At 47.0% G+C, this 115,343-nt stretch carries 101 protein-coding genes (2 of these 101 cut by a window edge); 82 read left to right on the top strand and 19 right to left on the bottom strand.

The window, feature by feature from the left end:
- Together BUA17_RS27685 and BUA17_RS27680 are read left to right on the top strand one after the other, a co-directional pair.
- Positions 1-69, top strand: the end of a protein-coding gene (locus BUA17_RS27685) for a sugar phosphate isomerase/epimerase family protein (protein WP_063567070.1). 708 nt of this gene lie to the left of the window's left edge; only the last 69 of its 777 coding nucleotides appear in the window; the start codon falls outside the window, past its left edge; it ends in the stop codon at positions 67-69.
- 27 nt (positions 70-96) lie between these two features.
- Positions 97-1,116, top strand: a complete 1,020-nt coding sequence (locus BUA17_RS27680; protein ID WP_063567071.1) for a Gfo/Idh/MocA family protein — start codon at positions 97-99, stop codon at positions 1,114-1,116.
- Between the two features lie 330 nt (positions 1,117-1,446).
- Here BUA17_RS27680 and BUA17_RS27675 read toward each other — a convergent pair whose 3' ends face one another.
- Both BUA17_RS27675 and BUA17_RS27670 read right to left on the bottom strand, forming a co-directional pair.
- Positions 1,447-2,394 (bottom strand): aldo/keto reductase, encoded by a 948-nt coding sequence (locus tag BUA17_RS27675; protein ID WP_063567072.1) that lies wholly within the window; start codon positions 2,392-2,394, stop codon positions 1,447-1,449.
- Positions 2,395-2,415: 21 nt separating this feature from the next.
- Positions 2,416-3,420, bottom strand: a complete 1,005-nt coding sequence (locus tag BUA17_RS27670) for a Gfo/Idh/MocA family protein (protein ID WP_072735597.1) — start codon at positions 3,418-3,420, stop codon at positions 2,416-2,418.
- A 118-nt stretch (positions 3,421-3,538) separates the two neighbouring features.
- Here BUA17_RS27670 and BUA17_RS27665 point away from each other — a divergent pair, with 118 nt between their 5' ends.
- The 3 genes from BUA17_RS27665 (at position 3,539) to BUA17_RS27655 (ending at position 5,381) form a co-directional block, all read left to right on the top strand.
- A complete protein-coding gene (locus BUA17_RS27665) occupies positions 3,539-4,375 on the top strand; it encodes an AraC family transcriptional regulator (protein ID WP_072735596.1) in 837 nt (278 codons plus the stop codon).
- A 109-nt stretch (positions 4,376-4,484) separates the two neighbouring features.
- Positions 4,485-4,892 carry an Rrf2 family transcriptional regulator gene (locus BUA17_RS27660; RefSeq protein ID WP_072735595.1) on the top strand — a complete coding sequence of 136 codons (408 nt, stop codon included), beginning with the start codon at positions 4,485-4,487 and terminating at the stop codon, positions 4,890-4,892.
- Positions 4,893-4,931: 39 nt separating this feature from the next.
- Positions 4,932-5,381 carry a nuclear transport factor 2 family protein gene (locus BUA17_RS27655; RefSeq protein ID WP_072735594.1) on the top strand — a complete coding sequence of 150 codons (450 nt, stop codon included), beginning with the start codon at positions 4,932-4,934 and terminating at the stop codon, positions 5,379-5,381.
- A gap of 127 nt (positions 5,382-5,508) precedes the next feature.
- Here BUA17_RS27655 and BUA17_RS27650 read toward each other — a convergent pair whose 3' ends face one another.
- On the bottom strand, positions 5,509-6,723 hold the full coding sequence (locus BUA17_RS27650) for a sugar efflux transporter (protein WP_072735593.1): 1,215 nt from the start codon (positions 6,721-6,723) through the stop codon (positions 5,509-5,511).
- 205 nt (positions 6,724-6,928) lie between these two features.
- Positions 6,929-8,305 (bottom strand): MFS transporter, encoded by a 1,377-nt coding sequence (locus tag BUA17_RS27645; RefSeq protein ID WP_072735592.1) that lies wholly within the window; start codon positions 8,303-8,305, stop codon positions 6,929-6,931.
- Positions 8,306-8,516: 211 nt separating this feature from the next.
- Between BUA17_RS27645 and BUA17_RS27640 the strand changes: the two genes are divergently transcribed.
- From BUA17_RS27640 to BUA17_RS27620, 5 genes are all read left to right on the top strand, one after another.
- Positions 8,517-8,840: an ArsR/SmtB family transcription factor gene (locus BUA17_RS27640; protein WP_072735591.1), complete on the top strand. Its 324-nt coding sequence runs from the start codon at positions 8,517-8,519 to the stop codon at positions 8,838-8,840.
- A 141-nt stretch (positions 8,841-8,981) separates the two neighbouring features.
- Positions 8,982-9,170: a hypothetical protein gene (locus tag BUA17_RS31805; RefSeq protein ID WP_072735590.1), complete on the top strand. Its 189-nt coding sequence runs from the start codon at positions 8,982-8,984 to the stop codon at positions 9,168-9,170.
- A gap of 85 nt (positions 9,171-9,255) precedes the next feature.
- A complete protein-coding gene (locus BUA17_RS27630) occupies positions 9,256-10,176 on the top strand; it encodes a helix-turn-helix transcriptional regulator (RefSeq protein ID WP_072735589.1) in 921 nt (306 codons plus the stop codon).
- A 25-nt stretch (positions 10,177-10,201) separates the two neighbouring features.
- Complete coding sequence (locus BUA17_RS27625; protein ID WP_244552239.1) at positions 10,202-11,200, top strand: cysteine peptidase family C39 domain-containing protein; 999 nt, start codon at positions 10,202-10,204, stop codon at positions 11,198-11,200.
- Positions 11,201-11,217: 17 nt separating this feature from the next.
- A complete protein-coding gene (locus BUA17_RS27620; RefSeq protein ID WP_072735588.1) occupies positions 11,218-12,234 on the top strand; it encodes a hypothetical protein in 1,017 nt (338 codons plus the stop codon).
- Between the two features lie 175 nt (positions 12,235-12,409).
- Here the strand turns inward: BUA17_RS27620 and BUA17_RS27615 are convergent, their stop codons facing one another.
- Positions 12,410-13,972 (bottom strand): FAD-dependent monooxygenase, encoded by a 1,563-nt coding sequence (locus tag BUA17_RS27615; RefSeq protein ID WP_072735587.1) that lies wholly within the window; start codon positions 13,970-13,972, stop codon positions 12,410-12,412.
- 177 nt (positions 13,973-14,149) lie between these two features.
- Here BUA17_RS27615 and BUA17_RS27610 point away from each other — a divergent pair, with 177 nt between their 5' ends.
- Both BUA17_RS27610 and BUA17_RS27605 read left to right on the top strand, forming a co-directional pair.
- The gene (locus tag BUA17_RS27610) at positions 14,150-14,860 is read left to right on the top strand and encodes a MarR family transcriptional regulator (protein WP_072735586.1); all 711 of its coding nucleotides are present in this window, start codon (positions 14,150-14,152) and stop codon (positions 14,858-14,860) included.
- Positions 14,861-15,132: 272 nt separating this feature from the next.
- The gene (locus BUA17_RS27605; RefSeq protein WP_063567084.1) at positions 15,133-15,315 is read left to right on the top strand and encodes an aspartyl-phosphate phosphatase Spo0E family protein; all 183 of its coding nucleotides are present in this window, start codon (positions 15,133-15,135) and stop codon (positions 15,313-15,315) included.
- Positions 15,316-15,376: 61 nt separating this feature from the next.
- Here BUA17_RS27605 and BUA17_RS27600 read toward each other — a convergent pair whose 3' ends face one another.
- Positions 15,377-16,255 (bottom strand): carbohydrate ABC transporter permease, encoded by an 879-nt coding sequence (locus BUA17_RS27600; protein ID WP_063567085.1) that lies wholly within the window; start codon positions 16,253-16,255, stop codon positions 15,377-15,379.
- 12 nt (positions 16,256-16,267) lie between these two features.
- Positions 16,268-17,125: an ABC transporter permease gene (locus BUA17_RS27595; RefSeq protein ID WP_052016673.1), complete on the bottom strand. Its 858-nt coding sequence runs from the start codon at positions 17,123-17,125 to the stop codon at positions 16,268-16,270.
- 367 nt (positions 17,126-17,492) lie between these two features.
- Here BUA17_RS27595 and BUA17_RS27590 point away from each other — a divergent pair, with 367 nt between their 5' ends.
- The 6 genes from BUA17_RS27590 (at position 17,493) to BUA17_RS27565 (ending at position 27,757) form a co-directional block, all read left to right on the top strand.
- Complete coding sequence (locus BUA17_RS27590) at positions 17,493-19,253, top strand: sensor histidine kinase (RefSeq protein ID WP_063567086.1); 1,761 nt, start codon at positions 17,493-17,495, stop codon at positions 19,251-19,253.
- Positions 19,228-20,820 (top strand): response regulator transcription factor, encoded by a 1,593-nt coding sequence (locus tag BUA17_RS27585; protein ID WP_063567087.1) that lies wholly within the window; start codon positions 19,228-19,230, stop codon positions 20,818-20,820. The genes BUA17_RS27590 and BUA17_RS27585 overlap by 26 nt, the downstream gene beginning before the upstream one ends.
- Before the next feature lie 99 nt (positions 20,821-20,919).
- The gene (locus BUA17_RS27580; RefSeq protein WP_063567088.1) at positions 20,920-22,572 is read left to right on the top strand and encodes an extracellular solute-binding protein; all 1,653 of its coding nucleotides are present in this window, start codon (positions 20,920-20,922) and stop codon (positions 22,570-22,572) included.
- Between the two features lie 303 nt (positions 22,573-22,875).
- Positions 22,876-24,564, top strand: a complete 1,689-nt coding sequence (locus BUA17_RS27575) for a DUF6138 family protein (RefSeq protein WP_072735585.1) — start codon at positions 22,876-22,878, stop codon at positions 24,562-24,564.
- Between the two features lie 65 nt (positions 24,565-24,629).
- Complete coding sequence (locus BUA17_RS27570) at positions 24,630-25,676, top strand: hypothetical protein (RefSeq protein ID WP_072735584.1); 1,047 nt, start codon at positions 24,630-24,632, stop codon at positions 25,674-25,676.
- 119 nt (positions 25,677-25,795) lie between these two features.
- The gene (locus BUA17_RS27565) at positions 25,796-27,757 is read left to right on the top strand and encodes a hypothetical protein (RefSeq protein ID WP_072735583.1); all 1,962 of its coding nucleotides are present in this window, start codon (positions 25,796-25,798) and stop codon (positions 27,755-27,757) included.
- 211 nt (positions 27,758-27,968) lie between these two features.
- On the opposite strand, the gene BUA17_RS27560 is transcribed toward BUA17_RS27565, so the two are convergent.
- Together BUA17_RS27560 and BUA17_RS27555 are read right to left on the bottom strand one after the other, a co-directional pair.
- Positions 27,969-29,072 carry a stalk domain-containing protein gene (locus tag BUA17_RS27560; protein WP_072735582.1) on the bottom strand — a complete coding sequence of 368 codons (1,104 nt, stop codon included), beginning with the start codon at positions 29,070-29,072 and terminating at the stop codon, positions 27,969-27,971.
- Positions 29,073-29,684: 612 nt separating this feature from the next.
- Positions 29,685-29,891, bottom strand: coding sequence for a hypothetical protein (locus tag BUA17_RS27555; protein WP_063567093.1), 207 nt, complete (start codon positions 29,889-29,891; stop codon positions 29,685-29,687).
- A gap of 331 nt (positions 29,892-30,222) precedes the next feature.
- On the opposite strand from BUA17_RS27555, the gene BUA17_RS27550 reads away from it, so the two are divergent.
- From BUA17_RS27550 to BUA17_RS27530, 5 genes are all read left to right on the top strand, one after another.
- Complete coding sequence (locus BUA17_RS27550) at positions 30,223-31,857, top strand: copper amine oxidase N-terminal domain-containing protein (RefSeq protein WP_348537086.1); 1,635 nt, start codon at positions 30,223-30,225, stop codon at positions 31,855-31,857.
- A 310-nt stretch (positions 31,858-32,167) separates the two neighbouring features.
- Positions 32,168-32,620 (top strand): disulfide oxidoreductase, encoded by a 453-nt coding sequence (locus BUA17_RS27545; RefSeq protein ID WP_063567094.1) that lies wholly within the window; start codon positions 32,168-32,170, stop codon positions 32,618-32,620.
- 17 nt (positions 32,621-32,637) lie between these two features.
- On the top strand, positions 32,638-33,084 hold the full coding sequence (locus BUA17_RS27540) for a FixH family protein (RefSeq protein ID WP_063567095.1): 447 nt from the start codon (positions 32,638-32,640) through the stop codon (positions 33,082-33,084).
- A 173-nt stretch (positions 33,085-33,257) separates the two neighbouring features.
- Positions 33,258-34,739 carry an alpha/beta hydrolase family protein gene (locus BUA17_RS27535; RefSeq protein WP_072735581.1) on the top strand — a complete coding sequence of 494 codons (1,482 nt, stop codon included), beginning with the start codon at positions 33,258-33,260 and terminating at the stop codon, positions 34,737-34,739.
- A gap of 24 nt (positions 34,740-34,763) precedes the next feature.
- A complete protein-coding gene (locus BUA17_RS27530) occupies positions 34,764-35,171 on the top strand; it encodes a MerR family transcriptional regulator (RefSeq protein ID WP_063567097.1) in 408 nt (135 codons plus the stop codon).
- 114 nt (positions 35,172-35,285) lie between these two features.
- On the opposite strand, the gene BUA17_RS27525 is transcribed toward BUA17_RS27530, so the two are convergent.
- From BUA17_RS27525 to BUA17_RS27510, 4 genes are all read right to left on the bottom strand, one after another.
- Positions 35,286-35,963 (bottom strand): succinylglutamate desuccinylase/aspartoacylase family protein, encoded by a 678-nt coding sequence (locus tag BUA17_RS27525; RefSeq protein ID WP_072735580.1) that lies wholly within the window; start codon positions 35,961-35,963, stop codon positions 35,286-35,288.
- Between the two features lie 95 nt (positions 35,964-36,058).
- Entirely contained in the window at positions 36,059-37,027 is a 969-nt protein-coding gene (locus BUA17_RS27520; RefSeq protein ID WP_064641149.1) for an ABC transporter ATP-binding protein, read from the bottom strand.
- A 22-nt stretch (positions 37,028-37,049) separates the two neighbouring features.
- Positions 37,050-37,850 (bottom strand): ABC transporter permease, encoded by an 801-nt coding sequence (locus tag BUA17_RS27515; protein ID WP_072735579.1) that lies wholly within the window; start codon positions 37,848-37,850, stop codon positions 37,050-37,052.
- Positions 37,847-38,623 carry an ABC transporter permease gene (locus tag BUA17_RS27510; protein WP_072735578.1) on the bottom strand — a complete coding sequence of 259 codons (777 nt, stop codon included), beginning with the start codon at positions 38,621-38,623 and terminating at the stop codon, positions 37,847-37,849. The genes BUA17_RS27515 and BUA17_RS27510 overlap by 4 nt, the downstream gene beginning before the upstream one ends.
- Positions 38,624-38,928: 305 nt before the next feature.
- On the opposite strand from BUA17_RS27510, the gene BUA17_RS27505 reads away from it, so the two are divergent.
- The 10 genes from BUA17_RS27505 to BUA17_RS27460 all read left to right on the top strand — a co-directional run bounded on the left by BUA17_RS27505 (position 38,929) and on the right by BUA17_RS27460 (position 47,959).
- On the top strand, positions 38,929-39,771 hold the full coding sequence (locus tag BUA17_RS27505; RefSeq protein WP_072735577.1) for a DegV family protein: 843 nt from the start codon (positions 38,929-38,931) through the stop codon (positions 39,769-39,771).
- Between the two features lie 135 nt (positions 39,772-39,906).
- Complete coding sequence (locus BUA17_RS27500) at positions 39,907-40,626, top strand: response regulator transcription factor (RefSeq protein ID WP_072735637.1); 720 nt, start codon at positions 39,907-39,909, stop codon at positions 40,624-40,626.
- 2 nt (positions 40,627-40,628) lie between these two features.
- Complete coding sequence (locus BUA17_RS27495) at positions 40,629-41,555, top strand: sensor histidine kinase (protein WP_240321527.1); 927 nt, start codon at positions 40,629-40,631, stop codon at positions 41,553-41,555.
- Positions 41,556-41,684: 129 nt separating this feature from the next.
- Positions 41,685-42,608, top strand: coding sequence for an ABC transporter ATP-binding protein (locus BUA17_RS27490; RefSeq protein ID WP_072735576.1), 924 nt, complete (start codon positions 41,685-41,687; stop codon positions 42,606-42,608).
- Positions 42,601-43,299, top strand: a complete 699-nt coding sequence (locus BUA17_RS27485) for an ABC transporter permease (RefSeq protein WP_063567103.1) — start codon at positions 42,601-42,603, stop codon at positions 43,297-43,299. Before BUA17_RS27490 ends, BUA17_RS27485 begins: the two co-directional genes overlap by 8 nt.
- Positions 43,300-43,403: 104 nt before the next feature.
- Positions 43,404-44,216: a bifunctional hydroxymethylpyrimidine kinase/phosphomethylpyrimidine kinase gene (thiD, locus tag BUA17_RS27480; RefSeq protein ID WP_063567104.1), complete on the top strand. Its 813-nt coding sequence runs from the start codon at positions 43,404-43,406 to the stop codon at positions 44,214-44,216.
- Positions 44,217-44,459: 243 nt separating this feature from the next.
- Entirely contained in the window at positions 44,460-45,140 is a 681-nt protein-coding gene (locus BUA17_RS27475) for a response regulator transcription factor (RefSeq protein ID WP_064640631.1), read from the top strand.
- A complete protein-coding gene (locus BUA17_RS27470; protein ID WP_143038168.1) occupies positions 45,089-46,894 on the top strand; it encodes a sensor histidine kinase in 1,806 nt (601 codons plus the stop codon). Before BUA17_RS27475 ends, BUA17_RS27470 begins: the two co-directional genes overlap by 52 nt.
- A 20-nt stretch (positions 46,895-46,914) precedes the next feature.
- On the top strand, positions 46,915-47,460 hold the full coding sequence (pssA, locus tag BUA17_RS27465) for a CDP-diacylglycerol--serine O-phosphatidyltransferase (RefSeq protein WP_063566539.1): 546 nt from the start codon (positions 46,915-46,917) through the stop codon (positions 47,458-47,460).
- 13 nt (positions 47,461-47,473) lie between these two features.
- Complete coding sequence (locus tag BUA17_RS27460) at positions 47,474-47,959, top strand: DedA family protein (protein ID WP_063566540.1); 486 nt, start codon at positions 47,474-47,476, stop codon at positions 47,957-47,959.
- A 141-nt stretch (positions 47,960-48,100) separates the two neighbouring features.
- On the opposite strand, the gene BUA17_RS27455 is transcribed toward BUA17_RS27460, so the two are convergent.
- Positions 48,101-49,291: a cation:proton antiporter gene (locus BUA17_RS27455; RefSeq protein ID WP_072735575.1), complete on the bottom strand. Its 1,191-nt coding sequence runs from the start codon at positions 49,289-49,291 to the stop codon at positions 48,101-48,103.
- 375 nt (positions 49,292-49,666) lie between these two features.
- Between BUA17_RS27455 and BUA17_RS27450 the strand changes: the two genes are divergently transcribed.
- The 5 genes from BUA17_RS27450 (at position 49,667) to BUA17_RS27435 (ending at position 52,968) form a co-directional block, all read left to right on the top strand.
- Entirely contained in the window at positions 49,667-50,251 is a 585-nt protein-coding gene (locus BUA17_RS27450; protein ID WP_170867957.1) for a DUF420 domain-containing protein, read from the top strand.
- A gap of 72 nt (positions 50,252-50,323) precedes the next feature.
- Entirely contained in the window at positions 50,324-51,067 is a 744-nt protein-coding gene (gpmA, locus tag BUA17_RS27445) for a 2,3-diphosphoglycerate-dependent phosphoglycerate mutase (RefSeq protein WP_063566542.1), read from the top strand.
- 227 nt (positions 51,068-51,294) lie between these two features.
- On the top strand, positions 51,295-51,468 hold the full coding sequence (locus BUA17_RS31390) for a hypothetical protein (protein WP_161490622.1): 174 nt from the start codon (positions 51,295-51,297) through the stop codon (positions 51,466-51,468).
- A gap of 180 nt (positions 51,469-51,648) precedes the next feature.
- Positions 51,649-52,557 carry an aldo/keto reductase gene (locus BUA17_RS27440; protein ID WP_072735574.1) on the top strand — a complete coding sequence of 303 codons (909 nt, stop codon included), beginning with the start codon at positions 51,649-51,651 and terminating at the stop codon, positions 52,555-52,557.
- A gap of 84 nt (positions 52,558-52,641) precedes the next feature.
- Positions 52,642-52,968, top strand: coding sequence for a thioredoxin family protein (locus BUA17_RS27435; RefSeq protein WP_063566544.1), 327 nt, complete (start codon positions 52,642-52,644; stop codon positions 52,966-52,968).
- Positions 52,969-53,171: 203 nt separating this feature from the next.
- Here the strand turns inward: BUA17_RS27435 and BUA17_RS27430 are convergent, their stop codons facing one another.
- Complete coding sequence (locus BUA17_RS27430) at positions 53,172-53,960, bottom strand: undecaprenyl-diphosphate phosphatase (protein WP_063566628.1); 789 nt, start codon at positions 53,958-53,960, stop codon at positions 53,172-53,174.
- A gap of 239 nt (positions 53,961-54,199) precedes the next feature.
- On the opposite strand from BUA17_RS27430, the gene BUA17_RS27425 reads away from it, so the two are divergent.
- From BUA17_RS27425 to BUA17_RS27405, 5 genes are all read left to right on the top strand, one after another.
- Positions 54,200-54,832: a TetR/AcrR family transcriptional regulator gene (locus BUA17_RS27425; protein ID WP_083584884.1), complete on the top strand. Its 633-nt coding sequence runs from the start codon at positions 54,200-54,202 to the stop codon at positions 54,830-54,832.
- A gap of 176 nt (positions 54,833-55,008) precedes the next feature.
- Positions 55,009-55,842, top strand: coding sequence for a substrate-binding periplasmic protein (locus BUA17_RS27420; protein ID WP_072735636.1), 834 nt, complete (start codon positions 55,009-55,011; stop codon positions 55,840-55,842).
- A gap of 31 nt (positions 55,843-55,873) precedes the next feature.
- Positions 55,874-56,518, top strand: coding sequence for an amino acid ABC transporter permease (locus tag BUA17_RS27415; protein WP_064640624.1), 645 nt, complete (start codon positions 55,874-55,876; stop codon positions 56,516-56,518).
- Between the two features lie 16 nt (positions 56,519-56,534).
- Positions 56,535-57,281 carry an amino acid ABC transporter ATP-binding protein gene (locus tag BUA17_RS27410; RefSeq protein WP_072735571.1) on the top strand — a complete coding sequence of 249 codons (747 nt, stop codon included), beginning with the start codon at positions 56,535-56,537 and terminating at the stop codon, positions 57,279-57,281.
- 200 nt (positions 57,282-57,481) lie between these two features.
- Positions 57,482-57,904 (top strand): OsmC family protein, encoded by a 423-nt coding sequence (locus BUA17_RS27405; RefSeq protein ID WP_024631426.1) that lies wholly within the window; start codon positions 57,482-57,484, stop codon positions 57,902-57,904.
- A 97-nt stretch (positions 57,905-58,001) separates the two neighbouring features.
- On the opposite strand, the gene BUA17_RS27400 is transcribed toward BUA17_RS27405, so the two are convergent.
- Entirely contained in the window at positions 58,002-58,613 is a 612-nt protein-coding gene (locus BUA17_RS27400) for a TetR/AcrR family transcriptional regulator (RefSeq protein ID WP_072735570.1), read from the bottom strand.
- Between the two features lie 142 nt (positions 58,614-58,755).
- On the opposite strand from BUA17_RS27400, the gene BUA17_RS27395 reads away from it, so the two are divergent.
- The 30 genes from BUA17_RS27395 (at position 58,756) to BUA17_RS27250 (ending at position 100,531) form a co-directional block, all read left to right on the top strand.
- On the top strand, positions 58,756-59,934 hold the full coding sequence (locus tag BUA17_RS27395; protein WP_072735569.1) for an MFS transporter: 1,179 nt from the start codon (positions 58,756-58,758) through the stop codon (positions 59,932-59,934).
- 192 nt (positions 59,935-60,126) lie between these two features.
- Entirely contained in the window at positions 60,127-61,917 is a 1,791-nt protein-coding gene (locus BUA17_RS27390) for a sensor histidine kinase (RefSeq protein WP_072735568.1), read from the top strand.
- Positions 61,910-63,514 (top strand): response regulator transcription factor, encoded by a 1,605-nt coding sequence (locus tag BUA17_RS27385; RefSeq protein ID WP_072735567.1) that lies wholly within the window; start codon positions 61,910-61,912, stop codon positions 63,512-63,514. Before BUA17_RS27390 ends, BUA17_RS27385 begins: the two co-directional genes overlap by 8 nt.
- A gap of 356 nt (positions 63,515-63,870) precedes the next feature.
- A complete protein-coding gene (locus BUA17_RS27380) occupies positions 63,871-64,854 on the top strand; it encodes an ABC transporter permease (protein ID WP_063566552.1) in 984 nt (327 codons plus the stop codon).
- Positions 64,855-64,869: 15 nt separating this feature from the next.
- Complete coding sequence (locus BUA17_RS27375) at positions 64,870-65,772, top strand: carbohydrate ABC transporter permease (protein WP_063566553.1); 903 nt, start codon at positions 64,870-64,872, stop codon at positions 65,770-65,772.
- A 186-nt stretch (positions 65,773-65,958) separates the two neighbouring features.
- Positions 65,959-67,647 carry an ABC transporter substrate-binding protein gene (locus tag BUA17_RS27370; protein ID WP_063566554.1) on the top strand — a complete coding sequence of 563 codons (1,689 nt, stop codon included), beginning with the start codon at positions 65,959-65,961 and terminating at the stop codon, positions 67,645-67,647.
- Positions 67,648-68,028: 381 nt separating this feature from the next.
- Positions 68,029-69,732 (top strand): ABC transporter substrate-binding protein, encoded by a 1,704-nt coding sequence (locus BUA17_RS27365; RefSeq protein ID WP_063566555.1) that lies wholly within the window; start codon positions 68,029-68,031, stop codon positions 69,730-69,732.
- 330 nt (positions 69,733-70,062) lie between these two features.
- Entirely contained in the window at positions 70,063-71,748 is a 1,686-nt protein-coding gene (locus tag BUA17_RS27360) for an ABC transporter substrate-binding protein (RefSeq protein ID WP_063566630.1), read from the top strand.
- Between the two features lie 265 nt (positions 71,749-72,013).
- Positions 72,014-74,395 (top strand): glycoside hydrolase family 95 protein, encoded by a 2,382-nt coding sequence (locus BUA17_RS27355; protein ID WP_072735566.1) that lies wholly within the window; start codon positions 72,014-72,016, stop codon positions 74,393-74,395.
- 16 nt (positions 74,396-74,411) lie between these two features.
- Positions 74,412-75,758: a GH1 family beta-glucosidase gene (locus BUA17_RS27350; protein ID WP_064640617.1), complete on the top strand. Its 1,347-nt coding sequence runs from the start codon at positions 74,412-74,414 to the stop codon at positions 75,756-75,758.
- 397 nt (positions 75,759-76,155) lie between these two features.
- Positions 76,156-76,419, top strand: a complete 264-nt coding sequence (locus BUA17_RS27345) for a hypothetical protein (RefSeq protein WP_024631414.1) — start codon at positions 76,156-76,158, stop codon at positions 76,417-76,419.
- Between the two features lie 317 nt (positions 76,420-76,736).
- Entirely contained in the window at positions 76,737-77,690 is a 954-nt protein-coding gene (gene cyoA / locus BUA17_RS27340; protein WP_063566558.1) for a ubiquinol oxidase subunit II, read from the top strand.
- Positions 77,691-77,711: 21 nt separating this feature from the next.
- Positions 77,712-79,682, top strand: coding sequence for a cbb3-type cytochrome c oxidase subunit I (locus BUA17_RS27335; protein WP_063566559.1), 1,971 nt, complete (start codon positions 77,712-77,714; stop codon positions 79,680-79,682).
- Positions 79,683-80,303, top strand: coding sequence for a cytochrome o ubiquinol oxidase subunit III (gene cyoC, locus BUA17_RS27330; protein WP_063566560.1), 621 nt, complete (start codon positions 79,683-79,685; stop codon positions 80,301-80,303). It begins immediately after the preceding gene.
- Positions 80,304-80,633 carry a cytochrome o ubiquinol oxidase subunit IV gene (gene cyoD, locus BUA17_RS27325; protein WP_063566561.1) on the top strand — a complete coding sequence of 110 codons (330 nt, stop codon included), beginning with the start codon at positions 80,304-80,306 and terminating at the stop codon, positions 80,631-80,633.
- Positions 80,634-80,844: 211 nt separating this feature from the next.
- Positions 80,845-81,861 carry a LacI family DNA-binding transcriptional regulator gene (locus tag BUA17_RS27320; RefSeq protein ID WP_063566562.1) on the top strand — a complete coding sequence of 339 codons (1,017 nt, stop codon included), beginning with the start codon at positions 80,845-80,847 and terminating at the stop codon, positions 81,859-81,861.
- A 155-nt stretch (positions 81,862-82,016) separates the two neighbouring features.
- Entirely contained in the window at positions 82,017-84,347 is a 2,331-nt protein-coding gene (locus BUA17_RS27315) for a glycoside hydrolase family 65 protein (protein WP_072735565.1), read from the top strand.
- A 26-nt stretch (positions 84,348-84,373) separates the two neighbouring features.
- Entirely contained in the window at positions 84,374-85,660 is a 1,287-nt protein-coding gene (locus BUA17_RS27310; RefSeq protein ID WP_064640611.1) for an ABC transporter substrate-binding protein, read from the top strand.
- Positions 85,661-85,719: 59 nt separating this feature from the next.
- Positions 85,720-86,616, top strand: a complete 897-nt coding sequence (locus BUA17_RS27305) for a carbohydrate ABC transporter permease (protein WP_053780124.1) — start codon at positions 85,720-85,722, stop codon at positions 86,614-86,616.
- A 14-nt stretch (positions 86,617-86,630) separates the two neighbouring features.
- Entirely contained in the window at positions 86,631-87,473 is an 843-nt protein-coding gene (locus BUA17_RS27300) for a carbohydrate ABC transporter permease (RefSeq protein ID WP_063566566.1), read from the top strand.
- A 56-nt stretch (positions 87,474-87,529) separates the two neighbouring features.
- Positions 87,530-89,731 (top strand): alpha-L-rhamnosidase-related protein, encoded by a 2,202-nt coding sequence (locus tag BUA17_RS27295; RefSeq protein ID WP_072735564.1) that lies wholly within the window; start codon positions 87,530-87,532, stop codon positions 89,729-89,731.
- Positions 89,732-89,749: 18 nt separating this feature from the next.
- The gene (gene pgmB / locus BUA17_RS27290; protein ID WP_072735563.1) at positions 89,750-90,439 is read left to right on the top strand and encodes a beta-phosphoglucomutase; all 690 of its coding nucleotides are present in this window, start codon (positions 89,750-89,752) and stop codon (positions 90,437-90,439) included.
- Between the two features lie 21 nt (positions 90,440-90,460).
- Positions 90,461-92,104: a glycoside hydrolase family 13 protein gene (locus tag BUA17_RS27285; RefSeq protein ID WP_072735562.1), complete on the top strand. Its 1,644-nt coding sequence runs from the start codon at positions 90,461-90,463 to the stop codon at positions 92,102-92,104.
- 142 nt (positions 92,105-92,246) lie between these two features.
- On the top strand, positions 92,247-93,086 hold the full coding sequence (kduI, locus tag BUA17_RS27280; protein ID WP_053779017.1) for a 5-dehydro-4-deoxy-D-glucuronate isomerase: 840 nt from the start codon (positions 92,247-92,249) through the stop codon (positions 93,084-93,086).
- Positions 93,087-93,123: 37 nt separating this feature from the next.
- Positions 93,124-93,882, top strand: a complete 759-nt coding sequence (locus tag BUA17_RS27275; RefSeq protein WP_063566570.1) for a DeoR/GlpR family DNA-binding transcription regulator — start codon at positions 93,124-93,126, stop codon at positions 93,880-93,882.
- Between the two features lie 81 nt (positions 93,883-93,963).
- Positions 93,964-94,716, top strand: a complete 753-nt coding sequence (gene kduD, locus BUA17_RS27270; protein WP_072735561.1) for a 2-dehydro-3-deoxy-D-gluconate 5-dehydrogenase KduD — start codon at positions 93,964-93,966, stop codon at positions 94,714-94,716.
- A 34-nt stretch (positions 94,717-94,750) separates the two neighbouring features.
- The gene (locus tag BUA17_RS27265) at positions 94,751-95,596 is read left to right on the top strand and encodes a sugar phosphate isomerase/epimerase family protein (RefSeq protein WP_063566571.1); all 846 of its coding nucleotides are present in this window, start codon (positions 94,751-94,753) and stop codon (positions 95,594-95,596) included.
- 246 nt (positions 95,597-95,842) lie between these two features.
- Positions 95,843-97,150 carry a homocysteine synthase gene (locus tag BUA17_RS27260; protein ID WP_063566572.1) on the top strand — a complete coding sequence of 436 codons (1,308 nt, stop codon included), beginning with the start codon at positions 95,843-95,845 and terminating at the stop codon, positions 97,148-97,150.
- A 371-nt stretch (positions 97,151-97,521) separates the two neighbouring features.
- Positions 97,522-99,534, top strand: coding sequence for a heavy metal translocating P-type ATPase (locus BUA17_RS27255; protein WP_072735560.1), 2,013 nt, complete (start codon positions 97,522-97,524; stop codon positions 99,532-99,534).
- Positions 99,535-99,715: 181 nt separating this feature from the next.
- Positions 99,716-100,531 carry an alpha/beta fold hydrolase gene (locus tag BUA17_RS27250; RefSeq protein WP_072735559.1) on the top strand — a complete coding sequence of 272 codons (816 nt, stop codon included), beginning with the start codon at positions 99,716-99,718 and terminating at the stop codon, positions 100,529-100,531.
- 154 nt (positions 100,532-100,685) lie between these two features.
- Here the strand turns inward: BUA17_RS27250 and BUA17_RS27245 are convergent, their stop codons facing one another.
- A complete protein-coding gene (locus tag BUA17_RS27245) occupies positions 100,686-101,417 on the bottom strand; it encodes a ZIP family metal transporter (RefSeq protein ID WP_053779008.1) in 732 nt (243 codons plus the stop codon).
- A 253-nt stretch (positions 101,418-101,670) separates the two neighbouring features.
- On the opposite strand from BUA17_RS27245, the gene trxB reads away from it, so the two are divergent.
- A complete protein-coding gene (trxB, locus tag BUA17_RS27240) occupies positions 101,671-102,612 on the top strand; it encodes a thioredoxin-disulfide reductase (RefSeq protein ID WP_063566574.1) in 942 nt (313 codons plus the stop codon).
- Positions 102,613-102,671: 59 nt separating this feature from the next.
- Positions 102,672-102,902 (top strand): glutaredoxin family protein, encoded by a 231-nt coding sequence (locus tag BUA17_RS27235; protein WP_024631391.1) that lies wholly within the window; start codon positions 102,672-102,674, stop codon positions 102,900-102,902.
- Positions 102,903-103,121: 219 nt separating this feature from the next.
- Here the strand turns inward: BUA17_RS27235 and BUA17_RS27230 are convergent, their stop codons facing one another.
- Positions 103,122-103,319, bottom strand: a complete 198-nt coding sequence (locus BUA17_RS27230) for a hypothetical protein (RefSeq protein WP_053779005.1) — start codon at positions 103,317-103,319, stop codon at positions 103,122-103,124.
- A gap of 145 nt (positions 103,320-103,464) precedes the next feature.
- Positions 103,465-104,631, bottom strand: a complete 1,167-nt coding sequence (locus tag BUA17_RS27225) for an ROK family transcriptional regulator (protein ID WP_072735635.1) — start codon at positions 104,629-104,631, stop codon at positions 103,465-103,467.
- A gap of 200 nt (positions 104,632-104,831) precedes the next feature.
- Between BUA17_RS27225 and xylA the strand changes: the two genes are divergently transcribed.
- The 7 genes from xylA to BUA17_RS27190 form a co-directional block, all read left to right on the top strand.
- Positions 104,832-106,148 carry a xylose isomerase gene (gene xylA / locus BUA17_RS27220; RefSeq protein ID WP_063566575.1) on the top strand — a complete coding sequence of 439 codons (1,317 nt, stop codon included), beginning with the start codon at positions 104,832-104,834 and terminating at the stop codon, positions 106,146-106,148.
- Between the two features lie 525 nt (positions 106,149-106,673).
- On the top strand, positions 106,674-108,167 hold the full coding sequence (gene xylB, locus BUA17_RS27215; RefSeq protein ID WP_072735558.1) for a xylulokinase: 1,494 nt from the start codon (positions 106,674-106,676) through the stop codon (positions 108,165-108,167).
- 291 nt (positions 108,168-108,458) lie between these two features.
- The gene (locus BUA17_RS27210; RefSeq protein WP_240321507.1) at positions 108,459-109,175 is read left to right on the top strand and encodes a glycosyltransferase family 2 protein; all 717 of its coding nucleotides are present in this window, start codon (positions 108,459-108,461) and stop codon (positions 109,173-109,175) included.
- Between the two features lie 19 nt (positions 109,176-109,194).
- Positions 109,195-111,162, top strand: a complete 1,968-nt coding sequence (locus BUA17_RS31800) for a glycosyltransferase (protein ID WP_063566577.1) — start codon at positions 109,195-109,197, stop codon at positions 111,160-111,162.
- A gap of 234 nt (positions 111,163-111,396) precedes the next feature.
- On the top strand, positions 111,397-112,029 hold the full coding sequence (locus tag BUA17_RS27200) for a bifunctional 4-hydroxy-2-oxoglutarate aldolase/2-dehydro-3-deoxy-phosphogluconate aldolase (protein WP_063566578.1): 633 nt from the start codon (positions 111,397-111,399) through the stop codon (positions 112,027-112,029).
- Positions 112,030-112,186: 157 nt separating this feature from the next.
- Positions 112,187-113,137 (top strand): alpha/beta hydrolase, encoded by a 951-nt coding sequence (locus tag BUA17_RS27195; protein WP_244552238.1) that lies wholly within the window; start codon positions 112,187-112,189, stop codon positions 113,135-113,137.
- A 203-nt stretch (positions 113,138-113,340) separates the two neighbouring features.
- Positions 113,341-115,343, top strand: partial view of a YcdB/YcdC domain-containing protein gene (locus BUA17_RS27190; RefSeq protein ID WP_072735557.1) — the 5' portion only. The gene runs 397 nt beyond the window's last position; the window shows 2,003 of its 2,400 coding nt (coding positions 1-2,003); the start codon lies at positions 113,341-113,343; its stop codon lies beyond the right edge, outside the window.

Genomic DNA, 115,343 nt, shown 5'->3' with positions numbered 1-115,343 from the left:
AATCCACCGCTTGAAAGCGTAGCCAACAGCCATAACTGGCTGAAACAGAATTACTTGAACCAATTCTAATTTATTTGTCAAAGGAGACATTTGTACATGAGTAAAATTAAAGTTGCTGTATTCGGCTGTGGAGCCATTGCCGAGCGCAGACATATTCCAGAGTACGCTGCCAATGAGAACGTAGAACTTGTCGCTTTTGCCGATCCGATCGTGGAGCGTGCGGAGAAGATGGCCGAAACTTACGGCGGTAAAGCTTACTCTAGCTACGAAGAATTGCTTGCAAGCGAAGAAGTGGATGCGGTCAGCGTTTGTACGCCGAACTACCTGCATGCTTCGATGGCCATTGCTGCTGCGAATGCCGGTAAACATGTACTGGTGGAAAAACCGATGGCGGTTACTACCGAAGAAGGCGAGCAAATGATTGAAGCTGCCAAGAAAAACGGTGTGTATCTGATGGTTGGACACAACCAACGTTTGATGCCTCCACACGTAAAAGCCAAAGAAATTCTGGACTCCGGCAAACTCGGTAAAGTCCTGAATTTCCGTACTTCCTTTGGTCATCCAGGTCCGGAAGGCTGGAGCGTAGACGGTGCAGAAAGCTGGTTCTTCCGCAAAGAAGAAGCGATTATGGGAGCCATGGGTGACCTGGGCGTGCACAAATCGGACTTTATCCGCTATTTGCTGGATGATGAAGTATCCGAGGTTGCTGGTTTCATCAGCACACTGCACAAGGAAAACACCAAAGTGGACGATAACGCAACATGCCTGCTTCGCATGAAGAGCGGTGCAATCGGTACGCTGGTAGCGAGCTGGACACAATACAGAGCAGGAGATAACAGTACGGTTCTGTGGTGTGAAAATGGTGTGATGAAGATCGGAACGGTAGATGGTGACGAGGTTATCGTTGAGCTGACTAACGGCACGGTTGAAACATACAAAGTTGGCGCAATGTCTACCAACGAGAAACAAGTACCAAGCGGCGTTATTGATGCTTTTGTAGAATCGATTGTAACGCAAACACCTCCAAGCATTTCCGGTGAAGAAGGTCTGCGTTCCCTGCAAGTGATTCTGGCAGCATTTGAATCCGAGAAGACTGGTCAAATCGTGAAGCTGTAATCGTAACGATATCATCGTCATTACTTAAAAAATCTGACTATCTCATATTAAAAAGGGGCTTACCTCCAGAGAAATATTTCTGGCGGGTAGTCTCTTTTTATTACTTTTTCATGACAGACAGATGGGTAGAATCCGTAATAGAGGACAAGTCTGGACCCGAAGTTTGGCGATATGCTGATCCTAGCGAAAAGCGATTATTGATCCTGCCTGCGGCATGGCTACAATGGTTGAATGGTTAGCTGGCATTCCAAAAAGGACTGACCACTCCGCTACATCGCGGAAGAGTCAGTCCTTTCACCATCAAGATTGAATTAAAAGTGTATGCCAGTTTTACACGCTTGGTTTCACATTACTGCCCAAATCCAGCCAATCCAGTTCTTCACGAGTTAGTGTGATACGAGAACCTTCGTCACAGGAGAGCAATTCTGCCTGATTCTGGGCACCTATCAACGCACAGGTTGGAAACGGCTGATTCAATACATAAGCGAGAGCAATCTGGATGGGGGAAGTCTTTTTCGACTCGGCCAATTGTTCAGCACGGTGCAAACGTTCCCAGTTACCGTCACTGTAAAACACACGAACCAGATCTTCATTGTCCCGAACTTCAGGTGTGAATCGTCCGGTAAAAAAGCCACGAGCCTGGGATGACCAGGACAGCAAAGGAAGCTTGGTGCGTTCATGCCATGCCAGTGTTTCATCGTCTGCCGATACACAGCCGGCCCAGAACGGTTCATTCGCTTTGGCGAGACTGAGATTCGGACTGCTGAATGTAAAACCTTTCAGACCGTTAGCAGCTGCATATGCATTAGCTTCTTCTAGCCGCTGCCAGGTCCAGTTGGAGGCGCCGATCGCGCCGATTTTGCCGGATTCAATATGTTCGTTCAATGCTTCGAGAATCACTCCAACGGGTGTGTTGGGATCGTCCCGATGCAGGGCATATAGCTCCACATGTTCCGTTTGCAGCCGTTCCAGACTGGTTAGAAGGTCACTGCGGATAGCATCAGCGTTAACGCGTGGGCCATTCTGGTCATGATGCGCACCTTTGGTCAAAATAACGATCTCGTTACGGTTACCCCGTTCCTGCATATAACGTCCGAGCACTTCTTCACTCTGCCCGCCACAATAAATATGCGCGGAGTCAACGGTATTACCGCCAATCGCCAAGAATGCATCCATGTTCGTAGCTGCTTTCTCATAGGAATCATGGTAAAAATAATCGGTTCCTTTAATCAGTCGGGAGATAGGTTTACCTGCACCAGCAATTTCAATGTATTCCATAATTCAGTTCATCCTCTCTACTTATAGTGTAATGCGTGTACGTTCTTCCGCTGAACGAAGACAAGCTTCGAGTACTTTCATATTGGCTATAGCATCGGATGGATCGAAGCGCAGAGCTTTACCTTGAAGCACAGCTCGTGCCATATCGTCGCCCTGGAGGGAGTAGTGATTGACCTGTGGGACTTCAATCTCCTTACGCTCACCGTCAACAGTTACGAAGAAGTTGGAGCTGCGATCCCTATTGCTGATAAAGGCAGAAGGAACCTCAATGATCCCATCTGTTCCAAGTACCTCCAGTGTGTTGCGGAAGGCTGCCCACATGCTGCTGTCAAAGGTGACGCCAATATGATTGTCGAACTCAAGCAAGCCGGAAGCCATCATATCCACATGATCATGTTCAGGGGAGAACATGCCAATGACGGTTGCCGCCGAAGGCTCTTGACCAAGTATCAAGCGTGCTGCACTGATGGAATAACAGCCGATATCATACAGCGCACCGCCGCCCCAATCACGCCGAAAGCGAACATTACCTGTAGAGCCTGAACTGTTGAACGAAAATGTACTATGAATGCCGCGGATTTCACCAATTTCTCCGCTGGCGATAATATCCTTAATCTGATCATAACGTGGATGGTGTCGGTACATGAGGGCTTCAGCTAGATGCACACCAGCGTCTTCGCAGGCTTGCACCATTTCCCGAGCTTCCTGCTCCGTCAGTGCCAGTGGCTTCTCACACAAAATATGTTTACCAGCTTCTGCGGCACGGAGTGTCCACTCCCGGTGCAGATGGTTCGGAAGCGGGATGTAGACCGCATCAATGGAATCGTCAGCAAGCAAAGCTTCATAGCTGCCATAAGCTTGAGGAATGCCGAGTTTGTCAGCAGTTTGTTTTGCTTTTTCTTCATCTCGACTAGCAATGGCAGTCACTTCATTCAACTCGGATTGCTGCAAACCTGGAATAACGGATCCTACGGCAATGCTAGCGCTACCAAGAATTCCCCAGCGCAGTTTTCGATCTGAATTCATTTGTTGTTTCCTCCTATGAATGAATGTATATTGTGATTATAAGTAATAGATGAATGAATTAAAATGATAATATATTGAAATGAGTTAACACAATATTGTTTAGAAAAGAGAATGGGCCATGATGAGACAGACTGTATTGTTAACCCTACAGGATATTCCGTATTTTTGTTATCCAGAATCCGTTGGACTTTATGTCGACCACCCTGAGCACACCGTATTACGAGAGGCTGGCGCACTTAACAACTTCAATATTCACTACGTTGCTGCGGGCAAGGGCTACGTGGAAGTGGAGGGGGTAGTGCATGAGCTTCGTGCGGGTCAGGCTGTACTGTATTTCCCGTTGCAGCGGCAGCATTACTACAGCAGCGAAGATGACCCATGGGATGTGCGGTGGGTTCATTTTTACGGTGAACGGCTGCATGATTATATGATTGAGCGGGGGTTGCATCGCAACCTGTTGTGGACGCTGCGGCAGCAGGCTCCATGGGAAGAAGCGCATATGGCCCTACTGAATGAAGCCGAGCAGAACCGGATGCTACGTCCTGCCCAACTATCTACCCTGACCTACGCTGTGCTGGCCGAATTCGTGCAGCATGCTGTTCCACTGAAAAGCACACGCACAAGCAAGGCTGAGAGTCGTATCCTTGGACTGCTTCCACAGATGCAGCAGGAGGCATGCCAACCGTTTTTGTTACAGGATTGGGCGGATATGGCGGGTGTGAGTTCGTATTACTTTTGCAAAATGTTCAAGAGTGCCGTGGAAATGACCCCGATGGAATTTATAACCCGTTCGCGGTTGCAGATGGCGAAGCAGTGGCTGCTGGAACGGCCAACGGCCAACATTGGACAGATCGCAGAGGAGGCGGGGTACCCAAATGCCAGTTATTTTAACCGCCAGTTTTTAGCCCATGAAGGCATGACTCCGACCGATTATCGCGGGCTTTACCACAGTTAAATGTAATGATGTCCGTTTGTTTGATTCTGTGGAAATCTTCGACGTTTGACAGAGCGTTCAATCAAGTCTATTATAGATAAATTAAATCCGTATATAATGAGGTGCCCTCATGAAATATTCGAAAGCTACAAACTATGCCCTGCACACCATGCTTTTCCTGGTTGCAACCGAACCGGAACAACTGGTCAGTGTACATCAATTAGCTGAGATGCAAAAAGTATCTCCAACCTATTTGTCTAAAATATTGACCAAGCTGGTCAAAGCCGGCATGATCGAATCGACCTCGGGTGCCAATGGTGGTTATCGGCTTAGTCGGAAGAATCCGGACCCTTCATTTCTGGAGATTATCCATGCCATTGAGGGGCAGGCTTCCTTGTTCGAATGCTCGCAGGATCATAACGAAGGCTGCCTGATTCAGCAGGTGATGGTCCGTGCGGAAGAAGAGATGGAGAGTTATTTGTACAATAAAAAAATGTCTGAGCTGGCTGCCCAGATGAAAGCTGCACATTCCGTATAATATATTTGCTTACATCTTAGATTTCTGGAGGGACAACACATGAGCCAAACAACCATCACAGCACTGGAACAACTGCTTGCACTGGAAAACATTCGGAACACCAAAGCTCGCTATTGCCGTTATATTGATACGAAGCAGTGGGATACATTAGGTGAAGTGTTCGCTCCGGATGCCGTAGCTGATTTCAGTACAGAAGGCAATCCCATCCCGGTATTAACAGGTCGCGACACCATTGTTCAAGTATTCCGAGATTTGGTGCATGTTGCCGTAACTGTGCATCATGTACATAGCGCGGAAGTTGAATTTGTATCCGAGAATGAAGCCAAAGTCATCTCTCCAATGGAAGATTGGGTGACGTTTCCTGAAGGCAATGACAATAAATCCTTTCACGGCTTTGGACACTACCATGAAACGTTTGTCAAAATTGATGGTCAATGGCTCATCCAGCATACTAGCCTGAAGCGTCTTCGTCTGGATCTGTTTGAATAATGTTTGTATTCATATAAGAATATTTAAACGATAATAACGAAAGCCCCAAGAGCGCTATAGCTGCGTCCTTGGGGCTTTGTTTTGTTCAAGCTTTTTCGTTCACTCAGGCTTGCATCCGAGGATCTGCTTAGAGTGAAAGGGTCTGACGTTTCTCTTTTGATAATTGTTGTGTGATAACAAGCATGCCTAATGAAATCAGAACGAGCAGTAGACATACCCAATAGGAATTTCGATATCCCCACGCTCCGGCTGTCCATCCCCCGACCAGACTACCAAATAATCTTCCCAACGTGGAGGCATTGGAATAGAGTGTTGACGCATAGCCGGGCATGGACGGAAGCAGATCCTGCATGTAACTGATACCGATAGCAGAGATGACGGCGACAAAGAATGCGAGCAATAGTTGTCCGGCCAGCAAGTGCCACAGTTCCGTGGAGAACAAAACAATGACATAATAAGCGGCACCCATCAAGGAGCCCCATAACATGAGTGAGCGGTTGGGATATTTAGAGGCGAGCAGACCCAAGCCTAACATAATCGGAATTTCGAGCCCCGCGCAAAGACTGGAGATCCAGCCAACTTCCCGGGTTCCCCCGCCCAGATGGTGAATAATGAACAGTGATGCATTCAGATTATTCATCCAATGTGCCATATACAGGAGTGTAGTAATGAGAAAAGGCATATAGATTCTTGCATCCTGATGCAATTTCATTTGTATTCCGCCTGTAGATGCACGGAGGGTAGAAGGCTCGGGAGCCTTTTTTAAGAGAAAGAAAAATAATAACGCATTGATCAAAAAAATAAAACACGTTGAACTAAAAATACCGGTGTATCCAATATACGCAATCAGTAAAGTTCCGAGTAAAGGTCCTGTAATAAATCCCAGTGAAAACGCGGAGCGCAGGGTTGAATTGGCCACAGCATGATCGACGTCCGTTGCGGTATTGACCGCTTCTCTTGCAGCTGCGAACAATTGTGGCATGGCGGGAGATCCGAGCGCAGTCAGCACCGTCATATAGATAAATAATAAAGTGAAGTCGTGAATCCACAGATATCCGCCAAAAGCCAGAGCATTGCAAATCATGGCAGTCACCAGAATTATTTTACGAGCTCCGGGTTGATCTGATCGTCTGGCGATCCAGGAACTGAACAACACACCCGCCATAAGAGTTACGGCAGTGAATAATCCGAATGTTGCGATGGATACTTCAAGGCGGGTTGTAAAGTAGACCGCAAGAAAGGGCGCGCTGATTGAAATAGCCATACCTTGCAATAACATACAAACGAGAAACAGCCGGTATGTAGGGATACGAAATAGTGAATTAAACTGTTGAAGCTTCATGTGCGAAAGACATCCCCTTGGTTTTATCATTTTCAAAATATCTATACGATCTGGTTATAATATAAGAATAACAGAGATCAAGTAATACGTATTGATATCTTATAGTCTAATAACAAACAAAAAGCCAGAGATCAGACCCTATCGGTCCAATCCCTGGCTTTCTTATATGAAGAATCTATTATAAGTAAGATCCTATAAAACCTGCTTAGTGTGAAACGACGGTTTTCTTCCGTGACTGCATTCTCAGATACACCTGTGAGAAAACAATGGATGCCAGAGCTACTGCGGTCATGCCCCAAAAAATGTTGGTGTACGCCGAGGCTAATGGCAATTGCTGCATGGCTGTCAATGCCACGCCAGTTACGGCAACACTAAATGCTCCGCTGAAGAACTGGCTAAGCTGGAACAGTCCCATGCCTGCACCTACTTGATCCATCGTCAGATTGCCCGACAATTCATTAGATACGCTTGTTGTCAGTGCAGAGAATCCTACGCTAAGCAGAATGTATACGGCCATAATGGCATAGATGCTGTCGTCTGCAAATAGAGCAAACAATCCGGCAGCAGCTAGCAGCAACCATGGTGCGAACTTGAGCAGTTGTGTATTGCCGTGTCGGTCAATCATGCGGCCAATCCGATTGGATAACAGCATGGACACGATTGCACCCGGGAAGATGACAAGCCCAGACTGGGCCGGAGTCAGGCCATACAGATGTGCCAGAATTTGCGGTAGCAGGAACAGCGTTGAGAAGTTGTTAATATACGAGACAATCCCCAGTGAGCTGAGCATCATATATTTTTTGTTTTTGAACAGAGCCGGTTGCACAAAGGGATCAGCCGCACGGCGAATTCGTAGCCAGAACAGGACCAGTGCAGCCGCACCAATAACGAGGGTTACCCATTCACGTGAAGTCAGGAATAGCAGGACACCGGTTGTTCCAATCGCCAGTAACAGCGCGCCGAGCAAGTCGAATGACCCCTTTTGCGGCATCTCACTTGGAAGCAATTTGAAAAATACAGGGATCAGAAACAAGGTTAGTCCAGTAACGATAAACAGATCATGCCATCCGAGGAACTGTGTAATACTGCCGCCGATCACAGGTCCAAGTCCAAGACCCAGTGAGCTGGCCGACATGACAACAGCCATGGATTTCCCCCGGCGGTCACTTGGAATGTAACGAGTAATAAGAACGATAGCTAGCCCTGGTACAGAAGCTGCACCCGCAGCCTGAATCAGACGTGCAATGAGCAGAAGGATAAAATGGTTACTGAAGAAACCAAGAACGGATGCCGCACCAAGCAGTGTAAGACCGGTCGTAAACAGGGTGCGAATCGGAATAAAATCCGATAGACGTGAGAACGTGATCGAGGAAATAGCAAAAACGATGGAATAACCGGTGACAATCCAGGAAGAAGAGACAGATGAGAGCATAAATTCAGCTGCAATTTTGGGTAGGGCCAGATTGAACATCATCGTATTCATAACGACAAGCACAACCGTGAAGCCAAGTAGACTTACGATTAACCCTTCCTGTTTTCCTGCTGTCCGTTCCCCAGATGATGCAGTTGCGGTGTTGTTCATAAAAACCTCCTAGATTGATGTGTATTTCGCAACATTTCAGAAACGGTGTGTAACATTTGCAAAATGTGGTATAGAGTGAATCCCATGCCTGACAGCAGGGATACATAAACGAAATATGTTTGTAAGTTCGATTGGTATCGAACATTAGAAATATATCATGGAACTATGCTAAAATACAATGGATAGTCTGAAAAAAAAGGAGACTACAACGATGAAAATTTTGCACCATCCTCAAGTGGAGGATATCGAACTTTCTTCCGTATTGTACGCATTAAGTGATCCGATCCGTCTTGGGATAGTAACCGAAGCAGCCAGAAATGGTGAGCAGCCATGCAGTCATTTTCGTGTACCTGTTGTAAAATCTACGATGTCACACCATGTTCGGACCCTGCGGGAAGCCGGAGTCATTCGGGTGAGAGTACAAGGTACACAGCATTTCCTGACGCTAAGATCCGAGGATCTGGAAGTGCGTTTTCCTGGTCTGTTGCAGCCTTTATTACAAGCGGCAGCTCAGTCTGAAATACATGATTCCTAAAAAATGTCCTTTCTTCAAGTTGAAGAGGGGACATTTTTTTATGTTGGGTATATTCCATACTGCTGCGACATTCTATGTCGTACCATGCCCTCTATAATAACGGTGAACACACAAACCATATCGAAAAGAGGTTCACAAACGTTGGCAAAAACAAAAAGAGGACGCGTCCTGTGGAATCTACCATCCCGAGGAAGAGGAACATGCCCGGTGTGCAGCAGCACCCGGATTAAATTGTTGTATTCGCAAACGAAAACTGATGGTACAAGTTTGAAAGTATGCAAGAAATGCTCCAAAGCTGTGCAGTCCAGAGTGGACAAGGTAACCGTATAATATAACAGGCCTGTTCTTCGGAACGGGCCATGTCTTTTGGTATAATACAATTACGAAATACGGAATGAGACAGGGGGGCGGGGAAATGAGCAATATGCATCGTATTCACTGGTTTGACGAGCAGATTCGGAGTGGACGTTTTCCGAACAGCAGCTGGCTTGCACGTGAATTTGAAATATCCCGGCGCCAGGCCCAGCGTGATATCGAATATATGGCGATTTCTCTACGTGCCCCCCTGGTGTATATAGCAAAATATCGGGGGTATTGTTACGAGGATCAGACCTACCGGCTGCCCCATTTATATATGACGGAAGAAGAACAGCGGGTGCTTAAGTATCTGGCGCATCGTTATCGGCATTACAATTATGATCAATCAGATGCGGTGAAGCGTGTGGCGCATTTGCTGGAGCGTTTTACGCTCGAGGAACAGCAGACGGGAAGCAGTCAGTTTCCTGTGTTTAAAGCAGATCCGCAGCAGCTTCAGTTTTTTGAAATTTTGTCCAATGCGATTGCCGAATCCCGCAAAGTACATATCCATTACAGAGATCATGCCGGAGAACGGCAATTTACCTGGTGTCCATTGAAAATGCTGTCTCAGTTCAACGCCGATTATGTGGTTGGTTATGAAATGGACCCTTTACAGCAAACGGCCATCCGGCTGGAGGGCATGATTCATGTGCAGATGACGAACGAGACGTTTCAGTGTCAGACAGATAGGTTGCTGGGTGCATGGGAAGAGGCGTTGCCTGTCCGTAAACCGTTTGTCGCTGAGATAAGGCTGAAAGAAGTGCAGCAAACAGAACTGTGGCAAGGATATCGGATTAAGGAGAAGCAAGATCAGATTCATTGGATTGAATTTTACGATACGGATGCTTTCCTACAGCATTTGTTTATTAGTGAGTGGGAGGAATTGTTGTCTCCATCGTGGCTTAGACGAAAGCTGCAGCAAAGTGCTGAAAGCATAATCGATAGGCTCGCCGTACAGCACAAGGCAAATGTGAATTAGAGCAACCACAGAGAGGAGATTTTTTTTGACTGAAGTTGTGTTAGAAAACCTGATGATGAAGCGGGAGTCCAAATCGTATGTGGATAGCCTACACGCCATATTGACCCATGCGGGTCTGTTTCAGGGTTCCAAGTATCTGCTAGCTGGATATACGGGTATGGCATTCAAACTATCGGTGCATCGCAGACTACTGCCCATGTCGGTTACAGCCTATGGTCAATGGGGAGAATCCCATCGCCCTGGAATCGATAACATGGGGATATTCACGATCTGGGATGGGGGACGGACACGTCATCCCACATTCGGGTATTACCAGCGGGATGCGGTAAATTGGGTGAAGCGCAGTCTGGATGAAGGCATCGGGGTGATCTACTGGATTCCGGAATTTGGTGTCATTCATGGGTATGATGACAGTGATCGCATCTTTTACGTGCAAGATGGCTGGGGCAAGGAACCACAGATTATGCTGTATGACAATTTCGGATTAAACTTCACCGGGTTTTGGTATTGTCAGGTCTTTGGTGACCAGGTACATATCCCTGAACAAGAGATGCTGTTGGAATCATTGAGATTGGCAATTGAGGATTGGGATATCCCTTATCGTCTACTGCCTGATCGGAATATCGTTTCGGGCAGAATGGCTTATGATGTGTGGGTGCAAGCCCTTCGGGGTGGAGATTACGATGCATCGGGTGCTGCGTATATTTTGGAATCCTATTGCCAGTCCCGAACTGAAATTCAGATGTACTTGCAGGATGCGCGGGGGATATGGACCGAACTGGACCAAGCCTATGCATGTTATGAACAGCTTGGAGCATTGATTATACAGATGAAGGCATGCATGATTCAGGAACATAACAGAAGGATTATGCAGGCAGACGCCACAGAGAAGCTGGCACAGGTTTTATTGGAAGCGAAAGCATTGGAAGAGCAGGCTGTTGATTATTTTCGTTTGATATCCCTAAAGTATCCTGACCGCAAACGGTCCACCGTGCCACGTTGGGGAGCACATTCGGCAAGGTAGGAAGGGAGAAGTAGAGGATGGGGAGCAAAACACTGCCTGATTGGATTCATTTTACACGGAGCAGGAATTCTTCATGTGAACACATATCATGGAACGGAGCGGGCTCTTATATAGATGCGATGTACAGAATTCTGGTGCATAAACAGTGGACGGATTTACCGCGTCACATGATTGCGGGGATGACCGCAAGTGTGTTTCGATTAGTAGTGGATTGGCGTCTAACGACAGAATCAATCTCAGCGTACAACTGGATGGCCGAGAACTTTGTAGCTGCTGATTTCATTGGTGTCACGACCGGACAACACGGGGGATTTTCGTTCGAGCCGACCTTTCCGCTCTATCAGAAACAGGCCCTGTTGGATATTAAAGCTTCCATTGACCGGGGTGTAGGGGCCATTCTGTGGCATGACCAGTTTGTCATCTGCACTGGATATGATGATGGGGAGCGGATGCTGTTTATCTGTGAAAGTGAAGGGAATAAGGTCCTTCATCTGCCCTATGATTCTTTTGGTCGGAACAGTACACCATACTGGTACTATCAGGTGCTTGAATCCCATTCAACTGTAGACATATGGGAAGTATGTAAGGAATCATTAATTCAGGCCGTATACAAATGGGAGACCCATGATTACATGCTACCACCTCAGGATTACGCATGTGGACCTGCTGCTTATGCAGCCATTGCTGATGCCCTACAATCTGGTGTATATGAAACCGATCAAGCTGCCATTGTTTTGCGCTATTATGCTGATTCAAGAAAGGATATGGCCTCCTATGTTGCAGAGCTTGAGCATTTATCCAATCAGATGAATCATGTTGTGCAGGCGTACGCGTTACTCGCAGACCTATATGCTCAGATGATGGAGAAGGTTGAGGATTCAACAGCGTGGGATGCGAAGGAACCAGGGCATGTGCTAAGGGTGATCCATCTGATTGAGCAAGCAGGGGAAACGGAACAGCGTGCCATTGATGCCATTAAGCAGGCCTTCCCAGAGACGATTGGCAATCGTTTTGAGGATATTGGATTAAGATGAATGGAACAGTGCACATACTTCAAAATGGAAAGATTATTGACAAATAGACCGGAAATGACCGCTGAGTGCGGTCGTTTTCGATCTTATTTGAGTTTAAGTAAGCCACATATATGGGCGGGTTGAAAGACGACCCTCATACATTAACTGCACTAGCTTTCATAGTCTCGCATGAGCTTCAATTCGAGTTGGATCCGATGGAACATGGCGGGGCCAACATTCTGGCTACATTGTCGAAGTTTGCCTGCCAGTCGGTCGTAATGATGTTCGCGATATAACCATCTGGCCGTATCATGACCAGCGTGTCGCTGGTGATGCCGTAGATACGAGTCAATTTGCCGCTGGAGTCATGGAGGACGTTTTGTTCTGAATCGTGTGAGGTATCAACGACGTAGCAGTGTAATTCGGCACCGCTGGTCGGCCAGTTCAACTTGGGAAGTATCTTGGCAGCGTTAGGACCAAAGGCAAGCAAAGTGAAGTGAGGCCCTTGATAGATGTCGAACAGACGCCGTTCCCCACCAGGTCCGTTGCAGGGAGCATCTGGCGCCCGGTCACCGACATGAAGGGTCTTTGTGGCCGATTCTTCGCTAGACGCGAGCGGCCCACCATGGTACGAAAGTCTAAGCTGTCGCTCCTCATCTCCGCGCTTCAGGCTAGCCAGGCGATTTTTGTCTAGATTGGCGTACAGCTCGCTGGATTTGCTGAGGACTCGAGCGGCAATGGGTTGACGCTCGGCCTCGTAGCTGTGAAGCAGACTATCGGGTGCCCCAGCAGTGACCTGCCCTATTTTCCAGCCGAGGTTATAGGCGTCCTGTATACCCGTGTTGAGACCCTGTGCACCGGCCGGGGTATGGACATGAGCAGCATCGCCTGCAATGAAGACACGTCCCGACCGATAGTGTTCAGCCAGTCGAACGTTGGGGCGAAACACCGAACTCCAGGTAATGTCGTAGAGACGCAAACCTGTGAGATTGTGGAATTGAGTGGCCAGTGCGGCTTCGTCAAGGTTAGGCTTTTCATCTGGTGCCAGCCTGATCATGACTTGGAACTGATCGGAGTGTGGCAGCGGGCAGGCTCCGACAAACGTGCCACGTGTGCGTGGCCACATATGCCACCTATTGCGAGACAGTTTGTCGATCGAGCCGTCAATAATGAGCGTACGGTCAGAGTCGGTAGTCTCTCCGATAAATCGGATACCTGCCCCTTTGCGAACGCTGCTCGAACCTCCATCTGCTCCGACGAGATATCTGCTGCGAACCTTCTCCCCGGAAGAGAGAGTCGCCGTTACTCCATCGGCATCCTGTTCGAATTGCTCCAACCCGTTGTTAAATTCAATGGTTAAGCCGAGACGTTTCAGTAGGCGGTGTAAGATGGCATCCGTTTGGTGTTGCGCCAACAGGAGAATGTTTGGATACGGATCGCTCGGTGTTGGTTTATTTTGCTGCTGCATGCGCCAAGGCACAGTTAGCGGTCCAATATGAAAACCGGCAAGCGGGTAAGAACTTCCCTCTGACTGAGCCTCTTCCAGCACGCCGAAGTCCTCCAAAACCTCCTGGGATCTTGGTTGAACTCCCTTGGCACGGGAACCTTGAAAGGCGTGAGGGGCTTTGTCTACGAGTCGGACACGAAGGCCGCGTCGAAGCAGGTCGACTGCAAGAGCGGAGCCAGTCGGTCCAGCTCCAGCGATGAGTACGTCAATATCGTAATGTTGGGTCAGTTGAATCTCCTCCTGATCACCCATATCGCAATGGATGAGATATCATGCTTTGTTTATTGTTTCTGAGAAACTTTTTAATTTCCGATGAAACAATCATAGTTTAATCCTTTACTGCTGTCAATATTGTTTCCAGGAAACTTTAATTGTCGGACATACCCTGATATACTGGTATGAAGCTAACAATCGTTGGAGGAAAATTGAATGATCAACCCATCGGAAAAACAAAATAGAGATCACTTAATTCAAGAAGTATTGGAAGCAGTGAAAGATATACAGATCAGATTCCAATCAGAAGATGACGAAGAAAAACAGTGGCTGATCCAAAATAGTCCTAATCCGGCTGTTGAAGAGCTAATTAAAGAAATGACGGTGACGATGCTGCATGTGCTGGATGCTATTGGTACACTCGAGCCAGTAAACGGCATAACCATTTCAAAGCAATTCGGCTTCTCCAAAGGGACAGTCTCCAAGATTACGAGAAGACTCGTGTCTCAAAACATCATCGTAACCGAGTCACTTCCGGATAACAAAAAAGAAGTTCTATTCCGTACCACATCGCTCGGAAAAGAGATTTATCGTTTGCATCAGGGCCTGCATCATCAGATTGATCTTGGGGTTCATCATTTCTTGCAACGGTATAACGAGGATGAGTTACAGTTTCTCGTCAACACCCTCCAGAAGACATTGCATACATCATGGATTCATTCGCAGACAGAGGAGGAGGCCACTGAACTCGTCTCAAGAGAGGCGCCTACAAGCAAGGATTCAGAAGCTCATAGGGCCAATAGTTCTACATCGATGACCGATGAAATGAGCGAAATCATGTCTATGCTCAACAAGTTGGATTCCCGTAATTTGAAGAAAGCAAAAACCATATTAAATGATGTTTTTTTTGTAGACTATGAGGACTAGCCACATAATATTTCATAAGGAAATGGTGTGCAGGTTTCTGCGAACAATAAATGTAGCTATAGCAAAATACCGGATAAGGCTGATAGGCCTATCCGGTATTTTTTCGTATTTTGCCACATCTGAGTCCATTGCTCATCCTTATTTCAACCTGTACAAGAAAAAATAACCATAAATTCGATTTTGGGGTAATGTGAAGCTCCCTTTGTTCCGAATATTATAATAGATGGTCTTTTTTGGATGGAGGATATTGAAGGACAACAGGGGGCGGGAGTATGGTGCATAATCCGGAAACCATTCAGGAATGTATCGAAAAGGCACGACAGAGGCTCTACCAGATTGCAAACGCTCATAAAGAACTGTGGCATCCGGAGGTCATTCGTCAATCGATGGTTCTGGATGAACTCATTAATCAATATAACAATGCCATTCGCGGAAAGACATCCCGAAGTAAATAACGGCGCGTTATAAACCTCGGGATGAAATGATGCGAATGCATTCAGTTTTAGTATACGAACCCTATTCTTTTACGGCCCCAAGCACAATTCCTTTTACAAAGAAACGCTGCAAGAATGGATACACGAGGAGGATTGGCAGTGCCCCAATAAAGATCTGGGCTGCGTTAACGGTACGCTGCGACATGTTCTGAAGCTGCGTCGCATCGACATTCATATTGGAGAAATCCTGTTGCACGATAATGGTTTGCATTAACGTAGCGAGCGGATATTTGGCTGCGTCATTCATATAGATCAACCCGTCGAACCAGGAATTCCACTGCCCCACCATGGTGAATAGGGAGATCGTTGCAATGGCCGGCATGGACACAGGCAGATAGATGCGGAACAATGTGGTGATATGGTTGGCACCATCGATGAACGCCGCTTCTTCTAGCTCTTTGGGCACGTTACGGAAGAAGTTCATCATGAGAATCAGGTTCCAGACCGCCACAGCGCCCGGCAAAATCAGAGCCCACATGGTGTTGATCAGTCCCAGCTTTTGAATCAGGATATAGGAAGGGATCAGTCCGCCACTGAACAGCATCGTGAAGATGAAAAACCACGCGTACAGTGAACGTCCCTTGAAGTTCAGACTTTCCTTGGATAAAGGATAGGCTGTTAAGGTGACCAGCACCATACTGAGCAGCGTACCGAACACGGTACGTTGCACTGAGATCCAGAGCGCGCTAAGAAAGTTACTGTTACCAAACGTTTTGGTATAAGCGTCGACTGTAAAATCAATCGGCCAGAGCGTTACCAGATTGGCGGAAGCTGCTGCTTTACCGCTGAAGGAAACCGCCAGAATGTGGACAAGCGGCAGCACACACAGCAGCGAGACGGCCGCGATGAAGAACAGGTTGAAGCCGTTAAATATACGGTATCCGGTCGTTTTGTGATACACCTTAATTCCTCCTTAGAAAATGCGGTAATTAGCGATTTTGTAAGCCATCCGGTAGGCAGTAATAACGAGGAACATGGCGACAAAGGATTTAAACAAACCAACCGCAGTCGCAAAGCTCATTTTGCCATTCAAAATACCCATCCGATAAACAAACGTGTCAATAATATCGCCTTTATCATATACAAGTGGATTGTACAGGTTGAAAATCTGGTCAAATCCAGCATTAAGAATATTCCCCAGTGATAGCGTTCCCACCACAATGATCATCGGCACGAGTGCAGGCAGCGTAATGTGTAGGGTCTGCTTAAGCCGTGTTGCCCCGTCAACTTCGGAAGCTTCGTACAGAGCAGGGTTAATGCCCGCAAGGGCTGCAAGAAAGACAATGGTACCAAATCCGAATTCCTTCCATACATCACTGATGACCACGGTTACACGGAACCAGTCGCCATCTCCCAAAAAGAAGATCGGTTCAATGCCAACGGCCGCCAGAACCTGGTTAATCAGTCCGCCTTCGGGGGAAAGCATGTCCAGCAGGATGCCGCCCAGTACAACCCAAGACAAGAAATGGGGTAGGTATACCAGCGTCTGTGAGAACCGTTTGAACGTGGAATTACGTACTTCATTCAGCAAAATGGCAAACACGACCGGGGCCACGAGTCCGGCCACAATCTTCATGGCGGCAATCAGTACGGTGTTCCAGATGACCTGAACACTATCCGGATATTCGAACATGAATCGGAAGTTATCCCATCCTACCCATTTGGAGCCGGTGAATCCCAGCCATGGTTTGAAATCCTGAAACGCAATAATAATGCCGCCCATAGGCACATAGGCGAACAGCAATGTGAGCAATACCGAAGGCAGCAGCATCAGATGCAGCGGCCAATTGCGTTTGAAATTCCAGCGGGTACGTTTGCGTGGATTGTGTGTTGCCTGCCGCACCGGCGTATTGGTCGTTAGTGGTTGTTCCATAGCCATCAGGTCCCTCCTTTATATCGTCCAGCCTCTGCATAATGAGGCTAGTAAGCCTCTGCAAATAGTGGAGCAACTGAATTATAGCAATGGAAACGGGCGGGCTATAGAACAACATTTCAAGGCGGATGTTGATTTATTAACTTGTTAAAAACGTATACCGAATAGTGACTCATTTGAAATTCAGTATAGATATGTAAGGGGTTTCAATATAAAATAGGACTTCGATGTGTATCTTTACTTTAATCCGGGACAGGGTGAAGCAATGAAATTTACAGTATTCTCAAAAACAGTCATGCTGCTGGTCTGCTTGCTGGTACCCATCTTGCTGCTCTATACCTACGCGAATCAGGCGAACGTGGACATGATCGTCGAGGAGAAGCAGCAGTCCAGCTTGAACCAGTTCAACTATTTTAGCTCTCAGGTGGATAAAAATATTGAACAGCTCTCGCTTTATGGGCTGACTTTACTGCGTGATCCAAGCATTCTACACTATCGTTACATGACAGAATCGACCAGCCAATATGAGAAAAACAGCATCTATCTCGATATTCTCGACAAATTGTCACTATACCAGTCCACCAGCCGCTGGAAGAACGATATTACCATTGTTCTGCCTCAGGCAGAGCTGGTCCTATCCACCATGTCCAACCGGACGGTCTTCAATGAGAAGATGTTAAACTTTCCACAGCCAGGCCGATGGCAGTTGAACGAAGGCAGCTTCACTTATTTCTTTACGGATAACTACGAGTGGAATGAAAAACCTGTGACCACGGATGTACGAACGGTGATGGAGATTGATTTTGACCCGATGAACATTGTTGCCATGCTGGATGATTTCAAGGAGGCCCAGGGAGGAGATCCCTTTCTTCTCGTCCCTGGCAACGAGCCTCTGTTAAATCGGAGTGCGGACCCCGAGCTCGTGGAAGCGGTGATGCGGGACATGCCATTAACCGAATTGGATAGTGAAGGCAACCATCAGCTGGAGGTGGGGGGCAAGCAGTACTTGGTCAGTTATGTGCTCTCCAAACAACTAAACGGAATCTATGTTAACCCGGTTGTACTGGATGATTTGCTTACGCCGATGGACAAGAGCCGAAATATGTTTATAACCTCGATTTTGCTGCTGCTCGTGCTCAGTATTGGCGCTGCCCTGTTGTTATACCGAAAGGTACAGGTGCCGATACAACGTCTGATGAGAGGATTGCAGCAGATTCGCAAAGGACAGCTGTCCACACGAATTCCGGTCGATCACTCCCGGGATGAATTCGCTTATCTGACGCAGAGCTTCAATCACATGGCCGAGCAGATTCAGGAGCTGATCGAAAAGGTATACGAGGAACGCATTCGCTCGCGGGAAGCGACGTTGAAGCATCTGCAATCACAGATCAATCCTCATTTCCTGTATAATTGTCTGTTTTATATTAAAAATATGACGCAGCTCGGCAACCGCGAAGCGGTTATTGCCATGTCGCTCAGCCTGGGAGATTACTATCGCTACATCACACGTGATGAGAACGATATGACGACCGTGGAAGAGGAAATCCGGTTGTTGGACAATTATTTGTCCATCCAACAGATGCGCACCAACCGTTTGTCGTATGAGATCGCTGTACCGCAAGAACTGATGCAGCAGCACATTCCGAGGCTGCTGATCCAGCCTATTGTGGAGAATGCAGTCATTCACGGCATTGAACCGATGGAGGGTAGCGGTCACATCGTAGTTACAGGTATGGCAGCACAAGAGCAAATCGATGGAAGGGAATACACACGATACAGTCTGTTTGTCGATAACGACGGTGTTACTTTGACGTCGGAAGAGATTGCTAGTCTTGAGCGAGAAATCAATGAACCGATGGGTGAAGAAATAGGCACGGGTACCTGGAATGTACACCAGCGGCTCGTTACACGATATGGTCATTCTTCAGGGCTTCATTTTGGAGTGATCCCTTATGGGGGTCTCAGTGTGGAAATACGATGGTTTGAGGAGGAATATCCTAATGATGAATCTAATGGTCGTGGATGATGAACATTCAGCGGTGGAATCGATTGCAGCCTCCATACCGTGGAGAGAACATGGGATTGGGCACGTATATAAGGCGTACTCGGTGAAAGAGGCATTGCAGCAAATGGCCGCACATCAGGTCCATATTATCATCACCGATATTCGTATGCCGGGCTTGTCTGGTCTGGATTTGGTGAGTCATATTCGTCAAAAGTGGGAGCGGACCAAATGTATCATTTTATCTGGACATGCATCCTTTGATTATGCGAAGCAGGCACTCCGTCATGGAACAGTGAGTTATCTGCTGAAACCAGTGCGGGATGAGGAGTTGATTGAAGCCGTGCAGCAGGCCTCCGTCCAGATTCGGCTGGAGGGAGAGAAACAGTTGATGCACCAGCGCGCCATGTATTCGGTGAGAGAACATTTACCGGAGAAGCGGGCGGGATTAATGAAGGATGTGCTGCTTGGACATAAATTTGTAGAGAGCGAACTTGTGGAGAAGCTGGAGCAATTCGAGATTGGATTCCGTCCCCAGGACAAAATGCAGCTGCTGCTTATCCGCTATGATGACCCACAGCCAACAAACAAGGCATTCCGTTTAATGAAATACGCCATCTCTAACGTCGTGGAAGAAATCTTTGGCAGCAGCTATCATCTCTGCCATACGGACGATGCGTATGATGATCTCGTTTTCATGGCAAGTCCGAAACAGGCACAGTCTGAACCGGAACTGCTGATGGGGCGGCTCGGAGAACGGCTGCTTCACAGTGTGAAGCAGTATTTAAACGCGACGATTTCACTATCAGTCAGCCGGATAGGCCGTTTTCCAGAGCAAGTTCCGCAGCTTTACCATCAAGCTGTAAGTGCCTTGCGCAAGCAGGCGGAAGCAGGCAAAGGGTTGCATCTCAATGCGGCTGCCGGCTCCCATGGATCAACATTGAAATCACTTGCGGCACTGTATGAGCCACCCGGACTGACCGCACTGCTGGAAGCAGGACGGATGGAGGACGCCAATCGCAAGATTGATGCGATTTTTGCCGAGTTATCGGATAGTGTGTTCCCGGAGCATGTCTATGTTGCTTTTCACTATCTCGCAGCCGCATTCTCCTACATGGCTCATCGGGAGGGCAGACAGTTGTCCGATGTCCTTGGTGAGCAGTATCAGCAACTGTTGAAGGACGGCTACGGCGTGTCACTTCGGAGTCTGGAAGCATGGACCCGGAGCGTGATGGAACAATGGGCTCTAAGCACAACCGATACGGGCCAGGAAAGTGGATCGAACATGATCAGACAGGTCCAGCAATGGATTGACCACCATCTGGGAGAAGATCTTTCCTTGCAAGTTATTGCGGGGGAGGTTCATCTGCACCCGGTATATTTGTCCAAAATGTATAAACAATCGACGGGTGAAGGCATTAGTGACTACATTATCCGTTCCCGGATGGAACGTGCTGTTCACTTGCTGAAACACACGGCAATGAAGATTTATGAAGTCGGTCAGGAAGTGGGATATAACAATACCCCTTATTTCATTCAAGTATTCCGTAAACATTATGGCCTGACCCCGCAGGATTTTCGGAACGGTTAACAAATCAATATGAACATTGAAATTGTGATATATGTTTGCTTCCCCGGCTGCACTATCCTTTTCATGTAAGGGTATTCAAAGTGATTGAGGAGGGGTTTCATGTATAGAAAAATGATGACTGCATTGCTTGCACTGACGATGGTTGCCGTAACGGCATGCAGTTCGGGGGCAAAGGAAGAACCATCCAAGGAAGCGGCTGCACCACTTGCGCTGCAAGATGGTAAGTATGAACCTGCGGTTCAGATGAGCTATTTGCGAGCCTGGAATGATGATACAAAGTTTAAGAACGGAGAAACTGCACAGAACAACGTGCACACCAAATGGGCCAAAGAACGTTTGGGCATCGATCTGACCACACCTTGGGCTGTATCCGTGACCAATGATGCTTTTTACACGAAGCTTCGTCTCTCCCTGTCGGCTAATGAAGAGCTGCCGGATATCGTCTCCATCCGTGGTGACTACAATCTGGTGCGTGAGTTGATTGAGTCGGGTAAATTCGCCGATGCAGGTGAACTGTTCGATAAGTATGCATCTGACACATGGAAAGGGGCTGCTGAATCCGCACCGGAAGAGTGGTACCCGTACATGTATGAAGGTAAACGGTATGGCGTTCCGATCTTTGACTATGCTTACAACGGAGACCCGGTAATGTTTATCCGTGAAGACTGGCTGAAGAAGCTTGGACTGGAAGAACCAAAAACGATCGATGAGCTCGTTACGGTGATGGATGCATTTACGAATCAGGATCCGGATGGTAACGGTAAGAAAGATACGTACGGTCTGACGGTCGGCATGAAAAATGCCCTCAATACCTGGATGACTGAATCTGGCTGGATCTTCGGAATGTATAACACGATGCCAGGACAGTGGAATCTGAATGCAGAAGGAACACTGGAATACGGCTCGGTTCAACCGGGTGTGAAAGAAGGACTTGCAACGATGAAAGACTGGTTGTCCAAAGGCTATCTGCCGAAGGAAGCCGGCGTATATGATGAGATTAAGGCGGCTGAATTGTTTACAGCAGGCAAAGCGGGAATCATTGTGGGACCACACTGGATGCCGAACTGGCCGATTGATGATGTGAAGAAAAATGTGGACGGTGCTACCTACAAAGCTATTGCCCTGCCAACCGGACCGACTGGCGAGAGCCATCACCACGGTTCAGGTGCTAGCAACGGGGTCGTGTTGATCAACAAGGATATGGCAAACCCAGAAATCTTCTTCACGTATCAGAATTATTTGTTTGATAACTTCGCTAATCCAGAAGTGGGTGGGGAGTTCGAACATGGCTTTGCCCAAGGATATGACTTTGATATTGTAGATGGCAAAGTGCTTGGTGAAGCTGATTTGAAAGACGGCGTATCCCCGCTGAAGTATACACTTACTTATGATGGTGCCCGTATTCCTAACCTGATGATGGATACGTTGGCAGAACTCGCTACAGGTAAGGAAGCAGAAACACCTTTCGAGAAAAATACGAAAATTGCCAACAAACCTGAAGTATTTGCTGCGGCTCAAGTCGTGGTAGCTCATAAGGATGATGCAATCAAGAACAAATTTACGGGTGCACCTACGGATACGATGAAGATGAAGAAAGATGCGCTCGACAAGCTAGAGAAAGATACGTTCAGCAAAATCATTTATGGTCAAGTTGGCATCGATGAATTCGACGCGTTCGTAACGAAGTGGAAATCCATGGGCGGCGATCAAATCACAACGGAAGTCAATGAATGGTTCAAAACAGTCAATTAATACCGTGAATGATTTACGAGATGAATCATACTAAAGTAATACAAGAAGGAAGAAGTATTTCGTGAATACACCGGATTTGGGCGGAAAGTCGCCTGAATCCGGTGTTTTTGTTTTGTATGCGGAAGGCTTAGACATGTACGGAAGAGCTTATCCATTAATTTCTCTACGTACAACCGTGCGTAAGACTTATTGTTTCGCAGATGCGTGAGAGAGTAAGATAATAGGTAATATACGAACATCAATACGTATTTCTAGCATAGATAATTTGAGGAATGATCTGATAAATGGGAAGGTGGTCGAAGCATGAGTACACTCTATGATCAGGCAATGGAAGAGATGATTGAGGTCATTGAAGAATGGTTTAGTGAACAGTTGAAGCGGGATGACCTGGAAAAGGCTGTGAAGCGAACTACGCTGCAAATGGGGATTTTTAATGATATTTTGCTGGATTACAGACCTGGACGGACTACAGTAGACAGTGTGGATCTTGGATTGGATGAGGGATTGAAATCGAAGAATCCCGGTCCCTTTACCGAGGAACAGGTACGAAATGAGATCCAGCCCAAGCTTGTAGAAGTGGTTCAAGAGAAATTGGACAAGCTGGTGGATACACCGTTGATCGATTATCGGTTTACCTTTCGCGGGAAATTTCCAACGACAGAAGGAAAGCTGCAAGTGACCATGCTCGAATATATCAACGAAGGGAAAAGGCAGCAGTTGCTTGAGCGCATTCATACATACGTAGACCATAAGCTGCTAAAAGGTTCATATCCAACAAAGCCGTTGGAATCCTTTTTTTTGACGCGTCACCTGCTTGACCCGAAATTGTTCCCTGAACTGGACGTAGCGTGGACTATAGCGCAATATGATCGCATACAGGAGTTAAATAAAGGGCGTCAGGAAGCTCTGGCGGAGCATCGTGGTGATATTATTCGTGCGATAACGTCTTGGGCGGAGAATCATTTTTTGCCACGTTACTTTGATGTACAGCCTTCTGCATACAGCGCCAATGTATATACACTTAAGCCAGGTGCTTCTTTGGAGGAGGACCAGCCAAAGAGCGAGCATGGGCAGCAGGTGGCACAGCCTATCGATCTGCTGCTATATGCAGCTGTGATGATTCTTCGTTATGAGCCTAGTTACAGTAAACCGAAAGGCCTTACTTTCTTGGAACTGGCCAAACAATTGGGTAGTAGCCGTGCGGTTCGTATGATGACGGAAGGTAGCGGAACCTATGCCAAGGAAGATATTCATGTAAAAAATGAGCAGATGGAATGCACAGCCAACGATGTGTTCTCGATCATTACTATCATCATTCGCAAGGAAGAAGTAGCTGCCTACGAACAGGCCATTGCTTTTATCACCCGTTTGCTAAAGCAGGGCTTCCCCAAAAGTTACAAGATCAAGCTCAAATCCAGCGTGAAGCAGTATCTGTCTGTTAAAGGGCTTGCGAAGTCTGACACCCATCGATTTTTCGCAAATGCGCTGGAGTACCCGGAGCTGCGTCCGCTGCTTGAAGAATATGCACGTGCAGCGATTGGAGAGTTCGAATTTTATGCGGATACAGAGGGTGAAAAGAACTGTATGCCAGGCAGTTATGCAACCTTCGGACTTGGATTGGCAGATGAGCGGTATTTCCCGTTGGTTGAATATTACATGGGTGAAGTGGATGATGAGCACCAGTTGGTACAGGATAAATTCACCGTTGCCTTTGCTGAGACACATGGTGTAACGGCCAGTTCCATACCTGCATTAGTTACCTGCCTGCGTCGCTCTACGGATTCCCTGAAGCTGAAGATTCAGCCAGAGTTGGAGGATGAGGAGAAGCTTGAACTTCTGGTCCAATCGCTGCAAGGAATGGAAACCTATGAAGTGGAGCATGTGCTGTATCCGATCTGGGGCAAGGTAGCGAAGCTTGCAACGCTGGCACGCAAGGCTGAGGGAAGACGGAAAGAGTTGCTGTTAGAGCTGTTAAAGGCCGCAGGGAAATAAGGAAAGGCCCGTTAGGGCTTTATAAAGGTTAATGTATAGGGATACAAGTAAAGGTGGATGAGTATATGGGGCCATTGAATCGAGATGCATGGAAAGGGCTGTCTGCTCAGGAAAAAGAGGAATTGTTGCGTGTGATGGTCAGTCATTTTCCTACAGGTATGAAGTATGAAGGCTTGGAGACATTTGAACGATTCGGTCAGCGAATCGAGACAGGTGTATTTTCGTATGATGAGCAGAGATTTGTGTTTGTGCCTGGTGATCGGGTGACACTCGGCTGGGATCGCTGGCAGGATGGAATGAACGAAGAAACGTCAGCCGATTTATTAGAGACGGTCAGTGAGTATGGTGTGGAAGACGTGGATTCTTTTTTAAGTAGCCAGATGTCTCCGGTCAGGGAAGTGCACATTGCTCCCATGCTGGTGGAGTGCAGGAACCATTCACTTGGCTGGATTGAAGTGACGGAAGCTGAAGCGATGGCGCAAGAGAGTTCCTATTTTACAGAAGAGTTGGAGAAATTCAAGCTGTCCGATCTGAGTCAGTATGAACTGCATCAAGAGTTTCGTTTGGTTCGTCAAGGCGAGACAGTACAGATATTTTGGTTCAATGATGATTTGACGTTGGAGTATTTCATCGAGGAAGAAGCAAAAGCGGGTTTTGGTTTGCTTACTGAAGATGAGTGGGAGTATCTGTACGGAGGGGGCTGCCGCACGTTATTTCCATGGGGAGACAGCTTCGACTACACGATGAAATTGAAGCATTTTGGAAGCCTCGAAGAGGTGGAGGGAATTGTGGATGAATCGGCAGAGCCGGACCCTTCTCTAGTAGTTGAGAATGACCGTCCGTATGACTTGGAGCTGCCCAACTTTTTTGGTGTCCAGTTTGCCGGAGATCCCTATAACTATGAGCTCACGCTTGATGCGTCTGGAAACATGACGCCCAAAGGTGGCGACGGTGGCGCGATGATTTGCGGTGGTATGGGGCCAATGGTCGGCTTTCTGCCCGCTGCGGCCGTATACTATCGTGATGGTAGTGCAGGTGAGTTGGATTGGGAAGATATGATCGATTATATGAGATATCGGAGAGTGATTCGTTTAAACGATTTGGAGGTGTAAACGTTATTAAAAAATAGATCTTTGACTGCAAACTGGAAGTAAATGTAATGAACATTTAGGTCGGAAGTTCTATACTTAACAGGTCATAAAAAAAACATTACATAGAGAAGGAGTTAAGTATGTCCAGAATATCTATTTGTTTAGTTACTGTGTTGGCATGCATTATGCTTTTTTCCTTACCCGGACTAACAGTTGCAGCTTCTAACCCTGGAACCAATAAGCAAAGCACGCAATCCGCAAGCACTTCTTTAAAGGAACGTGTGAGGCACAGCATTAATTTTGCGATCAGGGAACATGAGGTTGTTGTAGAAACCATCCGAACGAGTTTTGATACAGGTGAAAGAAAGGTGAATGAATATCACTTTACCGAGAATGCAGTTCTCCCCCAAATTTATACTGGCTCAACAATAACTTCAGGATATTCTGATACTATTGTTTCTGATACACCACTAGGCTTAAAGGGTTACATAACTTACTACGCTACTGATAAAAATCAATATTATTACGTCTTATATGAATATGATTACAATAGCAACTCTCTACGCAAGGTACATGAAGGTGAAAATAGAATTTACTTGGAGCCACAATTAGGGCTATTTTATATGCTTTATGTAAAAGAAGAATATAAACCAATATACTATTCCATAACTACAGGCAAGAAGGTGTATACTGGTGGGAAAATTTTGCTTGAGAAGGATTTTACCGATACGGATTATGCCATTTCACCACTCCCGCAAACCCGTAACGTCGGTGTATACTGCACTGATAAGTACCAATGTAACTATATTGAATATGGTGGTGCCAAAGGAAAGACAGCCAAGGTGAAACAGCTTTGGATGGAGCCTGACATAAAGACAGGGCTGTCTACCAAAGCTTTTCAGGCAAGTACAAATGTTAATCTGAATATCTCACAAACCAACACAAGAGACCGCAAATCCGATTGGACTGTTGTTGCGACCAAGAATGGAAAGAAAAAAACACTTCTGAAAGATCGTATTGGCTATGTTCATACGTCTGTCTCACCAGGAAGAAAAACGCTGATTCTGGTTACCGAGAATGGTTTGGATAGTAAGATGGAATCGTCCACGGTTCATTTATATGATCTAGAGACCCTCAAGCTAATTCGAACTTATGATTCTCCCTATCGTGCTCGCACAGAGGGTGTTCAGTGGGTAACAGAGGATGAATACATTATAGAACAGTATTTTTCAGCTCCAGGTTCATTTCCTCCCTCTCTATATATCATTTCAGAGAATAAACATCTGAAGTTGCAATATGATACATATCGAGAATGGAAGGGGTACTGGGATTCATTTCAATTTTCAGGCATATTCTTTCCGTTACAGCCAGTAGGAATCAAGTCAGGGGATGGAGTATTGAATTATAAGGGACAACCTTCATTTTATCTGGAGGGGCAACATTATGTTCCTTTAGAGGAATTTACCAAGGCTTTTCATATTCAATATGTATTGGGTAAGGAACAAGTCACATTCAGTCGTGGACAGCGTTCATCCAGTGTGGATCGAAGTAAATTGCTAACACTCTATAACCAGACCTTTATTCCTTTGGGACAATGGAACAAGGATTTGGGGCTCAAAGTGTCTGAAACGAAGGCTTACTGGGGCAATAAAGAAATAATAATTAGTGATGATGAGCGTAATACGAGTGCAGCCATGACACCAGAAAACCTTGCTTTTCATGCAAGTGCCCGGCGAATTGAAAGAGTAGGGGATATCTACAAGTTGGATCAGAACAATACAAAGTCATTGGAATCATTTTATCCGGATCGTATTGACGGTGTGGTTCTGAATTTTGACCGAACTTTGACTTTATCAACTTCTACTCTCCATTACATGGATCTAACTAGAGTGTTGTTTACCAATCAGGACTATACCAAGGTGCTTGGGACGTTGTCCATAACGGACATGCCAGAAGCGAGGTGGGGAATCAGTACGGCAAAGATTCCAGAGCAGGCGTTACAAGATGGTGTTCTGACCATGATTATACCAACAAAGGAAGATGAATCTACACTTGTCTACACTTTGAAACTTCCAGGCCCTTTTGACAAAAATAATTTCTAATCCTAGATGCTCAGAAGTACAGCTGAAATTTTATATAGCTGTGCTTCTGGGCATTTATTGGATCAATATAATGAAATTTGTTGTCTGACCGTACAGATGATTTTTACATAAGAAAAAAACACATCGAAGTCTCACTTGTTTATAGAGAACTTCAATGTGTCTTGATATAAATATTTATTTTTATGTTAGTTGATTTTCTAAGAATTAGCCGTTATTTCACTTTTTTCACAGATACAGCCATTTGCTCCAGCTGTGTGTGAGTCAATGCATTATTTGCCGAGCTAAGGGTTACATAGCGATCATCCAGTTTGAATGTCAGCATGTCGGTTTGATCCGGTGTGTACCATTTGGCGGTAACGCCGTTTGGCAATTTAACATTTTTACCGTCATAGCTGAAGGAATAGTCTTTAGGCGACACAGTGACATTCATGTGATTGAAGACAAAGTTTACACCATCGCCGCCAGCAGCTACGTTTTTGAATGAATCTCCGGCAATCATGTGATGTGGTGCGTAAGCAGTCTCGAATCCTTGGAATTTCGCAAAGGCTTTGCGGATGGCGGCTGACTGTTCTTGGGTATATTTCACATCAGCGAAGCCCGTAACGCCCTGATCATTGCCTTGAACCTTTTGCACAGATACAGCAACTTGCTGCAACTGAGCCTGAGACAGCTTATGGTCAGGTGAGCTTATTGTGACATAACGATCATCCAGTTTGAACGTGAGCATACCCGTTTGATCGGGTGTGTACCATTTGGCTGTGACACCATTGGACAGTTTTACATCTTTGCTATTGTAACCGTCCGAATAGTCTCTTGGAGACACATCCACTTTCATATGATTAAAAGTAAAGCTTACTCCATCGCCGCCAGCACCTACACTTTTGAACGTATCACCTGCAATCATCTGTTGAGGAGCGTATGCTGTCTCGAAGCCGTCGAACTGTGCAAACGCCTTTTGAATGGCTTCTTTTTGCGCTGCACTATAGCTCACATTGCTCAATGTAGAAGGATTGCTTGTAGCTTCGCCGATGATCACCTGTCCTTTTTTACCGTCATACGATACAGGTACATGCAGCGCATCAGCAATGGCACGTACAGGCAGATAAGTTGAATTGTTGTAAGTGATTGGAGCCAGTTTCTTGCCGTTACCATCCGTTGGTGAGTACGCCGCACCGTCTACATTGAAGCTGATCCCATGGTTGAGATATGCCGAGATTTTCTCCAGCTGTGTACCTGCGAATACGCCCGTTGCTCCTGTTAATGTCATGCCCAGTACCATCATCGTTGCTGCGGATTTCTTGAAGTTTTTCTTCATGTGTATAACTCTCCTTTAGTTTATATAAGTTGATTTGGGGGATTTACACCTTACCACTCCGAGTGCAGTACCAACTTCCGATCGCTCTTATCCCCAGATTTTCTTGAATCCTTTTATAAGGGGGAAATCCGGGGATAAAGGCGAACGCTACGCTTCTTCAGATTGGTTCTGCCCTCTCCGTTATGGTGTAAAAGTCAGATTCAACTTATATATTTTGTTTTTTAAAATGGCTTGCTGTCCTTATGGCTTTATATTACCCGCTGAACATATCCAGAATAATTCTGAATTATCTCCAACTTGTAAACATGTGTAAGGATCTTGGCATTTGGAATTTGTTATTTACAGAGGAGAGCATTCACATTATAGATGTTGGAGAAGCAAGGAGAGAGAAATGGGAGAGAATGTAGATGATTTTGAGCAGGGATACACGCAGGAAGGTAAGTTTTTCAGCAGGAAAAGTCTTTATGAACAAATTCATTTGTGGGTGATACGTGGACTCTTGGCCATCATAAGAGAGAGGGGAATGGTTCGCCAAACCATCCCATATGTACAACGAAATTTTAAAATTACTCGAAAAGTTCAGACATGTACTTTGCTGAGAGTAAGCGCTATTCAGTTCACTAAATACAGGACGAAACCGCCTATGCCGAGAACGATGGCACCAACGTATACATAAGTAAGTTTGCTCAGATTTTGCTTGGTCCTGCGATCATATTCGGGGTTGCTGGTCTGATTCGCTTTCGAATTCCCGATGATCATGGTAGCAATTCCACCGAACAGGGCAATGCCAATAATTAAAATATAGGGCAGCAATGTCATGCGATGAACCTCCTTCATTGAAATCAATTGTTCTGTTCATTGTACTTCAAGTTTACCTTGGATGTAAGCTTTTTATTGATAAATTAAGGAAAATAAAGTCCTTCACTTACAGTATGTATGCAGTGCTGAATGGAGCGAATCACTATAATTTTAAATTTTTAAATTTGAGATAAACCTTGTTGTGGCGCGTATTTGCGGCTTTCCTGGACGGAGGCTGCAATTTTTTTTGCCCAGAGAGGTGATCCAGATTGAAGAACCCTGCGTTACACCCTATGAAGACGACGACGAGGAAACAAAGGATAAACAAAACTAACCGAGGAGTGAACACGTAATGAAAATGAAAATGAAGAAATTTATCGCACCCATGCTGAGCTTGACGTTATTGATGCCGGGAATCGCCGGGGCTGCTGCAGCACCACAGACACCAATGACTACAATGAAGGCAAGTGTTAATACACCTGCTGCTGACCTGAGAGCGAGCCTGGATCACCTGTTATCCGAACACTTTGCACTCGCAGTAACCGCAATGGCGAAGGCATATGACGGAGCAAAAGATGCAGACGCAGCTTACAAAGCACTCGACCAAAATGCATTGGATATGCAGCCGGCAATCGCTTCCCTTTACGGTGATGCAGGAGCCAAAGAATTCGAACGTATCTTCCGCGCTCATAACAAATATACAGATGATCTTGTGAAAGCAACTAAGATGGGTAACCAGGCTGGAATCAAACAGGCACAGAATAATATTAACGGTTTTGTAGAAGAATTCTCTACATTCCTCAGCACCGCAACGGAAGGCAAATTGCCAAAAGCGGCAGCCAAAAATGCTTTGAAAGTACATGAAGATCTCGTGCAAAAAGTATTTGATGAATATGTAGCAGGTGACTATACAGATGCATACAAAGCTTACCGTGAAGGTTTCAAAGAAATGTTCGACGTGAGTAAAGCACTTTCCACAGCAATCACAACACAAATGCCTGAGAAATTCGAGAACAGCAAAGCGGACACACCAGCAGCTGATCTGAGATCTGCACTGAACCACTTGGCTTCCGAGCACTTCGCTCTGTCGGCTCTGCAGATGCAAGAACAATATGATGGCCGCACAGCAGCATCCAATGCACTGGTTACAGCTGAAGCTGGAAACACAGCGGATTTCAAAGCAGCGATCGCTTCCATTTACGGTAATGACGGTGCCAATGCGTTCGAGAAAATTTGGGTAACCAACCACGTGAATGCACAAAGCGACTATGTAACAGCCGTTAAAAACAATGATGCAACCGCTCGTGCAGCTGTCGAGAAACGTATTGACGGATTCACAACGGAGTTCGCGACATTCCTGGATTCCGCAACAGCGGGTAACTTGCCAAAAGCTGCCGGACAGCAAGCATTGACTACACATGAGAAGCAAGTACAACAAGTATTGGATCAGTACGCTGCGGCTAACTACGGAGGTTCGTACACGACCAACCGTGAAGGATTCAAAGTTATGTTTGGTGTAGGTCAAGCCTTGGGTAATGCAATTGTCACGCAATTCAATGATAAATTCCAAGAGCAACCCACTACACCGACAATGCCTGAAACAGAGACAACAACTGTATGGATGCAGCTGAACAGCAAAACGCTGAAAATCAATGACAAAACAACCAACATGGACACCACGCCAATGCTCTGGAAAAACACAACCTACATTCCATTGCGCTTCTTGAGCGAAGGAATTGGTGCAACCGTGAAATGGGATAAAAAAGCACAACAAGTAACTGTAATGGCTGGCAATGATGCACTGAAGTTCTGGGTGAACAACAATGTTATGGAAGTGAACGGCATGAAGAAAAATGTGGGCGCAACAGTCTTTGTTAACAAAGATGGACGTACACAAGTGCCACTGCGTTTCATCGCTGAGCTTCTTGGCTGGGATGTAAAATGGGCGCAAAAAGATGGCTCCATCACACTGACTAAATCCATGTAATCACTATTTATAAAAAGAAGAACGAAAAAAGCTGCCCCATACGGCAGCTTTTTTCGTTTTCATTTCAGCGCCTTTACCTTCATCTTACTTGGTGAACCTGCAATCCAATCTGCATCACATGGACGCAAAAAGGCCACATCAAAATATTCAAAAATTTGGTATAATTGAGGGAGCCAGCAACCTCGCCGTAACGTATAATTGATCACGGTACGGTGGTGGACTGTACATAATCGGATTCACTAGCCCGTTGGAGTCATGTATGTTGTATTATTATTCGGTATGATCAAACAAGAAAAGGGGGTTCAAGCGGATGGACACAGCTTCAAAGCCTGAGCGACGGGCAAAACATATTGATACTCGTCTGTTTATTGCCTGGGCCGTATCAGTCATTGCGACTGGGGGCAGTCTTTATTTTAGTGAGATTAAGGGATACATCCCCTGTGATCTGTGCTGGTTCCAACGGATCTTCATGTATCCGTTAACGATTTTACTGGGCATTGCCTACTTCAAGGATGACGTGGGCATTACCAAATATGTTCTTCCGCTTAGTTTCATCGGAGGCGGAATCTCGTTATATCATGTTACAATTCAGCGTATCTACTCGGCTACAGGTAGTTCAGTGGCATGCGGACAAATTCCGTGTTATACCGATTATTTGAACTGGTTTGGTTTTATCACGATTCCGTTACTTGCACTGATCGCATTTATCATCATTATTGTTATGCTGTGGGGAATTGGCAAAACACCAAAATCTTCTTTATAAGAAAGGACAGATGATTGATGAGCGGACAAGTCCGTTGGTTCATGCCCTTCATCATTCTGATCCTCCTGATCGTGGGGTGTTCGGAACAGAAGCAGCTCCAGTCAGGTGAGATGCCGGAGATGATCAAGGTGAAGCTCATGGTACCGGACAAGGTGTCCATTAAGGAAAATGTTTCCTTGCAGATCCAGCTTACACAAGGGGGGCAGCCTGTGAATGATGCGGACCGTGTACAGTTTCAGATCTGGAATGAACAGGATGAACCCGAGGCACCATCTCTGGAACAAGGCATGATGAGTGCAGAAGAGCTTGAAGCCAAGGGGGCCATCACCGCGAAATCAGCAGGTGAAGGATTGTACGAAGCAAGCTACGCGTTTGAGCAATCCGGAGTCTATATCGTACAGGTCCATGTTACTGCTGGTGCAATGCACACCATGCCTCGAACGAAGGTAACTGTGGAAGAATAAATCGATGAATACAGCCCGATAATGTTTACGTACAAGCCACTTCCGGCCGCGTCATTTATCGGGTTTTTGCATGTGTAATTCGTGATTGTAAATTTCTCGTTTTTATACCTTGACCTTGAAGTATACTTCAAGGTTTATCCTTGATGTATTACAACATGTTGGAGGTAAGAACGATGAGAATTTTGGAATGGATTTTGGTCATTGTGACGGTTATTAGCGCAGTCGTCATGTTGATGGCTCCCAAACGTCGGGCAGTGAAAGTGGGTACGTTGTCGGCATTGGCACTGGTTATTCTATTGCATGGGGTAATCGATCGTTTTCGTGTGCAGCTGTTGCCCACCTATATCGTAGCCCTTGTTTTACTGACTGTATTGGCGATTCAACTGTGGAAGTCCGGACGCAATATGCAGAACATACAAAAACCGAAACGTCGTTCGTGGTTCAAAACCATCTTGGCATCTATTCTGGTGCTGGCTCTCAGTGCAGGTTCAATGGTGCTAACGTCGCTTTTCCCTGCATTCACGATGCCTGAACCGACAGGTTCATTCGCCATAGGCACCTATTCGCAGCAGTTAACGGATGAATCTCGGGAAGAGACCAAGACGGCTGAAGCGGGTGATAAGCGAGAACTTATGATTAATGTCTGGTATCCTGTAGATCAGGAAACAGCCAAAGGATTACCGCTAGAGCATTATCCTGCCGAGTTGGGAGAGGCGATCAGTCTCGTATTTGGCATTCCACCGGTGGTGTTCAGTTATCTTGATACGATTCCCACGCATGTGGTCAAAGGCGCTGAGGTGTCTGCCGCACAGAGCAAGTATCCAGTATTGCTGTTTTCACCTGGAATACGCTCTGCACGCTTTCAAAGTATGACCGCGATTGAGGAACTGGTAAGCCACGGCTACATTGTTGTTGGGATCGACCATCCGTATACCTCAGCTCAAGTGACATTCCCGGATGGACATGTTGCTTCTTATGAGCCGGATCCTGAAGATCTAACGTCAGAGGAAGTGTATCAACATAATATAGAAGGTGTTGGCATTCGTGCAGCTGACGCAAGCTTTGTACTGGATACGCTCACCCAGTGGAATAAACATGATCCGAATCAACTGCTCGAAGGCAAGTTTGATCTGGATCATGTCGGTATCTTTGGTCACTCTTATGGTGGTGCGACAACAGCGGAAGCACTAGCGCAGGATAGCCGTTTCAAAGCAGGACTCAGTTTGGAAGGCGGATTCTGGGGGAGCGTATCCACTTCAGCCTTGAAACAGCCGTTTATGTATATCATGTCAGGTGGAACAGCCAAAAGTTTTGACCCGAACGCCACTGCCAAGGATAAAGTGTTTTATCCTGAGTTTGAAACGGATTTGGATCGGGTGATGACAAGCAGTCTCAATGATACGTATTACTTGACCGTGGATCATTTCTTCCATCAGAGTTTCACGGATATTCCGTTAATTTCACCTAAACTGTTTGCCAAAGGCATAACACCAGAGCATAATGTGGACATTACAAGATCATATACATTGGCCTTCTTTGACCGTTACTTGAAGGGAGAAGAGCAGCAGCCTTTGCTGGAAGGGTCGTCAGACCGTTTTCCCGAGGCCACTTATGATAACAAGTATACCAAGCTGCGGAGCAATCAGGCGGAATAACTCGGAGATGGATGGAGGAGTAGCATGAAAACCATGACAAGAGGAGAGTTAGCCAAACGTACGGGTGTGAGCATGGCAACGCTCCGGTACTACGAGGACAGTGGAATTCTGCCTGCTCCCCGTCGTTCGTCCAACGGATATCGTGTGTATACCGAGGATTATCTGGTTAAGGTCAAATTCATTAAGGATGCTCAATCGCTGGGTTATTCTTTAAAAGAAATACAGGATACGTTACAGCTGCTTAGTCAAGAGGACATGGAGAGTGAAGCACTTAAAACACTTGTACGTGACCGAATTGAAGAGATTCAGTCGCATATCGATAACCTGCAGCAGATGCAGACACTTCTTGCTGGGCTGCTCCTGACGCCAGAGCATGATATTCACAATTACATTGAATCTTTCCGGATCAACAAGGAAGATGGCAATTCATAAGATAACCCTGTAACCAATAAACACCTTCATAGATCATCGCTGACGCGTTTGGCGTGAGAGATATCTTTGAAGGTGTCTTTTATGTTTCCGGCTCTTCATAACGATTCAAGCAATTCAAAACAGGCCTGCTTCGCGCAGGAAATGGTGCACAATTTCTGTCTGGTATTTGATCCGGTCTGATCGGTTCAGACTCCAGCAGGTCTCCACGGTAACCGAGCGGGCTTGAAGCAGGCGAGCTGCGGCTGTTCGTGCTGAACCGGGCAACTCGTGTTGCTTCAGATTGAAGTGCCTGTCACGAATGGGAATCGACCGATTCATTCGCCCTATAATTCGTTTGCATACCGGAACAGCCTTGCTGCCCGGATTGGTAATCAGAGTTTGTCCTAGTACCCGTGAGCTGCGTTGGGATAATCCATTGGCTTCATGCAGGTCCAGCCACCAGGTAGGTCCATATTGACGAGCAAGCCGAAAGACAGCGGAAGCAAGCGGATGTTTGGCTTTGCCAGAAATATGCCGCGGGAAGGTGCGATTTAAATCAGGTTTTCCTCGGCTGTTGTTTCGATAAGCCTTCTGATTCACTCGTGGAATAATAATGAGGAGTCCACGAGCCACGTGTCGACGCCCTGCCATGCAGTCATTAGCCAGCTTCTGCGCAGCGGCCATGCTCGCGGTTTCATTTCCGTGAACTCCCGATGTAATCATGATAACGGGTCCGGGCTTCGTGCCTCGAACGAGGTAATAGGGAGTGGCGTGTGCACTGGATGCAGCAAGTGTGTGTTTGGTAACAAGCATGACACTTCACCTCCGCTATTACAGTACGTTATGTCCTTCCCGCATGTAACGGCATTTGAACAGGCCCTGATCCAGTTCTGAATAAAATAGGCCAGTCAGTACACTCGATGAATAATATCCTCGAAATCCGGTTCTTTCATCTCGACATCCTCAATCTCGCCCCATTGTTCGAGCTGTTTCAGAATGTCCATTGTGCTCCATTCTTTTCGGTTTACTTCAATAATGACGATCTGGCCCTCTGTCCCTGTAATTTGAATGGCGGATGATATAACATCCGGGATTTGATACGAACCGCGATACGTAACTCGAATAATCGTTGGCAGACCGATGGTTTCGCGCAGAGAGGGGATGGAGCCATCATACGTAAGTTGACCGTGATTGATCACCATCACCCGACTGCATAGCTGCTCAATGTCGTCCATGTCATGAGTGGTCAGCAAAATCGTTTTGCCAAACTCTTCATTTAACGTACGAAGAAATTGACGTATGTTCCGCTTTGCGTTCACATCCAGTCCAATCGTCGGCTCATCGAGAAAAAGCAATTCCGGGTCATGCAGCATGGAAGCTGCCAGGTCGGCACGCATTCGCTGTCCAAGCGAGAGCTTGCGGACAGGCGTAGCCCAGAACGATTCCAGATCCAGCAGCTCGGCGAACTGGGCCAATCGTTTCGTTTTGTCCTCCGCACGAACTCCGTACATCTCGGCCAGAATATCATACGAATCCTTCACGGGCAGGTCCCACCAGAGCTGGCTGCGCTGTCCGAACACAACACCGAGACGTCCAACCGTACGGCGTCTTTCCTGGTGTGGATTCATACCACCGAGCAACACCTCACCCGAGGTCGGATGAAGGATGCCCGTCAGCATTTTGATCGTGGTGGATTTGCCAGCCCCATTGGGGCCGATATATCCAACAAATTCTCCTTTGCCAATATCAAAGCTAATGTCTCGAACCGCTTCCTTGGACAGATACTCACGTGAAAACAAGGTTCGAAGCCCGGAGAACCGGCCCTCGCGTACCACAGGGGTTTTGAACTCCTTTTGCAGATGCCTCGCTGTAATCATAGTCATGACGATACTCTCCTCCTTAGCTACCTGTACTTTGATATTTGGTTAAACCGAATTTCCAGAAACGCAGACTTGCGGCCAGACTCAGGACGGCTACAACGATAATGGCACCAAGAACCCACGCACCTAGTTCGCCGCGAAGCAGATAGAGTGACGGAACATAGTTGACGAAACCCACCGGGATTACGGTCAGCAGAATGCCAGACATCCATTTGGGATACAACGTCAGCGGATATTGGGCAGCCGTACGCGCCGCATCCTCGGTGATCGTCTGCAATTCCTCAATGCGTGTGGTCCAGAATCCAAGCGTTGCCGTGGCAAGCCCAATCGAAAAAAGAATGATGGCACCGGTCAAGATGACGAGCAGAGAGAAGGGGATGACAGTCCAACCGATCTGTCCGCTATGCATCATGCCTGCCAGAGACCAACAGAGAATAAACCCGCCTTGTAACACTTCACCAGCCATGATGCGGAAGTTTTGTGGCAGTAAGGCCAGCAATACGGGCATAGGACGGGTTAACAGTTGATCGAGTTCGCCGCCGACCAGATACTTTTCCAGATGATGCACTTCGTTGCCAAACGTTCGATACAGTGTCTTGGATAGGGTCATGATCGCGAAGAGGTAACCAATTTCATGAAGGGACCAGCCTTTAATGGCTCCGAATTTGTGCAGCACCAGAGCAACCATCAGAAACTCGGAGATTTGAATCAATGCGGCCAGAACGGAGGCCATGACAAAATTGAACTTATATTGCATCCGACTGCGGATGCTTGTTCGAATGAGCATTTTATATAAAGTGAGCCAGGAAGTTGTTTTCATCCGCCCTGCACCTCCACTTTACGGCGCAATACCTGGGTGATCGCCAGACAGACGAATGTCATGAGGACGCACCAAATCAAGGTTCCCCATAACAAGGAGCCATTTTCATAACCCAGATAGATTCGGGTCGGGACATAGAGCAGGAAAGGATAGGGAGATAACCAGGCAATTCGTTCAAGCCAGTCTGGCAGCCATTCCAGCGGAATGAAGAAACCAGCAAGCAGATTCATCATGGCGTGATTGCCCCAATGCAGCCAGGAGGACTCCGTAGTCCACATCGCGGTGGCGCCAATAATGTAATTCATACAGATGGATAAATAGGATGCGCCGGCAAGACCAATTGCGGCAAATAGCAGGGTTGAAGCTTCTGAGGGCCATTGCAGAGAAAATACGATGGAGAAGAGCAAGTAAATCGGAATGCTTTTGTACACGAACTGGTAGGCAATCTGCCCCCATTCACGTGCCATCAGGTGGGTGAACAGATGAACCGGCCTCATGAGATCAAGCGCGATCTGCCCTGTCCTGACCGTGAGTGGAATACCAAGTCCATTGGTGAGAAAACCCGAGATCCAGAGAGAGGATTGCGTAAACGCAATGTAACTGACCATCCCCTGTGTCCCGTATTCTCCGAGAGAGTGGTCGGCCCCGATGCCAATCCAGAGACAGGCATACATGTAACCGAACATGGCGCTTGCCAGGTTATGTACCACGTGGGCCCCGCGGTATTGCAGGTTCCGGGAGTAGGCTTTGGAAGCCAGAGTGAAATAAAGCATGTGACACCTCCGATAAGTTGGTTGAACGGCGGTTCCGTTCACTTCAGTCAAGGCGAAAAAGAGAGAAGGACAACAGCATACCAATATATTCCTTCACAGGCAAGACATTTTTTTGGCATATACCGGAAGAAATGAGGCTGTTCAACAATGCGCCACAAGACAGTGGTTTGTCCGTTCCTTTATAATTGGGGGGCAACGACGCAAACGTTTACAATATGAACTATTCAAATTTTAAATAATCCGCCGGGCATGTGCCTGACGATTGAGGATACAGCTTCAACAATCCGGCAAGAGAGAAGGTTGGAATGAGTAAAATTGCATGGGTCACGGACAGTACGAGCACACTCGATCCGCTATTTGCTGAGCAGAATCATGTGTACATCGTACCTCTTCGGATCGTTTTTGGAGAGGAATGTTATCGGGAGACAGAAGACATCTCGTCGGAATTATTCTATGAGAAACTGGATGGGGCTTCACGTGCAAGCAGTTCACAGCCGCCGATTGGTGAATTTATTGAACTGTATGAGTCGTTGAAGGGCCAGTACGATGAGATCATTACCATTCATTGCTCCACTGCGCTTAGCGGTACGCTGCACACATCAATGCAGGCTGCCGAGATCGCAGGTGTGACGGTTACCGCCATCGATTCCAGAGCAGGCGCTTATCCGTTGCGGGAGATGATTTTGCAAGGACTGGAATGGCAGAAGCAAGGCCATACAGCTGCCGAGATCAAACTTCACATCGAACAGATGATAGATAACATGTCCTTTTACCTCATTCCGGCCAGTCTTCAGCATCTTCACCGCAGTGGACGTGTGTCGGGAACCCAGCTTATTCTTAGCCAATTGTTGAAAATTCATCTGCTGCTTCGATTCGAAGAGGGCAAAGTGGTTGTGAATGAGAAAATTCGTACGTTCAAACGGGCCAAACAGCGTATGCTGGATGTGCTCAAGGTGGATATGGGGAAAGTGAAGCATGTATGTATCATGCACGCGAACAATCAGGAAGAAGCCGTTACAATCAAACAGCAGATTGCAGATTTGCTTCCCCGCTTGAAGACGGAAATTATGCCTTTTATCCCTGTGGTCGGAATTCATGCAGGTGCGGGCACGATTGGACTGTGCTGGATACGAAGCGAGACGGTATAAGGTTGTAAATGAGACCTGGCAGGAGGTTCACTTTGAAACATGAAGTGGCGAACCTGCCGGGTTTTTCGTATTTCATTGCCAATTGATGCAAACTGTGAGGTAATAAAGGAAAACGTTCAAGTTGGAGGGAATAGCGTGTCAAGTTATCGCTTGCTGCTTGTTGAAGATGATCGCTCAATTAGTGAAATGGTCGGTCCTTATTTGGAAAAAGAGGGCTATGACGTCTCTTATGCATATGACGGACTGGAGGCGGAACGTCAATTCAGCCAATCACCGTCAGGCTATGACTTGGTCATTCTCGATCTGATGCTGCCACATAAAAATGGTATGGAAGTGCTTCAGACCATCCGTGCCACCAGTCTGGTGCCTGTGCTCATCCTGTCTGCAAAGGACGGAGAGGTGGACAAAGCCCTCGGCCTGGGATTCGGCGCTGATGATTACTTGAGCAAACCATTCTCGCTGATCGAGCTGACAGCTCGGATCAAGGCGGCTATTCGTCGTGCCAACTATACCGCACAGCCTGCAACTGTGGTCGCTCCGAAGATACAGCGCATTCACATTGGCGGACTTGTGGTCGATACGGAAACGTATGAGGTCGAGCGTGATGGCATACCTGTAAAGCTTACATCCAAGGAATTTGGTATTCTCAAAATGTTTATCACCCACCCTGGCAAAGTATTTACCAAGGCTCAAATCTACGCCTCTGTCTGGAATGATCATTATTATGGCGACGAAAATATCATTAATGTTCATATGCGTCGTCTGCGCGAGAAGCTGGAAGTTGACCCCTCCAACCCCCGGTATATTAAAACATTGTGGGGTATCGGCTATAAGCTGGAGGTGGACCCGGCGTGACGTTGATCTTTGCCTTTTCAACCGGGATATTGGCTCTTATCGTCATTCTATTAAGCGTAAGGCTGCATAAACGTAGTACCCATCTAACTTACATACATGAGAAATTGACCTCTATTATAGATAAGAACACATTTGAACGCCTGCTCGTCTTTAACAGTGACCCCCAGATAAGCCAGCTCCTTAAGGACATGAATCAGCTGCTGGATCATGCACATCGGGCTGAGGCGGGTTATGCCAATCAGGAGAAGGAGATGCGCAACATGCTCTCCAATATCTCACATGATCTGAAGACGCCGCTTACGGTTGTGCTTGGTTATAGTGAAACGCTGCTGCATAGCACTTCCTTAACCGATCAGGAACGCGTAATCATGACTGGCAAAATCCAGGATAAAGCGCAGGAGGTGCTGCGTCTGATTCATTCCTTTTTTGACCTGGCAAAGCTGGAGTCGGGGGATAACGAGCTTGCTCTGACTAGGGTCAATGTAAGCGAATTGTGTCGCTTGAAGATGATCTCTTTTTATGACATGTTAACGAATCTGGGTCTGCAAGTGGAGCTGTCCATTCCGGAAAGCGATGTCTTTGTGAAAGGCAATGAGGAAGCACTGGACCGTGTGCTGGATAATTTGATCACCAATGCCATGAAATATGGAGCAGATGGCAAGGTGCTTGGCCTTTCACTGGAGTATTCAATAGGCGAACAAGTAACACTTAGCATCTGGGATCGAGGCAAGGGCATTCCTGAACAGGAGCACAGCCGTGTATTTGAACGTATGTATACGCTGGAGGATTCCCGTAATCGTCTCTATCAGGGAAGTGGTCTGGGTCTGACCATTACGAAGCGGCTGGTGGAGCGGATGGGTGGAAGTATTGAGTTGCATAGCGTACCTTTTGTACGAACTGTATTTTCGGTTTCTTTGAAACCTTGTTAGGCGCAATTTATACCTTTCACGATAAGCTTAAGGTTTTTGTAAGATTTGATTAATAAAAAAGAAGACTTTTCTCTTTACAATACAGATATAAGAACTCGTCAGGGACGAACGTAAAGGAGAATAAAGAACATGACCTATATTGCGCGGACCATAGGTGTGACTAAGACGTATGCAGGGGCAGAGGTTGTATCGAACGTCAATATGAGTATCAAGCAAGGGGAGATTTACGGGTTTCTTGGTCCGAATGGTGCGGGGAAAACGACGATGATGAAGATGCTCACCAACCTCGTGAAGCCGACTGTAGGCGAGATTGAATTGTTTGGAGAAAAGCTCACGCCTACTTCTTATGAATTGCTGAAACGAATGGGCAGCATCATTGAATATCCTTTTTTCTACGATAATCTGTCCGCCAAGGAAAATCTGGATCTCCATTGTGAATACATGGGGTTTCATAACAAAAAGGTCATTAACGACATGATTGAAAATGTAGGTCTCAAGGATACTGGCAAGAAGCCTGTTCGTGACTTTTCTCTGGGGATGAAACAGCGTCTAGGCATCGCTCGTGCGCTGATCACAACACCGGAACTGCTCATTCTGGATGAACCGATTAACGGGCTCGATCCCGTAGGCATCAAGGAGATGCGCGATTTGTTCAAACGTCTCAGCTCCCAGTATCGCATTACCTTGTTGATCTCCAGCCATATCCTCGGGGAAATTGAGCAGGTTGCAGACACCGTTGGGGTCATTCGAAATGGGCGTCTGGTTGAAGAAGTATCCATGGACAGCATTCGTGGGAGCCACAGCGAGTACATTGAGCTGCAAACGTTGGACCCACGTAAAGCGACCTATGTGATGGAACATCAGCTAGGGTTGAAAAATTATAAAATGATCGATGACCATACCGTACGTATCTATGATCCAGGCATTGCTCCATCGGAATTGACAGGCAAGCTGATCGGGCATGGCGTTGAGATTGAATCCATTTTCAAACGTGCTCATTCATTGGAAGAACACTTCATGAGCTTAATGAAAGGGGATGGGGACGTTGCTTAAACTGATCCAGCTGGAACTGCGCAAACATCGGTTTGCTCGAAATTTCAGAACGGCAGGAATCGCCAATCTCGTCCTTATCCTGTTTCTCATCATGATAGGATTCACCGACCAAGGGGCAGAAGATTATACTTTTGCTGATTACCATGTCTCCTTCATGTTAATAGATACGTTCGCCAGAGCCGTATTTATCATCTTGGGCGGTGCGCTGATAGCGAAACTGATTATTAGTGAGTATCGAAATAAAACGATGAACGTCATGTTTACCTATCCGATCAAGCGCCAGAAAATCATTGCTGCCAAGTTGATTATCATCTTTATTTTTACCTTTATGATGATTTTGTTTACCGATCTGCTGATGGGAGCCTTGCTGGTTATCACAAACCAATTCTACTCCTTCATTCCCGACACGTTGACGATGAGTGATGCACTGGTACTGCTGCTGAAGTACACGATTAGTTCCTTGTCCGCTGCGGCCATGGCTCTGATCCCTCTATTCTTCGGAATGCGCAAACATTCGGTCACGACCACACTGGTATCATCCATTCTGCTTGTACTTGTGGTGTGTTCCGGATTTAATGGACCTTCTGTGTCAATTAACTCTATCGTCTTCATTCCATTAACACTGGGGGCGATCGGACTGTGGATTGCTTCGCTGTCCATGATTCGTCTGGAGACAAAAGATGTGAACTGATTCCTTTGGAAACCATACTCCGTATGGCTTCACATGCCATTGACATCTGCTCGTACAAGGGATAGGATAATGTCAACTGAAGGACGAAGGAGAATGCAACTACCATGACGATTCCAAAAACATTAACAATCGCTGGTTCGGATACGAGCGGCGGTGCTGGGATTCAAGCAGATTTGAAAACTTTTCAGGAGCTTGGTGTGTATGGCATGACTGTGCTGACTACTGTTGTGGCTATGGAGCCTGATACGTGGGATCACCAGGTCTTTCCTGTGGAATTAAATGTAGTCGAAGCTCAACTGCGCACCGTTCTGGATGGCATCGGCTTTGATGCAATGAAGACGGGCATGCTGGGTTCTGTAGACATCATTGAATTGGTTGCGAAGCACATCCGCCGGAGCGGACTGCCACAGATCGTTATCGATCCGGTAATGGTCTGCAAAGGTACGGACGAAGTGCTGCAACCTGAGAATACAGAAGCAATGATCGAATTCCTGTTGCCGGGTGCTGATCTGGTTACCCCGAATCTGTTTGAAGCATCGCAGCTCGCGAAAAGTGGACTGATCCGCTCCAAGGAGCAGATGGAAGCTGCGGCAGCTGTCATTCATGATCATGGGGCGAAACATGTCCTGATCAAGGACAGAGGCGTTATTAACCCGGGTAAAGCAATGGATCTTCTCTATGACGGAACGAACTACGAATGGTTTGAAGCCGATGTTGTTGGCTCCGGATATACACATGGTGCAGGCTGCACCACATCTGCGGCAATTACCGCAGGTTTGGCGCGCGGTCTTACTGTGAAAGAGGCTGTTCGTGAAGGTAAAGCCTTCGTGACCAAAGCGATTGCTGGCGGATTCCCGCTGAACCGCTTTGTTGGCCCAACGTTGCATGTAGCACACCGACTGGAGAATCAACGCTAAGCGGTGCGCACATGTAGTGTGTAATCGCGGAGAAAAAACGTGGTCTCAGCCGGAAGTAGCTGTCAATGAGCAGGGGTTTGCTCGTTGACGGCTTCTTTTTTGTGCAAAAACGTATGGGATTTAGTAACTTTTGGTATATATTAATCGTATATAAGATGGAGTTCATTCCAGAACATGGCTGGACACACGGACGACACACGGAATCGTTATGTTAACAACAGAATGCTAAAAGGAGAGTCGGCCATGGTCAGAACAGTGCTTCTGGTGGAAGACGAAAGCCGCATTCGTGAGATTGTGGCCGATTATTTCATAAAAGAACAATGGAACGTTATTGAAGCAGAACATGGGGTAGAGGCGCTGGAATTGCTGGCACTGCATGAAGTCGATCTAGTCATTCTAGATGTGCTGATGCCGGAAATGGATGGATGGACCCTCTGTGGGCATATTCGTTCCCAGTCGACCGTACCTATTATAATGCTGACTGCCCGATCCGAAGATGATGACAAGATTCATGGCTTCCAGCTCGGCGTGGATGATTATGTTACGAAGCCATTCAGTCCTCGTGTACTGGTGGCACGTGCAGAGACATTAATGAAGCGAGTAGAGGGTGCCGTTAGCAAGGAGCAGAGTGTGATCCGGTTTGGATGTGCCACAATTGATCCCTGGGCGCGGCGGCTTGAGAAGGATGGAATCGAAGTGGAGCTTGCTCCCAAAGAATATGACCTGCTGCTGTATTTAACTCGCAATCAGGGAATTGTACTGTCCCGTGATGCCATACTTAATCGGGTATGGGGATATGATTTTGAGGGCGATTCGCGTGTGGTGGATACCCATATCAAAAAGCTTCGCAGCAAACTTGGGGATGAAGCCAAGTGTATCCGAACCGTTATCGGTACGGGTTATCGATTCGAGGCCGAGGCATGAGACGTAACGGTGTAACGATGAAACTGTTTCTGGTCATGGCCGGGTTTCTGCTTCTTCTATATGGAACAACGGTGATCGCCCAACTCGTCTGGTTCCCGGACTTTTACCAGCATCAGAAGATCAGCAGCATTAAGAAAAAATTGACGAAATTCGAACAACAATATTCCACGGGACATTGGAACGATGTGCAGCTGGCCAAGGAAACCGGGAAGTTCATGCGGCAGAATCAGTCGCATCTAGTCATCCTGACGAATACAGGTAAGCTGGTCAATGACCCATTTCACATCGTGCTTCTGCAAGAGGATGGCAAGCAGGTAAATATATCGCTGTCGTTGTTTATCAACAGCGAGAACGCAGGATGGCTTGCTTCACACTTGAAGTATGGTCAGCAATTGACCGTTACAGGCTCAGCAAGTGGAATGAATGATCCTATGGTTTATCCACTCAGGATAAAGGATCAGAGCTCCGTGGTCAGTGGAACGGAAGATTTTCAGGAGTTAACAGAGCCGGTAGAAGAATGGTCAGGAACATTGAAGGACGTTGTTCTTCCCAACCTGGGGACATGGAGCCAGAGACAGGGGCTGCTCGTGCAGGCGCTGGATAGCCGCTTCCCACTATCTACGGAAGACCAGCTCAGTCTCGCCAACGGAAAAATGATTAATGAGGAATGGACCGATAGCTGGAGTGGTGTACGAAATGTGCTTACCATTGCTCCGGTGCACAGCTCGGGCCCCCAGCAACAGCTCATTTTTTCCCTGACGTCCCTGCAGGAGATGAGGGAGGCGAGTGAAGCTACACAACTATTTTATGCGTATTTTGGTATTGCTGCATTTGTGCTAATTGTTTTCCTTTCACTGCTTCTGTCCCGAATTGTCACCAAACCATTACTTGCCCTGAACCATGTTGCCAAAAAGATGTCCACCCTGGATTTCACGGTGAAATCGCCCATCCGCCGCAATGACGAGATTGGCAGTCTGTCCAACAGTCTCAACGCGCTGTCGACGACATTGGGTCAGACTTTGGAAGAACTAAGGCAGGCGAACAGTCAGATGCGTACCGATATGGAGATGAAGCAGCGGATTGAACAGCGTCAACGAGAGTTTTTTGCCGATGCATCCCATGAGCTCAAAACGCCTATCAGCATTATCAAAGGGTACTCCGAAGGGTTGAAAGATGGAGTCAGTGAGAGCAAACGTGAGCGTTACATCGAGATCATTGCCGATGAAGCGGTCAAAATGGAAACGATGGTCGAAGAGATGCTGGATCTGGTACGGTTGGAATCCCAAGCGATTAAGCTGAACACCGATGCAGTGGCTCTTGGAGATATGATTGAAGATATTGCCGGACGTCTGGGTCCACAACTGAAGGAAAAGGAACTGGAGGTTGTACTGGTCTCCACCACAGAGCAGACCGTTGAGGGAGACCGCAGCAAGTTGGAGCAAGTCTTCTACAATATGATGATGAATGCTATACGTCATGCCGTTCCTAAGACCGATATTATGATTGAGATCAGCAGGCCGGAAGGGCAGGTTCGAATCTCCATCGAGAATCAGGGTGAGCAGATTTCGGAAGCGGAGCGGCAGTACATCTGGGAAAGATTCTACCGCGTGGAACGCTCGCGTAATCGCAAAATGGGGGGGACCGGGCTTGGCCTGGCCATCGCGAAGCAAATTCTCGATTTGCATGGATGCAGTTATGGCGTGGAGAACACGCCGGACGGAGTCCGTTTTTATATTATTTTTCCTAATGCTTAGTACGAAGGGGAGTCAAGTCTATGAAATCTTTACCGTCCATTCTAACGTTGGGCAACTTAACTTCAGGCATGCTAGCTGTCATTATGGCTATTCATGGTGAGTTTGCGCTGGCCGTGACGATGATCTGGGTAGCCATGTTCTTTGATCTGTTTGACGGGTTTGCAGCCCGCAAGCTGCATTGCGAGGGGGAATTCGGCAAAGCGCTGGATTCATTGGCTGATGTTGTTTCGTTCGGGACCGCACCCGTGTTGATTCTATATTTGAACTCCATGAATGAGGTAAGTGCACTGGGTATGGCGCTGACAGCATTATTCCCGGTTTGTGGTGCATTGCGTCTTGCCCGTTACAATTGCCAGAAGACAGCAAGCCATGGTTTTGTGGGCATGCCGATTACGTTTGCAGGCGGTCTTATGTCCTTTTTCGCGCTCTGGAGTCCTTATTTTACTCATGGTGTAGCCTATCTTGTCATTATCGTATTATCCGGTCTAATGGTTAGCCAAATCCGATTCCCGTCTCTAAAACAAGTGCTAGCCCCCCATGAGAAGGATATTGTGGAACCGAAATAAGGAGCGAGTCAGTATGGAATTTGCAAGAGAATTTATTGGTCAATATGGTTATTTCGCAATTTACGGACTGCTGGCTCTTGGCGTGATTGGCATGCCTATTCCGGATGAGGTGATGATGACCTTTGTCGGTTATCTCGCCTCCATCTCGGTGCTGAATTATTCGGTGTCCATTGTTGTCAGTTTTGGTGGGGCGTTTACTGGAGGACTTCTGAGTTACACGATTGGCAAGAAGGCCGGGCGGCCACTGGTTGAGAAGTATGGTAAATGGGTCGGAGTCAACGCCAAACGGCTGGGCAGGGTGGAGTCCTGGTTTTTGAAATACGGGTACTGGTCCATCATACTGGGCTACTTCATTCCAGGCATTCGTCATCTGATGTGCTGCTTTTCCGGGATCAGCCGTATGGCTATAGGACGATACGTCCTTTTCTCCAGCATTGGGGCATTTATATGGTGTGTTGTGTTTATATCGATCGGCTTTTATGTAGGTGTGTTAACTTAAAATGGGACAGCCTGTTATGAACTGGCGAGGATAAAGACCTCTTGTTAATGGAGTGGTCTTTTTTTGTTGTGTTTAATAAACTCCCTTGAAAAATGAAAAGCCCACCGCAATATGCACGGTGAGCTGATAATAAATTTGGCTTCACCCATTCAAATGGGATTCCTCAATGCCTTTTTCAACCTGTGGCTCCCCTTTTTTGCGTGCAAAGGTGATTTTGAGTAAAGGTGGCGTAACCAGGGTTGTAACGATAACCATGATGACCACACTGGTGAAGTACTCAGGGTCGAGTAATCCGGAAGCAAGTCCAGTGGAAGCAATAATGAGAGCAACTTCCCCACGGGAAATCATGCCTGCACCGATGGCGAGGGAGGATGAGCGATCAAATCCGGTCAGACGCGCACCTGCTCCTCCGCCCAGCAGCTTGGTTACAATGGCGATGAGACTGATGACGATAATGAACCAGATCTGTGAGCCCACGCCGTCAAAAGTCACGTTCAAACCGATGCTTACAAAGAATACCGGAACAAAAATCCCGTACGCGATCGGTTCAAGTTTCGTTTCGACCTCATGTTTGAAGTTCGTTTGAGAGATGGCGATACCTGCCGCAAAAGCCCCGATAATGCCTGCAACACCCATCCATTCCGCAAAGTACGAAAAGCCAAAACAGATGATTAATCCGGCTGTAATAACGGTCTCCGTGACCTTCAGCGGTGCCATCCACTTCATGATCCGTGGAACAAGGAACCAGCTGGCAGCGATAATGACAACAAAGAATAACAGCTTTTTGCCAATGAGCAGAGGGATTGAAGTATCGGTTGCCCCTGTTCCGAGCAAACTCATCATGACAGCGAGGATGACAACAACCAGTACATCATCGACGACAGCGGCTCCAAGAATCGTTGTACCCTCACGAGAGCTGAGCTGATTCATGTCTTTTAACGTTTGAACCGAAATGCTGACCGAAGTGGCACAGAACAATAGTCCAAAGAACAAAGCGTGTGTCTGCGACATGCCGAACGCAGCGGCAGCGCCATAACCTCCGATGAATGGCAGAATGATACCACCCACGGCAACCGCAAAGGCTGCCTTCCAATTTTTCTTCAATTGCTCCAGGTCCGTTTCGAGCCCAGCAATGAACATGAGTAGTAATACCCCAATTTCGGCCATATAGTGGATGAAATCATCCGGCTGAACCCAGCCGAGCAGGGCAGGTCCAAGAATAACACCGACGATCAATTTGCCCAATACCGATGGTTGACCGAGTCTTACCGACAAATCTCCAGCCAACTTGGTGAAAATAAGAATGAGTGCAAGTACCAAAACAAATTCCATAGTTGTTCTCCCTTCCAGTAATAGCGTTTATAGGGTAACCAGCCCAAGGGAAGATCATTCCAGCCTTAAAAACAGAAAAAGGCATAAAACGGCGTATGTTAGTGTGCCGCTTTATGCCTTAAAAAAAGACAAGGAGGGCCCTTGGTGACAGGCTCCTCCAGTTCAACGCGTATGTGATTAATTACATTAATTATACCATGAATACAGGGTGGGGTAAACCAGTGATGGTGGGCTTTTAATGAAAATGGCCTTAAGGGGGCACTTTAAAGGTATCTGACGAGGCTTTTTGTTCAGAGTGTTGTCACTTAACAGTCGAGAAATGGCAAGATATAATGAGATAGAACATAGAAGTTAGGATATGAGGAGGATTTTTCATTGGGCAAACAGGACAAAGGGGACCCGAACATTCAATCCAATCAGATTGCCCCGACCAGTAATAAAAATTTTGCAGGTCTCATTATTACCATTTCCATTATCGCCAATGTCATTATTTTATTGTTGTTCTTTGCACCGTCGATCGGATACAAAGGCGATGTAGCCTTTGACATTACAGTGTTGCCGCGGTTTAACGCCGTTTTCAACAGCTTCACCTTTATCTTCCTGCTTGCGGCCCTGATTGCCATTATCAAGCGGAATGTGAAATTGCACAAACGTTTCATCCTTGCTGCATTTTCAACGACCCTTTTATTTCTCGTTACGTATCTGTCGTTCCACTATTTGTCTCCGGAAACGTCCAAATACGGCGGGGAAGGCATCATTCGTTCCATCTATTTCTTCATTCTGATCACACACAGCATCCTGGCAGCCATTATTGTGCCGCTGGCTCTGTTCACTCTGGTATGGGGCTGGACGAATCAGTTGAAGAAACACCGTAAAATTGCTCGCTGGACGATGCCAATCTGGCTCTACGTGAGTTCAACGGGTGTAGTTGTATATCTGATGATGGCACCTTACTATTAATAATTTCACATATCATGGGCATATCCGGCTCGCCTTGCGGGTAATGGTTTCATGGAAGGAGGATTCACGCTTATGTACAGAGTCGTATTAATTCGCCATGGACAGAGTATGTGGAACGTGGAGAACCGTTTTACCGGTTGGACGGATGTGGATCTGACGACCGATGGATACGGAGAAGCGCGCAAAGCGGGAAAGATCCTGAAAGAACAGGGTTTTGACTTTGACTACGCTTATGCTTCAGTCCTCAAACGCTCCATTCGAACACTGGATATTGCACTTGATGAAATGGACCGGATGTGGATTCCGATCACGAAGACGTGGAAACTGAACGAACGTCACTATGGTGCACTGCAGGGATTGAATAAACAGCAGACTGCGCTGAAGTACGGTGAGGATCAGGTGAAGGAGTGGAGACGCTCCGTTAGCGTATCTCCCCCAGCACTGGACGAAACTGATGATCGTTATGTTCAGGATCAGGACAAGTATCAACGGCTGGGCTGCACCATCCCACGTACCGAGAACTTGATGGATACATCGAAGCGGGTGCTGGAGTATTGGAATGCAGAGATCAAACCGGTTGTGTCAGCGGGCAAAAGGGTACTTATCTCCGCGCACGGGAATACGCTCCGTTCACTCGTCATGCATTTGGACCAAATGTCCGAAGCGGACGTAATGGCGCTTAATATCCCGACAGGCATTCCGCTGGTCTATGAACTGGATGAAGATCTACATCCGATCGGGCATTTCTACCTGACTGCGGATGGCTCCACCTACAAACATGAGGAAATGACTCATGTCGCACCACCGTCCGATTGAAAGGACGATTGTTATGACTAAGCAGGTTATACAGTAGTAACAATGATCTCGACTTATACATCATGTTTGAAGATGGCTCCTGAATTTTCAATTTCAGGGGCCATCTTTTTTACGCTGTAATAAGCCATTCTCTAATTTAAGGCATCGCATCTGACGTTTCGTTTTTCTCCCACAGGGTAATCTCAAGCAAGAGACGATGTACATTAATCCTGAAGGAGGAACAACATATGTCTAAAAAAAGTGGAATTATTGTAACAGCCATTGGAGCAGGCGTGACTTATTTGATGAGGAATAAAGAAGCAAGGGATAAGCTGTTCAGTACGGTATCAGGACTGATGAAAAACTCTAGTCCATCTTCAAAACCGTCTTATGGAAGCAAAAAAGGTTCACGTGTGATTTAAAATAGATATTGGCATAGAGTCAATTAGCATGAGAAGCCCGGAGCTGGTATGGTCCCGGGTTTTTGTGTGCGCTTATATGTCATATGCGATTTTTGCCAGCAAGAATGATACATGCGATTTTTGCTAGCAAGAATGATACAATGGAAACTTGCAGAACGTATGGAAGGGGATGTACAACATATGAAGAAAAATCGTCTGGGTTCATCCGAACTCTTGGTTGGTGAAATTGGGCTAGGTTGTATGTCGCTTGGAACCGAAGTGAAACCTGCCGTAGCCTTGATTCATGAAGCATTGGATCGTGGCGTTAATCTTCTGGATACCGCTGACCTGTATGATGCAGGATTAAACGAAGAAATCGTGGGCCAGGCCATCCAGGGACGCCGGGATCAGGTCATTGTGGCAACCAAGGTTGGTAATCGTCGCATACCGGGAAAAGAAGGCTGGTCATGGGACCCGTCCAAAGCTTATATCAAACAGGCTGTACGAGACAGCCTGAAACGGCTGCAGACAGATTATATCGATCTGTATCAACTGCATGGTGGCACTCTGGATGATCCAATTGAAGAGACGATCGAAGCCTTTGAGGAACTGAAGCAGGAAGGTCTTATCCGGTATTACGGCATATCCTCCATCCGGCCTAATGTGATTCGTGAATATGTGCAGAGGGCTTCCATTGTCAGCGTGATGAATCAATACAGCGTTGCGGATCGCCGAGCCGAAGAGGAAGTATTGCCTTTATTGGAGCATAAGGGCATTAGCGTTATCGCTCGTGGACCTGTGGCAAGTGGGGTTCTCGCTGATTCTGGTGCTGCCAAGGCAGATAAGGGTTATTTGGATTATACTCCTGAGGAGTTGCACATTATACGAGAAGGCCTGGGCCGTTTGGTTACAGACAATCGCAGCATGGCTCAAACGGCCATTCGTTATGCTTTGGCGCATCCGGCTGTTGCCGCTGTCGTGCCAGGTGCCAGTTCGAGAGAGCAGTTGTTGCATAATATCGCTGCTTCGGAATCTGCACCACTTACGGCTGCGGAGATTAACGAAATACGGGAGCTGAGTCCCGCCAATCTCTACAAGCAGCACCGTTAAACGTTGGCAGCCTATTTTCAATTGTAACTATACGAGGTACAATGAAGGTCAACCATAAAGAATCAAATAAGGGAGAGAAGACATATGGAAAGAATTCAAAGTGAACAACAATATCGCGATACAATTAATTCTGACGGAATGACCGTCATTAAATTTGATACAACCTGGTGTCCGGATTGCAAAAACCTGGATCGCTTTATCGGGGACGTTATCGATCAGCATGCGGATAAAACCTTCTATGCCCTCGATGCAGAAGAGTTCCTGCCGTTTGCTGAAGAGAACGGTGTACGCGGCATTCCAAGCCTGCTCGTATTCCAGAACGGCAAGAAAATTGCACATCTGCACAGCAAATGGGCAAAAACGCCTGCTCAAATCTCGGAGTACCTGCAAACTTTGGAGTCCAAGGTATAACCATAATCAGTTCGTTTAGTTCGCAGTAGTTATATGAAACGCCTCCTATCGCTGATAGGGGGTGTTTTTGCTGTGGGGGAGGGGTGTAAAGGTAGAAGAGAAAATCGGCTTGTTGATGAGGTTGTGCAAATTAAAAATGGCAACCTGGTTCCGAAGGGAACAGGTCGCCATTGGCTTTTTTGTTACATGAATTGAAGATAGGGTTACATCATTAAAATGATAAAGAATACGGCTGCCAGCACGAAGCGATACACTGCAAAGACGGTCAGACTCAGTTTTTTCAAAATGGACAGGAACGTCTTAATGGCAAGCATGGCTACGATAAATGCGGCAATGAATCCAATCGCGAAGATCGGGAAATCGCTGGTATTCAGATGATCGATACTTTTGTATAGATCATATCCTGTGGCTCCAATCATAATCGGCACAGAGACCAGGAATGTAAATTCTGCTGCGGCAACTCGGCTTACCCCTGCGAACAGTCCACCGGAGATCGTCGAACCGGAACGGGAGAAGCCTGGCCATAATGCGAGAATTTGAAAAAGACCCACTACAAATGCCTGTTTATACGTAATATCGTCTACATCATGGGTTGTAATGCGCTCGCTGCGGTGGCTCCAACGTTCAGCGATAATCATCAGAATACCACCAATAACAAGACTGTACAGCACCGTTTGTGCTCCAAACAGATGCGCCTTGATCCAGTCCCGGAATACAAGTCCAATGACTACGGCAGGAACCATCGCCAAAAAGATATGTATGAGGTTCAGGCGGGAGGTGTAGCTCCTTTTGCCTCCGGTGAAGCGGAACATATCAATGAATTTGTTCCAGTACAGCACAACGACAGCTAGTACAGCTCCGAGTTGCACAACCACCTCAAACGTTTTGACTGACTCGTTGTCCTCCGATAATCCCAGCAAGTGGGCAGTCAGAATCATGTGTCCGGTTGAGGACACGGGCAAAAACTCAGTCAAACCTTCGATGATGCCCATAATAATCGATGATATAAAGTCCAATTCTCTTCCTCCTTGAAATGCAGATGACAGCTTATAGGCTGTCCTGCGTGACAATGCCTGCTCATTAGAACAAGGCTATCATCTATTATGATCACAAATGCGCCCAACTTCAACTTATGCTCGTAATGAATTGTTTAAAACCATATTGACAAAAACCTAGTTATCCAATAGGATATACATTAACTGACTGACTGATCAATCGGGAGGATAGGCAAATGTCTAAAAACAATCATTTGGAACCCGGAGAAGAACGCCGGGACCAAATTATACGCATAGCGATGGAGCGTTTTGCGACCCAGGGCTACCATCAGACGAAAATTTCCGATATTGTCCGGGAAGCCGGCGTCGCGCAAGGTACTTTTTACTGGCACTTCAAAAATAAGGAGGCCATTGCGTCGGAAATTGTACTGACCGGCAGGGAGAAGCTGCTTGAAGCGATCGGACAAGGCTACCGCAAGGATGCCGGATCGGTTGAAGATATGGTGAGAGCTTCGGAACGGCTGTTTACCGACTTATTCTCCTTTGCAGCGGACAATCGTTATTTTATGGAGTTGTTGCTTAAAGGCATCGTGTCGGAGGATTCGGTACGCCGTCTGGTCGAGGAGACACGTAATGCAGTGGAACAAGCATTTCGCCACAACATGCAACGGGCCATTGAGCTGGGCATGCTGCCGGAATCCATGGATGTACCGCTTCGCGCTGCGCTGCTGGTTAGCATGATTGAAGGCATGATTACGCGCTGGCTGTTTGGCTCGGAGGAGTTGCACAGCAAGTTTTCATCAATGACAGCAACAAAGCTCGCAGCTGAGGCGGCAAGCTTTGAATTTTATGGACTGCTCGGCACATAAAAGTGTGCTGGCCCTGGAGCTTTATTTTCAACAACTGGATTAAATATTCACATGATTAAGCCAGCAGCAGGGAATAATGGGTACAACTGCAGTTTAGGAAGACAGGAAACAGAAGTTTCAACAAGACATGACTACATGGATGAGAGGAAGTTAATGACATGAATAAAACATATGGAATGAAATCTCGCAAAGGCTGGACTTTAACAGCCCTGCTGCTAATGACCGTGCTGGTACTCAGCGCTTGTGGCAGTAAAACTACGGACAATGGAAGCAGCAATGGAGCACAGGCGAACAATGAACTGGAGCAGATCAAGTCTGCTGGCGTCATCAAAGTGGGAATGATGGGCACGTACGCTCCATACAACTTCCTGAACGATAAGAAAGAAATGGACGGCTACGATGCAGATATCGCACGTGAGGTTGCGAAGCGTCTTGGGGTTAAGGTGGAATTTGTATCTCAGGAGTTCTCCGGCCTGACACCAAGTCTGCAAGCCAAAAAGCTGGATGCCATCATCAGCCAGATGACGATTACCGATGATCGGAAGAAAGTACTGGATTTCAGTGATCCGTATATTACGAACCAAGTCAAAATCATTGTCAAAGAAGACAATAACGATATTACCAAGCTGGAAGATTTCAAAGGAAAAACGATTGGGGTAGGTCTGGGTACGAATGATGAAACGTATCTGCGTAATGAAGTGCTGCCGAAAGTGGGCGACTTCACGATTAAAACCTATGACGATGTTATCTCTTCACTCAAAGACCTGAATGCTGGACGGATTGATGCCACAATCAACAACATGTATGCGCTGAAACCCATTGTGGATGCCAACGGACTGAAAATCAAAGCCGTAGGTGAACCGATTAAGAGTGACCAGGCAGGTATTGCTGTGCGCAAAGACAATCCGGAACTCGTAGCAGCACTGAATGATGCACTGAAAGGCATGAAGGATGACGGTACGTACAATACCATCTTCAAAAAATGGTTCGGTGAAGAGCCTGCGCAATAATGAACCGGCAGGGCGAAGGGAAGTTTGATCCATGGAATTGGTATTTGAGAATATCCCCTTCTTTCTGAAGGGGGCATATTACACGCTGTATGTAACTGTGATTTCAATGTTTTTTGCTTTTATCATCGGGTTGCTCGTCGCTATCGCGCGTCTGAAAGGACCGATGTGGCTTAGAATGATCGCCCGTTTCTACGTATCCATCATGCGGGGAACCCCGCTGTTGGTGCAATTATTCGTTATTTATTATGGGCTGGTCGATTATGGCGTAACCTTGGGCTCGCTCACCGCAGCCTGTCTCGGGCTTAGTCTGAATGCGGGTGCATTTCTGTCGGAGACGTTTCGCGGAGCCATTCAGGCGGTACCGAAAGGGCAGACGGAAGCTGCATACGCAACGGGGATGACCCCGGCTCAAGCGATGAGACGGATTATCTTCCCGCAGGCTGTGCGCATTGCCATCCCGCCGATGGGTAACACCTTTATTGGCATGCTGAAGGAAACATCACTTGTGGCGGCGATCGGTGTTACCGAGTTATTGCGGTCAGCACAATTGCTTGTATCACAATATGCGGTGAATATGCCGTTTTATCTGGCGATTGGCGTAATCTATTGGATTATGAGTATCGGCTTCTCGGCCATTCTGGAACAAGTGGAGCGCCGGCTTGCCCGGGCTTACTGATAGGAGGGGAGAACCGGTGATTACAACAACAGGATTGACCAAACGTTTTGGAAAAAATGAAGTTCTCACAAATATAGATCTGCATGTCGATGCAAAAGATATTGTTGTTCTGCTGGGGCCCAGTGGATCAGGCAAAAGTACCTTACTGCGCTGCCTAAACGGACTGGAAGAGTTATCTGGAGGACAGATTGAAGTGAACGGTGTTGTGGTTAACAGCGCAGATCCGCTGCGAGTCCAGCGTGCCCGGGTACTGGAGATTCGTCGCCAGACCGGCATGGTCTTCCAGCAGTTCAATCTGTATCCGCACAAGACAGTGCTTGGCAATGTGATGGAAGGTCTCGTGACTGTGAAAAAAATCAAGCGGGACGAAGCGGCCGAACGCGGCCGGATTCTGCTGGATCGGGTCGGTCTGTCGGACAAGCAGGATGCATATCCATCCCGTTTGTCTGGTGGACAGCAGCAGCGCGTAGCGATTGCCCGCGCACTTGCCATGGAGCCTGAGGTGATGCTGTTTGACGAGCCTACCTCAGCCCTTGATCCCGAACTGGTGGGAGAAGTGCTCTCCGTTATGAAGGAGTTGGCACAGGAAGGCATGACGATGCTGGTCGTTACGCATGAGTTGAAGTTCGCCCGGAATGTGGCTAACAAAATCGTCTTTATGGCGGATGGATCAATTGTGGAAGAAGCGAGTCCACAGGCCTTTTTTGAACACCCAACTCAAGAGCGGACACGCAGATTTTTGCAGCAAATTACTGAATTCTAAGAATTCTCAGAGATAAGCAGACGGAGTGAAGGGGACGGAATTGATTCTGAAGAAGCGTAGCGTTCGCCTTTGTCTCCGAATGTTATCCTTTATGAGTATAATCAAAAACATTTGGAGACAACAGCGATCGGAAGAACGATCCGGACCTGGAACGGATATCTGCAGAGCGTAAACTATTCTAAGAAAGAAGGATAAACATCATGAATGTAACAACGGTATGGAAAGGCAAACGCGCGTTTACTTCCGAAGGACCCTCTGGCTATGCGGTTGGCATGGATGCCACAGCTGCCTATGGTGGTGACAGCAAGGGTGCTACACCCATGGAATTGTTACTGGCAGGTCTCGGAGGTTGTATGGGGATCGATATCACGATGATTCTGGACGCTTTCCTGGACAAAATTACTGGCATTGAGATTGAAGCACAGGGTACACGTAGTGAAGGTATGCCGAAAGGATTTACTTCCATTGACCTGATCTTCAAGGTGGACGGCGATATCCCGGATTACCGGATCTGGAAAGCCATCCAAATGGCTGAAGAGAAGTATTGTGCAGTTTCCGCTTCGCTTAGCGCTGATATTCATCCCAAGCTGATTCTTAATGGGGTAGACACACCCCGTCCATAACGGGACGGACATGGTTAAAGTATACAATGAAGAGGCACTTCCAATCATGGGAGTGCCTTTTTGATTGTTCTAACATTTCGACCATTAGGAAGTAAGGTCACGCGGGATGTTGAGCAAGGTCCCAGACGCCCATAATTTCGGTGATAGCCTGATCAAGCGTTGCAAAAGGGATACCGTCCCGGGCTTGTGTAGAGATACCTTGCATAAAAGTATCGAAAACAGTGGTCAGCATTGCCACATTCGTGGAGGCAGGCAGTTGGCCGATTTCCACAGCGCGCTGGATGCAAGCCTGCAGGCAGTTTCGAGTCAGCTTTCTTTTCTCTGCGGTTATGTCACGGATATGATTGTTTTTGGAAGAACATGTGCTGGCTGACAGCACAATTAAACAGCCAGATGGATGTGCGCTGTCTGTTTGCATTTTGGCGGTACTTCTTAAAGTTGTTTCAATTGCTTCTCTTGGAGATAGCGTAAGATCCGAGAAGCTTTCCGTAACGCGTCCAAATGAACCCATATATCGTTCAACCGCTTCTTTATAAAGAGCTTCTTTGGATTCAAAGGCTGCATAGAAGCTGGCTGCTGAAATATCCCCCATGACCGCTCGAAGTTGAAGCAATGAGGTGGCTTCAAATCCTTGTTCCCAAAAGAGCATCATTGCCTGCAACAGGGCTTCATCCCGATCAAAAATGCGCGGACGTCCGGTTCTTGCCATTAGAGATTCCCCCTCGTTTTTCTTAATTATATACTAATCGATCCAAAAGTCGTTGACAAGGTAGGAGAGGATGGATAATATAAGGAATGATCGATCCATAATTCGATTCTATGTCCTATATTATCTAAAAGGAGCTGCACAGATGTCCGATAAATCTTCTCAACGTTTCCCATGGTTTGGGCTGCTGGCCTTGGCTATGGCTGGTTTTATAGCTATTATGACTGAAACTCTTCCCGCGGGGTTGCTGCCGCAAATCAAGGAAGGGCTGCAGGTCTCTGAGGCAGGCGCAGGGCAGCTTGTCACATTTTATGCAGTAGGATCTTTGATTGCCGCCATACCTGTGGCCGTGCTGACAAGGGGATGGCGACGCCGTCCGCTTTTACTTCTAGCGATTATCGGTTTTCTGGTCTTCAACACGATTACAGCCCTCTCTTCAAACTATGTACTGACCCTTGTTGCTCGGTTTTTTGCCGGTGTTGCAGCCGGTGTCTCCTGGGGCTTGATTGGCAGTTATGCACTACGGATGGTGCCTGATCATCTCAAAGGCAGGGGCATGGCTGTTGCGATGATCGGTACACCGATTGCCTTATCATTCGGTGTTCCTGCAGGTACATTGCTGGGTTCCTTTATGGGCTGGCGCTCGGTATTCTGGCTGATGTCGCTGCTGGCGTTTGTATTGATCTTCTGGGTGCTCTGGAAAGTACCCGATTATCCGGGGCAGTCTGCTGATCAGCGCATTTCTTCAATAAAGGTGCTGCTGACTCCTGGCGTAATTCCCATTCTGGCTGTCGTTCTGGCCTGGATGCTTGCTCATAATATTTTGTACACCTATATTGCCCCTTTCCTCGCCGATGTCGGTCTGGAATCAAAGGTTGGACTTATGTTACTTGAATTTGGCCTGATGGCATTGGTGGGCATCTGGATTACAGGTATTCTTATTGATCGTTGGTTGCGCATGCTGGTTCTCATCAGTCTTGCGGGCTTTGCCCTGATCTCTCTGGTATTGGGTCTTTGGAGTGAGCACGCTGCCGTTGTATTTAGTTCAGTTGCGCTCTGGGGTCTAACTTTTGGCGGTGCGGCTACACTGTTGCAGACCGCCCTTGCCCAAGCTGCCGGGGAGCAGGGTGTGGATATCGTTATGCCAATTAATACGACCGTTTGGAATCTCGCTATTGCTATTGGTGGATTGGCGGGAGGTGTGCTTCTGAATCAATGGGGAGCCTCGTCCTTTACCTGGGCCATCCTGTTCCTATCACTTGTAGCTCTGGTTGTTGCGCTACGTGCCAAAGGACACGGTTTCCGCTCAGCACGCAGCCGCTAAGCCATCTGTTTTACTTCCTACATTAGAAATAGTTATACAAACTTCATGTTTGTTTTTCACTCAGCATACAGCCTTTTTTTGAAGCCCTCTTGCAGGGCTTTTGCTGTTATGTGGTATGATGAATTGGAAGGGCAGGCGTAATATGTACTGACCTTTATATGTAAGCGCTTATAAGCGACGGAAGGTGCAGATATGTTTAAAAGGCTCATACGAACATCCAACAATCTTAAATTAAAGCATAAATTGCTCATATCCTATGTACTTGTCGTCATGATTCCGGTACTGATTATTGGCCTGGCTGTAACCGGATACTTTCGGAAGCAGGCGCTGGATAATGCCATTGGACAGACGATTAACAACGTGGACAAAGTCAAAAGTCAGACCACCACATTGCTGCGTGTGCCTACGGATATTTCCAACATTCTGATGTTCAATAATGATTTGAAAGAAATTGTGAACAAACAATACCAAAGTGTTGTGGAGCTGACCTCGGCTTACCTCGCATACAAAGATTTTCAGGAATACAAGCGTCTGTACCGCGAGGTTGCGGGCATCCGGTTTTACTCCACCAATCCGACGCTGATCAACAATCTGGAGTTCATTCCTGTGGACAAGCAGACCGAGGAGAGCTACTGGTACCAGAAGGCACTGAAAACGACGAGCATCGGCTGGTTTTATATTCCTGACAAGGGAGATAATCCGGTGCACAAGCTAAGTCTGGTGCGCAAAGTGCCTTTTGCCGAATATCGGACCGAGGGTGTGCTGATGATTGTAATCAATCAGGAAGAGCTGAATGGATTATTACGTCAGGAACCGTTCGAGACGTTGATTACGGACGAGCAGGGTTATGTGGTTGCGGCCAAAAATACCGAACTAGTGGGCAAGACGCTGGACGAGCTTGATTTTGGTGTAGATCTACAAAATCAGACCAAAGGCACAATTGAAGCAGATTTTCGGGGGGAGCCATCCAATATTGTAATTGATGAGCTGCGCCCTGGATCGAGCATGAACAGCCTGAAGATCATTTCCGTTTTTGCCACCAAAAATATTGTCAAAGACGCGAATACCATTAGCATGATCGGTATGCTCTTCATTACGCTTGTGCTGGTCATTGCATTGTTGCTTGTTTATATCATTTCGTTTCTCACGTCAAACCGATTGTTACGCCTTAGCAAACATTTGAATAAGCTCGCACTGGGTGATCTGAACGTCACCTCCCGCATTGACGGGAATGATGAGATTGGGCAACTGTCGAGGCAGTTCAATTACATGGTGAAGAGCATTAATGAACTGATGACTCAGGTGGTGGAGGCAACGGAACAGAACAATCAATTGGAAATCGCACAGAAAGAGATTAAACTGAAAATGATGGCCAGCCAGATCAATCCTCATTTTTTGTTTAATGCACTGGAGTCGATCCGCATGAAAGCCCATATCAAAGGCGAGGCGGAGATTGCCAATATTGTCAGGCTGCTAGGCAAACTGATGCGCAAGAGTCTTGAGATTGGCAGCGGCAAAACGACGTTCAGAGCCGAACTGGAGATGGTACGTTCTTATCTGGAAATTCAGAAATTCCGTTACGGCGATCGGCTTGCTTTCCAGATCCATATCGATCCGGAGGTGGAGAAGATGTACATTCCTCCTTTGATCATTCAGCCTCTGGTTGAGAATGCGATTGTGCATGGTTTGGAAAATAAAGAGGGCACGGTCCGTGTGAATATAAATATTCGTTTGGTGGAGGATGTCGTTCAGGTGCGTGTCGATGATGATGGGGCAGGCATTACGCCGGAGCGTCTGGCTGAAGTGATGCAGTTCATCTGTGGACCGGAAGAACAGGAGAAGAGCCGGATTGGCATGCGTAACGTACATCAACGTTTAACGTTGACTTACGGCGAGCCATACGGATTACAGATTAAGAGTGTGTACGGGGAAGGAACAGAGGTTTCTTTCACCTTGCCAGTAGGAGGAGACCAGCATGTATAAAGTGTTATTGGTAGATGATGAACCTAGCATACGTGAAGGACTGACAACGATCATTGATTGGGAAAAATACGGCTTTCAGGTGATTGGTACAGCTGCCAGCGGGCGTGAGGCCATCACCCGCTTCGAAGAGCTGGAACCGGACCTGACGATCATCGATATTCGCATGCCCGGCATGACCGGGCTGGATGTGATTGAAGAAGTGCGGCAGCACCATCCGGAGTCGCACTTTCTGATCCTGAGTGGGTACGCGGATTTTGATTATGCCAAGAAAGCCATCAGTTTTGGCGTGGATGGGTATCTGCTCAAACCGGTGGATGAAGAGGAGATTATCAGTGAGCTGGAGCGGATCTCTGTGATGCTGACAAGGGAGCGTCTGACACTGGCCCGCCATGCTGGTGAGGATACAGCCTACCGGGAGCACCAAATTGAAGCATTGCTTTTCGATAGCCTGGAAGGTACAGAAACGATGGAAGCAAATGCTCTAGGATTGAATTGGTCGCAGTATCAGGTTGTGCTGCTGGAGATGCATGCCGAACCTGATTTACAGCGTGGTAGTGTAGTGAAACGCAGACTGGCGGAAGCTTTTGACCAGAAAGATCGGGGCATTGTGTTTTCGTTCCATTCCGGACTGGGACTGTTATGTAAAGAGCCTATTTTGACTGTCCAATCTGCCCAGAGTTTATATGATGAGTTGGAAGGGCTGCTGGGAGAGTGGAATATTCACATGTACGCGGCAGCAGGTCAACCTGTAAACTCCACAGCAGACATCGCACATTCCTATAATCAGGCCAACGGCGTATTGGGCGGACGTTTCCTGTTCGCGGAACAACGTATTATGTTATGGAACGAAGGCGAGAAGAGCAAAAGTGCTTCTGGGCCGGTTATTGCGCTGGATGAAGTTAGTGGTGAACCGGATGAAGCAGAATTGGCGGACAAGCTGTATTATGCGCTCGACATTCGGAGTAGCGAGTCCGTGATGCGTGTGCTGACCGAAATCGAGGAACGTCTGATCCCCCATCATCAGACAGAACAGGCGATTAAGACGGCGTTCTCCCAAGTGTTTTCATTGGCTATTAACAAACTTGCGGCAACGAATCAGCATATGCAATCTATTATGCAGGAGCATTCCGTTCTAATTACGGAGGTCTACCATCAATTAACGTTACTGGATCTCAAAGTAATGGCTGCTCAACACCTGAACCGGCTTATTCAGCGCATGGGTGGAGGAAGCAAGGATACGGTACTGAAACAAATGATTGAATTTATCCGTCGTAATCCCGGCGAAAATCTCAAGCTGGAGGTACTCGCTGAGGTATTTAACTACAATAGCAGTTATTTGGGCAAGCTGTTCAAAAACCATACCGGGGAATATTTCAATGCATTTCTCGATAAGGTCCGAATGGAGAAGGCGAAGGAACTTCTCGATGAAGGCTTAAAGGTGCACCAGGTTGCCGCGAGGGTGGGGTATGCCAACGTGGATTACTTCCACGGCAAATTCAAGAAGTATGTAGGGGAATCGCCTTCCGCATACAAACATGCTAGAGAGCTTGCTAGATCACAGCCCAAAGATTCTTCAGGAGAGCCAGAACGGGAGTAGCCCATGTTTCAGAGGATGGTACTTCTGGAGTTTGGTATTTCTCCTGATTAGGTAAAAAACGTTTTCGAACTAATAGTCTATTTGAAGGACCCTGGAGGTCCTTTTTCTTTTAGTTTTACATGAAGTAAACGATTTCTATAAAACGTTTTCGATCATTACCAATTTCAAATTAAATTCCCTTTTAATTTCAATAATTATTAATAGATAGCGTCATTATCACTAATTTTATAGATATAATATCGGATTTTATAAGGGGATATCTAATTTTCATATGATTTTCTCTAAAATCCAGATGGTATTTTGAAAACGCTCTATCAGGTATGATTATTTTATAAATCAGAGGAGGGGGAACGGAGATGGAAACGCTAACAGAAAAATCCGCTTCCGCGAAAAAAAGCAGTGACCCCAATCCGCCAACACAAAAACGGCGGAACAGAGTTTGGGACAGTATGAAACAGCAAAAGTATCTCTATCTCATGTCATTGCCATTCGTAGCTTGGGTTTTTGTATTTAACTATCTGCCACTATGGGGATGGACGATGGCTTTCCAAAACTATAAACCGGCCAGATCGTTCGGTGATCAACAGTGGGTTGGTTTTAAACACTTTGCAGAGCTATTCAGCGATGATCGCTTCTATCTGGTACTTCGAAATACGCTTGCAATGAGCTTGATGGGACTGGTTATCGGTTTTATCGTGCCGATTTTCTTTGCGATTCTCTTGAATGAGATGAAAGGCATGTTCTTCAAGCGCGCCGTGCAAACGGTATCATATCTGCCTCACTTTGTATCCTGGGTCGTAGTGGCAGGGATTATTACCAAGATGCTCTCCACCGATGGAGGGATTATCAATGACCTTTTGGTAAACCTAAACATTATCGATCAGCCGATCCAATTCATGGCTAAGGGGAACCTGTTCTGGTACATTGTAACCGCTTCAGATATGTGGAAGGAAACCGGCTGGAATGCGATCATCTATCTGGCGGCCATTACCGGTATTGACCAGGAGCTTTATGAAGCTTCCCGTGTTGACGGAGCGAACCGCTGGAGACAAATGTGGCATATCACGTTGCCAGGCATTCGGACTACGATCTCTGTACTGTTCATCATGTCCATCGGTCATCTGATCAGTATCGGTTTTGAAAAGCAATTTTTGCTGCAAAACAGTCTAGTGCTAGACTACTCGGAAGTGCTTGATCTATACGCGCTCAATTATGGTTTGAATATGGGACGATTCTCGTATGGTACAGCCATAGGCATATTCAACTCCGTTGTCAGTATCATCCTTCTGTTTACAGCGAACGGATTGTTCAAAAAATTCACCAAAGAAAGCATCATGTAGGGAGGGGACGACATTATGGCGAACAAAGCATTCAATGCTACTCGGGGCGATAAGCTGTTCGATATATTCAACATCCTCGCGATGACCCTGGTGCTGATTGTAACACTGTATCCATTCCTGAACGTACTGGCTATCTCACTCAATAACTCGACAGATACCGTACGTGGTGGAATTTACTTGTGGCCACGTGATTTCACATTGCAAAACTACAAAACGATTTTCCAATACGATGGATTGCTGCAAGGTTTGCAGGTATCCATTCTACGTACAATTGTAGGTACCGTACTCGGTTTGATCAGTTCCTCAATGATCGCATTTACACTGAGTCGTCCTGACTTTAAGTTGAGAAAGTTTGTTTCTACTGCACTTGCACTCACGATGTATTTCTCCGGTGGTCTGATTCCGGTGTACATCCTGATGCGTGACCTGAACCTGATCGGTACATTCTGGGTATATGTATTGCCAGGTATGATCAGTGCGTTTAACGTGTTCATTATCCGTTCCTTCATTGATGGTCTGCCGTATGCATTGCAGGAATCTGCAAAGCTGGATGGTGCGAATGACTTTAAGATCTATTACAAAATCATTTTGCCGCTCTGTAAACCGGTACTTGCAACCATCGCGTTGTTCCTGGCTGTAGGCCAGTGGAATGCTTGGTTCGATACGTACCTGTATAATGGTTCGAAGGCGCATCTGACCACGCTCCAGTACGAGCTGATGAAAGTACTGCAAAGTACACAGCAAGGCTCGGGAGCCGGACGTAACGCCAATGACATGGCACAGCAAATGACACAGATTTCACCGGAATCCATCAAAATGGCGATCACGATCGTTGTTACGGTTCCAATCCTGATTGTGTATCCATTCCTGCAAAAGTATTTTGTTGGTGGTATGACATTGGGTGCAGTAAAAGCTTAAGTAAGTTTGTACAGGCCGCCACATAGATAGAGTGGCCGTATAATAAAAGAAGCATCAGAATGCCCGAAGCGCAGCCATTTGGCCTGCGCTTCACCGTATAGGGCTGCGGAGTGGCATTCATGAAGCTATAGACAGGGACAAAAAAGTCCCGGATAGACAGACATATGAAACGGGAGGATTACCATTATGGCAAGAAACAAAATGAAGATTGCACTGGCTCCAGTGCTTGCGATGTCTTTGCTCGCAGGTTGCGGTGGAGGAAACAGCGGCGAAACGTCGTTTAAGGACACTAGCGGTGATACGTCTCCGATTACTTTTGACTTTTTTAGCGTCGATCCCAGTCCGAACTGGAACGGTATGAAGGATGAAGTGGGGAAGGTCCTTACAGAGAAAACAGGAGTAACCCTTAACGGTGAGTTTGCCGTCAGTGGTGGTCAGGATAAAGTATCCTTAATGGCAGCAAGCGGAGACTATCCGGATATCGTGTCACCCAAAGGAGAGCTAAGCAAGCTCGTGGATGCTGGGGCAATGGTCGATCTGACCGATCTGATCGAGCAATATGCTCCCAATCTGAAGAAGCTATATGGTAATTACATGGACCGGCTGAAATATAGCAACGAAGATCAAGGAATTTATGTACTACCTACGTATTATGCGGTAGACCAGAAGTATTTTGATGCAGGCGGCGGATTTGGGATTCAGCAGCGTGTATTGAAAGAGCTGGGATACCCTGAAGTGCGTACACTGCAGGATTATGAAAATGTATTGAAGGCATATAAGGAGAAACATCCAACGATTGACGGTCAACCAACGATTCCGTTATCCCTGGACGCAGATGACTGGAGAATCATGATTACGGTAACGAATCCGGCCTTCCAGGCAACAGGTGCTCCGGATGACGGCGAGTACTATATTGATCCTGAGACATATGAGGCAAGTCTGCATTACAAACGTCCTGAAGAGAAAGAGTATTTCCGTTGGTTGAACCATATGTACGCAGAAGGACTGCTTGATCAGGACAGCTTTGTACAGAAAACTGATCAATACAAATCCAAAATTGCAAGTGGACGTGTTCTGGGCGTCATAGACCAGGATTGGGGTTATTCCGATGCGGAAAACGCATTGAAAGCAGCGGGCAAAGATGAAGCGACCTATTCACACTTCCCGGTAACTCTGTCTAAAGATATCAAGGATCATTCCTTCCAGGACCCTGGTTTTGTATCTGGATGGGGTGTAGGGATTACAACATCGAATCCGGACCCGGTTCGTACAATTAAATTCTTTGATTACCTAGCTTCTGAGGAAGGCCAAGTGTTGATGAACTGGGGCATTGAAGGTGAGCAGTACGAAGTGAAAGATGGCAAACGTGTGATTCCGGCCGATATTCAGGACCAAAAAACGAATAATGCTGCCGTATTCCAGAAAGAAACAGGTATTGGCCTCTATACCAATATGTCTGGTCACTATGGAGATGGTGTCAAGGATTCAACGGATAACTATTACACAACGAATTTCCCTGAACAGATTGTAGCGGCGTATTCCGATGCAGAGAAAGAGACACTCAAAGCATACGGCGCAACAACGTGGAAAGATCTATTCCCAAGTGAAGATGAGTTCCCGGTTAAACCATGGGGAGCAGCGTACAATATGCCAACTCCAGGTGACTCGGATTACAACGTTATTTTCCAAAAAACACAGGATATTATCCGTAAACGGATCCCTGAAGCGATCCTCAGTTCCCCTGAACAATTCGATGCCATTTATGATGGGATGATTGCCGAGCTGAATAAAGCCGGAGCAGAGGACATGGAAAAACAATACACTGAGCTGGTACAAAGCCGTGTTCAATTGTGGAGCGGTGAAGAGAGCAAGTAATGCTTTTCAGCAGAATAGTTTTTTCGAAAAAAGGGCCCAGGAAACTGGGTTCTTTTTTATACCTAAAACGTTTTCCGAAAAACGTTTTCAATTTTGTGAATTCACTATTGACAAGGACTTTTAGAGGGATTATTATTCAAATATGAAAGCACTTTCATTAGTGATTTATCAAGGCATGTACATGAATCTCTTCAGTCAAAGGGAGTACGGATTAGTTCCTCAAATTACTGGATAGAGTGAGTGTTTTTCACTTCATTTTAGAAAACGCTTTTTATGTTATAAAATCAAACGTTTTACAATGAGAATCACCCAATTACGGTATGTGCAGGTCAGCCTGTTCTACAATAGATAGCTTCATTTTATCCATAAGGGGGATTACACATGAAGGGCAAAACACCAAAAACATTCGCAATGCTTCTGTTAGCCAGCGCTCTTGCCATTACAGCAGGATGCAGTGGTAGCGGAGGAGGAACTACGGCTTCAGAAACACCAACGGACACAGGGGATACGACCAGTCCAATCACCTTCACGTTCTTTGGTGCTGACGCAAGTCCAAACTGGAACAACATGAAGGACGCAGTCGGCCAAGAAATTACGAAACAAACAGGTGTTACAATTGAAGCTGAGTATGATGTGAATAATGGTGGCGACCAAAAGATACCTTTGATGGCTGCCAGCGGTGAATACCCTGATATTATCTATCCTAAAGGTAACTTGTCTAAACTTGTGGATGCAGACGCGATGCTTGACCTGACAGATCTGATTGACAAATACGCACCTAACCTGAAGAAAATCTATGGGGACCAGATGAACCGTCTGAAATACAGTTTGGAAGATCAGTCTATTTACACGATCCCAACGAACATGGGTGTAGATAATGTTGCGTTTGATGCTACAGGCGGATTCGAGATTCAGCAAAAGGTATTGAAAGAACTCGGCTACCCAGAAGTGAAAACGCTTGAGGATTACGAGAAAGTTCTGAAAGAATATTATGCAAAACATCCAACACTTGACGGACAGCCAACCATTCCGCTGACGCTGAATGCAGATGACTGGAAGATTATGATTACGGTAACGAATCCAGCCTTCCAGGCAACAGGTGGACCGGATGACGGTGAATATTATATTAACCCTGAAACGTATGAAGCGGTGCTGCACTATAAACGTCCAGAGGAGAAAGAATACTTCCGCTGGTTGAACAAAATGTACAATGAAGGCATTCTCGACAAAGATACATTTGTGCAGAAGGATGATCAATACAAATCCAAAATCGCAAGCGGTCGGGTACTGGGGCTGATTGACCAGGAATGGAACTATGGTGAAGCTGAGAATGCTTTGAAATCAGTTAAAAATGGCGAGAATACCTACGCTCACTTCTCTGTATCTCTCAATAAGGATATTGTGGATCATACGTTCCAACCAACCGGATTCGATGGATATGGCATCGGAATTTCCAAAACTGCAAAAGACCCTGTACGTATTATCAAATTCATGGATTGGCTCGCTTCGGATGAAGGCCAGGTGCTGAGAAACTGGGGGATTGAAGGCGAACAATACAAAGTGGAAAATGGCCAACGTATCATTCCTGAGGATGTACAGGACCGCAAGACCAATGACAACTCGGCGTTTACCAAAGAAACAGGAGTCGGTATGTATAACATCTTCAGCGCAAGATATGGCGATGGTGTCAAAGATTCCACAGGCAATTACTACACAACGAACTTCCCTGAGCAGATCCAAGCAGGTTATACTGCGGCAGAGAAGGAAACATTGAAAGCTTATGGCATTACAACGTGGAAAGATTTCTATCCTTCTGAAGACGACTTGAAGCTGAAAGATTGGGGCGCAGCATATAACATGCCTGTACCTTCGGATACGGATTATAACGTAACGTTCCAGAAAACGCAGGACATTATCCGTAAACGTATTCCTGAAGCCATCCTTGCCAAACCTGAGAAATTCGACCAAGTGTATGATGATCTCCTGGCTGAACTTGATAAAGCAGGGGCGGTAGACATGGAGAAACAATATACCGTTTGGATCAAGGAACGTGTATCTCTCTGGACAGGTAAAGACGTGAAATAATACTGAAAATAAGGTATGATAAACGATCATTTTCAAAGCAAAATGGGTCCCCTAAAAGGGGCCTTTTTTGTTGTTGACGAAAGGTGGAGGATAGCATATAATCGTTAATGTAAGCACTTTCAGTAAGCGTTTTTAATTATTTTTCGAAAACGTTTTATGTAAGTTGATAAGAGAGATTTCATGGGTTTAGATTTTGATAAAAAGAGTGCAAATTTAATTTTTAGTAAGCGCATACAGAAATGCGTCTTATAACGGTATCCTCAGGCTTAAAGCCTGTTATACAGATAAAACCTTCATAAATAATAGGGGGACTAGACAATGAGAGGCAAAATGAAAGGCAATACACCCAAGACGTTTGCAATGTTGATGCTCGCAAGTGCAATGCTGGTTACAGCTGGCTGCGGAAATTCGGGAAGTAAAGAAGCCTCAGAGTCCAGTGGAACCGAACCGGTTACTTTCACATTCTTTGGTGCGGATGCGAGTCCAACCTGGAACAAGATGCAGGATGCAGTCGGTAAAGAGATTACCAAGCAAACAGGCGTTACGATTGAAGCTGAGTATGATGTAAACAATGGTGGAGACCAGAAAATTGCACTTATGGCGGCTAGCGGTGAGTACCCTGATATTGTTTTTCCAAAAGGTAACTTGTCTAAACTAGTAGATGCAGGGGCAATGCTTGACCTGACGGATCTGATTGAGGAGCATGCTCCAAACCTGAAAAAAATATATGGGGACCAGATGAACCGGCTGAAATACAGTTCGGAAGATCAGGCCATTTATACAATCCCAACGAATATGGGTGTTGATAATGTTGCGTTTGACGCAACAGGCGGATTTGAAATTCAGCAAAAAGTACTTAAAGAGCTCGGATACCCTGAAGTGAAAACACTTGAGGATTACGAGAATGTATTGAAAGAATATGTGAAAAAACACCCAACGATTGACGGTCAGCCGACCATTCCATTGACGCTGAATGCAGATGATTGGAAGATTATGATTACAGTAACGAACCCGGCCTTCCAAGCAACTGGAGCACCCGATGATGGAGAATATTATATCAACCCTGAAACATATGAAGCGATGTTGCACTACAAACGTCCAGAGGAGAAAGAATACTTCCGCTGGTTGAACAAAATGTACAATGAAGGACTGCTGGACAAAGATACATTTGTCCAAAAAGATGACCAATATAAATCCAAAATCGCAAGTGGTCGCGTACTCGGTCTGATTGACCAGGAGTGGAATTATCAAGAAGCAGAAAATGCACTCAAATCAGCGGGCAAAGATGACAGCACATATGCTCACTTCTCTGTATCCCTGAACAAGGACATTGTGGACCATACATTCCAGCCAACCGGATTTGACGGATATGGCATCGGGATTACAACTTCTGCCAAAGATCCGGTTCGTATTATCAAATTCATGGACTGGCTCGCTTCGGACGAAGGTCAAGTTTTGAGAAACTGGGGCATTGAAGGTCAACACTACAATGTAGAGGATGGTCAACGGGTGATTCCTCAAGATATTCAGGATCGTAAAACCAATGACAACTCCAACTTCACCAAAGAAACAGGAATCGGTATGTATAGCGTGTTTAGTGCGAGATACGGTGATGGCGTGAAAGATTCCACGGATAACTTTTACACAACGAACTTCCCAGAGCAGATCCAGGCTGGTTATACTGCCGCAGAGAAAGAAACGTTGAAAGCATATGGCATTACAACATGGAAAGAATTCTATCCTTCTGAAGATGATTTGCAACTGAAAGACTGGGGCGCAGCATACAACATGCCTGTACCATCAGGTACAGATTATGAGGTAACGTTCCGAAAAACACAGGATATCGTGCGCAAACGTATTCCTGAAGCTGTTCTGACTACAGCTGCGAACTTTGATAAAGTATACGATGATTTCCTCGCCGAGTTGGACAAAGCCGGCGCAGTTGAAATGGAGAAACAGTACACTGTTTGGGTTAAGGATCGTGTTTCCCTGTGGACAGGTAAAGACGTTAAATAACTTATGTTTTAATTGAATAGGCAAATATACAAAAAAGGCCCTGAGCAAGGGTCTTTTTTGCTGTCCATGTGATGTTTAACATTGACGCAAATTTCGAAATCAAATATAATTTTCTTACTGTAAGCACTTTCAGATAAACGACAATTTAGCCTTGTAGGTAAGCGGATTGCGATCAAGTAAAACAGTATTTATATTGGTTATTTAGTTATACCGAAAACGTTTTAGTAATGAATGAAAAATAGCTGATTAGGAACAGGAGTTATCTATGTCCCCATTTAATGAGAGAACAAAAGAAAATCGTCTGTGGTATCGTCAGCCTGCTACTCGCTGGGAAGAGGCGTTGCCTATCGGTAATGGTCGCCTTGGCGGTATGGTATACGGCGGAGCATCGGATGAACAAATCCAGCTAAATGAAGATACATTGTGGTCCGGATTTCCACGCGACACCATTCAGTACAGCAGTCAGCGGTATCTGAAACAGACCCGTGAACTGATTATGTCCGGGCAATATAGCGAAGCTGAACAATTGCTGAACCGCGAAATGCTGGGACGTGATGTGGAAGCTTATCAGCCGATGGGCCACTTTAAGTTGCAGCACGATGAACTGGATGGGATCCCGTACGATGAATTTGAGCGGGAGCTTGATCTCCATACCGGCATTGCAACGACGAAGTATTCATATAAAGCCATTCGTTATGTACGTGAAGTATACGCCAGTGCAACAGATGATCTCATGATCTGTACCATCACTGCTGATCGTATGGGATCTGTAAACGTCAGTGTTTCGTTGGACAGTCCACATCCTTATAATGTTCAGGCTTCGGGCGATGCACTTACTTTGTTCAGTCGCTGTCCAAGTCATGTTGAATCGAATTATTTCAGGGATCATCCGGAGTCTGTCATCTACGAAGAAGATCGTGGAACGGCTTATGCTATGCGACTGGCCGCGACTGCGACGGGCAAGAATGCCGAAGTAACGGTTATGGACGGAAGACTTCATATTCAGGGAGCTGACCAGGTTATTTTTTATCTGACAGCGGCGACCGCCTTTGAAAGCTATGATGTGGCGCCTGTTAAGGATGGTGTGCATCTGGATCAGGAGTGTAGGGAGGTAATCACTAAAGCGATGGCTCATGGCATGAAGGCTCTTCGGGAGCGACATGTCCTGGATCATGGGACTTTATTTTCAAGAGTATCTATTGATCTCGGCGCTTCAGCCAATGATGAATTGCCTACAGATGAGCGACTGCAAGCGTACCAGGCTGGAGCCAATGATCCTGGCCTGGAGGCACTCTATTTTCAATATGGTAGATATTTGTTAATGGGTAGTTCACGTGAAGGTAGCCAGCCAGCCAATCTGCAGGGAATCTGGAATCATCAGGTGGAGCCGCCCTGGCACAGTGATTACACGATTAATATCAATACCGAGATGAATTACTGGCCGGCAGAAGTATGCAACCTGAGTGAATGCCATGAGCCGCTGTTTGGCTTGTTGGAGGATCTAAGCGATACCGGGAGAAGAACGGCACGTATTTTGTACGGAGCGCGCGGCTGGACAGCCCATCATAATGTGGATATTTGGAGGACATCCACGCCTACAGGCGGAGACGCAAGTTGGGCGTTCTGGCCAATGGGGGGCGTGTGGTTGACTTCACATCTATGGGAGCATTATCTGTTTACCCGTGATCAACAATTTCTCGCGGAACGCGCGTATCCAATCATGAAGGAAGCGGCACTCTTCTGTCTGGACTGGTTGGTGGAGGGACCAGACGGATATCTGGTTACGGCTCCATCGACCTCTCCGGAGAACAAGTTCCTGACTGAGGAAGGAGAGGCTCGTAGCATCTCCATGGCTTCGACGATGGATATGACATTGATTCGTGAGTTGTTCGATCGGTGCATTGAAGCAACGGAGCAGCTGGATGTGGATCAGCAGCTGGCGAAGGAGTGGAGCGAAGCACGCAGCAAGCTCTATCCATTCAAGATCGGAAGCGAGGGGCAGCTGCAGGAATGGTTTAAGGATTTTGCCGAATCCGAACCAGGGCATCGTCACGTCTCTCATCTGTATGGTCTGTATCCTGGGGAGCAGATCAACCGACTGGATACGCCAGAACTGGTGGAAGCAGCACGAGTGTCACTTGAACGTCGCATCTCACAAGGGGGCGGGCATACAGGTTGGAGCTGTGCCTGGTTGATCAATCTGTATGCGAGGCTGCTGGATAGCAAGCTGGCACATCAGTTTGTCCGTACATTGTTGGCTCGATCCACGCATCCTAATCTGTTCGATGATCATCCGCCGTTCCAGATCGATGGCAACTTTGGTGGCACTGCCGGTATTGCCGAGATGCTGTTACAAAGCCACTTGGGCGAATTACATCTGCTGCCAGCGCTACCTGAGTACTGGGCCAGTGGCAGTGTGAAAGGGCTTCGGGCACGAGGTGCATACACGGTGGCAATCGCGTGGGCAGATGGCAGACTCTCAAGCACCGAAATTAAGGCTGATCACGCTGGTTCGATAACCATTCGGAGTGCATACCCACTGCGTGTGGAAGCAAACGATCAGGCTAAGGCGCAGTTAACACCTCAGGGTGATTATGTAGTGATTTTAACCATGACCGCAGGACAGACGATCCGCGTGTCATCATGAGACGGAGGAGTAGACGATGACGATTTTTAAATTTCCACAAGATTTCCGCTGGGGAACAGCAACAGCTTCCTATCAAATAGAAGGTGCAGCGCAGGAAGGCGGACGCGGGGTATCCATCTGGGATACGTTTGCCCGTACACCCGGCAAAGTATTCAATGGAGATAATGGTGATGTCGCATGTGACAGTTACCACCGCTATGAGGAAGACATCGAGCTGATGAAAAAGCTTGGGATCAACACCTACCGATTCTCGATCGCCTGGCCGCGTATTATTCCTGATGGAGATGGCGAGATCAATCGGGAAGGATTGGACTTCTATCATCGATTCGTAGATAAGTTGCTTGAAGCGGGAATCGAACCTTTCTGTACGCTGTATCATTGGGACCTGCCTCAGACGCTGGAGGATATCGGAGGTTGGGGCAATCGCAGGACGGTGGATGCATTTGTAAAATATGCTGAAGTCATCTTTAAGGAGTTTTCCGGTAAAATTAATTTCTGGCTGACTTTCAATGAACCATGGTGTATTGCTTTTCTGTCCAACTTGCTCGGCATTCATGCACCAGGAAATAAGGACCTGCAAACATCCATTAATGTTGCTCACGGACTGCTCGTTGCTCACGGTAAAGCCGTTCAGTCGTTCCGTCGCTTGGGTACAACAGGACAGATTGGTATTGCACCCAATGTATGCTGGGCTGAGCCTTACAGCAAATCTCCAGAAGATCAGGCAGCCTGTGATCGGGCAATTGCTCTGAATACGGATTGGTTCCTCGATCCGATCTACAAAGGATCGTATCCACAATTTATGGTGGACTGGTTCGCTGAAGCTGGAGCTACCGTACCAATTCAGGAAGGTGATATGGAAATCATCTCGCAACCCATTGATCTGTTGGGCATTAACTATTACACCATGGGAATCAATCGTTTCAATCCAGAGGCGGGTGCATTGCAATCCGAAGAGGTCGATATGGGACTTACTAAGACAGATATTGGCTGGCCTGTGGAATCACGCGGACTGTATGAGTTCATGCATTACTTGCAAAAATACGGAAATGTGGATGTCTACATCACAGAAAATGGTGCATGCATCAATGATGATTTGGAAAATGGCAAAATCAATGATGATCGCCGGATTGCATACTATGAGCAGCATTTGGCCCAAATTCATCGGATTATCAACGACGGAATCAACCTGAAAGGCTACATGGCTTGGTCTTTGATGGATAACTTTGAGTGGGCGGAAGGATACCGTATGCGCTTTGGTCTTGTGCATGTGGATTACCGTTCATTGGTCAGAACACCTAAAGAAAGCTATTACTGGTATCAAAATGTGATCAAAAATAATTGGTTGGAAACACGAATTTAAGCTTTAATTTCAATATTCCAGGAAGAAGTGCTCAGAACCTGACATAACTAAGTAATTACGTTATTTCAATTGTTAAATGCAGGGACATACGTGTTTAATCAGAAAAAAGACGTTGATTCGATTTCCGAATCAACGTCTTTTTTATTGTTTTATTTTCAGCCAGGACTCACATGTTCATGAAGGTTTCATAAGGTCTAAGCTGTTTCATGTTATGTGGAGAGCGTTTTTGGGTTATAAGAAGTAAGAAGAAGTGATCTGGTCCTTGTCAACAGTTAAAATACAAATAAAGTGTCCAAATTGCGAAATAAATTTGAACATTTGTTGACTAAAAATCATACTGATGTGGTATATTGGTATAAGGAAAGCACTTACAAAAAGGGAAAAGGAAGTGTTTACTATGGCATCGAAGACAGCAATGGTAAGCCAATTGGAACGCAAAGATAAAAATATGCGGCGTGCAGTGCTAACGATGACAGTTCTGGCTTGGATTGCCCTCATTACGGGAGTAGTCATGTGCCTGATCAACCTGAATGATTTTAATGATCGTAACCTCGGATTAATGGTGGGTATCGGTTTCTTGGTTGGCAGTGTATTTATTTACGTTATTGCCAAATCGATTGGACTTGTTCATACACGCCGGGAAGACGAAGGCGCCGATTAAATAATCTTGCGTTAATTCGTTCATAATAAGACTGGATGAGCACCCGGAATCCCAGTCAATAAAGCCCTTTGCGGATTCGTTGATACTGTTCAACGGGACTGCAAAGGGTTTTATTTTGTGACTTGAAGTGTAAAGATTACAATGAGGAAATATCAAGTATGCAAGTGATTTGTGAGAAAAAATTCACACATTTAAGGTGTAAAATCGACAAATTTGTTAACATGAACAAAAAAGTTGCTCATTTCTGATATCTTTAGAAGGAAGAGAGTAGTATACTGTTTTTTCAGTATGAGCGAATTTAAGGAGAGGGGATCAAGATGAACAAGAAACCTAGGTCGCTAATTCGGATAATCATTCCGGTTGTCCTGACGTTGGTTACAATTGCATTGATTGTCTGGCCAATGCTGGCAGGCGGGCAGTACGTTGTTCTGGATCCGAAAGGGCCTGTTGGCGCTTCGCAGAGAGATTTGATTGTCATTTCGACAATTCTGTGTGCAGTCGTTATTGTGCCTGTATTGATTTTGTCTGCTGTAATTGTATGGCGTTACCGCGACAAACCGGACAATAAATCTGCTTATGAGCCTAACTGGTCTCATAGCACTAAAGCGGAGGCTATCTGGTGGACCGTTCCGATTATTATTATTGGGTTGCTGGCGGTTGTAACAATCCGCTACACCTATGATCTGGAACCTTCGAAGCCATTGGCTTCCGAGAAAGCACCGGTGACCATTCAAGTATCTTCACTGGACTGGAAATGGTTGTTTATGTATCCGGAGCAAGGTATTGCAACGGTCAACACGTTGAATATCCCGGCAGACCGGCCCGTAAAATTTGAGCTCACCGCGGATTCACCGATGAACTCGTTCTGGATTCCGCAGCTTGGTGGACAGATTTATACAATGTCGGGTATGGCGATGACCTTGTACTTGCAAGCTGATCATGAAGGTCAATATTGGGGTTCAGGTGCCAACTTTACCGGGGAACACTTCGCCCAAATGCGTTTTGACGTCAATGCTACATCGGAGGAAGACTTCGACAAATGGGTAACTGAAGTGAAACAACAATCCCAACCGCTGACGCAAGAAACGTATAAAACACTGGCGGAACCGGGAACAAGCAATGTAGCTTATTATTCTTCCTTCCCTGAAGGACTGTTCCAAGACATCGTGACCAAGTATGTTATTGACGGTCAAAGCGCTCACAGCAAGCACGGTGAAGCTTCAGGTGCCAAAGAGATTACTACGCAAGACGTGGACAAGAGTGCTAACTAAAGATTCGAAAGGAGGCCCCCAATGTTAGAGAGACTTAAGGAGTTTGCATCGGAGTTTTTCGTTACCGGTGATCCGCTGATTTATGGTGCGGACGTGGCGATCGGAATTACGATGATTACCATCGTAGCGGTGTTGACTTATTTCAAAAAATGGGGCTGGCTCTGGCGTAACTGGTTAACTACCGTCGATCACAAAAAGATCGGTATTATGTATATTATTGCTTCCATTATCATGCTTTTCCGTGGTGGTGTGGATGCACTGATGATGCGTCTTCAGCTAGCTATGCCTAACATGGATTTCTTACATCCTGAGCATTATAATCAGGTCTTTACGACTCATGGTACGATCATGATCTTGTTCATGGCGATGCCGTTTATGTTCGGTTTATTTAATGTTATTGTACCGCTTCAAATAGGGGCAAGGGACGTTGCGTTCCCATTCCTTAATGCACTAAGCTTCTGGTTATTCTTCCTGGGAGCAATGCTGTTCAACCTGTCCTTCGTTATCGGTGGTTCACCGGACGCAGGTTGGCTCAGTTATCCGCCTTTATCGGAGCTATCGCATAGCCCGGGGGTGGGACAAAACTTCTATATATGGGGTATTCAGATTTCGGGTATCGGTTCCCTGGCTACCGGTATCAACTTCCTGGTTACCATCATTAAAATGCGTGCGCCAGGCATGAAATGGATGAAAATGCCGATGTTTACATGGTCGGTATTCTCCACTTGTATTATCATTCTGTTTGCATTCCCAATCTTGACAGTGACACTTGCATTGCTCTTCCTCGACAGGTTTGCGGGGGCGCATTTCTTCACACTTGATCTGGGCGGTAATCCGATGATGTATATCAACTTGATCTGGATGTGGGGTCACCCTGAGGTATATATCGTTGTCTTGCCGGCATTCGGTGTGTTCTCCGAGATTGTAAGTACATTCTCGAAGAAAAAATTGTTTGGTTACAAATCAATGGTATTTGCGATGCTGATCATTAGCTTCCTGTCCTTCTTTACATGGGCGCATCACTTCTTCACGATGGGTTCGGGAGCAGACGTTAATGCATTCTTCGCCGTAACCACGATGTTGATAGCCATACCAACAGGGGTTAAGATCTTCAACTGGCTGTTTACCATGTTCCGGGGAAGGATACGCATGGATACCCCGATGCTATGGACACTTGCATTTATTCCATGCTTTATCGTCGGAGGTATGACGGGGGTTATGTTATCCGTTGCACCTGCTGACTTCCAGTTCCACAACAGTTACTTCCTGATTGCCCACTTCCACCAAGTATTGATCGGTGGTGTAGTATTCGGATACTTTGCAGGTCTGTACTACTGGTGGCCTAAAATGTTTGGATTCCAACTGCCAGAAAAACTGGGTAAATGGGCTTTCTGGACTTGGAATATCGGTTTCTATGTCTGCTTCATGCCGCAGTACGCTGTCGGTTTGATGGGTATGACACGTCGTCTGAGCACCTATGGCTGGGATACCGGCTGGTGGGAACTGAACTTTGTATCCACAATCGGGGCTTTCCTGATGGGTGTCGGATTCTTGTTCCAGGTAGCACAAATCGCAGACGGCATTCGGAAATACAAAACACTCAAAGCATCTGGCGACCCTTGGGGTGGTCGTACGCTCGAGTGGTCGATTCCTTCACCAGCTCCTGAATATAACTTCGCCATTACACCGCGCGGAGATGATATTGATGAGTGGTGGGAAGAGAAAGAACGTCGTGCCAAAGGCATCTATCCACCTGAACAGCCGCTTGAGCCGATTCATATGCCTAAAAATTCCGCGATTCCGTTCATCATGTCTATATGCTGGTTCGTTGCCGGTTTCGGCTTTGTATTCGGATGGCTGTGGATGGCGATTCTTGGACTCGCTGGCGTAGGGATTTGCATGATCGCTCGTTCATTCTCATACGATACGGATTATTATATTCCGGTTGACGAAATTAAGCGTACCGAAGCGTCGTTAAGGGGGTCGGTATAAATGGCTCAAGCAGCCGCGAAGCACGGTCATGACCATGCACATGATCATGACCATGGTCACCATGACCCGCAAGAATTGAAAATACTCGGATTCTGGTTCTTCCTGATTTCCGACGTTATCCTGTTCTCCGTGTTGTTCGCAACCTTTATTGTGTTGCGTGACAATTCGGCGGGCGGACCTGTATTGTCTGAACTGATCAAAATGCCTGGCGTTATTGCCGAGACATTTATCTTGCTCACAAGTTCATTCACAAGTGGACTTGCGGTTCTTGCTATGAATCAGGGCAAGGTGAAGCAATTGATCAGCTGGCTGGCAGTTACAGCTGTTCTGGGTGCGAGCTTTATCGCCCTGGAAGTAACGGAGTTTATTGAGTTGATTCATGAAGGGTTCAGTTATACAACGAGTGCAGCTTCTGGTGCATTCTTCACCCTTGTGGGAACTCACGGACTTCACGTATCGCTCGGTCTGATCTGGATGATCGGATTGATGCTTCAACTGAAAAAACGTGGAATTACCGATGTTACTCGCGGTAAAATCAACGTAATCAGCTTGTACTGGCACTTCTTGGACGTCGTCTGGATTTTCCTCCTGTCGATCGTCTATCTGATGGGGGTGATGTAGATGGCAGAGCATAACTCACATGAATCCCATGGCCACGAACAGCATGGTTCACTCAAGTCCTATGTCATCGGCTTCATTCTGTCCGTTGTCCTGACCATTGTTCCTTTGGTAGTGGTTCTGAATGACATGATGGGCAGAACAGCAACGCTGAGTGTCGTTCTGGTAACAGCAGCACTTCAGTTTGTGGTTCAACTCTTCTTCTTCATGCATATCCGTGAATCGGAGAAGCCGCGTTGGAATGTAATGGCTTTGATCTTTGGTCTGTTGATCATGATGACCATCGTTATTGGTTCCATCTGGATCATGTTGAACAATACAGTTGCACATTAAGTTTTATAGGTTCAGGGATCTCCCGACTTTTATTTAAAAGTCGGGAGATCTTTTTTTTATCCTTTTTCCATCCTGAATGCGGGCAGAATAAGGGAAGGGACGGATGAGATACAAAAAGTCGAAAATATTGTCGAAAAAAGTTCTTGATTTTTTTTCTTGAATCCGTATACTCAGAAATATAAGTAATCCGAAACGTTTTGGAGGAAAGCAATTGGCTACAATCAAAGACATATCACAAATGACGGGATTTTCGATTACGACCGTATCCAGAGCTCTGAATGGGTACTCGGACGTCAGCGATAGTACGCGCAAACTGATTAAAGAAGCCGCCGAAACCCTGAACTATAGTCCAAATGGTCTAGCGAGAGGCCTGGTCATGAAGGAAACCAAAACGCTGGGGTTGCTCGTATCAGGCATGACGTACAAAAACATCGATAACAACTTTGTTTTCGAAGTACTTTGCGGTATTAATGATAGCGCTGCCAATTCGGATTATGATCTGATTTTGTTCAGCACAAATACAGCGAAGCAAAAGATGAAAACGTACACACAGCTGTGCAGGGAACGAAAGGTGGACGGTGTCATTCTTCAGGGTGTGAAGACGGATGATCCGTATTTGCAGGAAGTATTGGATAGTGACATTCCTTGTGTATTGATTGATATACCCATTCACAGTGAGTATGTTGGTTTTGTATCAACGAATCACAAACAAAGTGCACAGACTGCTGTAGAGCACCTTATTGGTTTGGGTCATCGGCAGATTGCCATGGTGAACGGGTACCCCGAGGCTTTTGTATCCAAGGAGCGTTATGAAGGATATTCCGATGCAATGCGAAATGCAGGGTTGAGCTTGAAGCCTGAATGGATCGTAAACGGGAATTTCACGGAAGAGGAAGCACAGCAACAAGCTTCTGAATTGTTGAAGACATATCCGGAAATTACTGCAGTCTTTTGCGCAAGCGATATGATGGCTTTGGGTGTAATGAAGGCTGCGAATGAAATAGGCATCTCTATACCGGATGAATTATCTGTAGTAGGATTTGACGACATTCCAACAGCCGCTTATTTTCAACCACCACTCACCACCATCGGCCAGAACATGTATCAGTTGGGACATGAAGCTGCAAACCTGTTGATGGGCATGCTGAGATCGGAAGACAGTCCCAAATTTAATATTTTGCAAAATGAATTGGTTTTGAGATCCTCGACAGCCAAACCAGGTCGCTGAGTTTAGCTGAGAAACGGTTCGCGAGGGATTGCAAAATGAACGAGATGAAGAGAGCACCGAAATGTTTTATTAAATCCGAAACGTTTCGGTAATATTTTCACTCAAATCCAAAACGTTTCGGATACAACATAAGATAGACATAGGGGGAATACAAATTGCTGAAATACGATGCAGGACAAGGAGAATGTAGTAACTGGCTGGTAACTGAAACCGGGTTTGATCCGGCTCATCAAGGGAAAGGCGAAGCTGTGCTCTCACTTGGAAACGGCTACATGGGACTTCGCTCCGCAACGGACGAGAATTATGTTGGACAAGTGCGGAACTGGTTCGTAGCTGGAACCTTCAATAAGTTTGACGAGCATGAGGTAACAGAACTCCCTAATGCAGCGGATGTAACGGAACTTTCAATCACTCTGAATGGGGAAACCTTCAGCTTGGAAAAAGGAAGAACGATCAGCTACAGTCGTCAACTGAATCTCAAGAACGGTGAGCTGACCCGTAACGTGGTATGGCAGAGCCCAACTGGAGAAAGCTTTGAACTTCAATTCCGTCGCTTTGTTTCCTTGAGCAACCGTCATTTGGTTGGTTCATCCGTAAGTATCAAGCCACTGGATGGTCAGGCACGTGTTCACATTGCGTCTGGTATTAACGGACAATGGACGAACTCGGGTGCACAGCATTTCACGGAAGGCGAAAAACGGATATTTGAAAAGACTTATATTCAAATGACGTCAACGACGACACAATCGGCGGTTGATTTTGTAACCAATACGGTGCATCACTGGCAGCTGAATGGTGAAAAAGTTGAGCCGGAATTGCGTCAAACGATGGGACGCCGCAAGGTTGGCATCGAAGGCACAGTGACCGTGGAAGCCGGACAATCGGTAACACTGGAAAAAATCTCGAATGTTCATACCAGCCGCGATCTGGTGTACAGCAACGGTGGATATTCACTGGATCAAATGCGTGAATCTTCACTGACAGAACTGAAGCAAGAGTCGCAAAAAGGGTATGATCAGCTGTTTCGTGAAAGCGCTAACTCCTGGGCGGATACCTGGTCCACGTACAACATTGAAGTGGACAGCACAAGCGGATATGACCAGCTTGCTATCCGTTTCGCCATCTATCATCTCGTCATTATGACACCTGCTCATGATAATCGCATGGGAATCGGGGCGAAAGGATTAAGTGGTGAAGGGTACAAGGGACATTCCTTTTGGGATACGGAAATCTTCATCCTGCCTTTCTTCATCTACAGCAATCCCAAGATCGCAAGATCCTTGCTGGAATATCGATATCAGGGGTTGGATGGAGCTAGAAGCAAGGCCAAGGAGAACGGATTCGAAGGAGCCATGTATCCATGGGAAGCAGCCTGGATCGAAGATGGCGAAGTTACACCGGTATGGGGAGATGTAGATATCGTAACCGGAGAACAGACGAAGATCTGGTCCGGCTTCATTGAACAGCATATTACCTCTGACATCGCTTATGCCGTTTGGCATTACGTCCAGTCTACAGGCGATGAGGCGTTCATGGAGCAATATGGCTACGAGATCATTTTTGATACAGCAACGTTCTGGGCCAGCCGTCTGGAGTGGGATGAGGCCAAGGGCCGCTATCACATCAATGAGGTTGTTGGACCGGATGAATATAAGGAACATGTGGACAACAATGCATTCACCAATCATATGGCTCACTTCAATATGGAACTGGCCATTCAATATTATGAAAAGCTTGAGCAGGAAAAACCTGAATTACTCAAGGCATTGTCTGCGAAGCTTGACCTGACATCAGCTAGGAAAACATGGAACAAGCTGGATCAAATGTATCTGCCAGGGCCAAATGAACAAGGACTTATTCCACAAGATGATACCTACTTGCAGAAGAAAGTCATTGATCTTACCCCTTATAAAAATCAGACGAAAGTCGCCAGCATCTTCAATGATTACAACCTGGATCAGGTTGGTGAAATGCAAATTTCGAAGCAGGCTGACATCATGATGCTGTTCTTCCTGCTTGAGAATAAATTTGAACCCGCTATCAAACGTGCGAACTATGACTACTATGAGGAAAAAACATTGCATGATTCCTCATTGTCGCTGTCAACGCACAGTATCCTTGCCAGTGACTTCGGTAATCGTCCGCTCGCTTATGATCTGTTCCGCCGGGCGTCCGAGATTGATCTGGGACCGCATATGCACTCTTCGGATGCAGGCATCCACTCAGCTTCTCTGGGCGGAATATGGGAATGTGTCGTGATGGGATTTGCCGGAGTTCGCATGTTGGATGGCCAGCTTCATCTCGATCCGAAGCTGCCAGAGTCCTGGAGCAGTCTGAAATTCCCGCTTTACTGGCAAAACCAGCTGTTGCATATCACAATCACGTCCGAGGGTATTCTAATCGAGAGTGATGCAGAGGAAGAAATTTCTCTCCTTCTGTCCGGTCAGCAAGTTACTTTCAGCAAACGGTTTCAAACCTTGGTTTAATATAAATCCATGTGGAGGTCATTCAAATGAAAAAAGGGTCCGCAAGTTTGGTCATGATGCTGATTTTGGTATTAGTGTTATCCGCGTGTTCTTCAGGTGGAAGCAACAGCGCGGAAGGCGGAAAAGGAGAAAAAGTAAAACTCACCTTCTCCGTATGGGGAGATGTCAACTCCGGTGCGGATGAAGTGAAGCTTGCGGAAGAGTTCAATGCTGCACACCCGGATATTGAAGTGAAGTTTGAGCCTATTCCAAGTGAAGGTTATGGAACAAAACTCACTACATCTCTGGCAGCAGGTCAGGCACCAGACGTATTCCTGGTTGGTGAAGGCGACTACTACAAATACGTTGATAAAGGTGTAATTGAGCCACTCGACGATTATTTGAGCAAAGACACTGCGTTTAATCTGGATATTTTCCAAAAGGATCTCATTGAAAATATGAAAATCGAAGGCAAACAATACTACTTGCCTAAAGATTTCAACCCACTTGCTCTGTGGTACAACAAACGTATGTTTGATGAAGCGGGAATCCCTTATCCAACAGATGAATGGACTTGGGATGACATGATTGCAACTGCACAAAAACTGACTAAAAAAGATGGCAAAAAATATACTCAATTCGGATTCAACGCAGGCAAATGGGAATATCCGATTTATACGTACCTGTGGGATAACGGTACAGACATCGCGAATGAGGATGGAACAGCTGCGGAAGGCTACATGAACAGTGAAAAAACGATAGCGGCAATGGATAAATATGTATCCTGGTCTCAAGGAGATAGTCGTGTATCCCCGACGCCACTGGATTCCGAGACACTTGGCGGAGATTCATCGATGTTCATGACAGACAAGCTCGCCATGATGATTACAGGTCGTTGGATCAAAGGTGATCTCGACAAATCCGATGTTCAATATGGATCTGCACTGATTCCACAAAATACGGACGGTACTCGTTCAAGCATCATCGCAAGTGCGGGTTGGGCAATTAACGCAGCCGGTAAAAATAAAGAAGCGGCTTACGAACTGGTGAAATGGCTCTCGGGTACAGATGCACAGAAGCTTCGCTCTGCGAACGGTAAAGTACTGCCAGCGACTGTGAAAGAACTGGACGAAGTCAAAGCCAAAGAAGTAGCAGACAAACCGGTCATCGAAATGATGGATTATGCTAAAAAACCGGTCACCATGCGTTCTACAAACGGACCTGTGTTTGTTGAAGAATTCACCAAGGCGCTGGAAAAAGTGCTGCTTGGCAAACAAGATGTCAAAGGCGCTCTGGATGAAGCTGCGAAGAACGTTGACAGCAAAATCAAGTAAAAACCATGCGGGTGAGTCGGCGACCATGCTGATTCACCCTCTTCATCAAGGAGGCTGCTATGCGTAATTCTAAATCCGAGCGTGCCGGGTATTGGTTTATATTGCCCTGGCTTATAGGCTTGTTGCTCTTTACCATTGGTCCAATGTTATTCTCCCTGCTGCTGGCATTTAGTAAATGGGATATTATCACCGGCGTACAATCGATCGAATGGGTCGGTCTGGATAACTTCAAAACGATGTTTCATGATGAGCTTTTCTATCAATCGTTGAAAGTTACCTTTATCTTCGCTCTGGTATCCGTACCACTATATCAAGTGGCATCACTGCTTATCGCCTTGCTGCTGAATATGCGGAACAGAGGCATGAAATTTTTCCGATTGATCTATTTCATGCCATCCGTCATTCCAGCTGTAGCGGCATCAATGATGTGGATTATGATTTTCAATCCGGAATACGGCATTCTGAACCGGGCGCTTGCCTTTTTCGGCGTACAGGGGCCAGCTTGGCTTCAAGATCCGAGCTATGCGCTGGGCGCACTGATTGTCATGGGTTTGTGGGGCGTCGGTAATACGATCATCATTTATTTGTCCGGCTTGCAGGGCGTTCCCGAAGAGCTGTATGAAGCTGCCAATCTGGATGGAGCGGGACCGTTTCAACGGTTTTTCAACATTACATTACCTATGATTTCCCCGACGGTGTTCTTCAACGTGATTATGGGTATCATCGGCGGATTCCAGTATTTTACACAAGCATTTGTTATGACCAACGGGGGACCGCTTAACTCGACCTTGTTCTATAACTTGTATCTGTACAATAAAGCTTTTACCGATTTTGAAATGGGTTATGCTTCGGCATTGTCCTGGGTATTGTTCATCATCATTCTGGCGTTTACGTTGCTGGTCATCCGCAGCTCTTCGATGTGGGTCTATTACCAGGGCGATAACGAAAAGGATTGAGAGGAGGACAAATGATGAATCAAGCAACGACACGGAAACCGGTCTACTCGAAACTATTCTCTATGCTCATGCTTATCGCTGGTGCAGCCGTCGTGCTGATCCCGCTGTTATGGACGTTTGCAACGTCTCTTAAAACACCTGCCGAGGTGTTCAAAGATGATTTTTTCCCGGCTGTATGGATGTGGTCTAACTATAAAAATGCCGTCTTGGCCATCCCGTTTTTTACATTTTTGAAAAATACGCTGATTATTCTGATTCCGGTATTAGTCGGTACCGTATTCTCGTCTGCCCTATGTGCGTATGGTTTCGCCCGGTTTAACTTCCGCGGCAAACGCACGCTGTTCCTGGTGCTATTGGCGACGATGATGCTGCCTTCGCAGGTAACGATGATCCCGATGTTCATCATGTTCAAGGAAATCGGCTGGGTTGATACATTTTTACCACTCATTATCCCTGCATTCTTCGGGGGCGGAGCGTTTAACATCTTCCTGATTCGCCAGTTCATGCGCGGTATTCCGCGTGATCTCGATGAGTCTGCTTTTGTAGACGGAGCCAATAAAATGCAGATTTTCACTAAAATCATGCTGCCGCTTTCCATGCCGCCACTGATTGCCGTATCGATCTTTACCTTTATGGGCGTATGGAATGACTTCCAGGGACCACTCATTTATCTGAACTCCAGTGAGAAGTATACGCTGGCTCTCGGATTGTCCATGTTCAAAGGGTTGTATAACGTGGAATGGAACATGCTAATGGCTGCAACGATGCTGATTATGCTTCCGCCACTCCTTGTATTCTTTGTTGCACAAAAATACTTTATTGAAGGCATTTCCATCTCTTCTGCAATCAAGGGCTAATCGTCCGTATGAATAGAAGAGATGAGCGGTAAGCCAAACCGCAGAGGAGGACTACCATGGCCACATTAACAAGCAGACATCCTTTTAATTTGTATTATAACGCAGGTGAATATGTAAAGATTTGCGGTACCCAGGACGGATACTTTCCCGACTTTGGGCATCATATGGCTAACGAAATGGGTGGTGTATGGCTGCATCCGATCAAGCTGCTGGACGGCTTCTGGCTGAAGGTAACCGATCTGGATCGCAACATTGCGGTATGGGCAAGGGCAGACGGATTCACAAGTGAATCCTGGGGCGGAAGCCGGTTCGATTATGATCACGGATTGAGCCACATTCCGGTATCCATTGAACGCAACCAGTTTGCCCCCGATTATGAAAAAGGCATGGTCGCAGAATATGAGATCAGCGCTTACGGCAAAGGAACAACCCGGCTCAAGCTGGAGCTGCTGTCACGTACCGATCTCCGTCCAGTGTGGTATTCCGATGAGATCGGAATTATCCCAGGAGCGGGTGAAACGGCAGAAGCTATTTCTTCGCGCAAAGTCATCGTCAAAGATGATGCCCAAGACTGGTATGCCATGATTGGAAGTGACCTGCCTGGAACGGTAATGACAGTTGGTCCTGAGATTTACGGACCAGAACTGACGGCAGGCAAGGGCACAGGCATTTCTTTTGTAACCGAATGCACGCTGGAGGAGAAGGATGTGTTCCGCTTCCGGTTATTTGTTGCCGGTTCGGAGTCGTCCCGTGAAGCCTGTGAGCAGACTTATGCAGTCATCGAACGTGACTACGTCAGCTTGAAAGAGCAGAAGCAGCAACTCTACGACAAGTTGGATCAGCGCGCAGTGCTGACCATTGAAGGCGAGGATGAGCTGAACGAGCAATTTGCCTGGGTGAAGCGTAATAATCAGTGGCTGGTGCAGCAAGTAGACGGCATTGGTCGTGGATTGACGGCAGGTGGACCCACGTATCCGTGGTGGTTCGGCTGTGACAGTACGTATGCGCTTCAGGGTGTGCTTGCTACGGGAGACCATCAACTGGTGCGGGATACTCTGAATTTGTTGCTGGAGAAATCCAAGGAAGCAAACGGTAATGGACGTTTTGTGCATGAAGTGACCACGATAGGAGCCGTGTCTAATCGCGGCAACACGCAGGAGACGGCACACTATATCGCCTTTGTATGGGAAATGTTCCTGTGGACCGGAGATGGTGCACTTCTGCGCGAGCATTATGACTATTGTGTTCAGGGAATCGACTGGCTGCTGGGTGAGATGGACCCGGACGGAGACCTGTTCCCTTCCGGTTACGGCATCATCGAGATTGCCGGATTGAATATGGAGCTTATTGATAGTGCCGTATATACAGCCAAGGCTCTTCAGGCGCTGGAGCATATGAGTCTCTATTTGGGTGAAACGAAGCGGCATCAGACATATCAAAAACTGGCTGAAAGAGCGGTACGCGCAGTGAATGATGTGTATTGGTCTGAAAAAGACAGCCTCTATGCGGATGCCGTTGCACCTGTTTCTGATATTGTGCCCAAGGTGGATTACATGGTTTCTCTCGCTGAAAAGCAAGGGATCACAGACTACCGGGAGTACGTGGAAGGATTGCTTGCCGATGCAGGTGAGGATCAGAAAGATCGCGGTTGGCTGCTGAACAAAAACTGGGTCATTGTCACCCCGATGGAAGCAGGAATTGCCGATCAGGACAAAGCACAGCGTGCTCTGGAAGCGATGCGAAACCGTGACTTCATTGGTGAATACGGTACTTATCTTGCGGCCATGTATCAACAAGGCACGATGACAATCTCTACCGGAGCACATGCGGTTGCAGAAGCGGCGTACGGACATCCGGATCACGCACTGGATTTACTGCGTCGGATGGGGAAAAGCTTCTCACGTGTAGTGCCAGGTTCTTTCTCGGAGATGTCCCCGGACTACGGCTGTGTAGTGCAGGCGTGGACCATCTATGCACTGGCTGTACCAGTCGTACGACATTTCTTCGGCGTTCAACCGGAAGCACAGCATCGCCGTGTAACCTTATCACCTAATATGCCGCAGGCATGGGATACCAAAACATGCAGTCTGGAGCACCTGATGGTAGGCGATGCGGAGTTCGATATTCATTTTGAATCCCGTGAGGGCAAACGTTATGCGAGCATTTCCAACGCATCGGGCTGGACGGTCGTTCTGGACTGGAAGGGCGAAAGACGGGAAAGCAACGAGAAACGAATCGAATGGCAACTAGAGCAATGACATGGGGAGGAACGGGTAATGAAAGGGAACGGAGCACTTCAAGCCGTTATTTTTGATTTGGATGGTGTGATTACTGACACGGCGGAGTACCATTATGTAGCGTGGAAGAAGCTGGGGGAATCGCTGGATATTCCGTTTGATCGGGAGTTCAACGAGCAGTTAAAGGGCATTAGCCGTGGGGAGTCACTGGCGCGCATTTTACGTCTGGGTGGCAAGGAAGAGGCGTTTTCGGCTGAGGAAAAGGAAGAATTCGCACAGCGTAAAAACGAACATTACGTCTCGTTGCTGGACTCGCTGACACCGGAGCATACCTACCCTGGAATTCGGGAATTGCTGCTTGAGCTGCAAGCTTCAGGCATTCCTGCGGTGATCGCCTCGGCCAGTAAAAATGCCCCTCAAATTCTGAAGGCGCTAGAGTTGGACTCGCTGTTCCGCTTTGTGGTACATCCGGATTCCGTACCAAACGGCAAGCCAGCACCTGATCTATTCCTGCGCGGAGCGGAAGAAGTGGGTGCTGACGTTAAAGCCTGCATCGGCATCGAGGATGCGCAGGCGGGTATTGAGGCCATCAAATCCGCAGGCATGATCGCCGTGGGTATTGGTGAAGAAGCTGTACTTAAAGGTTCCGGAGCGGACGTGGTGCTGAAAGATACTACACAGCTCACGCTGTCCTTCCTGGAGCGTACGTTGCAGGAGCACAGCCATTAAGCAGAAAAGGGGAGATGCAGCATGAACCGGGCATGGTGGAAAGAAGCCGTGGTATATCAGGTCTACTGGCGGAGCTTCCTGGATGCGAATAGGGACGGCATCGGGGATTTGGAGGGCTTGATGCTCAAGCTCGACTATATCAAAAGTCTGGGTATTGATGTCATCTGGCTTAATCCCATTTATGAATCGCCGGATAAAGATAACGGATATGACATAGCGGATTATTACCGCATCATGGCGAAAGCCGGAACGATGGAGCAGTTCAAGCAATTGCTGGACAAGGTCCATGAACTGGGCATGAAGCTCATTATGGATCTGGTGGTCAATCATACATCAGAGCAGCATGCATGGTTTGAAGAATCACGTTCATCCGTCGATAATCCGAAACGCGACTGGTATATATGGAAGCCGGGGAAACAGGATAGCCCGCCGAACAACTGGCGCTCCTATTTTGAACCGTCGACCTGGACCTACGACGAGCGGACGGGGGAATATTATTTCCATTCCTTTGCGAAGGAGCAGCCTGATCTGAATTGGGAAAATCCAGAACTGCGTCAGGAAATTTACCGGATGATGCGTTTCTGGCTGGATCAGGGTATTGACGGCTTCCGCATGGATGTTATTAATCTGCTCGCTAAGCTGGAAGGTTTCCCGGATGCGGAGCACCCGGAGAACATTGATTATCTGGGCAATAATCCGGGCATTCATGAATATTTGCAGGAAATGAATCGGGAGGTTCTCCAGCATTATGACATCATGACTGTAGGAGAAATTCCGTTTGTCACACCAGAAGATGGCCTTCTGTATGTGGGGGATAACCGGAAAGAACTGCATACGTTATTCCATTTCCAGGTGGCGGATGACATGCCAGCTTGGGATCTGGCACGGTACAAGGAAATTCAGGAGAGCTGGTATGAGGCGTTCCGTCATGAAGGTTGGAACTCCCAGTTCCTGAACAATCACGATCACACCCGACAGGTTTCAAGGTATGGCAATGACGGACAATACCGTGTGCAATCCGCTAAACAACTGGCGACCATGATTCATACTCTTCCGGGAACACCGTATGTATTCCAGGGAGAGGAGATCGGTATGACGGGTGTCCGGTTCTCTTCCATTGATGAATATCACGATATTGCAATGAAGAACAAATATAAGGAAGAAATCGGTAAAGGCCGTGCGCCAGATGAAGTGCTCCACAGTCTTCAGCCGCTGAGCCGGGATAATTCCCGCACGCCGATGCAGTGGGACAGCAGCAAGCACGCCGGGTTTACCGAAGGGCAGCCGTGGATGAAGGTTAATCCCAACTATGAAGAGATTAATGTGGAGCGGGATTTGGCTGCGCAGGACTCCATATTTGCATATTACCAGCAGCTGATTGCCCTGCGTAAAACACACGCGGTTATGGTCTATGGAGATTATCGTGACCAATCGGCAGGGGAAGAGCATGTATATGCATATAGCCGCAGTCTGGATGGAGAGACATGGCTTGTCATTCTCAATCACTCGGACCGGGAGCAGTCCTATCGTCTGCCTGCTTCATTCGCTGATCGAGCGACGAATGCCCGCTTGATCATTGGCAATCTGGATCGGTCAACCTCCGATGAGGTTAGAAACGGCACCGTTCGTTTGCGTCCTTATGAGGCGCTCATTTACTCCTTATAATACATCGCAAGATCAGCAGAGCCTGGCGGGGATTTTCCCGTCGGGTTCTTTTATTTTCAAAAAAAGGTACACAAAAGATACATAATGAACTAAAATGAACTTATATGAACATTATCTGACTAACGAAAGGAATGGATTAATGATGCAAAACCGTTATGCTGCACACCCAAATGAAGTGAAAAACTATGATACCTCCCGTCTGCGCGAGGAATTTCTGATGGAGCAATTGTTTGCCACAGATGAGTTGGTAACCGTTTACTCTCATGTAGATCGTTATATTGTAGGAACGGCTGTACCTCAAAGCAAGGATATCGCACTTGAAGTGAATCTGAAGGATATCGGAACGAACTTTTTCCTAGAGCGTCGTGAAATCGGTATCATTAATGTTGGAGGCCATGGAACCGTGACAGCTGACGGTCAAGGCTACGAGATTGGTGCGAAAGAATGCCTGTACATCGGCAGAGGTGTAAAAGAAGTCGTGTTCAAGAGCAGCGGCAAGGATCAGCCGGCTCAGTTTTATTTTGTATCCACACCGGCTCACCACACATATCCAACAGTAAAAGCAACGCAAGAACAAGCTCAGCCGAACCACCTCGGCAGCATCGAAAGCTCGAATGAACGGACGATCTATCGCTATATCCACCAGGGAGAAGGCGGAATCCAGAGCTGTCAGCTGGTGATGGGCATTACGGAACTCGACAAGGGTAACATGTGGAATACGATGCCTGCACATACCCACAACCGCCGTTCCGAAGTATACTTGTATTTCAACCTGCCGGAAGATGGCGTCGTATTCCATATGATGGGCGAGCCAAACGAAACACGGCATTTAGTTGTACGTGACCGTCAGGCCATCATCTCTCCAAGCTGGTCTATCCACAGTGGTGTCGGTACGAGCAGCTATACCTTCTGCTGGGCAATGGCTGGGGAAAACCAGACGTTCGAGGATATGGACGGCGTGGCGATGAAAGACCTGAAATAGGCGCGTAAATTCCAAAGAAACAGGAAGTTGATCTGTGATGAATCCATTGAAAAGACATGAAAAAATTATGGAGGCTCTGCTGGAGCGGCAGGAAGTCACCGTTAGTGATCTGAGTGAACTGCTGCAGGTGACGGGCAAGACCGTACGGGAGGATCTCGATAAGCTGGAAGGTATGGGATTGCTCGTACGTGTCCATGGGGGTGCGATGCTGGCTCAGAACGACCAGTACGGCATCCTCACGAGTCGTGGGGCTACGGAAAAGCATCATTCGGAGAAAACGGAGATTGCCGAGCGAGCCCTTGCGTATATCCGACCAGGAGATATTGTTGCGCTGGATGGCGGGAGCACTACGTTGGAGATGGCGAAGAGATTGGACAATCAGCCCATTACGGTGGTTACCAATGATCTGTTCATTATTGCTGAGCTGACCAAAAAGGAGCAGGTGCGACTGGTTGTGCCCGGTGGGGCAAGAGTCCGCAATATGCTGGTGGGAGACGATACGGCGGCCTTCATTTCCGGTCTCAACATTCATAAAGCGTTTATCTCAACGACGGCACTTCATCCGGAATTTGGACTTTCCATATATACAGGAGATCTGGTGCCGCTAAAAAAAGCAATGATCTCTGCTTCTCAGCAGGTCTATGGCGTCGTGGATCATTATAAATTCGGACAATTTGCCCTTCGGACTTTTGCACACTGTTCGGAGCTGGACTGTATCATCAGCGATAGTCGCTTGGATGAGGAGACAGCAGCCCTATACAGACAAAATGGCATCGAAGTGGACTATCAGAGCTGACCTTCAGTTCCACAGTGGATACGTGACTGCCGAGACTGAAGACACGGTTTGCAACCCAATAACCATGCGGAGGAATCATTCATGAATCCATTTGATTTAAGCGGACAAGTTGCACTTGTCACTGGTACGTCAGGAGGACTGGGGCAAGGAATGGCGATTGGCCTTGCTGAAGCCGGCGCAGATGTTGTGCTGGTTTCCTACTCTAATCCATCGAAAACAGCGCGTGCCATTGAGTCTCTCGGACGTAAAGCGTATGTGATTGAAGCTGATTTGAGCCGTGAGGACGAATTGACCGGGGTGTTTGAAAAGGCATTAGCCTTTCAAGGGAGAATTGATATTCTGGTCAACAATGCAGGAATTATTCGTCGCACACCTGCAGCCGATCACGGTCAACAGGACTGGCATGATGTCATTGGTCTTAACCTGAACACGGTATTTTTCCTGAGCCAGTTGGCTGGCAGACATATGATTGAACGGGGAAGTGGCAAGATCATTAACATTGCATCCATGCTATCTTATCAGGGTGGAATTAATGTACCGGGATACACGGCCAGTAAACATGGGGTAGCCGGTTTAACGAAAGCACTCGCGAATGAATGGGCAGGCAAAGGTGTTCAAATCAACGGGATTGCACCAGGCTATATGGAAACAGACAATACAACTCAGATTCGCGCCGATGAAAATCGGTACCGTGACATCACGGCACGGATTCCGGCTGGACGCTGGGGAACACCTGAGGATCTGAAAGGTCCGGTTGTTTTCCTGGCATCGGCGGCTTCGGATTATTTGAATGGTCACGTACTGAATGTGGATGGCGGCTGGATGGCTCGTTAACGCTGTCAGCGATCGATGCAAAGGAGGCAATGACATGAAACTTGGTATTCTTGCGCATACGTTTGGTAAACAGCCTACAGCACAGCTTGCACAGACCATCGCAGATAACGGATTTAATTCGGTCCAGCTGGCATTAGCCAAGGCCTTGTCGGATGTGGACTCGGCCAACGGCAAGCTGAGCCCTGGACTGGCGAATGAGATCGGAGATCAATTTGCACAGCGCGGAGTCAAGATTGCGGTACTAGGTTGCTACATTAACCCGATTGATCCTGATCCTGTGGCTCGTCGTGCAGACATTGAACGATTCAAGGAGCATCTGCGTTATGCCCGGGATTTCGGTTGCAGCATGGTTGCAACGGAGACAGGGGGCCTGGATACGTATCGCGACACTCATCCGGATGCATATGAAGAAAAGGCATGGACGGTGCTGCGGGAGACGGTAGAGGAACTGGCGGAAGAGGCGGAAAAGTGGGGCGTTCATGCGGCGATTGAGCCAGTATCTACCCATACGCTTCATACACGTGAACATATGATCCGTCTGTTTGAAGAAATTCCTTCATCCAATCTGGGCATGCTGTTCGATCCTTGTAATCTGATCAAACAACCTCATGTGGCTGACCAGTCTGCATTCCTGCGTGAAGTGATGGAAACGCTGTATCAGCGTATCATTGTCATTCATGCCAAAGATGTGGCTTTCAATGCGCAGGGTGAAAAGTTCAATCCGGTGCCGGGTGAGGGCATTCTGGATTATCCGTTATTTTTTGAACTATTGAAGAGCTATAAACCACACATCGATATTTCACTAGAAGGGGTAACCGCGGAAGAAGCTGTCCCGGCGGCCAAGCATTTACGTGAAATATGGAGTGGCGTTCGGGTATAAACGGTATAAAATCACGCAGAAGTTCAGCAGGTGATGGTTGGAAAAAATCCGGAAAACCTTTGCGGGAGCAAAGGTTTTTTTGGTGTAGCAGTCTTACTGATACATATTTAATATTTCTCATCGGAAAAATCGGAAATATTTCTTTTCAAAAGCGACATCTTGTGAGAGAATATGGAAAACATACGCCACCATGTCATGACATCTAGGGATTTGCCAAACGTATAAGTTAAGGGAGGAAACAGATTTATGTCAAACGAACGTGAGCTTTCATTTGAAACATTGGCAATTCATGCCGGCCAGGAGATTGATCCGACCACCCATGCACGTGCAGTACCGTTGTACCAAACAACATCCTACGGATTCCGTGATACGGAGCATGCAGCCAATCTGTTTGGATTGAAAGAGTTTGGCAATATCTATACACGTCTGATGAATCCGACCACGGATGTGTTCGAACAACGTATTGCTGCACTTGAAGGAGGCGCGGGTGCACTGGCTACCGCTTCCGGTCAGGCAGCGATTACGTTCTCCCTCTTAAACATCGCAGGTGCGGGAGATGAGATTGTTTCCGCAGCGAGTCTGTATGGAGGAACGTACAATCTGTTCTCAACCACACTACCGAAACTTGGCTTAGATGTAAAGTTTGTAGATTCCAGTGATCCTGAAAATTTCCGGGCGGCGATTACGGACAAAACAAAAGCATTGTACGCTGAAACGATTGGTAATCCGCAAGGCAACGTACTGGACATTGAAGCTGTGGCAGCTATCGCCCATGAACATGGCATTCCTTTGATTGTAGACAATACATTCCCAAGTCCGTATCTGCTTCGTCCAATCGAACACGGAGCTGATATTGTCGTTCATTCGGCTACCAAATTTATTGGCGGTCACGGTACTTCCATTGGTGGAGTTATTGTGGACAGCGGCAAATTCGACTGGAAAGCGAGTGGCAAGTTCCCGGGACTGACAGAACCGGATTCCAGCTATCATGGTGTCGTATATACAGAAGCGGTTGGACCGATTGCTTATATTATCAAAGCTCGTGTACAATTGCTGCGTGACTTTGGTGCTACAATCTCACCTTTCAATTCATGGTTGCTCATTCAAGGGCTGGAGACACTGCATCTGCGTGTAGAACGTCATAGCAGCAACGCACTGGCTGTGGCGCAATATCTGGAGAAACATGAGGATGTGGAATGGGTAAGCTACGCAGGTTTGCCGAGTCACCCTTCCTATGAACTGGCACAGAAGTATTTGCCGAAAGGCCAGGGAGCCATTCTGACCTTTGGTATCAAAGGCGGAGTGGATGCAGGACGCAAACTGATTGAAAATGTGAAGCTGTTCTCTCACCTTGCCAACGTAGGTGACTCCAAGTCACTGATCATTCATCCGGCAAGTACGACGCATCAACAGCTGACAGAAGATGAGCAGACTGCAGCCGGAGTTAATCCTGAGCTGATTCGTCTATCTGTGGGTACAGAGAATATTCAGGATATCCTCTACGATCTGGAGCAAGCCATTAAGGCTAGCCAGCAATCAAGCGTTAGTGTTTAATTCATAACGTGAATAAATTAAATTCATACGAGCCGCTTGTCCTTATGGACGAGTGGCTTTTTTAATTTTACACCGGCTAAGGTGAAAAACCCATTTACAAATGCAAAGCGCAGGCATATAATGAATCAAAAGTTGTATTGGGTAAAAATAATTGCATAAGTACAAAAATGATTATCATTCTCATTCAAAATGATTTGGAAATCATTCGACAACCATTCAATAACCATGCTGCTGCGGGATTCCCGCAGCAGCATGTGTCATTTTTAGGGTATTAACAATGGCTCTCATTCTCAATACGACTTCAATACAGGGGACATGGATGCTGCAAAACGCACTCCACAACCCGACATTCAGAAAGGATTGTGATTCATATGCAAGCGATACACCAACCCATTCAAACCCAAGCAAAAGCTGAACAGCGTTCAGCCAATACACCTGGCCCAGGCCGAGGGCGCAAACCAGACTTTCGGGCTATGCTGCACAACAAGGAAATGCAAGCTGCTCTGGGCAGTGGACTTTTGATGCTTATTGCCTGGGCGACGGCATCATGGTCTAACCCGTTATCCGTACTACTATATATTGTTGCTTATGCCATAGGTGGATGGACTAAAGCCAAAGAAGGCATAGAGACACTGGTCAAGGATCGTGATCTTGATGTGAATCTGCTCATGATTGCAGCATCGTTGGGAGCGGCAGCCATTGGCTACTGGAATGAAGGAGCCATGCTGATCTTTATTTTTGCGTTAAGTGGTGCACTGGAAAGCTATGCAACGGAGCGCAGTCACAAGGATATTTCATCACTGCTGGCGCTCAAACCGGAAACGGCGCTGCGTATTGAGGACGGTAAAATGAATCGTGTATCCATCGATGATTTGCAGCCGGGGGATCTGTTGCTGGTGAAGCCGGGCGAACTGGTTCCGGCGGATGGTGTTGTGTACCGAGGCAGCTCTTTTATCAATCAGGCCTCGATTACAGGGGAATCCTTACCCGTAGACAAAATTGCTGGTGACGAAGTATTTGCAGGTACTGTGAACGGTGAAGGTGCATTATATGTGGAGGTGACCAAATCCGCTGAAGGATCGTTGTTTGGCAAAATCATTAAACTGGTGGAAGAAGCGCAGACGGAAGTGCCGGACTCCCAACGCTTTATTGAGCGATTCGAGGGAATATACGCCCGTATTGTTGTCGCCGTAACGGTACTGGTTATTGCGGGAACACCTCTATTGCTTGGTTGGACGTGGAATGAGGCGTTTTACAAAGCAATGGTCTTTCTGGTTGTAGCTTCACCTTGTGCCCTGGTTTCTTCCATTATGCCGGTCATGTTATCAGCGATGTCCAGCAGTGCACGTCGCGGTATTCTTTTCAAAGGTGGCGCTCATGTGGAGAACATGGCCCAGACCCGGGTGGTTGCTTTTGATAAAACAGGAACATTGACGATGGGTACACCACAGGTGACCGATATTATAACGGCAGACGGATATGACCGTACACAGTTGTTGGGAGCGGTAGCTGCCATTGAGAACCTTTCGATGCACCCACTGGCTCGGGCTATTGTGGAGCAGGCAAGCAAGGAGGACATCAACCTCCCGATTGCTGAACAGGTTCAAGCTCTGACGGGCTGGGGGATTGAAGGGAAAGTAGACGGCGTTCTCTGGAAAATTGGGAAAACGGATGAGTTGGATACGCATCATATCACTGAGGTAAATAACGCAAATGATACAGAGAAGCAATTTATTGCTTCTAATATGGACGATCTTGCTGTGTGGTATGGCATACGTGCCCAACTTGAGGGAGAAGGCAAAACCGTGTCTGCCATAACAGCGAACGGGCAAATGGCCGGATTGATCGCGATGAGGGACACCGTGCGCCCACAAGCGGTTGCAGCGGTGAAAATGCTGGAAGCGATGGGTGTGAAAGTGGCTATGCTGACAGGTGATCGTCCCGAATCGGCAGCAGTGATCGCCCGTGAGACTGGTGTAAGCCTGGTATACGCAGGTTTGTTACCCGAAGATAAAGTGAAGCAGGTGCATCTGCTTCGCGAACAGTACGGGCAAGTGTTGATGGTTGGGGATGGTGTGAATGATGCGCCTGCACTTGCAGCGGCAACGGTTGGCATGGGCATGGGTGTATCAGGCAGTGGCACTGCACTGGAAGTAGCGGATGTTGTACTGATGAATGATAATATTGAAGAAATCGCCTGGGTAATCAGGCAGGCACGTCGGGCGCAGCGGACGGTGAAGCAGAATATGTTTTTTGCCATCACGGTAATTCTGGCTCTAATCGCGGGTAACTTCTTACAAGATGTTGCATTACCATTGGGTGTGGTAGGCCATGAAGGCAGCACGATCCTGGTTATTCTGAATGGACTAAGACTCCTGCGATAACGATATCCAATTGAAAAAAACGGCGTTTGAACCTTGGGTCATCGGGTAATGAATCGAAGAGACGATTCCAGAGGAACGTTCTACATGGAATATGACTAAGGGAACGTTGTTATTGAAACATTACCATGCAGTGCGGCAATCTGCCGCTGCAACGACATGACAATAAAGGGAGCTGTGAAATATGGGACGTTACGTACAAGTGGAACCGAATGTGAGTATATTTGTTGAAGATATTGGTCAAGGAACACCGGTTGTCTTTTTGCACGGCTGGCCAGTTAATTATAAAATGTTCGAATATCAATTGAATGTACTGCCCAATCATGGCATTCGTGCCATTGCAATAGATTTCAGAGGTTATGGCAAGTCGGACGCACCATCCACAGGCTATGACTACGACCGGATGGCGGACGATGTTCGTGCTGTGATTGATGATCTAGAGTTGAGTGACGTGGTACTTGCAGGTTTCTCCATGGGTGGAGCGATTGCCGTGCATTATATGGCCCGCCATGCGGGACATGGTGTATCCAAGCTGGCGCTATTGTCAGCGGCGGCACCAGTGTTCACGCAGCGTGAGGGTTATCCGTATGGCCTGACTGCAGCGCAGCTTACCGAGCAGATTATTGAGCCGATCTTCGCTGATCGTCCGAAGTTGCTGGAGACGTTTGGCGGCATGTTTTTCGCGAAGCAGCACAGCCAGCCGTTTATGGATTGGTTTCATGCACTCGGTATGGAGGCCTCGTCTTACAGTACGATTAATAGTGCGATTGCCCTGCGGGATGAGGATTTGCGAGGTGACCTGAGTTCGATTCAGGTACCTACAGCCATTTTGCACGGGAAGAAGGATGAGATATGCCCGTTTGAGTTCGCCGAGGAGATGCACAAAGGCATTGCCGGTTCTCAATTGATTGCTTTTGAAGAGAGTGGTCACGGGGCATTCTATGATGAATTGGAAAAATTCAATGCCGAATTGATTCGATTTATCAAATCCGGATTGTGATCGTCCAACGACCTTTACAGATCGTTCAAACTATTTCATTGAATCTTCATTTGTGAACAAAAAAAGAACCTGGAAGTTCAGCGAGCCGCTGTGCTTTCAGGTTTTTTGCCGTCCATTCTTGTGTTCATGTGAGGGCTGTTCTTTGTTCTTTCCATTAAAAGAGTTCAGTCAGACCAATCATCGTGATTAGTCCGAGCAAAAAGGAAACCGTTGCCGCCCGTGCATTGCCGTCGCCGTGGCTTTCGGGAATCAGTTCCTTGTACACGATGAACATCATCGCACCCGCTGCAAAGGCAAGACCGTAAGGGACCAGACCGGAGACCAGACTACTGAGTGTGTAACCAATCATGGCTGTCACAATCTCAACTGCACCCGTCAGCGTGGCGATACCGAGCGCCTTGAAGCGACCGATGTTCTGATTGACGAGGAAGAGGGCGACCAGGAATCCTTCCGGCGCATTCTGCAATCCAATGGAAAAGGCAATCAGATTGCCAAGTCCTGCGTCACTGCTCGCGTAGCTGACACCTACCGATAGCCCTTCGGGCAGGTTATGCATGGTGATGGCTGCAATGATCATGAAGGCTTTGGCTTCAATTTTGAAAGGCATCTTCTCGGGATTTTCCAGATCCACATGGGGAATCTTCATCTCCAGCACAAGCAGAACCATGCTGCCCAGCATGATACCAAGGGCAAGTACAAACAGATTGGATTGCCCGAGTGCTTCCGGTATGAGATTGTACACCGAGGCAGAGGTCATGATGCCTGCTGCGTAGGCAAGCAAAATATCACGCAGGCGGTGGGTTACTTTGCGCATAAATAGAATAGGTATGGCCCCAAGGCCGGTAGACATGGCTGAGATAAAGCTGCCAATGAGTGCATCGTTCATGCTTCCATTTTCCCTCCTGATGAAGACTTCTTCATAATCGCTGCCGAGCATTGACACCGTACATAAAAGAGATCATAATGAACAACAGATTAGAATGATTATAAATTAGAATTCCGTTTCTGCATAGGTTAATTGTCATAACGGGCAGGTCATGTGGACATGATGTAGGCTTTCGTTCTAGTGTATGCAAAAGCCTTTGCTTTTGATGCCGGAGAGCCTGACCTTTTTGCAGAACCCGGGGGAGGAACTATACATGTATAAATCAATTATTATTGGAACAGGCCCTGCAGGGCTGACAGCAGCAATCTATTTGGCACGTGCCAACTTGAGCCCACTCGTTATTGAAGGACCGCAACCTGGTGGTCAATTGACAACAACAACAGAAGTAGAGAACTTCCCAGGTTTCCCTGACGGCATTATGGGTCCTGAACTGATGGACAATATGCGCAAACAAGCAGAACGCTTCGGTGCAGAATTCCGTACAGGCTGGGTAAACAACATCGATATGAGCGAGCGTCCATTCAAAATTCAGGTTGAAGGTATGGGTGAACTCGTATCCGAAACTTTGATCCTGTCTACAGGCGCATCTGCTAAATACCTCGGTATTCCTGGAGAAGAAACGAATGTAGGCCGTGGTGTCAGCACTTGTGCGACATGTGACGGATTCTTCTTCCGCAACAAAGAAATCATCGTTATTGGCGGTGGCGACTCCGCGCTGGAGGAAGCGAGCTTCCTGTCCCGTTTCGGTTCCAAAGTGACTTTGGTACACCGTCGTGAAGAACTACGTGGTTCCAAAATCATGCAGGATCGTGCACGCAGCAATGAGAAAGTGGAAATGGCATTGAACCGTACCCCTCTTGAAGTGCTGGCTGGCGACAACGGCGTAACTGGATTGAAAGTACTGAACAACGAAACAGGTACAGAAGAAATCATTCCTGCTAGCGGTGTATTCGTTGCAATTGGTCACACACCAAACACTGGATTCCTGGGCGGACAGATCACAACCGACGAACACGGTTATATTCTGACTACACCGGGCACATCCGAAACGAATATCCCAGGCGTATTCGCTTGTGGTGATGTGCAGGATACCCGTTACAAACAAGCGATCACAGCAGCAGGTAGTGGATGTATGGCTGCGATGGATACAGAGAAATATATTGAGAGCTTGGAGCACAGCGCAGTAGTTCTGTAAGGGAAGAGCTGTTTTGATCAATAGATTAGTTCATAAAAAACAATATGAGGTGAATAAACATGGAAAACGTAATTGTATACACATCAACCAACTGCCCAAACTGCAAATCGGTAAAAAGCTTCTTGGCTGACAAAGGCATCTCTTATGAAGAGCGCAACATTGAGACAAGCGACGAGTTCGCACAACAAGTATGGGATATGGGCGTACGTGCCGTACCTCTGACTGTCATTGGTGAACACCGTATTCTGGGTATGAACAAAACTCAATTCGCCAAAGCGCTGGACGCTTAATTTACCCTGTATAGGGTAAGTTCAAGTCACATGCAGCTATTCCGGTTCGCGCGAGCCGTTTGAATATATATTGGAGAAGCCTTAGTCCGAATCAGGACTGAGGCTTCTTTTATTTGCAATATGAAAAATCCCCTTTCACAGCTACAACAGAGCACATGTTTCATGAACTCTTTTGTGGATGTAAAAAGGGATTTGACGTTAAAATCAAACATATTTTATCTAAAAAAATATACTCATAAAGGTCTGAAATACTACATACACCAGTACGCCTGACAGCATGTACATGAAACCAGCCTTCTTTTTGCTCTGAAACAATCGAAGTATGCCAAGGCTGAACAGCGGCGCAAGCACGATCAGGAACAGGAGTACGGTGACAAACATTTGCGCCGAGATATCTGAAGTATCCACGTAGGTCACGAATTTTCACTCCGTTTCGTCATCGGAATTAACACGGCGACATTCATGCCGCCATGACAAAAATCACATAACCCTATTATACCTCTGGATTTCTTTAACAAAAAGGGAGGAAATGGGGCAAAATGATGTCAATTTTCAGCGGTTATTAGACGGACACTCTTATTTTACCTAGAAATTGGGAAATTGCTGAGTAAGCGGCACCCACACGTGTGGACCGACTGCCCAGAGCAGCCCATTCAATCTGCAAACTGCGGCGGTGATAGGGCAACGTACGTTCCTCCACCACTTGTTTTAGCGCCGTTTCAATCCATGGTCCTGCTTCCGAAAGAGGGCCGCCGATAATGATGCGCTCAGGATTAAAACTGTTGACGATATTGGTGATGCCAACCCCCAGTTTGCGGCCGATTTCCTGGTATAGTTTCAATACATCTTCATGGCCTTGCTGTGCATAATCAATCAATTCCCGTGTAGTATGTGCCGGCAAAAGCAATTGATGATCCGGGTGCTCATAAGCTTTCTCCGAAGCATATAACTCCCAGCAGCCACGATTGCCACAGGAGCAAGGTCTGCCCTCTGCTTCAATGGACATATGGCCTGTTTCTCCGGCATATCCCCAGGCACCTTTGTACAGCTCGCCATCCACCATAATGCCTGAACCAATCCCGATGCCTGCACTAATATAGATCAGATGACGTACACCGATACCCGCACCAAAATTCAACTCTCCATGCGCACCCGCATTAGCTTCATTATCGATTGTGACAGGCAGTTCGAATACTTCTTCCAGCATGGCACGCAGGGGAACCTTCTCCCACCCCAAGTTGGGTGCAAACAGCACCGTTCCTTCCTCGTCCACCATACCCGGCACCCCGATTCCAATGCCAATTACCCCGTGAGGGGAGGCAGGGGCTGCCTGAATCAGATGTTCTGCCGCAAGTTTCAACTGTTCAAATACAGAGGACACATCATGTTGTTCCAGCTTCACGGCGTACTCTGTGATGATATGACCTTCCAGATCGGTGAGCACACCCTTTAAATGGGTCACGCTAAGTTCCAAACCCACGGCATATCCCGATGTACCGCGAAATAGCAACATCAGAGGTTTACGTCCACCGCTGGATTCCCCAGGGCCAATTTCCTGCAAGAGTTCATCATTGATCAGATCGGCAACCAGATTGGATACCGTTGCTTTGTTCAGCCCTGTAATCTCGGATACCCGTGCACGGGAGAGGGGGGCATGACGCCGAATCGTATCGAGGACGATCGACTTGTTTATTTTTTTGACCAGCATCTGGTCTCCGGTAATTTTCATATCCATAAGGCACTCCTATTCTTCTATAAAAGGGTTCAGACCCACAATCCGTAAACAAGCTATTCGACTATTATAGCGTAAACAAACATGCAAAAAACATTTTTATTTTTACTTTGTTTAACCAATAGACAAAGTATAACCGATGTGTTAGGATAACGTTGTAAACGATTACTTTCAAAACTATTGAGGAGGCATTTTACATGGCCTATTTTGAATCCGTTAATAAAATTTCATTCGAAGGTAAAGATTCCACGAATCCATTTGCTTTTAAACATTATAATCCGGAAGAAGTTGTAGCCGGCAAATCGATGGAAGAGCACTTCCGTTTCGGCATGGCTTACTGGCATACATTAACAGCGGGCGGTAGTGACCCGTTTGGTGCGGAGACTGCTGTTCGTTCTTGGGATAAATACTCCGGTCTGGACCTCGCGAAAGTACGCGTGGAAGCAGCATTTGAATTTTTGGAAAAAATGAATCTCCCGTTCTTCTGTTTCCACGATGTGGACATCGCACCAGAAGGCAACAGCCTGCGTGAGTTCTACAGCAACATCGATACGATCGTTGACCTGATTGAAGGTCACATGAAATCCAGCGGCAAAAAACTGCTTTGGAATACAGCAAACATGTTCTCCAACCCACGCTTCATGTTTGGTGCAGCTTCCACTTGCAACGCAGATGTGTACGCTCATGCTGCAGCGCAAATCAAAAAAGGTCTGGAAGTGGGTAAACGTCTGGGCGCAGAAAACTATGTGTTCTGGGGCGGTCGTGAAGGTTATGACACATTGCTCAACACAGACATGCAACTGGAACAAGACAACATTGCCCGTATGTTCCACATGGCAGTAGACTACGCGAAGGAAATTGGCTTCGATGCACAATTCCTGATCGAGCCTAAACCGAAAGAGCCAACGAAGCACCAATACGACTATGATGCAGCAACTTCCATTGCCTTCCTGCAAAAATACGGTTTGGACAAACACTTCAAACTGAACCTGGAAGCTAACCATGCTACACTGGCTGGTCACACATTCGATCACGAGATCCGCGTTGCCCGTACAAACGGCATGCTCGGTTCCCTCGATGCCAACCAAGGCGACATGCTGATCGGTTGGGATACGGATGAGTTCCCGGTTGATATGTACGATGCTACATTGACAATGTACGAAGTATTGAAAAATGGTGGTATCGGACGTGGTGGTGTGAACTTCGACGCCAAAGTACGTCGTGGTTCCTTCGAAGCAGACGATCTGTTCCTGGCACACATCGCTGGTATGGATACGTATGCTAAAGGTCTGAAAGTAGCAGCGAAATTGATTGAAGATCGTGTATTCGATGACTTCATCGAAAAACGTTACAGCAGCTTCAGCGAAGGTATCGGTGCAGATGTGGTTGCAGGTAAAGCAACACTGGCTTCCCTTGCAGAGTACGCGCTGAACAACGAAAGCCCACGCAAAAACCAATCCGGACGTCAGGAATTGCTGAGAGCAAAACTCAACCAATACATCCTGGCTGACTAATATCAGTTAGGCTTTTGGTATGGAAGATTGTGAACCAACCATACGTTTTGCCTGTAGTAACGCTTGTGCAGGAGTATAACAAAGTGTGCACGCCAGCATAGCCTAAGCTTGTACCACGGAACGCCTGAACAAGCATGACATTCGGACCGTCCCCGACTTTCCCCTGGGAAGGCGGGGGCGGTTTTTTGATCCTTGAACCGAATGAGTTTCTTGTGCATTATGGTTTGCGTGTCCACTACTAATGACAGATATAGGTCGTAGGCACGATTTTAGCTACAGAAACGAGTACGTTTTACTCGTTTCATATCCATGTGTGTCCATGATTAAGCATGCAGAACGGAGTGAGCAGAAAGGACCCGGAGGAAGCGAAGCGGTCGCATTTATCCCCGGATTTCTCCCATGTAAAAGGGATGAAGGAAATCCGGGGGTAACGGCGATCCAAGGGTTTTCTGATCACGGAGTGACTCTCATGTAAACTTGGATTCTTCGTGGATATAACCTGAGATAAACGAGAGGAGTTAACCCATGAGTTACGTAATTGGTGTCGATCTGGGAACAAGTGCAGTTAAAACGGTGCTGGTTAACCGTGAAGGAAAAGTGGCGTTTGAAGCTTCCGAGGCTTATCCGCTGTACCAGCCCAAAGCTGGATACAGTGAGCAGAACCCCGAAGATTGGGTAGAGCAGACGATTGTATCGCTGCGCAAATTGCTGGAGGTGTCAGGCGTACATCCTTCGGAAATCGAAGGACTGAGCTTCTCCGGACAGATGCATGGATTGGTGCTGGTGGATGCCGAAGGTAAACCGCTGCGCAATGCCATTCTGTGGAACGATACACGGACAACAGCGCAGTGCCGCCGCATTGAGAAGGTGCTGGATAGCAAATTGTTAAGTATTGCCCGCAACCGTGCGCTCGAAGGTTTTACCCTGCCCAAAATCCTGTGGGTACAGGAAAACGAGCCGGAATTGCTGCAACAGGCAGCGCTGTTCCTGTTGCCGAAGGACTATGTGCGGTATCGCCTGACAGGTGATTATGCGATGGACTATTCGGATGCAGCAGGCACATTGCTGCTAGACGTTGCAGGCAAGCAGTGGAGCAAGGAAATCGCGGAAGCTTTTGAGCTGTCGCTCTCCTTGTGTCCACGCCTTGTGGAGTCATTTGAAGAAGTGGGCACATTGCTGCCTGAGATTGCGGATCAAACCGGACTTGCAGCCGTAACCAAAGTATATGCAGGCGGTGCAGACAATGCATGCGGAGCCATTGGCGCAGGCATTCTGAGTGAAGGACAGACGATGTGCAGCATCGGAACGTCCGGGGTAGTGCTTTCCTATGAAGAGCGTAAAGATCTCGATTTCGAAGGCAAAGTGCACTTTTTTAACCATGGCGAGAAAGATGCCTTCTATATTATGGGAGTAACCCTTGCGGCAGGATACAGCCTGTCCTGGTTCAAGGATACGTTTGCAGCAGACAAATCATTTGATGTGCTCTTGCAGGGCATTGATATGATTCCAGCGGGAAGCAACGGGTTGCTGTTCACACCTTATATCGTCGGCGAGCGTACACCGCACCCGGATGCAAACATTCGTGGCAGCTTTATCGGCATGGATGCCGGACATAAGCTGGAGCATTTTGGACGTGCTGTGATGGAGGGCATTACGTTCTCACTGCGTGAGTCCATTGATATTCTGCGTAACGCTGGCAAAACAGTGAATGAAGTTATTTCCATTGGTGGCGGCGCCAAAAATGAAGCCTGGCTGCAAATGCAGGCCGATGTCTTCAATGCAACCATTGTGAAATTGGAAAGTGAACAGGGCCCAGCAATGGGCGCGGCAATGCTGGCGGCTTATGGCTGTGGCTGGTTCCCATCCTTGCAGGAATGTGCAGCAGCATTCATTCGTCCTGCCAAATCCTATGTGCCTAACCCGGAAACGGTTAAGGTGTACGACGGACTGTTTGCACTGTATCAGGATGTGTACGGGCAAACACGCAGCTTGAATGATCGTCTGGCAGCATATCGTTGATTATTCAACCTCATCTATATTGAGATCTCAATAGGTCATTAACTATTAAACCAATGAAATATTCCATTAAGGAGGTACCTGCGAAAGCGGGTGCCTTTTTTGTCGTTGTTCATGAGAGAAGGGCATATCATATTTCAAGATTCCTAAACGTCATGAAAGGTTTCCCTGCCAGACATAACCCTGTTCCAGACGTGCATAGATTAGATATTGAGGTTAATAGAGGTTCAGCCAATTAATCATTCATATCACATCAATTATTACGCGTGACAGACTCAGCCTGGAGGTGGGGAGTTGGAAGATCGTGAAGCAACCACGAGGCCGCATGTCACCTTGTCCATGATTGTTCGCAATGAGGAGCACAGGTATCTCAGACAGGCGTTGGAGACTCACCGACCGTGGATTGATCGTGCGGTGATCATTGACGACGGAAGTACAGACCATACCGTCGCTTTATGCCAGGAAATGCTGGAGGGAATCCCGCTTACGTTGATTGTGAATCCGGCCTCCCTATTTGCAGATGAGGTGAGTTTACGCAAGCAGCAGTGGGAGACAACAGTGGCTACCGGACCGGAATGGATCTTGAACCTGGACGCGGATGAAATTCTGACAACGGATTTTGGTATTGTACGGAATCAACTGTTGGGTGGAACGGAGGACGCCATTTATTTCAGGTTGTTTGATATGTGGAGCGATACACATTACCGGGAAGACCAATACTGGCAGGCTCATGCGTATTATCGGCCATTTCTGGTCCGATACCGACCGGAATGGAGCTATGAGTGGAAGGAAACCCCGCAGCACTGCGGCCGTTTTCCGCTAACGATTCAGCATTTTGCCTATGGATGTCACTCCCCTCGAGTGAAGCACTATGGTTGGGCGCGTGCAGAGGACCGGATTCGTAAATACGAGCGTTATCAAGCACTGGACCCGGATGCGAGATATGGCTGGAAGGAACAGTACGAATCCATTTTGGATGCAGATCCAATACTTCTGGAATGGTCGGAATAAGGGAAGGAGGACAATAGAGTTGAAGAAGGAAAAAGAAAAAGGTAAAGAAGAGCCAAAGGAAAAGATTCTTATCGCAAGCCCTGTTCGGCAGACGGCTGCGGTACTCCGTGAATTTCTCCAGTCCTTGGAATCGCTTGAGAGAACGACGGTAACGACAGACTATCTGTTTGTGGACGACAACGAAGAAGAAGCGGCATCCAATATGCTCCAGGAGTTTGTACTTCGGCATGAAGGCAACCTTTTGGATGCGAATGTAGATGAAACAGATGCCAATCAGGGAAAAGGAATTTACAACAAGGACGAGGGTGGGCACTATTGGCGTGACGAACAGATCTGGCGGGTAGCCGGACTGAAAAATCGTATTTTGGCATATGCCCGTGACCAGAAGTACGATGCCGTGTTCTTGATTGATTCCGATCTCGTCCTGCATCCACGGACATTGGAACAGCTCGTATCGAACAGGAAGGAGATCATCTCCAATATCTTCTGGACTCGATGGCAGCCGGGCACAAGGGAAATGCCACAAGTCTGGTTGCAGGATGAGTACGCCCTGTTTCGCAAGGGAGGCAAACGCAATACAGGGGAGGAAGCAGAGGACGAAGGTACACAGACGGATGCATTCCTGAGGCAATTGCGTACCCCGGGTTGTTATGAAGTGGGTGGACTTGGGGCGTGTACCCTTATTCGCAGGAACGTATTGGAGTCCGGAGTTTCCTATGACCAGATTCCGAATGTATCTTTCTGGGGAGAAGATCGCCATTTTTGCATCCGTGCTCAGGCACTGGGGTTCCGTTTATACGTAGATACACATTTTCCGGCCTATCACATCTACCGACTATCGGAATTGCCCGGAGTAGCTGCTTTTAATCGCAGAGCCATACGCGGAGAGGAATCGATCAGTATTTCGCTGTGTATGATTGTGAAAAATGAAGAGGCTTCCCTCTCCAGATGTCTGGACTCTGTTAATGGGATCGCTGACGAGATTGTAATTGTAGATACGGGTTCGACGGACCAGACGCGTCAGATCGCAGCTCGTTATACGGAACGCATCATTGATTTTGAATGGGTGGATGATTTTGCGGCAGCAAGGAACTTTGCCTTTGAACAAGCAACAAGTGAATATATATTATGGCTGGATGCAGATGATGTGTTTGAACCGGATGACCGGGTGAAGCTCATTGATCTGAAGCGCTCCCTGGACCCTGCTGTGGATAGTGTGACGATGGATTATCATCTGTCCTTTACGGCGGAGGGGAAGGTGGCATATAGTCTGAGGCGGAACCGACTGGTGCGCAGGGATCGGAATTATCGCTGGATTGGTGCCGTGCATGAATATTTGGAAGTGGCCGGTCATCTGCTGCATAGCGACGTGGCAGTCACGCATAAGAAAGATAAGGAATACACCGATCGCAATCTAAAGATTTATCGCAAACGCGAACAGGCAGGGGAGGAGTTCTCTCCGCGTGATTTATATTATTTTGGCAATGAATTGAAAGACCACGGGCATCTTGAAGATGCGGTACAGTACTATGGAAAATTTCTGGACACCGGGCTGGGATGGGTGGAGGATCAGATCGCAGCATGCCAGAAAATAGCTGATTGCGAGGTATCACTTGAACGTTCGGAAAAGGAAGTCTCGGCATTGTTGAGATCCTTTGCCTTTGATTTGCCGAGGGCAGAGATCTGCTGCCGATTGGGTGGATATTTTGCCGACCGTGCCGATTACCGCAAAGCCTTATACTGGTATGAACAGGCGACCCGCGCCGTACGCCCGACCGATCCAATGGTAGTATTGAATGAAGCTGCATGGACATGGATGCCGCATCTACAATTGTGTGTGTGTTATGACCGGATGGGCAATCGGGCAAAAGCCAAAGAGCACAATGACATTGCTTTGATGTACCATCCAACACATCCCAGCATGTTGTATAATGATAAGTATTTTAAGGATCTGGAGAAGGATAATAACGTGCTGGAAAATGCTTAGAGCAAACCTCTCTAATGGAATAAAGTGGATGAATAATCCCTTTCTCCATGGAGAGGTTTTTGTGTTCTTATTTAACTTTATAACGGAGACATTGGTGCACACACTCTCACAAGAAATTGGATCAAATGATTTCATCCAGGGGACGATATGCTTTACAATAGTGACTAACGGAAAAGCGGTGATAACGAATACTTGTCTTCGGCTGCCGAATCTATGAAACAAGGGGAAGTTGGCATGAATCTGACGGAAGTATTATTGGAATCGAGACTGGTGGCTATTGTTCGTGGTATTAGCCGTGAATCTGCTCAGGCAGCAGGGCAGGGAATGACTGATGGTGGAATCCGACTGATGGAAGTGACGCTGAACACACCTGGGGCACACGATATTATTGCAGACTGGCGTGCAAGGCATGAGGGGAAGGCTTATATCGGGGCGGGCACGGTACTCAATGTGCAGATGGCCAAAGAAGCCGTCGCAGCGGGTGCTCAATTTCTCGTGTCTCCGAATGTCGATCTGTCTGTTATTGAATATGCTGTAGAACATGGAGTGGAGATCTGGCCCGGTGCGATGACGCCAACGGAGATTGTGGCTGCCTATGAAGCAGGAGCAAGAGTGGTGAAGCTGTTCCCAATGGCAAGTCTGGGTATTCCGTATTTACGTGAAATTAAGGCTCCACTGAATCATATTCCACTGCTTGCAACAGGAGGAGCCACCCTGGATAACATTGCAGATTATTATGCAGCGGGTGCGGCGGCAGTGGGGCTTGGAAGTGCACTTTTGCCACGAGAAGCACTTGCAGCAGGGAATGATGAGCAGATTGCCGCTTGCACACGTGCATTTGTGGAAATAGCGAAACTCGAGGGTTGAACCAGGAAACCAACAGAAGTGGACCAGACACATCGGGGTATATATAAGGAGAGCTTCTGTACCATTAGATAATATAAGAAGTGATGTGGATTAACGTCCGGTTAACCTTGCTGTCTTATGATGGAGTTAGGCCAGAAAACGGAGAGGAGTGACACCAGTGAAAGCTAAAACGATGATTGGCGGGATGATTGCTGTTGCCGCGGTAACTGCGGGTGGTTTATGGAAGGCAGCGGTGAATAGTCAGACCCCCAAAAAGATTCCGATTACGCTCACACCGCCCATGCCATTTGAGGATATAACCTTTGAGAGTGGAGGCGGGCGAGTGCATGGCTGGTTCATTCCGGCTGGAGCTCATATCCCGAAGCCTTGGCCTTTGGTTATTATTGCACATGGATGGGGCTCCAACCGATCACGTGTCCTCCGTTATGCTCGTCCCATTTGGGAAGCAGGTTATGCGCTCTTTATGTACGATGTTCGAAGCCATGGAGCCAGTGATCCAGTTAAAGCGGCTTCAGCTTACCTGTTCCGCGACGATCTGCTGTCAGCATTGCAATATACGTCGTCACGCCCGGAAATTGATCCTGCTGCAATCGGTGTGCTTGGGCACTCCTTAGGCGGACTAGGAACGATCCTCGCTGTGACGGAGGGCATTCCTGTATCAGCGGTGATCACGGACTCCATGCCATCCCAATTCGAGGTTATCGTAAGTTCCGAGCTGAGACGGCGACGTCTGCCTCTGTTTCCGCTGGCCCAGCTGATTCCGCGAATCTGGTTCTGGCGGCTTGGTGAATCTCTGAAAACGTATCGCCAGCGCGATCCAGTTATGCTGCTGAACGAACGGCGCAAAGGCATGCAGCTGCCGATGCTTATGGTGCATTCCAAAGGTGATAACTTTATTCCACCAAGCGAACTTGAATATTTTATGTCCAAAGCGGATCCGCCCGTGGAGCATCTATGGGTCAATAGCGGTGGCCATAGCTGTTCAGAAGAAGATCCCGCGTTCTGGAATACGGTGATTCCATTTTTGAAAACTCATGTACAGGTGCAGGCTCAGTCCAATGAATCTGTTATACCGAACGTCAATATGGAGGAAATTCAGCCCACTTAATGCTTAAGCTGATCATCGAAACGTCAACCCGGTTGGCGTTTTTTTGCTGTTTCTATAAAATATGCAGAAATTCACATTTGTAAAATTGTTGGGAAAATGACGATTAAAAAGGAAGCTTATGGTATCATAGAATAGACTGGCAATATTCATGCGAGGTTATTTTGCATGCAACCTTGTATGAAATTGAAGGGAGAGGTCCAGATTTGAGTTTTGATTGGAATTTTAATGTGCGATTCAAAATGTTTACAGCCAAAGCGGCTACAGCAGCCATGGCAACTTTGCTTCTGGCATCACAGACACCAGGGTTTGCAGGCAGCGCGTCGGCAGCGACAGCGGAACAGGTAACAGAATCCGCAGCGGGGGAAACGGAACAACCACTTGGATTAACAGACAACGAGGTGCCTGAAGGAGCCAAAATCTCCTCCAAGCAAGCCAGCGAGAATATACTGAAATTATTTCCATTGTTAAAAAAGGCGACGATTTCATCTGTACGATTCGATTCACCGAACTCTTACCCACCACCGGATTACAAGGCGTGGGAGATTGGCTTTCAAATTGTCGAAGGAAATCATACGATGGGATTCAGCGCAACGGTACATGCGGGCACGGGGGAAGTGCTAAGCGTACATTTGCCTTCTGAATTACTGGATAAGCAGTCTACTGCTTCTGATGTCAAATTGACCAAAGACGAGGCTGAGAAGTATGCAGAGGCATTACTATTCAAAGCTATTCCCGGATTGAAAGAAAATGAGTATGCTTCTCTTGGAGATGTGTATCAATTCACTGCACAGCAATCTTTGTTTGGCAGAACGGAATATCGATATGGTTACCAACTCAAGCATGAAGGTTTGTTGTCTGAGGCAGAGACGATCTACATAAGTGTGGATGAAAGTGGCCTGGTGACAGGCTATTCAAGAAGTACAACTGGAGCTGAATATCCTTCATCGAAGTCGGCAGCATCGGAAGAGAAGGCCAGTCAACGATTTGAGGAGCAATTCGATGTACAGCTCGCTTATATCTCGAATGATCGTCTATCCTCGCTCAAAGGACAAAAGTATTATCTTGGTTATATGCCGAAGAATTCCAGCATGGTTCCGCTGGATGCTAATACACTGGAGCCGATTAACGCGATGACTGGAAAAGCTATTGGTGATGAAGATTCTTTACAGCAGAATAAACCTTTAAAAGGAAGTGTAGCTCCTTTTGTCGCAGCGAACGGCCAGAAATTAAATGCACAACAGGCTGAGAACATCATTAAAAAGAACTTTGATATTCCGAAAGGTTACAAGTTGGAGCATAGTCAGTTAAGCAAAGGTGAGTATGCGAGTCCTAACAATCAAGTATGGAGCCTGAGCTGGAGCAATCGAAATGCGAATGTATCCTACATGTTCATGCGAGATATTTCAGCACAGGTAGATGCGCTTACTGGACAGATTTATAGTTACAGCTTGTATCAACGGGTGGAGCCGGGTGCTGCGCAGGAGAAACCAGCGGATGAGAATGAGACTAAGTCTGTAACCCGGACACAAGCCGAGAAACTTGCAATCAATAAGGTGATTGCATTGGTTCCAAGTGCAGCAGAACAATTCAGGTTGTCCAGCGTGCTTGAATTTGAAGGTGCACGTACATTTATGTTCCAGCGCTACATGAACGGAATTGCGGTTATGGATGATACAGTACAAGTACAAGTCCTGAAGGATGGAGCCATCAACGAATTTTATACAAGAATTGCTGCAACGCCTGAACAATTACCTGGAAACACCAAACCAGCCATCAGTTATGAAAAGGCAAAGGCAACCTATCTGGAAGCATTCAAGTTAACACTGGCTTACTCCCGCTACGGTGGTTATGCCATGAGTACAGGTCAGGTCGTTCCCTCGGGTGTAAACCTGGTTTACCAGCCTACACGAAATGGAAATTCGATTTCCGCCAGTTATGAAGTACTTGATGCTAACACTGGGGAATGGAAGTTTTTATACGGTACTGGAAGTGCCACAGCGAATGTTGAACCTAGTGATATTTCGGGTCATGTGGCGGAGGCTGCGCTTCGGAATATGACTCAACATGCCGTAATTCTTTCAGATGAGCAGGGACGTGTATTCCCAGACCGGGTCATCACGAAGGGTGATTGGTTTACCTATCTGGCAAGAGCGGTTAACCCGAATATGGATATGTATTACAGTGGAAACGGGACTGAGAAGCTATA

This window comes from Paenibacillus sp. ov031 (assembly GCF_900143165.1).
GTDB lineage: Bacteria > Bacillota > Bacilli > Paenibacillales > Paenibacillaceae > Paenibacillus > Paenibacillus marchantiae.
This window is presented reverse-complemented; position numbering and strand designations above follow the sequence as displayed.

What these genes read in the sequence shown, in the direction of transcription:
- BUA17_RS27680 (WP_063567071.1), top strand. Translation starts at nt 97, where the DNA reads ATGAGTAAAATTAAAGTTGCTGTATTCGGCTGTGGAGCCATTGCCGAG.
- BUA17_RS27675 (WP_063567072.1), bottom strand. Translation starts at nt 2,394, where the DNA reads ATGGAATACATTGAAATTGCTGGTGCAGGTAAACCTATCTCCCGACTG.
- BUA17_RS27670 (WP_072735597.1), bottom strand. Translation starts at nt 3,420, where the DNA reads ATGAATTCAGATCGAAAACTGCGCTGGGGAATTCTTGGTAGCGCTAGC.
- BUA17_RS27665 (WP_072735596.1), top strand. Translation starts at nt 3,539, where the DNA reads ATGATGAGACAGACTGTATTGTTAACCCTACAGGATATTCCGTATTTT.
- BUA17_RS27660 (WP_072735595.1), top strand. Translation starts at nt 4,485, where the DNA reads ATGAAATATTCGAAAGCTACAAACTATGCCCTGCACACCATGCTTTTC.
- BUA17_RS27655 (WP_072735594.1), top strand. Translation starts at nt 4,932, where the DNA reads ATGAGCCAAACAACCATCACAGCACTGGAACAACTGCTTGCACTGGAA.
- BUA17_RS27650 (WP_072735593.1), bottom strand. Translation starts at nt 6,723, where the DNA reads ATGAAGCTTCAACAGTTTAATTCACTATTTCGTATCCCTACATACCGG.
- BUA17_RS27645 (WP_072735592.1), bottom strand. Translation starts at nt 8,305, where the DNA reads ATGAACAACACCGCAACTGCATCATCTGGGGAACGGACAGCAGGAAAA.
- BUA17_RS27640 (WP_072735591.1), top strand. Translation starts at nt 8,517, where the DNA reads ATGAAAATTTTGCACCATCCTCAAGTGGAGGATATCGAACTTTCTTCC.
- BUA17_RS27630 (WP_072735589.1), top strand. Translation starts at nt 9,256, where the DNA reads ATGAGCAATATGCATCGTATTCACTGGTTTGACGAGCAGATTCGGAGT.
- BUA17_RS27620 (WP_072735588.1), top strand. Translation starts at nt 11,218, where the DNA reads ATGGGGAGCAAAACACTGCCTGATTGGATTCATTTTACACGGAGCAGG.
- BUA17_RS27615 (WP_072735587.1), bottom strand. Translation starts at nt 13,972, where the DNA reads ATGGGTGATCAGGAGGAGATTCAACTGACCCAACATTACGATATTGAC.
- BUA17_RS27610 (WP_072735586.1), top strand. Translation starts at nt 14,150, where the DNA reads ATGATCAACCCATCGGAAAAACAAAATAGAGATCACTTAATTCAAGAA.
- BUA17_RS27605 (WP_063567084.1), top strand. Translation starts at nt 15,133, where the DNA reads ATGGTGCATAATCCGGAAACCATTCAGGAATGTATCGAAAAGGCACGA.
- BUA17_RS27595 (WP_052016673.1), bottom strand. Translation starts at nt 17,125, where the DNA reads ATGCTGCTGCCTTCGGTATTGCTCACATTGCTGTTCGCCTATGTGCCT.
- BUA17_RS27590 (WP_063567086.1), top strand. Translation starts at nt 17,493, where the DNA reads ATGAAATTTACAGTATTCTCAAAAACAGTCATGCTGCTGGTCTGCTTG.
- BUA17_RS27585 (WP_063567087.1), top strand. Translation starts at nt 19,228, where the DNA reads ATGATGAATCTAATGGTCGTGGATGATGAACATTCAGCGGTGGAATCG.
- BUA17_RS27580 (WP_063567088.1), top strand. Translation starts at nt 20,920, where the DNA reads ATGTATAGAAAAATGATGACTGCATTGCTTGCACTGACGATGGTTGCC.
- BUA17_RS27575 (WP_072735585.1), top strand. Translation starts at nt 22,876, where the DNA reads ATGAGTACACTCTATGATCAGGCAATGGAAGAGATGATTGAGGTCATT.
- BUA17_RS27570 (WP_072735584.1), top strand. Translation starts at nt 24,630, where the DNA reads ATGGGGCCATTGAATCGAGATGCATGGAAAGGGCTGTCTGCTCAGGAA.
- BUA17_RS27565 (WP_072735583.1), top strand. Translation starts at nt 25,796, where the DNA reads ATGTCCAGAATATCTATTTGTTTAGTTACTGTGTTGGCATGCATTATG.
- BUA17_RS27560 (WP_072735582.1), bottom strand. Translation starts at nt 29,072, where the DNA reads ATGAAGAAAAACTTCAAGAAATCCGCAGCAACGATGATGGTACTGGGC.
- BUA17_RS27555 (WP_063567093.1), bottom strand. Translation starts at nt 29,891, where the DNA reads ATGACATTGCTGCCCTATATTTTAATTATTGGCATTGCCCTGTTCGGT.
- BUA17_RS27550 (WP_348537086.1), top strand. Translation starts at nt 30,223, where the DNA reads ATGAAAATGAAAATGAAGAAATTTATCGCACCCATGCTGAGCTTGACG.
- BUA17_RS27545 (WP_063567094.1), top strand. Translation starts at nt 32,168, where the DNA reads ATGGACACAGCTTCAAAGCCTGAGCGACGGGCAAAACATATTGATACT.
- BUA17_RS27540 (WP_063567095.1), top strand. Translation starts at nt 32,638, where the DNA reads ATGAGCGGACAAGTCCGTTGGTTCATGCCCTTCATCATTCTGATCCTC.
- BUA17_RS27535 (WP_072735581.1), top strand. Translation starts at nt 33,258, where the DNA reads ATGAGAATTTTGGAATGGATTTTGGTCATTGTGACGGTTATTAGCGCA.
- BUA17_RS27530 (WP_063567097.1), top strand. Translation starts at nt 34,764, where the DNA reads ATGAAAACCATGACAAGAGGAGAGTTAGCCAAACGTACGGGTGTGAGC.
- BUA17_RS27525 (WP_072735580.1), bottom strand. Translation starts at nt 35,963, where the DNA reads ATGCTTGTTACCAAACACACACTTGCTGCATCCAGTGCACACGCCACT.
- BUA17_RS27520 (WP_064641149.1), bottom strand. Translation starts at nt 37,027, where the DNA reads ATGATTACAGCGAGGCATCTGCAAAAGGAGTTCAAAACCCCTGTGGTA.
- BUA17_RS27515 (WP_072735579.1), bottom strand. Translation starts at nt 37,850, where the DNA reads ATGAAAACAACTTCCTGGCTCACTTTATATAAAATGCTCATTCGAACA.
- BUA17_RS27510 (WP_072735578.1), bottom strand. Translation starts at nt 38,623, where the DNA reads ATGCTTTATTTCACTCTGGCTTCCAAAGCCTACTCCCGGAACCTGCAA.
- BUA17_RS27505 (WP_072735577.1), top strand. Translation starts at nt 38,929, where the DNA reads ATGAGTAAAATTGCATGGGTCACGGACAGTACGAGCACACTCGATCCG.
- BUA17_RS27490 (WP_072735576.1), top strand. Translation starts at nt 41,685, where the DNA reads ATGACCTATATTGCGCGGACCATAGGTGTGACTAAGACGTATGCAGGG.
- thiD (WP_063567104.1), top strand. Translation starts at nt 43,404, where the DNA reads ATGACGATTCCAAAAACATTAACAATCGCTGGTTCGGATACGAGCGGC.
- BUA17_RS27475 (WP_064640631.1), top strand. Translation starts at nt 44,460, where the DNA reads ATGGTCAGAACAGTGCTTCTGGTGGAAGACGAAAGCCGCATTCGTGAG.
- pssA (WP_063566539.1), top strand. Translation starts at nt 46,915, where the DNA reads ATGAAATCTTTACCGTCCATTCTAACGTTGGGCAACTTAACTTCAGGC.
- BUA17_RS27460 (WP_063566540.1), top strand. Translation starts at nt 47,474, where the DNA reads ATGGAATTTGCAAGAGAATTTATTGGTCAATATGGTTATTTCGCAATT.
- BUA17_RS27455 (WP_072735575.1), bottom strand. Translation starts at nt 49,291, where the DNA reads ATGGAATTTGTTTTGGTACTTGCACTCATTCTTATTTTCACCAAGTTG.
- gpmA (WP_063566542.1), top strand. Translation starts at nt 50,324, where the DNA reads ATGTACAGAGTCGTATTAATTCGCCATGGACAGAGTATGTGGAACGTG.
- BUA17_RS31390 (WP_161490622.1), top strand. Translation starts at nt 51,295, where the DNA reads ATGTCTAAAAAAAGTGGAATTATTGTAACAGCCATTGGAGCAGGCGTG.
- BUA17_RS27440 (WP_072735574.1), top strand. Translation starts at nt 51,649, where the DNA reads ATGAAGAAAAATCGTCTGGGTTCATCCGAACTCTTGGTTGGTGAAATT.
- BUA17_RS27435 (WP_063566544.1), top strand. Translation starts at nt 52,642, where the DNA reads ATGGAAAGAATTCAAAGTGAACAACAATATCGCGATACAATTAATTCT.
- BUA17_RS27430 (WP_063566628.1), bottom strand. Translation starts at nt 53,960, where the DNA reads ATGGGCATCATCGAAGGTTTGACTGAGTTTTTGCCCGTGTCCTCAACC.
- BUA17_RS27425 (WP_083584884.1), top strand. Translation starts at nt 54,200, where the DNA reads ATGTCTAAAAACAATCATTTGGAACCCGGAGAAGAACGCCGGGACCAA.
- BUA17_RS27420 (WP_072735636.1), top strand. Translation starts at nt 55,009, where the DNA reads ATGAAATCTCGCAAAGGCTGGACTTTAACAGCCCTGCTGCTAATGACC.
- BUA17_RS27415 (WP_064640624.1), top strand. Translation starts at nt 55,874, where the DNA reads ATGGAATTGGTATTTGAGAATATCCCCTTCTTTCTGAAGGGGGCATAT.
- BUA17_RS27405 (WP_024631426.1), top strand. Translation starts at nt 57,482, where the DNA reads ATGAATGTAACAACGGTATGGAAAGGCAAACGCGCGTTTACTTCCGAA.
- BUA17_RS27400 (WP_072735570.1), bottom strand. Translation starts at nt 58,613, where the DNA reads ATGGCAAGAACCGGACGTCCGCGCATTTTTGATCGGGATGAAGCCCTG.
- BUA17_RS27395 (WP_072735569.1), top strand. Translation starts at nt 58,756, where the DNA reads ATGTCCGATAAATCTTCTCAACGTTTCCCATGGTTTGGGCTGCTGGCC.
- BUA17_RS27390 (WP_072735568.1), top strand. Translation starts at nt 60,127, where the DNA reads ATGTTTAAAAGGCTCATACGAACATCCAACAATCTTAAATTAAAGCAT.
- BUA17_RS27385 (WP_072735567.1), top strand. Translation starts at nt 61,910, where the DNA reads ATGTATAAAGTGTTATTGGTAGATGATGAACCTAGCATACGTGAAGGA.
- BUA17_RS27380 (WP_063566552.1), top strand. Translation starts at nt 63,871, where the DNA reads ATGGAAACGCTAACAGAAAAATCCGCTTCCGCGAAAAAAAGCAGTGAC.
- BUA17_RS27375 (WP_063566553.1), top strand. Translation starts at nt 64,870, where the DNA reads ATGGCGAACAAAGCATTCAATGCTACTCGGGGCGATAAGCTGTTCGAT.
- BUA17_RS27370 (WP_063566554.1), top strand. Translation starts at nt 65,959, where the DNA reads ATGGCAAGAAACAAAATGAAGATTGCACTGGCTCCAGTGCTTGCGATG.
- BUA17_RS27365 (WP_063566555.1), top strand. Translation starts at nt 68,029, where the DNA reads ATGAAGGGCAAAACACCAAAAACATTCGCAATGCTTCTGTTAGCCAGC.
- BUA17_RS27360 (WP_063566630.1), top strand. Translation starts at nt 70,063, where the DNA reads ATGAAAGGCAATACACCCAAGACGTTTGCAATGTTGATGCTCGCAAGT.
- BUA17_RS27355 (WP_072735566.1), top strand. Translation starts at nt 72,014, where the DNA reads ATGTCCCCATTTAATGAGAGAACAAAAGAAAATCGTCTGTGGTATCGT.
- BUA17_RS27350 (WP_064640617.1), top strand. Translation starts at nt 74,412, where the DNA reads ATGACGATTTTTAAATTTCCACAAGATTTCCGCTGGGGAACAGCAACA.
- BUA17_RS27345 (WP_024631414.1), top strand. Translation starts at nt 76,156, where the DNA reads ATGGCATCGAAGACAGCAATGGTAAGCCAATTGGAACGCAAAGATAAA.
- cyoA (WP_063566558.1), top strand. Translation starts at nt 76,737, where the DNA reads ATGAACAAGAAACCTAGGTCGCTAATTCGGATAATCATTCCGGTTGTC.
- BUA17_RS27335 (WP_063566559.1), top strand. Translation starts at nt 77,712, where the DNA reads ATGTTAGAGAGACTTAAGGAGTTTGCATCGGAGTTTTTCGTTACCGGT.
- cyoC (WP_063566560.1), top strand. Translation starts at nt 79,683, where the DNA reads ATGGCTCAAGCAGCCGCGAAGCACGGTCATGACCATGCACATGATCAT.
- cyoD (WP_063566561.1), top strand. Translation starts at nt 80,304, where the DNA reads ATGGCAGAGCATAACTCACATGAATCCCATGGCCACGAACAGCATGGT.
- BUA17_RS27310 (WP_064640611.1), top strand. Translation starts at nt 84,374, where the DNA reads ATGAAAAAAGGGTCCGCAAGTTTGGTCATGATGCTGATTTTGGTATTA.
- BUA17_RS27305 (WP_053780124.1), top strand. Translation starts at nt 85,720, where the DNA reads ATGCGTAATTCTAAATCCGAGCGTGCCGGGTATTGGTTTATATTGCCC.
- BUA17_RS27300 (WP_063566566.1), top strand. Translation starts at nt 86,631, where the DNA reads ATGAATCAAGCAACGACACGGAAACCGGTCTACTCGAAACTATTCTCT.
- BUA17_RS27295 (WP_072735564.1), top strand. Translation starts at nt 87,530, where the DNA reads ATGGCCACATTAACAAGCAGACATCCTTTTAATTTGTATTATAACGCA.
- pgmB (WP_072735563.1), top strand. Translation starts at nt 89,750, where the DNA reads ATGAAAGGGAACGGAGCACTTCAAGCCGTTATTTTTGATTTGGATGGT.
- BUA17_RS27285 (WP_072735562.1), top strand. Translation starts at nt 90,461, where the DNA reads ATGAACCGGGCATGGTGGAAAGAAGCCGTGGTATATCAGGTCTACTGG.
- kduI (WP_053779017.1), top strand. Translation starts at nt 92,247, where the DNA reads ATGCAAAACCGTTATGCTGCACACCCAAATGAAGTGAAAAACTATGAT.
- BUA17_RS27275 (WP_063566570.1), top strand. Translation starts at nt 93,124, where the DNA reads ATGAATCCATTGAAAAGACATGAAAAAATTATGGAGGCTCTGCTGGAG.
- kduD (WP_072735561.1), top strand. Translation starts at nt 93,964, where the DNA reads ATGAATCCATTTGATTTAAGCGGACAAGTTGCACTTGTCACTGGTACG.
- BUA17_RS27265 (WP_063566571.1), top strand. Translation starts at nt 94,751, where the DNA reads ATGAAACTTGGTATTCTTGCGCATACGTTTGGTAAACAGCCTACAGCA.
- BUA17_RS27260 (WP_063566572.1), top strand. Translation starts at nt 95,843, where the DNA reads ATGTCAAACGAACGTGAGCTTTCATTTGAAACATTGGCAATTCATGCC.
- BUA17_RS27255 (WP_072735560.1), top strand. Translation starts at nt 97,522, where the DNA reads ATGCAAGCGATACACCAACCCATTCAAACCCAAGCAAAAGCTGAACAG.
- BUA17_RS27250 (WP_072735559.1), top strand. Translation starts at nt 99,716, where the DNA reads ATGGGACGTTACGTACAAGTGGAACCGAATGTGAGTATATTTGTTGAA.
- BUA17_RS27245 (WP_053779008.1), bottom strand. Translation starts at nt 101,417, where the DNA reads ATGAACGATGCACTCATTGGCAGCTTTATCTCAGCCATGTCTACCGGC.
- trxB (WP_063566574.1), top strand. Translation starts at nt 101,671, where the DNA reads ATGTATAAATCAATTATTATTGGAACAGGCCCTGCAGGGCTGACAGCA.
- BUA17_RS27235 (WP_024631391.1), top strand. Translation starts at nt 102,672, where the DNA reads ATGGAAAACGTAATTGTATACACATCAACCAACTGCCCAAACTGCAAA.
- BUA17_RS27225 (WP_072735635.1), bottom strand. Translation starts at nt 104,631, where the DNA reads ATGAAAATTACCGGAGACCAGATGCTGGTCAAAAAAATAAACAAGTCG.
- xylA (WP_063566575.1), top strand. Translation starts at nt 104,832, where the DNA reads ATGGCCTATTTTGAATCCGTTAATAAAATTTCATTCGAAGGTAAAGAT.
- xylB (WP_072735558.1), top strand. Translation starts at nt 106,674, where the DNA reads ATGAGTTACGTAATTGGTGTCGATCTGGGAACAAGTGCAGTTAAAACG.
- BUA17_RS27200 (WP_063566578.1), top strand. Translation starts at nt 111,397, where the DNA reads ATGAATCTGACGGAAGTATTATTGGAATCGAGACTGGTGGCTATTGTT.